Here is a 112,842-nt window from a genome sequence, read left to right on the forward strand (position 1 = left end):
GGGTCTGCAGCGGCGTACAGCCAGAATTGCTGGTCGTTAACCCGAATCACTGTCTCGTCGAGCGCGATCTGATTCGGAGACCGACCAGATTCTGGCTGTAGATCGGCTTTCTGGACCCAATCGTGGATCGCTTTCCGACTCCGGTCGACACCCAGATCCTCGAGTAGATCGGTGGTATTCGACAGCGAGAGCCCCGCAACGTGCGATTGAATACCGAGCGCCATCGCCGGCTCGGGTGTCCGCTCGCGCTCCACAAAATCCAAATCTATCCAGTCTCTACGACCGGTGAGGCGGGCGATTTCTGGCATAGGCACCAAGAAATCACACCGCCTCGCTTTTCACGCTTAACTAAACACCGCCCCGCCGGATAGTGGCAAGATTTAACACCCGATCGACGGTCGGTTGAAGTATGCTCCCGCTGCAGGCGACCCGCGAGACGTTCTGGACGATCTCCCCGACGGGCAAGGCCGTCTTCTACGTGCTGGCGACCGTCGCGATCCTCGTGCTCGCGTACGGCGTCTACGCGCGCTTCGCCCGGTACGCCGCCGGGCGCGAGGCCTCGGTCGACCGGCTCTCGGACCTGCCCGGCCGGATCGTGGCGGCGACGCGGATCGTGGCGACCAACCGCAAACAGTTCGACCGTGACCGCTATGCGGGGGTGATGCACACCTTCGTCCTCTGGGGCTTTCTCGTCCTCCTGATGGCGACGACGATCCTCTTCATCGATATGGACCTGTACGGTCCGCTCACCGGCAACTCCTTCTGGACCGGCGAGTTCTACCTGGCCTACCAGTTCGTCGTCGACGCGTTCGGGCTCCTGTTCGTCGTCGGCGTCGGGATGGCGCTGTGGCGCCGCTACTGGACGCACAACGCGCGGCTGTGGGGCAAACACACCTCCCTCGAGGACGACGCGTTCGTCTGGTCGCTGTTCCTGCTCGGGATCGGCGGCTTCATCGCGGAGGCGGTCGCGATCATCGGCCAGCCCGATCGGGCGACCGAATCGGTCAGCTTCATCGGCCTCACGATGGCGACCGGCCTTGAGGCGGCCGGCCTCACGCCCGAGCTGGCGGCCGCGATCTACCCGATCATCTGGTGGCAGCACGCCCTGCTCGCGCTCGCGTTCGTCGCGTGGATCCCCTACGCCAAGCCGTTCCACATGCTCTCGTCGTTCGCGAACGTGGTGGCTCGCGACGAGCAGGCCGGCGCACGCCTGCCGAACGTCCCCGCCGACCTCGACCACACGAGCGCCGAGTCGCTCGACGACTTCACCTGGAAGGAGCTGCTCGACCAGGACGCCTGCACGAAATGCGGCCGGTGTTCCTCCGTCTGTCCCGCGAACGCGTCCGGGCGCAACCTCGACCCCCGCGACGTGATCCTCGACCTGAAGGCGTACCGCGAATCCGTCGCGGACGACCCCGTGATCGGTCGGTCGCCGGACGCGGTCCCGCCCCGAGCCGACGAGCTGGACGACGGCGCGGTCGCCGACGGCGGCAGCGCGACCGCGGAGACGGTGCCGATCGTCGCCGAGGAGGGCGGCGTGATCGCCGCGGAGTCGATGGAGTCGTGTATGGCCTGTATGGCCTGTATGGACGCCTGCCCCGTCGACATCGAGCATCTCACCTCGTTCACCCGGCTCAACCGCCAGCTCACCGACGAAGGGGCGCTCGACCCGAACCTCCAGGACGTCTTCCAGGACGTGATGAGCACGGGCAACACCTTCGGCGACTCCCCGGACGCCCGCGGCGACTGGGCCGACGAGCTCGAGTTCGAGATCGACGACGCCCGCGAGACCGAGGTGGAGTACCTCTGGTACGTCGGCGACTACCCGAGCTACGACGACCGCAATAAAAAGGTCGCCCGCGCGCTCGCGCGACTGTTCGAGCACGCGGACGTCGAGTTCGGGATCCTCTTCGACGACGAGAAGTACGACGGCAACGACGTCCGCCGGATCGGCGAGGAGTTCCTCTACCTCGAGCTGGCCGGCCACCACGTCGAGACGTTCGAGGAGTGCGAGTTCGAGACGATCGTCTGTACCGACCCGCACTCGTACAACACGATGAAAAACGAGTATCCCGAGCTCGACTTCGAGGAGTTCGCGGACGACCCGATGATGCCCTTCGAGTACGACGAGCGGTGGAACGCCGACGGCGAGATCGACGTGAAACACTGGACGCAGGTCGTCGAGGAGCTCGTGACCGACGGCCGCCTCGGGCTCTCGGGCGACGAGCTCGACTACACGGTGACCTACCACGACCCGTGTCACCTCGGCCGGTACAACGACGAGTACGAGGCCCCCCGCGAGCTGATCCGCGCCACCGGCGCCGACCTGCGGGAGATGCCGCGCTCGCGGTCGGATTCGTTCTGCTGTGGCGGCGGCGGGGGCGGACTCTGGATGGAACACGACGAGGAGACGAAACCCAGCGAGGAGCGGCTCCGCGAGGCGCTCGAGGACACCGACGCCGGCGCCGCCGTCGAGAAGTTCGTCGTCGCCTGTCCGATGTGTACCACGATGTTCGAGGACGGCCGCAAGACCGGCAACTTCGAGGACGACATCGAGGTCGTCGACGTGGCGGAGCTGCTCCTCGAGGCCCTCGAGACCGCGGGGAAACTCCCCGACGCGTCCGCGAGCGAGGTCGCGGCCGATGACGAGGCGGCCGACGGCAGCGGTCCGGCCGCGGCGGACTGAGCCGTCCCGTTCTTCGCCGAGCCGTCCCGTTCTTCGCCGAGCCGTCCCGTTCTTCGCCGAGCCGTCCCGTTTGGTCGAGCCGTCTACGCCTCGACGATCGTCGCGATCCGGTCGATCGCCGTGTCGATGGCCTCGCGGTCGACGTCGAGGTGCGTCGTGAACCGGACCGTGTGCTCGGCGAACTCCACGCCGCCGATCCCGGCGTCCGTGCACGCCTCGAGGAACGACGCGGCGGTGCGTCCCGTCCCCGACACGTCGACGACCACGATGTTCGTCTCGGGATCGGCCGCCGCCAGCCCATCGAGGTCGTCGAGCCCGCGCGCCAGCCGGGTCGCGTTCGCGTGGTCGTCGGCCAGCCGGTCGACGTTCTCCAGCGCGCACAGCCCGGGCGCGGCGATCAGCCCGGCCTGGCGCATCCCCCCGCCGAACAGCTTGCGGACGCGGCGTGCCTCCTCGATGAACGGTTCCGTCCCGGCGAGCACGGAGCCGACCGGTGCCCCGAGCCCCTTCGAGAGGCAGACCATCACGCTGTCGACCGTCTCCACCAGTTCGGACGCGGGGGCGTCGAGCGCGACCGCCGCGTTGAACAGCCGCGCGCCGTCGACGTGGACGGGCACGTCGTGGTCGTGGGCGACCGCCGCGGCCTCGTCGATCCGCGCCTTCGGGATCGCCCTGCCGCCGCGGTAGTTGTGCGTGTTCTCCAACGTGAGGAGGCCGGTTCCGGGACGGTGGAGGTCGCGGTCGATCAGTCCCGATTGTATCTGTTCCGGCGTCGGAACGCCCCGTTCGCCGGCGTCGATCGGCCGTGTCTGGGCCCCCGAGAGTGCGGCCGCGCCGCCCAGCTCCCACCGGTAGATGTGCGACTCCGCCTCAAGCAGCACCTCGTCGCCGGGGTTCGTGTGGACCTGGACGGCGATCTGGTTGCCCATCGTCCCCGACGGAACGTAGAGGGCCGCCTCCGTTCCGAGCGTCTCGGCGACGCGACGCTCGAGCTCGTTCACCGTCGGGTCCCCGCGGTAGACGTCGTCGCCGACCTCGGCGGTCGCGGCCGCCTCGCGCATCCCGGCGGAGGGCCGCGTCACCGTGTCCGACCGGAGGTCGACGTCGAGATCCGGTTCCGGTTCCATATCGATCGGTTCGCGTACACGGGCTTATCGATGCCGGCTCGTCTCCGATCGGCGTCGACTCACTCGACGTCGGAACACGACCGAATCCGGCCCCAGATCGAACGTCGGTCGGCGACGAACCGGTATCCACGCTCGCGGAGCCGCTCCCAGAACGGGAGTCGACGCGCCGCGTTCATCGCGCGCCGCCAGCCCGGGCCGAACCGGGCGACCACGCGCTCGAGCGCCTCGCCGCAGGAGTAGACGGCGTCGTCGGTCAGGAGGTGCATACAGGACTCGTACGCCGCCGGGAGCCGTGCGCGCTGGTCCGGCGAGAGCTCCGCGAACCCGACCGGCTCGAACTCGCCGTGGCGCAACGCGATCCGGACGCACCACTTACAGAAGCCACAATCGTCGTCGTAGACCAGGCGTGGCGTCGCCATACCGGCAGGTTGGACGCGGCTCGGTTTGGCGCTTTGGGTCGGGAGCAGCCCGTCGTCGCCGACGCGGGTGCCGAGTCGGGCGCGGGTGCCGAGTCGGCGGTCACCCGCGAACCGCGCGAACGACGAGGTAGACGAACGGCGTGTCGACGACCGCGATCAACAGCTTCAGCAGGTACTGCCCGAGGATCAGCGAGACGACGACCGCGGTCGGCAGCGTGACCCCGATCCCGAGGACGGTCGGCGCGAACACGAACGCCACCCCGACGAAGATCACCGTGTCGATCGCCTGGCTCGTCGCGGTCGAGACCAGGTTGCGCAGCCAGAGGTGGGCGCCGTCGGTCCGGTCGCGGAGCGCGTGGAAGACGATCACGTCCCAGTTCTGGCTCACCAGATACGCCAGCAGGCTGCCGGCCACGACGTTCGTCGCCGGGGCAAGCGCCGCCGCGAACGTCGCGGCGAACTCCGGGTCGTCGGCCGGCGCGGCGATCGTCGACCAGACGAGCGCCAGCACGACGAAGTTCATCGCGAACGCGACGTTCACCATCACCTGCGCCGCCCGCCGGCCGTACAGCTCGGCGTAACAGTCGGAGGCGAAGAACGTGAGCGCGTACGCCAGCGCCGCGCCCGGCAGCGCGATCTCCGGACCCACGGCCGGCAGCGTGACCGGTAGCGGGATCGCGAGGATCTTCGCGGCGGTCAGCTGTGCGGTCACGAGCGCGGTCACGAACAGCGCCAGGAGACCCACCTGCCCGATCGCCGCGGTGCTGGTCGGATCCGCGTTCGTGCCGGCCACGCCGGACGACGGTCCCGAGTTACGCATCGCTCGCCCCGTCTCCCGAGCCGTCGGCCTTCGAATCGGCGGATTCCGAGCCGGGATTCGCGTCCGCGGATTCCGGGCCGGCGTTCGCGTCAACGGGCCCCGAGTCGGCGTTCGCGTCAACGGGCCCCGAGTCGGCGTCCGTCTCGAGCCGCCCGTGTCGCTCGTCGATCTCGTCGAGCCGGTCCAGCGTCTTTCGGATCGACGCCCGGACCGCGTCGCTGCGGTTCACGAACTTGCCGTCGTCGCCGACGTGTCGATCGAGGTCGTTCAACAGCTCCTCCGGGATGTCCACGCTCACCTTGGGCATACTGAGTTCCTGTCCGTCGCTCGGCGTCCTGCAGTTAAGTATTCTTCCAAGAAGGCTTGAGGATTATCACCCGCCTCCGTCCGCCGGCCTCGATCCGGTCGTTCCGCGCCGACCTCGATCCGGTCGTCCCGCCGGGGACACGTTTTTAGCTCTCTGCCCCGTTTTCCCGCCACTATGGACGAGAAAACCGCGGAACTCCGGGAGCTGTTCGTCGACGCGACCGGCTCGGAGACGGTCACCGAGGGTCAGGCGGCCGACCGCGGATCCCTGCTCGACCGCGACGACGCGACGGTCGGGGAGCGGCTCGCCGAGCTGATCGCGACGATGCGCGACCGGTACGGCTTCTCGACGTCCCTCCCCGACGCCGCCTACGAGCGCGTCGTCCGGGGCCACTTCACCGACGAGGCCGACGCCGCCATCGCGGCGGCGATCGGCGACGACGAGTCGATCGATCTCGGCGAGGGCACTGACGTCGATGAGGGTACTGACGTCGACGAGGATACTGACGTCAACGAGGATACTGACGTCGACGGGAGGGACGTCTTCCGCGCGCGAATGGATCTCCACCTCGTCACCGACGCCGACCGCGAGGCGCCGTTCGCGTACGACGAGCTGAAGCGGCTCGTCCTCGCGGGCGCCACGGACGAGGAGCTGGCCGCCGAGCTGTCGAGCGACCCCGAGACGGTCCGGCGGTACCGCCGCGCCGCCGCGGCCGACGTCGCCTCGATGCGGGCGAATCACCGCTTCCGCGACGAGTTCCGCGACCTCCTCACCGACGCCGACATCGAGCGCTCGCTCGCCGCCGACGCCCGCGAGGACGGGCTGCGCGAGGCCGCCGAGGACATCGAGACCGACGTCTCCTTTTAAGCGACTTCCGTTCAACTTACCCCTTCCGAGCGCCCGAACCGGACGACCGAGCGCTCGATGGGTCCGACCGTTTATACCGGAACACGCCGCAGACGGCCCGTGCCCGACACCGACCCCCCAGCCACCACGGTCGCCGATGCCGCGGCCGCGGTGCCGACGAGCGACGCTACGCAGTCGTCCGATGCCGTCGATCCGACCTCGACCGAGGCCACGCAGTCGTCGGCCGACCGGTCGACCCGTATCCCGTCGGGATCGGTCGCCTTCGGCGACCTGACGCGCGCCGCCTACTGCCCGCGCCAGCTCTACTACGCGCGACGGGAGCCGGACCGATCGATCCCCGACGCACAGCGGTCCCGGATCGATCTCGCGTTCCGGTATCCGGAGTTGGTCACGGCGGACGATGCCGCCCTGTCCGACCGTCCGATCGATCCCTCGCCGACAGTCTATCGTGAACGGCTTCGAACGCTCCGCGATGGCGGCTGTCGCGAGCGGTTCGGCGTTCCGTGGCGGTCGCTCGCGAACCCGGACCGGACGCGGGCGTTCCTGGTCGGCCGGTCCTGTCACGGGATCGCGCACAAGGTGCTCTCCGGGGATGAGGCCGTCGTCACTCAGTCCGGTGATCACGAGGTCGGCTCGTCCGTCGATGACGCCGGCGATGCCGATGCCGGCGATCCGCCGATACCGTGCCTCGTCTCGCCCGGAACGCCCCCGGAACGGGGCGTCTGGGAGCCGCAGACCGTTCGCGCGGTCGCGATCGCCAAGGCGCTCGCCTGGGAACGGGAGCGGGAGATCCCCCGCGTTCTCGTCGAGTATCCGGCGGTCGGCGTCGTTCGTGAGGTTTCGCTGACGGTCCGGACGACGGCCGCCTACCGACGCGCCCTGCGGACCGCCCGCGGGATCGACGGGCCGCCGCCGCGGGTCTCGGACGACCGGTGTCCGCCCTGCGAGTATCGGGACCGGTGCGGCACCGAGACGCGGTCGCTGCGTTCCCGGCTGGGATTGTAGCGACGGACCGACGGAGTTCCCGATATCGATCGTTCCGCTATCGGTCCTCGAGCCACGCCGCGATCGCGTCCGCGTTGGCGCCGCGCCGGTGGATCGTCCCCGTCTCGGGTTCGACCACGGTGCTTTCGGTCCCCGGCGTCTCGCCGCCGTCGATCAGGACCGCCGCGGCGTCACGGATCTCCGGCCCGAGCTCCTCGAGCCGGCGAACGCTGCCCGTTCCCGATCGGTTCGCGCTCGTGGCGGTGATCGGCCCGGCCGCGTCACACAACGCGAGCGCGATCGGGTGGTCGGGGATCCGGATCCCGACTCGGTCGCGGCCGGCGGTGAGCACGTCCGGGACGGTCGCCCCTCGCTCGACGATCACGGTGACCGGGCCGGGGAGAAACTCGCGGAGACAGGCCGCCTCCAGCTCGGTCGGCCGCGTGTGTTCCAGCGCCGCCTCGACGCTGCCGACGCCGAACGAGAGCGGCTTCGACCGGTCGCGACCCTTCGCCTCGAAGACGCGCTCGACGGCGTCCGGGTCGAGCGCGTCGGCGCCGAGCCCGTAGACCGTCTCCGTGGGATACACCACGAGATCCCCGTCCGCGACCGCAGCGGCCGCGCGGTCGATCGCCGACCGGACGTCCGCCGGGACATCCTCGCGGGCCGTTGGGGGACCCTCACGGTCCGCCGGGAGGGCCTCGTGGTCCCCCGTCCCGTCACCCCGATCCGTCCCGCTACCCCGATCCGCCGCTCCCCCGTCCGTCGTTCGTGGCTGGTCGTCCATGGCTGTCTCAGGCGGTCAGGTCGTCGATCGCCTCGCCGACCGCGTCGTAGGGCGGGAACTCGGGATGCTCGTCGGCCACCCACGCGTAGCGGACGGTTCGGTCCTCGTCGATCGCGAAGACGGCGGGCCTGGCGTCGACGATCCCCGCCATCCCGTCGAGGTCGTTCGTGACTCCGTACTCCTCGAGAACCGACGCGCCGGGATCGGAGAACAGCCGGGCATCGACGTCCCGCTCCGAAAGCAGCGTTCCGTGCTCGTAGGGCGTCGAGATCCCGATCCCGACGACGTCGATCGCGTCGGTCCAGCCGCGGTCGGCGATCTCCTTCCAGATGTACGTCGCCGGGAAGGCGCCGTCCATCGGGTAGGCGACGAGCAGGACCGGGCCGTCAGCGAGGAGGCTCGACAGCGAGCGGTCCTCCCAGAACTCCGAATTGACGAGCGGGCGGGTGAAGTCCGGTGCGGTCTCGCCGACCGAGACGTGGTCGGTCTCCGGCAGCTCCACGACGTCGAACTCGACCATCTCAGGCACCTCCCTCGCCGTAAGTCGCCTCGAGGTACTCGACGATGTTCGCGCTCTCGGACATCGTCACGCCCGTGGCCTCGTCGACGATCGCGGGGACGGTTCGCGCGCCGGAGACGCGCTTGACCACGTCGCGTTCCGAATGCATCGGCTCGATGAACCGCGAGCGGTACGACAGGCCGAGCTCGTCGAGGGTACGGACGACCCGCTCACAGTACGGGCACGCCTGCAGCCGATACAGCGTGATGTCGGTCGTCTCGTCGGGCATACCCTCCGATAGGGACGCCGGAGGGGTAACCGTGTCGCCCTCGGATCGCCGACGGTCCGTCCGCGGAGCCCGGTTGCCTCGCTCGATCCTGGCGATCCGATCGTGACGACCCGGCCCCGGCCATCCGGCCCCGACCATCCGATCCTGCCGGCTCGCCCGCCCATCCGATTCCGGCGAACCGGACGTCAGACGTAATCATTTAACCGTTGCCACCCACAGGTGTAACGAGAATGGGCTTGTCGCCGAACACGCCGCTGGCCGTCGGGCTCCTCCAGATCGAGTCGGTCAGCACGACCACGTGGACGATCATCGGGTCCCTCGCGATCGTCGTGCTCCTGGGACTGTCCGCCTTCTTCTCCTCCTCGGAGATCGCGATGTTCTCGCTGCCGAAACATCGCGTCGACAACCTCGTCGAGGAGGGCGTTCGAGGGGCACGGACCGTCCAGAAGCTCCGCGAGAATCCCCACCGGCTGTTGGTGACGATCCTCGTCGGCAACAACATCGTCAACATCGCGACCTCCGCGATCGCCACGTCGATGTTCGGCTTCTACCTCTCGCAGGGACAGGCGATCGTCGCCACGACGTTCGGGATCACGGCCGTCGTGCTGCTGTTCGCCGAGACCGCGCCGAAGTCATACGCGGTCGAACACAGCGAGTCGTGGTCGCTGCGGATCGCCCGGCCCCTGCAGTACTCCGAGTGGCTGTTGCTCCCGCTGGTGATCCTCTTCGATTACCTCACCCGCGCCATCAACCGGATCACGGGCGGTCGCGCGGCGATCGAGTCGACGTACGTCACCCGCGAGGAGATCCAGAACATCATCCAGACCGGCGAGCGCGAGGGCGTCATTGAGGAGGACGAACGCGAGATGCTCGACCGCATCTTCCGGTTCAACAACACGATCGCCAAGGAGGTGATGACGCCGCGGCTCGACGTCACCGCCGTCCCGAAGTCGGCAAGCGTCGAGGAGGCGATCCAGACGTGCGTCCAGTCCGATCACGAACGCGTCCCGATCTACGAGGGGAACCTCGACAACATCGTCGGCGTCGTCACCGTTCGGGACCTCGTCCGCGAGCTCCGGTACGCCGAGGGCGAGCCCTCCCTGGAGCGCGTCGTGAAGCCGACGCTGCACGTGCCCGAGTCGAAGAACGCGGACGAGCTCCTCGAGGAGATGCAGGACAACCGGCTCCAGATGGTCATCGTCATCGACGAGTTCGGCACGACCGAGGGGATCATCACCCTCGAGGACATGGTCGAGGAGATCGTCGGCGACATCCTGGAGGGCGACGAGCCCGAGCCGATCGAGTTCATCGAGGAGAACGTCGCGATGGTCCAGGGCGAGGTCAACATCGACGAGGTCAACGAGATCCTCGGGATCGACCTCCCGGAGGGCCAGGAGTTCGAGACGCTTGCCGGCTTCGTGTTCAACCGCGCCGGCCGGCTCGTCGAGGAGGGGGAGTCGATCGCCTACGACGGGATCGACATCCGGATCGAGCGCGTCGACAACACCCGGATCATGAAGGCCCGCGTGACCGTCACCGACGAGTACGGGTCCGAGACGGTCGCCGAAGCCGACGTCGAGGAGGACGCCGCGGTCGATCAGACGCCCGAATCCGACGCGAGCTGACGAACTGACGGGCGGACCGGTCGCGTTTCCCGCTCCCCGGCGGGCACGCGGAGGCTGTCAGACCACGCCGACCGTCGCCAGCAGCCAGTACGCGCCGAAGCCGACCCCCAACGAGACCGAAAGCGACCCGACCCACGCCAACACGGTGTATCCCATCTTTCGCCTGCTGACGCCGGCCCCGCCGGCCGCGTAGCCGGCCCCGACGATCGCCGAGACGATGATCTCGTTGAACGAGACGGGGATCCCGAACGCGACCGCGGTCTGTGCGATGGCGAACGACGGAATGAGTGCCGCGATCGACCGCCGCGGCCCCATCGACGCGTAGTCCTGGGCGATCGCCTTGATCATCCGCGGCGCGCCGGTCCAGGACCCGATCAACAGCCCGGTTCCCCCGCCGACGAGGACCGCCCACAGGGGAACCGCGGCGTCGTCGAGCAGCGGGACCAGCGGCCCGATCGCCAGGCCGACCTGGGACCCGCCGGCGGAGAACGCAACGAGTCCGCCGAGCGCCAACAGGAACCGCCGCTGGCCGCCGTCCCGGTCGCGACCGATGTCGAGATAGACGGCGGTTCCGACGACCGTGGCACACGCGAGCGTCAACAGAACCGGGCCGAGGTCGATCCCGAACCACGCTCCGACCGGGAGCCCGGAACCGACCGTCCCCGCGATCGATCCCTGCTCGTCCGCGGGGCCGAGGAACGCGAACCCGATGTTGCCGAGGATGACGCCCACGATCCCGGCGAGGACCGCGGTCAGGGCCCGTTCGGAGCCCCGGTCGCTCTGGAGCGCGCGTGCGGCGACGTACGCGCTTCCGCCGCCGACGAACGGGGTGAGAACCCAGAGCGTGGCGATCTCGGCGTACTTCGCCCACGCCGGCGCCCCGCCCATCGCGAGGCCGACGCCGACGACGGCCCCAGTGACCGTGAACGCCGTCGCGATCGGATAGCCGGTGAAGACGCCGATCGCGACGAGCACGGCGGCCGTGAGCAGCGCGACGATCGCCGCGCCGGCGCTGAGCGTGACGCCGCCGATCAGCTCCGTGCCGACCGCCTCGGTGACGTTGGCTCCCTGGAGGACCGCGCCGAGGAAGCCGAGCACGCCGACCACGAGCCCCGCCCGCATCACCGAGATGGCGTTGGCGCCGACAGCCGGCGCGAACGGCGTCGATCCCGACGACCCCGCGCCGATCGCCCACGCCATGAACAGGCTCGCGAGTCCCGCGACGGCGAACGTGGCGGCGGTTTCCAGCGCCATCGCTACCGTTGTCCGTCCTCGTAGCCCTTCCGCAGGCTCAACAGCGTTCGTCGGACGAGGAGATACGCGAAGAGGAAAAACGCCGCCAACGCGATCAGCAGGCCGACGAACAGCGGATCGGGCGAGTCCATATCTGCTCCGGGCTACTTTCGGCGTGGTGTTAGGCGTTTCGACGCGCCGATCGGTCCGAGAACGGCGGTCGCAGTTCGTGGCCGCGGGCGTCGCGACTCCGGGAGAGCCGTCGCGGGACGAGGCCGAGTGACGTAGCTAAAACCGGCGTTTGTGCTTAACGCGGATATATACCCTCGGCGGCCGTTGGTTCACCCGCGACACCCGCTTCGGCCCTCCGGTCGCGGTCGTGACGCCGCGGCGCGTTCTCGCGCCGTCGGATCCGTCCGCCGCGATCACGCCCACGAACCACCACCGTCGCGAGCACGCCACGAGCCACGTCCCCCGATCACGCGTCGTGTCCACGACGCGTCCCCCGTACCCATACCGTGGTCGGGTCGGACCGACGCGGACTCGGCGTCCCCCACCCACGCACCCACCTCCACCCGCCGACCCGCCCGATCGTCCGGCCCGGTCGGACCCGTGCTCCGTCCCGACCGCCGAGCGTGGTGTCGTCACTTCTCGACGTGTTGGTCCGTGAGATCGCCGTCTCCGCCTCGCTCGTTCGCCGACGATCGCGACGTGTACCCGGCCGCGACGCCTGCGTATCCGGCCGCGACCGTCGACGAGCCGGTCGGGAGTCACCTTCGGGACGTCACTCCCGCGCCGAGTCCCCGCGAACCCGAAACCGCTCGAAGACGTCCCCCTCGGGCGTCACGAGCCGTCCCTCGAGGACGCCGTCGCCGTCGACCGACTCGAACTCCGCGTGTGCCGCCCGGTTCCCGCGCGGTTGTGCGTGACTCCCCGGATTGACGAGCGTCACGTCGCCCGCCTCGGCGACGGTCGGCCGATGGCTGTGGCCGAAGACCACGACGTCGGCCGCACGCTCGCGGCCGAACAGCGCGAGTGCCGTCCGGCCGCCGCGTTCGGTGTGGGTCACCGCGAACCTGACGCCGGCGTACTCGACGGTCCGCGCCTCGGGCAACCGGTCGCGGATCGCGGCGTCGGCGTTGTTCCCGGACACCGCGCGGAGGGTGGCCGCCTCCGCGGCGAACGCATCGAGGACCGGCTCGCGGTGGAAGTCCCCCGCGTGGATCACGACGTCCGCCTCCCGAACCGCCGTCAGCGTGCGCCCCGTGAGGCGATGGCCGTCCGTGCTATGGGTGTCGGAGACGACCGTGAGCATCGGCGGGTTCAGGCCTCCTCGTCGCCGGCGTCCCGGCTTTCCGGTTTCGCCTCCCCCGCCGTCGCCGTCCCGTCTCCGTCCTCGGGCAGCGACAGCGCGGCCAGCAGCGCCTCCAGCTGGACCTGCTCGTTGGCGCCCTCGGAGATCCGGTAGTCGGCCTCGCCGATCCGCTCCATCAGCCGGACGGCCTCGCGCTCGGAGAGGTCGAACTCCCAGACCGACCGGTGGAGCTGGTCGATCACGTCGCCGCCGGCCATCCCGGTCTCGGTGAGCAGCGTGTCCAGGGTCGCGCGCGCCTTCGAGAAGTCGCCCGAGAGCGCGTCCGTGACCATCGACTCGATCTCCTCCGGCCTGGCGGTCGCGGTGATCGCGTAGACGGCCTGTTCGTCGACGACGTCGCCGGTCGTCGCGGCCGCCTGCAGGGAGTTGATCGCGCGCCGCATGTCGCCGTTGGCCGCATACACGAGCGCGTCGACGCCCGCCTCGGTCACCTCGATCTCCTCGGCGGCGGCGATCTCCCGGACCTGGCTCGCGATCGCCTCGTCCGACAGCGGCGAGAACCGGAAGACGGCGCACCGCGACTGGATCGGATCGATGATCTTCGAGGAGTAGTTACACGAGAGGATGAACCGGGTGTTGTCGGAGAACTGCTCCATCGTCCGCCGAAGCGCTGACTGGGCGTCATCGGTGAGAGAGTCGGCCTCATCAAGGAATATTAGCCGGTGGTCGTACCCGCCGAACGACGAGCGCGCGAAGTTCTTGATCCGATCCCGGACCACGTCGATCCCGCGCTGGTCGGAGGCGTTGAGCTCGAGGAAGTTCCCGCGCCAGTCGTCGCCGTAGATCTCGCGAGCGATCGCCGTTGCCGAGGTGGTTTTTCCAACACCTGCTGGGCCTGAAAAAAGCAGGTGCGGCAGGTCGTCCTGCTCGATGTAGCTTTCGAGCCGCTCCACGATGTCCTCGTGGCCGTGGATGTCCGAGAGGGTCTGCGGTCGATACTTCTCGATCCAGATCTCCCGGCCGGTCGCGGTCGCGGCGTCCGCGTCCGACGTTCCTGTCTCGGTATCGGTGTCCGACGTCCCCGCCTCAGCATCCGTGTCCGACGCCCCGGCCTCGGCGTCCGTCGGCTCCTCGGGCTCGCTCATACGATGGACCACCGCCGGCAGGGTCATAAACGAACCGAGACGCCGGCTCGGCTGGCGGCCTGATCGATCGTTTCTACTACTGCCCTCAGATCGGTAGCCAACCGCCCGACAGAACGGTGAACGTCAGGAACGATCCGGCGGTCGCGAGCACGGGGACGACGTTCTGGATCACGACGACTCGGACCGACGTCTCGGGGTCGAACAGGTCGGCGGCCGCCGGGACGTCCCCGGCGTCGGCGTCGCCGATCGCGGCCGTGTCCGGCCGGTCCGCGGCGGCCGCCGGATCGCCGACCGTCGGCGACGTCTCGTCGGCGCGGAGGCCGCCGACCGAGACGCTCGTCGTGGCCTCCCCGGCGACCGCCTCGGCGACGGTGAACGTCCGGCTGGCGCGGCCCCAGCCGAGCCCGACGATCGAGGTCGTCGCGATGACGACGAAGCTCGCCGGCACCCCGAGCGCGGAGAGGCCGACCACGATCGTCGAGCTGATCACGGCCACCACGAGCGCGGCGGTCAGGGGGAGGTCGGTGATGTCGTTGCCCAGCGTGTCCATCGTCCGTCGGGCGATGGTGAGCGCGCCGACGGCGACGGCGGCCGAGCCGACCAGGATCCCGGACTCCATCCCGATGGCGCCGCTGCCGACCAGCGGCGCGATCGCGTTGGCGATGTTGCTCGTCCCCGAGCTGAACGCCATCAGACAGCCGATCGCGACGACCGCGGTGCTGCCGACCAGCTCCCGGCGCGTCGTGTTCGGGCCCGGAACCGGCCGCGGAACGTGGCCGCGCCGGTCGAGGGTGACGAGCGGTCCCTCGGAGTCCTCGATCGCGATCGCGTGCTCGATCCGGGTGTAGTAGTATCGTCCCACCACGACCGAGAGCCAGAACCCGGCCACCGGCGCGACGATCCACCACAGCAGGATCTCGCCCACGACCGCCCACGCGAGTTGGTCGGCGGCCAGGCCGAAGCCCGCGATCGCGCCGACGGCGGTCATCGACGTCGAGGCCGGCGTGCCGGTGAGGTTGCCGAGGAACAGCGCCCCGCCGATGAAGCCCAACACGAGGACGCTCACCTCGGGCGTGAACGCGCCGGGATCCCGAAGGAGGTCCGTTCCGAGCGTCTCGACGACTCGACGGCCGATCGTCCACGCGCCGAGGAAGAAGCAGCCGCTCATCAGTAGCCCGGCCGTGATCCGCCCGATCACGCCTGCGCCGACCGCGGGCCCGAACGCCGGCCCGGTCGTCGAGCCGCCGACGTTGTACGCGACGAAACAGGCCAGCACCACGCCGCCGACGAACAGCGGATCCAGCGTCGCCATCGAGATCCCCCTCCCGATCGGCCGTGAGGCGTCGATCGCCTATAAAGGAATTCGTCGCGCCCGCCGGCGAAAACGTTTGGACGATCGGGGCCGTACCCCCCGGTCGATGCAACTGCGTGGCCGACAGACCCAGTTCTACATCGACATCGTCTACGGCGTCGCCTTCCTCGCCGGCTTCGGCTACCTGATGGTCGCCGGGATGGACGCACGGGTGGCCGCCTTTTCCGGCGGGCTCGTCTTCGGATACGTCCTGCGCGTCTGGGAGAACATGACCGTCTACGAGCGCGTCCTCGAGGAACAGGTGGCCGAGAAGGCGGAGGACCGCGTCGCGGAGGAAGCCGAAGAGCGTGTCGCGGAGGAAGTCGAGGATCGCGTGGCCGAGGAGGCCGAAGACCGCGTTGCCGAGGAAGTTGAGGAACGTGTGGCTCAGGAAGCGGAGGACCGCGTCGCCGAGGAAGTCGAGGAGCGCGTAGCCGAGGAGGCAGAGGACCGTGTTGCGGCGGAAGTAGAGGAACGGGTGGCCGAGGAAGCGGAGGATCGCGTCGCCGAGGAGGCCGAACAGCAAGTGGCCGAGGAGGCCGAACAGCAAGTGGCCGAGGAGGTCGAGACGCGCGTGTCCGAGGACGTCGAGTCCGAGCTCGTCGATCGGGTCCGCGAGATCGACGCCGACCTCGCTGCGGAGCTCGCCGATCGGCTGCGCTCCGAGAACGGGTCGGCCGCCGAGTCCGGGTAGCGTCTCAACTTTGGTTTATAAGCGGAATACCGCCAATGCAGCGCGTATTTATAAGTACGATCCGGATAGAATAGGATGCGACGTCCCGACGCGGAACCGCACCTCGATCCCGTCCGGTCCCGTGACGGAGACGCCATCGTCGACCTCGGTGACGGCATGCTCGCCGTCCGCGAGCCGCCCCTCGAGCGCTTCGAGCGCCGCCCCGTCGGGGAGCACCACCTCGAACCACGACACCCCCCTTCCCTCGGCCGGTCCGGACCGGTGGTTCCACGTGTTCGCGCCCAGATGGTGGTGGTAGCCGCCGGCGGCGACGAAGAGCGCGGCCGGCATGGCGGTTTGCGTCTCGAACCCGACCCGGTCCACGTAGAAGTCCCGGAACGTCGCAAGCGAGGAGACCTCGAGGTGGACGTGTCCGACGTCCGTTCCGGTCGGGAGCTTCGAGTCGCCCGCGGCGACGGCTTCCACCGGCTCGAGATCGAGGGGATACGTGCCCATCCGAACGGTTCCGTCGTCGCTGCGGGGCCACTCCTCCCGTGGGTAATCCCGATAGATCTCGATCCCGTTGCCTTCCGGGTCGGTGAGGTACAGCGCCTCGCTCACCCCGTGGTCCGACGCGCCGCCGAGCTGCCAGCGCTCCTGCACGCGGGCTAACGCGTCGCCCAACGCGCCGCGCGAGGGGACCCTGAACGCGTTGTGGAAGAGCCCCGCCCCCGACCGGCGTCGAGTGGGCGCTTCCGGGTCGTGCTCCAGCACGAGCAGCGGAGTCCCCTCGACGCCGAGGACCGCCGTCGCGTCGGAACGACCGAGCACGGAGAGCCCGACGACGTCCCGATAGAAGTCGGCCATCTCCGGGAGATCCGACACCGTGAGCGCGGTTCGTCCGATGCGCGTTTCCGGGGGCAATCCGTCTCCCTCCGAGGGGACCTCGTCCATCTCCGGTGACGCTCCGTTTCCCTCCGATGGCACTACGTCTCCCTCCGATCCCATCGTCGATCGCTCGTCCCGGCGGCACCGAGTCCGGGCACCGTCGCGTTCTGTAGTTCCATTACGTTACCTAGTTTGGAACCAAACTGACTTATAGATACGGTTATAAATGTGTGACCAGGTTATGACGACCCAACCACCGGAAACGGACGGCGAGACGCAGTCCGACGTCGAGCGGCGCAATGCGGACGTCTGTAACGTCGTTGGAGCGGTCGAAGCGGTGGGGTCGAAGTGGAAGCTCGTCGTCCTCAACGACCTCCGGGAGGGCGAGAAGCGGTTCAACGAACTCAAGCGGTCGACGGGAGCGAGCTCGTACACGCTGTCCCGCGTCCTCGAGGATCTGGAGGCCGACGGCTTCCTCGACAACCGCAAGGAGCTGGAGTCGCCGGTCGCCAGCTACTACGCGCTGACCGAGAAGGGGAGCGAACTCTGCCCCGTGTTCGACGCCCTGGACGAGTGGGGAACGAACTGGCTGGAGTGACGTCCGCCGCCGCATCCACGCGGTGGATCCTTCGTGCGGTACGAGTCCTCTCTGTGGCGGGAGTCTCGCCACTGACGGGCGGTCTCGGAGCTGTGAGGTAACCGTTTTCAGTCACTTCCCCAGTGTTTTCGCCCTATTTATACGCGTTTATGAATTGGATATCATTTCATCCTGCCGAAGATATTTATAATGTAGTGTCATTAACACAGCCAATGTCCGTACTCGAGACCACTGGACGGGACCTGTTCATCGACGGCGACTGGACGACCGCGTCGACCGACGAACGGTTCGCGACGATCGACCCTGCGACGGAAACCGAGATCACGACGGTTGCCGCGGCAACGGCCGAGGACGTCGACCGCGCGGTGACCGCGGCCCGGGAGTCGGTCCCGGCCTGGCGCTCGAAATCACCCGCCGAACGGAGTCGGATCGTCCACGCCGTCGCGGACCGCATTCGAGACGCCGCGGACGAACTGGCGGCCATCGAGAGTCGCGACCAGGGGAAACCGCTCGCACAGGCTCGCGACGACGTTGCGGCCGCCGCTCGATACTTCGAGTACTACGCGGGCGCCGCCGACAAGCTCGAGGGCGACAGCATCCCGCTCGAGGAGGGGAGCCTCAACCTCACCACGCGGGAACCGTACGGGGTCAGCGGCCAGATCATTCCGTGGAACTTCCCGTTGAGCATCACTGCCCGTGGGCTGGCCCCGGCGTTAGTCGCCGGGAACACGGTCGTGGTGAAGCCCGCGCCGACGACGCCGCTTTCGGCGCTGTCCCTGGCCGAGATCTGTTCCGACGCCGGCGTTCCGGACGGCGTCGTGAACGTCGTCACCGGAGGAGCGGAACCGGGAGCGGCGCTTTCCTCGCACGAGGACGTCGATCAGCTCACCTTCACCGGGAGCGTCCCGACCGGCGAAGCGGTAATGCGCTCCGCCGCGGAGACGATCACGCCGGTCACGCTCGAGTTGGGGGGAAAGAACCCCGCCGTCGTGCTGTCCGACGCCGATCTCGACGACGCCGCGCGCTGGATCGCGACGGGCATCTTCACGAACGCCGGCCAGATCTGTTCGGCGGCCGACAGGGCGATCGTTCACGAATCGGTCTACGACGAGTTCATCGACCGCATCGTCGACCGAGCGGAGTCGTACACGCTCGGCCCCGGGCAGGACGATCCCGATATGGGGCCGCTCAACCACGCCGAGCACTTCGAGTCCGTCCTGGAATACGTCGACGTCGGTCTGGAGGAGGGGGCGACGCTCGAAACCGGCGGCGAACCGCTCGACCGCGACGGCCATTTCCTCCGGCCGACGGTGTTTTCGGACGTCGAGAACGATATGCGGATCGCCCAGGAGGAGATCTTTGGGCCGGTTCTTGCGGTGATTCCCTTCTCCGACCGCGAGGAGGCGGTCGAGATCGCGAACGACGTGGAGTTCGGACTCGCCGGTGGCGTCTTCTCCCGGGACGTCAAACGGGCGTTGAACGTCGCCCGAGACGTCGATGCGGGAAGCGTCTACGTGAACGAGTGGTTCGGCGGGTCCGTCGAAACCCCGTTCGGCGGAATGGCCAAAAGCGGGATCGGCCGTGAGAAGGGATTCGAAGCCCTCGATTCGTATCTCCAGACGAAGAGCATCTCGGTCAACCTCGACGAGTAGGGTCCATTTGCCGCGGTTCGTCGCTGCGGTCCGTCGCCGCGGGAACCGATCTGTTCAACCCGATCCGGGCCCGATCAGGGGTATGCACGTCACCGTCGAGGTCGTCGGCGAGGGGTCACGCGAGCTCGCCTGCGAGCCCGAGGACACCTACGCCGACCTGATCCGGTCGGTGGGCTACAGCCCCCAGGAGGCCGCCGCGCTCGTCGACGGATCGCCGGTTCCCGAGGACCGGGCCGTCGACGCCGACCGCGTGACGGTCCTCCGGCTCATCAAGGGCGGATCCGGACGCGGCCACGCGCCCGAGACGGTCGACTTCGAGGGCGCGAACGTCGGTCCGGGGCCGGATCCCTTCGTCCTGTCCGGTCTCGAGTCGGACCTGGCGGTCCTGCTGTTCCATCGCGACCATCTCTGCGGGAACTGTCGCACGCAGGTCAAGACCGTCGTCTCGAGCTACGACTCCCTCCGGGAGGCCGGCGTCGAGGCGGTCTCGATCCTGCCTGAGGACCGCGACCGGGCCGCGGAGTGGGTCGCGGAGTACGACGTTCCCTACCCCTTCATCGCGGACCCCGAGACCGAGATCGCGAGCCAGTACGGCCAGTCGCGTCGGTTCGGGACGATCGGCCGGCGGATCGACCTGATCGGCCGGATGCCCGAGGTCGTCCTCGTCGACCTGCGCCGGGAGCCCGAGGTTCTCTGGCGATACACCGGCGCCCATCCCGGCGACCGCCCCGGGATCGACGCGATCCTCGAGGAGGTGGCGAAGTTCGCGTGAGATCCCTCTCGAGCGAGCGACTCGTCGCCGACGGCGGCTCCTGGTCCCCGCCGAGCGACCAGCCCGCGGGAATCGCGATCCGCCGTGCCGACGCGGACGACGTCGTCGACGTGATCCGGGTCCTCGAGGGTGCCCTGCTCGAGATCGACGCTGCGGTCCTCCGGTCCAGGGTCGGCGATGGGCGCGTGCTCCTCGCGGAGACCGACCCGGCGACCGAGGGCGAACGGACGCGAACCGTGGTCGGGGCGCTCTCCCTCGAATCCCGTGACGACGATGGCAGTCACGTGGCGGCCGACGACCGGCTTCACATCGACGCCGTGGCCGTCACGCGCCATCGACGCGAGGTCGGGATCGGATCCGCGCTCGTGCGAGCCGCGATCGACGCGGCCGCGGCACGCGAGGTCGACCACCTGACGGCCGCCTTCGAAGGCGATCTGCGGGAGTTCTACGCCGACCTCGGGTTCCGGATCGAGCCGATCGAGGGGACGGACCGTCTGCGTGGCATCGTCGACGTCGGGGCACTCGACCGGCGTTCCTGAACGCGTCGTTCCAGCCGGACGAGCTCCCGGTTTATGCTCCCGGCTCACCTCCCAGATCCTGGAGTTTCCGTTGGACCTGCGCGTAGACCTTCGGATGGAGGTTCATCCCCTCGTCGACGAGATCGTACAGGACGTCGGTCGCCTCCGGCGCCGTCACGTCGCCCGCTTTCGTCCGCTCGAGCAACAACGTTGTCACCCACCAACACTCGATGCCGTGACTCCGGGCCACCTCGATCAGCCCCTTGTCGTTGGCGAGGAGGATCTCCTCGTCGGCCTCCGCCAGGAGGATCACCGAGGCGTCGCCGACCGCGATCCCCTCCATCGACGCGACCTCGTCGGCCGCCGCCGGCGTCTCGTGAACGGTGACGCCCTCCAGGAACTCCTCGAGCGCTGCGGTTCCGCGCTTCCCCTCCGTGAGGACCTCCTCTCGAACCGCCTCCGTCGTCCGCACGTCGTCGAAGGCGGCCGCGACGAGGTCGAGTCGGCCGACCCACGAAAGGGGGATCAACGCGGACGAATCGACGACGACCATCAGATTCGGTCGAGGTCGCGCTCGAGGTCCTCGGTCGTGTATCCGACGTCGATCCCCTCCTCGGCGGCGAGCGTCAGCATCTCGACGTACGGGACGTCCGCGAGTTCCGCCGCCGTCCGGAGCGTGACGCTGTGGTCCCGGAGCCGGTCGAGCGCTTGCTCCCGGCGCCAGTCGTCGAGTCCCTGCCGGATCAGGCGGCGCAGCACCTCCGACCGGTCGGCGCTCAGCTCCGCCTCCAGCTCGGCGAGCGCCTCCTCGTCGTCCTCGGGAATGCGCGTGGTCACCGTCTTCATCGTTACGAGCAGGTACGTTACGATACGCATTAGTTGTAACGGCAAACGGGACCTCGACTCCGACTGGCCGGGTGGTGGCTGGAAGCACGTCCGCGATACCGACGCCATCCGACGTGCCTTTCCGGGTCGACGACGTCAGGACCGGTATGAACGCGCGTTTCGTCAACGGCCGGTTCCCGGAGCGACCTCCAGGGATCGGGGGGACATTTATGACGGGGAGGCATCCATGACGGGAAAGGACGAGTACTACAATCGCTCCAAACAGGAGGGCTACCGCAGCCGGTCCGCCTACAAGCTCCAGCAACTCGACGAGACGGCCTCGCTGTTCGACCGGAACGACACGGTCGTCGACCTGGGCGCGGCGCCGGGCGGCTGGCTGCAGGTCGCCGCCGAGCACGTCGGGGCCGGCGGGACCGTGGTCGGCGTCGACCTCCAGCGCATCCGAGATCTCGATCCGGAGGCGGACGACTGGGGCGACGGCGACGTCGCGAACGTCGAGACGATCCGCGGCGATATGACCGAGGCAAAGACCCAGGACCGGCTTCGCGAGACGATCGGCGAGCGCGGCGCCGACGTCGTGGTTTCGGATATGGCGCCGAACATGACCGGCGAGTACAGCCTCGACCACGCCCGGTCGGTCCACCTCGCTCGGCAGGCGTTCGAGGTCGCACTGGACCTGCTGACGCCCGGCGGCGACCTCGTCGTCAAGGTGTTCCAGGGGCGGGACCTGGAGGCGCTCCAGGAGGACATCGAGGCCGAGTTCGAGTACGTCCGCGTGGTCTCCCCGCCCGCCTCGCGCGACTCCTCCTCGGAGGTGTACCTCGTCGCGAAGGGACGGATGACCGCGCCCGTCGAGACGGGCGACCGGCTGGAGGTCGAGATCGAGGACGTCGGCGACGAGGGCGACGGGATCGCCACGGTGGACGGCTACACGCTGTTCGTGCCCGGCGCCGAAACGGGCGAGACCGTCGAAGTCGTGGTCGACGACGTCAAGCCGCGGTTCGGCTTCGCCGAGCGCGTCGACTGAGCGGCGTTGACTGAGCGGCGTCGACCGTCGCCGTCGACGGCGGTTCCGGGACCGAGCCGTTCCCGACCGAGGGGAGCGCTTTTATATTCCGGCTCGGTGGGTCGGGTATGCGTTCGTTCGAGAAGGCGATCATCACGTGTGCGGTCACGGGATCGATCCACGTGCCGACGATGTCGCCGCACCTGCCAATCACGCCCGACGAGATCGTCGAGGAGGCCGTCGCGGCCGCCGACGCCGGGGCGAGCATCGTTCACGTTCACGTTCGTGATCCCGAGACCGGCGAGCCGTCGCCCGACCTCGAGCTGTTCCGCGAGGTCGCGACGCGGATCCGGGAACGCAGTGACGTGATCGTGCAGCCGACCACCGGCGGCGGGTCGAACATGACCCTCGAGGAACGGGTCCAGGTCGTGCCCGAACTCGAGCCGGAGATGGCCTCCTGCAACATGGGGTCGATCAACTTCGGTCTGTATCCGATCCTCGAGGCGTACGACGAGTTCGAGCACGAGTGGGAGCGCCCGTTCCTCGAGAACACCCGCGAGTTCGTCTTCCGAAACACCTTCGCGGACCTCGAGCGGATCATCCCGCTGTTCGCCGAGCACGGAACGATGCCGGAACTCGAGTGCTACGACGTCGGCCACCTCCACAACGCAAAACACTTCCTCGACCGGGGGATCCTCGACCCGCCGCTGCACCTCCAGTTCGTGATGGGGATCCACGGCGGGATCGGCGCCGACCCCGAGCATCTCACGCACATGATCCGGACCGCGGAGCGGCTGTTCGGCGACCGGTACTCCTTCTCGGTGGTCGGGGCGGGCCGGATGCAGTTCCCGCTCACGACACAGGCGATCTCGGCGGGCGGCCACGCCCGGGTCGGGATGGAGGACAATCTCTACCTCCGAAAGGGCGAGCTTGCGGAACGGAACGCGGACCTCGTCGAGAAGATGGTCCACCAGACCCGCGAGATCACCGGCCGCGAGATCGCGTCCCCCGACGAGGTCCGGGAGTTCCTCGGTCTCAAAGGCGCCTCGAGCGTCGCCTTTTAAACAAGACGTCGTTTGCGCCGTCTTCTGGACCACACGATGACGCCCGGTTTGCGGCTCCGACGTCGACGACCGTCCCCCTCGCCTCCCGCCGTTCGACCCCGGAACCCTTTTGCCCGAACGCCAGCCACACAACGGTAATGAGCACGCTCGAAGCCGAATACCGCCTCGATTACTTCGAGGAGGAGGGCTTTCATCGTCGGGAGTGTTCCTCCTGTGGCGTCCACTTCTGGACGCGCGATCCTGACCGAACCACCTGCGGGGAGCCGCCGTGTGCGGACTACAGCTTCATCGACGACCCCGGGTTCGACGAGGCGTACACGCTCGAGGAGATACGGGAGGCGTTCCTCTCCTTCTTCGAGGACCACGACCACGAGCGGATCGACCCCTATCCGGTCGCGGCGAACCGCTGGCGCGACGACGTCCTGTTGACGCAGGCGTCGATCTACGACTTCCAGCCGTTGGTGACCTCCGGGAAGACGCCGCCGCCGGCGAACCCGCTCGCGATCTCCCAGCCCTGCATCCGGATGCAGGACATCGACAACGTCGGCAAGACGGGCCGGCACACGATGGCCTTCGAGATGATGGCCCACCACGCGTTCAACGTCCGCGAGGACGCCGACGAGGAGTACGCCTACGAGGGCGAGGTCTACTGGAAGGACGAGACGGTCCAGTATTGCGACGAGTTCTTCGAGTCGATGGGGGCGAACCTCGAGGAGATCACCTACATCGAGGACCCCTGGGTCGGCGGCGGCAACGCCGGCCCGGCGATCGAGGTCATTTATAAAGGCGCCGAGCTCGCCACGCTCGTCTTCATGTGTATGGAGCAGGACCCCGACGGCGACTACGAGCTCAAGGACGGGAACACCTACTCCTACATGGACACCTACATCGTGGACACGGGGTACGGCCTCGAGCGTTGGACCTGGATGAGCCAGGGGACGGCCACGGTCTACGAGGCGATCTATCCCGACGCCATCGAGTTCCTAAAGGAGCACGCCGGGATCGACTACGCCGACGAGGAGCGGGCGATCGTCAACCGGGCGGCGAAGCTCGCCGGCCGGCTCGACATCGACGACGTCGACGACATGGAGGCCGCCCGCGGCGACATCGCCGAGAAGCTCGACGTCGAGGTCGACGAGCTGCGCGACCTCCTCGAGCCGCTCGAGGACATCTACGCGATCGCCGACCACTCCCGGACGCTCGCGTACATGTTCGGCGACGGGATCGTCCCCTCGAACGTCGGCACCGGCTACCTCGCCCGGATGGTGCTTCGCCGGACCAAGCGGCTCGTGGACACGGTCGGCGTCGACGCCCCGCTCGACGAGCTGGTCGACATGCAGGCCGAGCGCCTGGGCTACGAGAACCGCGACACGATCCGCGACATCGTCCGCACCGAGGAGCGGAAGTACCGGAAGACGCTCGAGCGCGGCGCCCGGAAGGTCGAATCCATCGCCGACGAGTACGCCGGCACCGGCGACCCCATCCCCACGGAGACGCTCATCGAGCTGTACGACTCCCACGGGATCCAGCCGGATATGGTCGCCGAGATCGCCGACGAGCGCGGCGCGACCGTCGACGTCCCCGACGACTTCTACGGGCTCGTTGCCGACAGACACGAGCAGACCGTCGACGAGGAGACGGACGAACGCGACGACCGGATCGCGGACCTGCCCGAGACGGAGAAGCTGTATTACGACGACCAGGACCGACTGGAGTTCGAGGCGGTCGTCCTCGACGTCCTCGAGGTGGAGGCGGACGGTGACGATGCGTCGGAGGACGGCGACGCCTACGACGTGGTCCTCGACCAGACGATGTTCTACCCCGAGGGCGGCGGCCAGCCCGCCGACCACGGCACGCTGACGGCCGGGGAGACGACCGTCGAGGTCACCGACGTGCAGGCGGTCGACGACGTCGTGCTCCACCGCACGGACGGGGATCCCGGAAAGGGCGAGTTCGTTCGGGGGCAGGTCGACGGCGATCGGCGGCGGCGCCTGATGCGGCATCACACCGCGACGCACCTCATCGGCCACGCCGCCCGCGAGGTGCTCGGCGACCACGTCCGGCAGGCCGGCGCCCAGAAGGGGCTCGACTCCTCCCGGCTCGACGTCCGTCACTACGAGCGGATCTCCCGCGAGGAGGTGAAGGCGATCGAGCGCGTCGCCAACGACCTCGTGATGGAGAACCTCCCGGTCGACCAGGAGTGGCCCCACCGCCACGAGGCGGAGGCCGAACACGGCTTCGACCTCTATCAGGGCGGCATCCCGCCGGGCACGAACGTGCGCTTGATCCACGTCGGCGACGCCGACGTGCAGGCCTGCGGGGGCACGCACGTGGGCCGGACCGGCGACATCGGGGCGATAAAGGTCCTCAAGACGGAGCCGGTACAGGACGGCGTCGAGCGGATCGTCTTCGCCGCCGGCACCGCGGCCCTCGAGGCGACCCAGCGTACGGAGGACGCGCTCGACGACGCCGCGGACGTCCTCGACGTCGACCCGCTCGACGTGCCCGAGACGGCCGAGCGGTTCTTCGAGGAGTGGAAGGAACGGGGCAAGGAGATCGAGCGGCTCACCGACGAGCTCGCGGCGGCCCGCGCCTCCGGGGGGGCCGACGCCGAGGAGATCGAGCTCGACGGGGTGACGGTCGTCGTCCAGCGGCTCGACGCGGACGCGGAGGAGCTCCGCGCCACCGCGAACGCGATGGTCGAGGAGGGAACGGTCGCGGTGCTGGGATCGGGACACGACGGCTCCGCCCAGTTCGTCGTCGGCGTCCCGGACGACGTGGACGTCAACGCCGGCGAGATCGTGAGCCGTCTCGCACGGAAGGTCGGCGGCGGCGGGGGCGGTCCGCCGGACTTCGCGCAGGGCGGCGGCCCGGACGTCGACGCGCTCGACGACGCGCTCGAGTCGGCCGGCGAGACGGTTCGGTCGCTCCGGCGGGCGTAACGGAACGCTTCCACGTCGCCGATACCGTCGCGACTGACGCTCGATCGGCGCTCACCGCTTTCGAAGCGTTCCCTCGCAGGCCGGACAGCGGTCGTGCGTCGACCCGGCCAGCTCCAGCGTTCGCTCGTTGAAGCAGTCCGAACACAGCAGCGTGCCGCAGTTCGAGCATTCGTACCCGTCGAGGCTCCCGATTCCGATCCGCGCGAGCAGTCCCGACCCCGCCTCGAGCTCGTCCTCACACCGGGCACAGAGTGGCATACGCCGTCGATATGCGGGGTGGTGTCAATGAACCTATCGATCGTCGCGGTGGATCCGGGATCGGGACCCCCTCCGATTTCGGAGCGTCGTCCGCGGCCACGGTCGGTCCGGGTTCGGAACCGTCAACACGCGCCCGGCCCGATAGACGGACGTGCCATACGCCGTCAACGGGTCCGTGTCGATCCGGTACGAGGTCGAGGGCGAGGGGCCGGCGGTCGTGTTCGTCGGCGACGTCGGGCTGGGCGTCTGGCAGTTCGCCTGGCAGCACGGCGCGGTCGCCGGTCCGTACGCCGCGGTGACGCCCGAGCCGCGGGGTCTCGGCCGGTCGGATGCACCCGCGGGTCCGTACGCATTTGACGACCTCGTGGGCGATCTCAAGGCCGTCATCGCCGGGATCGACCGCCGATCGGTCCAGCTCGTGGGATACGGGTTCGGCGGGCTGATAGCGCTCGCGACCGCGATGGAGTCCGCCCGCGTTCGGAGCCTGGCGGTGATCGGAACGCCGGCCGACGGCGACGCGCTGGACCCGGACCGGTTGTGGGCCGACCCGGCCGACCGCGCCGCGGTCGAGGCGTCCACGACCGGGCTGTTGTCCGATTCCTTCCGCGCGGCGCACCCCGACGTCGTCGACCGGATCGTCGACTGGCGGGTCGCGGAGGACGCGTCGCCGGAGACGGCCGCGGCCCACCGGGCGGCGCTGGCCGACGCCGACCGATCCGACCGGCTGTACGAGCTCACCGTGCCGACGCTCGTGCTTCACGGGACCGCGGACGCGGTCTGCCCGGTCGAGCACGGCCGCCGGCTCGCCGACGGGCTCCCGCGGGGGACGTTGCACCCGATCGATGACGTCGGTCACCTCGCCGGGATCGAGGCCTCGGGCGCGTGCAACGACGCGCTTCTGGGCTGGCTTGCCGAACACGCCGACCGCCACGACGAGTAGTAACCGGACGCCGTCAGCCGGCAATCCGGACCGGCCCGTCGATCGTCCGGAGTCACGGCAGCGTTCGGACCGGACACAACCGTTTTTACGCCGAGACGGCTACGTGGGCGCAATGACACGACTCCGCGTCGCCCTGCTCAACGCGGCCCACGACGCCGCGAACACCCGCCGGAACTTCCGGCGGGAACTGGACGCCGACCTCGTCGAGTTCCACGCCGCCGAGGGGGAGCTGCCCGACGGCTACGACTTTGACGCGGTCGTCATCACCGGCTCCCGCTCCTCCGTCTACTGGGACGAGGCGTGGATCCCGCCGCTGATCGAGTACGTCGCCGCGGCGACCGACCGGGGGATCCCCACGCTGGGGATCTGTTACGGCCACCAGGTGCTCGCGGAGGCGCTCGGCGGCCGGGTCGCCGGGATGGACGACTTCGAGCTCGGCTACTCCGAGATCACCCACCACGGCGACGAGATCTTCGCGGGGATCGACGAGGAGTTCACCGTCTTCACCTCCCACGGCGACGCCGTCGTCGACCTGCCGCCCGGGGCCGAACTCCTCGCGGAGAACGAGTACGGGGTCCACGCCTTCCGTGACGGCCACAACTGGGGGCTGCAGTTCCATCCCGAGTACGACATGGAGACCGCCGCCGACGTGGCCGACGGGAAGCGCGACCGGATCGGGGACGCCCGCGTCGACGCCGCGATCGCGGAGATCACCTCCGAAAACTACGAGGCGGCCTGCGAGGTCAAGCGGGTCTTCGAGAACTTCACCGACCACGTTCGCCGGATCTCCGGGGACGTCGGTCGCTCGCGGCGGACCGAGCGATCGGTCGCCGGATCGCGCGCGGACGATTGAAAAAGGATCAAAAGATCACTGCGGACGCCGTTGGGTCTCTCCGACGATCGATCGTGAGGAACCGTGTGACTCGTTTGCAAACATCTTTTGCCGTCGTCGCCGTGAGTTCGAACAATGCTCGATTACGTGGGACTCGAGGCGGAACTGGGCGAGGAGGAGCGAATGATCCGGGACACGGCGCGCCGGTTCGTCGACGAACGGATCCGCCCCGAGATCGGCGACCACTTCGAGGACGGGACGTTCCCGACCGACCTCATCCCCGAGATGGGGGAGCTCGGGTTCTACGCGCCGAACCTCGAGGGGTACGGTTCCCCGAACGTCTCGGAGACGGCCTACGGGCTGTTGATGCAGGAGCTCGAGGCGGGCGACTCGGGGCTGCGGTCGATGGCGAGCGTCCAGGGCGCGCTCGTGATGTATCCGATCCACGCCTTCGGCAGCGAGGACCAGAAGGAGGAGTGGCTCCCGGACCTCGGCACGGGGGAGGCGGTCGGCTGCTTCGGGCTCACCGAGCCCGAGCACGGGTCGAACCCGTCGAACATGGAGACCCACGCGGAGCGGGACGGCGACGAGTACGTGCTCAACGGCACGAAGACGTGGATCACGAACTCCCCCATCGCCGACGTCGCGGTCGTCTGGGCGCGGGACCGTTCGGCGGCGGACGGTGACGACGACGGTCCGATCCGGGGGTTCCTCGTCGAGACCGACCGGGACGGCGTGACGACCAACAAGATCACGGAGAAGCTGTCGCTGCGGGCGTCGATCACCGGCGAGATCGACCTGCGGGACGTCCGGGTCCCCGAGTCGAACGTCCTCCCCGGCGTCGAGGGGATGAAGGGGCCGCTGTCGTGTCTCACGCAGGCCCGCTACGGCATCGCCTGGGGTGCCGTGGGCGCGGCGCGCGACTGCTTCGAGACGGCCCGGGAGTACGCGACCGACCGCGAGCAGTTCGGCGGCCCGATCGCCCGGTTCCAGCTTCAGCAGGAGAAGCTCGCCGAGATGGCCACCGAGATCACGACGAGCCAGCTGCTCGCGTACCGGCTCGCCGAGCTGAAGGAACGCGGCGACCTGCGTCCGCAACACGTCTCGATGGCGAAACGGAACAACGTTCGGATGGCCCGCGAGCAGTCCCGGGTCGCCCGCGAGATGCTCGGCGGCAACGGGATCACGACCGACTACTCGCCGATGCGCCACCTCGCGAACCTGGAGACCGTCTACACCTACGAGGGAACCCACGACATTCACACCCTCATCCTGGGTCAGGACCTCACCGGGATCGCGGCGTTCGAGTAGCGCACCCGGCTCGCCCGGGTTCTCCGGTCGTCCGCGGTCGTCCGCGGTCGTCCGCGGTCGTCCGCGGTCGTCCGCTTTCTCCATCCTCCCGGAAGAGCGATCCGGCCGACGTTTTCACGCCGATTCCGCCGTTCGACTATGGTAATAGTACACATACTTTTATCCCCCGGGGGTATAGCGTCTCACGATGACGACGTCAGCCCACGAGGGATCGACGACGCTCGACCTCTCCCGGGAGGGGTTGTGGGTCGCACACGCGGCACTCGTCCGCTCGGGTCGCGAGGCGACCGAGGCGGGTGAAGCCCGGCCGGTCGAGTGCCGGCTCCTCGAGAAGATCGAGGACGACGAGCCGTTCGAGCCGGCCGAGCTGTCCACGCTTCGTGACGCGCTGGTGTCGTATCTCGGCGACGCGCCGATCCGGGACCGAGCACCCGGCAGGGAGGCGCTGCGAACGGTCTCCACCGCGCTCGATCCGCCGTCGCGCGTGTGAGCGTGACGGGCGTCCTCGCATATCGTATCCCGGACACCGTCTCAGCCGGACACCGTCCCAACCGGACACCGTCCCAACCGGACACCGTCCCAACCGGACACCGTCTCAGCCATCTGGTCCGGATGGAAGAGGTTTTAACCGCGCCGCGGAAAGTACGGGCCACTATGGGTAAGAAATCGAAGGCCAAGAAGAAGCGTCTGGCCAAGAAGGAGCGCCAGAACCAGCGCGTCCCGTCGTGGGTTATGATGAAGACCAATATGAACGTCACCCGCAATCCCAAGCGGCGCAACTGGCGGCGCAGCGATCTCGACGAGTAGGGTTTGACACATGAGCACCAACGACTTCGAGGAACGCGTCATCACGGTCCCGATCGGCGGCATCTCGGACAAACCCGTCCAGCAGCGCGCCGACTACGCGATGCGAACGATCCGGTCGCATCTCGCACAGCACTTCTCGGTCGAGGAGGACGACGTCCGCCTGGACCCGAACATCAACGAGGCGGTCTGGGCCAACGGTCGACAGAACCCGCCGAGCGACCTCCGCGTCCGCGCCGCGCGATTCGTCGAGGACGAGGAACCGATCGTCGAAGCAGAGCACGCGGAGTAACCGTTCGTGCTACGGACGTCCTTCGTCGGGTCGTCGTATGTCGGCGTGTTCGCACGGGTCACGGACGACGTCCTCCTGGTACGACCGGACATCGACGACGACCTGCAGTCGGATCTGGGCGCGGAGCTGGAGGCGACGGTCGTCGCCACCACCGTCGGCGGATCCAACACGGTTGGCGCGCTCGCGACCGGCAACGAGAGCGGCATCGTCGTCTCCGAACGGGCCACCGATCGCGAGCAGCGGCGCATCGAGGAGGCCGCCGACCGCGAGGTGGGCGAGCTCCCCGGCACGCTCAACGCAGCCGGTAACGTGATCCTGGCGAACGATTACGGGGCGTACGTTCACCCCGACCTCGACCGGGAGGCCGTCCAGCTCGTCCGCGACGTCCTCGAGGTTCCGGTCCAGCGCGGCGACCTCGGCGACGTTCGGACCGTCGGCACCGCCGCGGTGGCGAACAACACGGGGGCGCTGTGCCACCCGAACTCCCGGGAGGCGGAGCTCGAGGCGATCGAGGAGCACCTCGACGTCTACGCCGACCTCGGAACGATCAACTACGGCGGCCCGCTCGTCGGGTCCGGGCTCGTCGCCAACGACGCCGGCTACGTCGTCGGCGAGGACACGACGGGCCCGGAGCTCGGACGCATCGAGGACACGCTCGGGTTCGTCGAGTGACGCCGGCGGCGGCGTGAGGCCCTTTAGGAAGATACTTCCCTGTCCCTCCCGGATTCGGGGATATGAGTCACTTCACGGTTAGCGGACGGTTCCGGACGCGCCACGGCCAGCAGGAGTTCACCAAGACGGTCGAGGCCCCGAACGAGGACGTCGCTCGCGACCGCCTCTACACCCTGATCGGAAGCCAGCACGGCGTCAAGCGAACGAAGATCGAGCTCGACTCGGTCGCGGCCGCCGAGGAGGCCGCAGCATGATGGGCGGCGGCGGGCAGCAGGAGCTCCAGCAGCTCTCCCAGGAACTCCAGGCGCTCGAGGAGCAGATAACCGCCCTGGAGGAGGAAGTGCAGTCCTACCGTCAGGAGAAGACCGAGATCGACGAGGCGGTCGAGGCCATCGAGACCCTCGAGACCGGTTCGACGATCCAGGTGCCCCTCGGCGGCGGCGCCCACGTCCGCGCGGAGGTTCAGGACATCGACGAGATCGTCGTCTCCCTCGGCGGCAACTACGCGGCCGAACAGGAGCAGGAGGAGGCCATCGAGTCCCTGCGAACGAAACAGGACGCCCTCGACGACCGCATCGAGGAGACCGAAGCGGAGATCGACGAGCTCGAGGAGGAAAGCAGCGAGCTCGAACAGCAGGCCCAGCAGATGCAACAGCAGATGCAACAACAGCAGATGCAGCAGCTGCAACAGCAGGCCGAGGACGACGAGTAATCCGACGACCGGGTCCGACCGGATCCGACCGGGTCCGACCGGAAACTCCCGCGACGTTCGGAGCCGAACGACGACCATTCAGGAGCGATCATCGTGTTTGACGGACTGAAGGACAAGCTGAACGACTTCCGCAAGGACGTCGAGGAAACCACGGAGAAGGACAGCGATGCGGCCGCCGACGCGTCGGACGCCACAGCGACCGACGCGGCCACGGGAACCCCGGCTGCGGACGACGCTGCAGACGCCGCTGCCACCGTCGACGCCACCAGCGGTCCTGCTGAGGAGTCGGATACGGACGCGTCCGCCGCCGACGAGTCGGATCCGAGCACCTTCCAGCGCGCGAAGGCGTTCGCGACCGGCCGCGTCATCATCGAGGAGGAGGACCTCGAGGACCCGCTGTGGAACCTCGAGATGGCGTTGCTGGAAAGCGACGTCGAGATGAGCGTCGCGGAGGAGATCCTCGACACCGTTCGCGAGACGATGCTCGGCGAGACGCGCAAGCAGGTCGAGACGACCGGCGAGCTCGTCGAGGAGGCGCTGCACGACGCGCTGTTGGACGTGATCGCGGTCGGCCAGTTCGACTTCGAGGAGCGGATCGCCGAGGCGGACAAACCCGTCACCATCGTCTTCACCGGCGTCAACGGCGTGGGCAAGACGACCTCGATCGCGAAGCTCTCGGAGTGGCTCGCCGACCGCGGCTACTCCTCGGTGCTCGCCAACGGCGACACCTACCGGGCCGGCGCGAACGAACAGATCCGCGAGCACGCCGACCGGCTCGACCGCAAGCTCATCAGCCACGAGCAGGGCGGCGACCCCGCGGCCGTGATCTACGACGGCCTGGAGTACGCGAAGGCCAACGACGTCGACGTCGTCCTCGGGGATACTGCCGGACGGCTCCACACCTCGGACGACCTGATGTCCCAGCTCGAGAAGATCGACCGCGTGGTCGACCCCGACCTGACGCTGTTCGTCGACGAGGCGGTCGCCGGACAGGACGCGGTCACCCGCGCGGAGGAGTTCAACGAGGCGGCCGAGATCGACGGCACCATTCTCACCAAGGCCGACGCCGACTCCTCAGGCGGGGCGGCGATCTCCATCGCGTACGTCACCGGCAAGCCGATCCTCTTTCTCGGCACCGGCCAGGGCTACGACGACATCGAGCGGTTCGACCCCGAGCGGTTGGTCGACCGGCTCCTCGGCGCCGACGAAACGTAGCGCGTCCTCGACCGGAACCGAGTCCTCCCGCTCGTCCTCGACCGGAACCGAATCCTCCAGCTTCTCCGGACACCGTCGCTTCCGGGCCGCCCGCGTCGGGCGACCCCGACGAACAAAGCCTTTAGCGTCCGGGTCTCCTACTGCAGGTAAATGGTACTCGACGATCTGGGGAGTTCCCTTCGCGGCACGCTCGACACGCTGCAGGGGAAGTCCCGATTGAGCGAGGACGACGTCGAGGAGATCGTCAAGGAGATCCAGCGGTCGCTCCTGTCGGCCGACGTCGACGTCTCCCTCGTGATGGAGCTGTCGGACGCGATCGAAACGCGCGCACTTGAGGAGGAACCCCCCGGCGGGACGACCGCCCGCGACCACGTCCTCAAGATCGTCTACGAGGAGCTCGTGGACCTGGTCGGCGACTCAACCGAGCTGCCCCTGGAGTCACAGACGATCCTGCTTGCGGGCCTGCAGGGGTCGGGGAAGACGACCTCCGCGGCCAAGATGGCTTGGTGGTTCTCGAAGAAGGGACTCCGCCCCGCGGTGATCCAGACGGACACCTTCCGTCCCGGCGCCTACGACCAGGCCAAGCAGATGTGCGAGCGCGCGGAGGTCGAATTCTACGGCGACCCCGACGGGGAGGACCCCGTGCAGATCGCCCGCGACGGCCTCGAGGCCACCGCCGACGCGGACGTCCACATCGTCGACACCGCCGGCCGCCACGCGCTCGAGGACGACCTCATCGCGGAGATCGAGGCGATCGAGACCGCCGTCGACCCCGACCGGTCGCTGCTGGTGCTTGACGCGGCGATCGGGCAAGGCGCCAAGGAGCAGGCGCGCCAGTTCGAGCGGTCGATCGGCATCGAGGGCGTCGTCATCACCAAGCTGGACGGGACCGCCAAGGGCGGCGGCGCGCTCACCGCGGTCAACGAGACCGACTCCTCCATCGCCTTCCTCGGGACCGGCGAGACGGTCCAGGACATCGAGCGGTTCGAACCCTCCGGGTTCATCTCCCGGCTGCTCGGGATGGGCGATCTCAAGCAGCTCTCCGAGCGCGTCGAGCGCGCAATGGCCGAGACCGGCGGCGAGGACGAGGACTGGGACCCCGAGGACCTGCTGGAGGGGAGCTTCACCCTCAAGGACATGCAAAAGCAGATGGAGACGATGAACAAGATGGGGCCGCTCGACCAGGTGATGGACATGATCCCCGGGATGGGCGGCGGGATGATGGACCAGCTCCCCGACGACGCGATGGACGTCACCCAAAACCGGATGCGCGACTTCGAGGTGGCGATGGACTCGATGACCGACGAGGAGCTCGAGAACCCGCGGATCATCGGACAGTCCCGCGTCGAGCGCATCGTCCGCGGCTCCGGCATCGAGGAGGAGACGGTCCGCGAACTGCTCGAGCAGCACAAGATGATGGAACGCACCATCTCGCAGTTCCAGGGGATGGGCGACGGCGACATGCAGCGGATGATGAAGAAGCTCGAACAGGGCGGCGGTGGCGGCGGCCTCGGCGGGATGATGGGCGGCGGTAAGGGACCGTTCGGCTAGCGAGGCATCACCACGCGGCTGCGCGGCCGCGGCGCGTCGGTCGCGATCTCGACCGTCGCCTGATGGTGACGCCGATCGATCGTGGCGTCGGGTAACGGGCGTGGCGTCGGGTAACGGGCGTGGCGTCGGGTGACGGGCGTGGCGCCCACTGGTCCCGTCTTAGGCGGAGTAGTAGTACTCGCCCGTCCGCTTCTGCTCGCGGTCCTTCTGTGACTCCGGTTTGTTGATCCGCGGGCGGCCGGTCCGCTCGTCGCGCCGGAAGGTGATGTCCAGGTCCGCCAGGAAGTCGTTCATCCCGGCGCGCATCTCCTGGGGCGGCTTCGCGTGGCCGTGGTCGGCGGGCTCGCCGTCGAAGACCATCAGCCGGTCCGCGAGCAGGTCGATCATGTAGATGTCGTGGTCGATGACGAGGACGGTCGCGTCGTGGTTCTCCGCGTACCGGCGGATCGCCGAGGTCGCCTGCACGCGCTGTTCGACGTCGAGGTGCGCGGAGGGCTCGTCGAGCACGTACAGGTCGGCGTCCTCCGAGAGACACGCCGCGATGGCGACGCGCTGGCGCTCCCCGCCCGACAGGTCGGTGAGGTTCTGCTCCATGATCCGGTCGAGCTGGAGCGGGTCGGCGATCTCCGTGTTCCAGTAGGAGGTCCCGACGCGGTCGGTGATCGACGAGAGGAACGCGTCGACCCGGATCGGCTGGTCGATCTCGATGTACTGCGGCTTGTAGGCGATGTCGAGCGCGAACTCCAGGGATCCCTCGTCGGGCTCGAGCGACCCCGCGAACAGCTTCGCCAGCGTGGACTTCCCGATCCCGTTGGGCCCGACGATGCCGAGGACTTCGGACTCGTAGATGGTTCCGCTTTCGACCTCGAGCGAGAACTCGCCCTCGCCGTAGGATTTCCGGAGGTCCGGATACTCGACGAGCTCGTTCTCCTTCGAGGAGACCCGCGGGGCGTGTTCCTCGAAGGTGATCGAGTCGGGACGGATCCGCATGTTCTCGTTGTCGAGATAGCCCTTCAGGTACTCGTTGATCCCGTTCCGGACCGACTTCGGGTCCGTGATCACGCCGTATGCGCCGGGTTCGCCGTAGGCGACGTGGAGGGTGTCCGCGAGGAGATCCAGGATCGCCAGGTCGTGTTCGACGACCAGCATCGACCGGTCGTCGTCCTCGGCGAGCTCGCGGATGAGTCGGGCCGCGGTCATCCGCTGGCCGATGTCGAGGTAGGGCGTGATCTCGTCGAGGAAGTAGAAGTCGGCGTCACGAGCCAGACAGGCGGCGATCGCCACGCGCTGGAGCTCGCCGCCGGAGATCGAGTCGATGTCCTGGTCCATCACGGGCCGGATCTGCAGCCGGTCGATGAGGTCATCGAGCGCCCCGCGCTCGTCGGTTCGTTCGAGCAGGTCGCGCGTGTTCCCGTCGAACTGTTTGGGGATCTGGTCGACGTACTGTGGCTTCCGGGCGACCGAGATCGCGCCCTCCTGCAGCGTCTCGAGGTACGTCTGGAGCTCGGTGCCCCGGAAGCGGTCGATGACGGTCTCCCAGCCCGGCGCGTCCTCGCCGTGCCGGCCCAGGTTCGGCGTCAGCTCGCCGGCCAGCGCGTGGACCGCCGTCGACTTTCCGATCCCGTTCGGGCCGAGGATCCCCGTCACGGAGCCCGACTCCGGGACCGGCAGGCCGTACAGCGAGAAGGCGTTCTCCCCGTAGCGATGGACGGGATCCTCCGCGAGTTCGGACGGGAGGTTGATGATCTCGATCGCGTCGAAGGGGCACTTCTCGACGCAGATCCCGCACGTTTCGCCCAGACAGATCTCCTCGGAGATGTGGATCTGGTCGGGGTCGCCGTCGTCGGCGTCCTCGCCGCGCAGCGTGATGCACTCCTTGCCCGTCCGGTTGGGCGGACAGTAGTTCATACACTCGTAGTTACACCGGTCGGGCTGGCAGCGGTCCAGGTCGACGACCGCGATGCTGTCGTCGGCCATACCGTTACAGTTGCACCTCCGCGTTGAGGAGGATCGCGTACGAGATGAACCACAGCGTGAAGGTCATGAACGCCACGTAGAGGGTGTCCTTCACGCCGAAGTCGGTGACGTCGACGCCGATCACCTTCAGGATCGGGAACTGGACGAGCACGAACCCCGCCAGGACGGCGAGCGCCGTGGTCGATCCCCCGTCGGCGGGGGATGTCCCCACGTAACCGGCCGAGACGATCGCCGCGCCGATCCCCGCCAGGCAGGCGATCGTCGTGACGACCACGCTGCGGGCGTGGCCCGTGATCCCCGAGTCGTCGCTCATACGTACGCGTCCGCTGGCGGCGGTGAAAAGCCGTTCGTTCCCGTGTCGTGTTCCGTCTTCCGTCCCGGAACCGTTCCGTGCCGTGCTCGTGGGGTCTCGTGTTCGTCCGGTGCCCCGGCTCGAACCGGTTGTCGAATCGTGTCGCTCGGTTCGCCGCCGCCGGCCGTTTGCTCGGTTCGCCGCCGCCGGTTCGCTCGAGCGCGCGCGAGCCTCGGTGCTGACTGATCGGTCAGTCCACGCCCCGTTCACGGCGAATATACCGGACTATATTTCCGGTAAACCCGCGGTTCGGGGACCGATCCCGGCCGATATCGCCCCGATATCGTCGGTCCGCATCAACCTTTATGACGATGTACTTTTTCGAGACGAACAATGGCTGAAACCGAACAGGACGCGCTCGACGACGTCGAAACCCTCGAGGACCTCCCGCCGAGCGCGAAGCTCGTCTTCAAGGTGCTCGAGTACAACGGCGCGTTGACACAGAAGGGAATCGTCGAGGAATCGATGCTGTCGGCCCGGACCGTCAGGTACGCCCTGGAGCGACTCGAACGGATCGGCGTCGTCGACGAGGACGTCTACTTCGCGGACGCCAGGCAGAACCTGTACGAGCTCACCGAGCCCGCGACGGAGGTCACGGCCGAGGACGGCGAGGCCAGCTGTTGCGCGGACTGATCGGCGCGACGCGTCACGGCCTTCTTTCCTATTCGTTCAACTCGCGAGTCCGTCTGACCGCCGACCGGGCGGTCAACGCGATCGTCACGAGCATTCCGCAGGTCACCGCCAGCACGAACGCGAGCAGCAGGAACCACCCCTCCGGCCCGATCACCGGGTACTCGCGCGTTCCGGTGAAGGGGCCGAACGGCTCGAGCAGCCGAAACAGGTACGCCCCGATCCCGACCGCGAGGCCGACGGCCCCGCCGATCGCGGCGTTTCGTCGAACGTCCAGCGCCGCGAAGAAGGCCGACAGCGACGCTCCGTCGGGTCGTTTCTCGCTCACGCCGGACCGTATCCGGTGCTCGAGTATAGGTCCGTCGACCGTCTCGCGCCGTCGCGGGCGACCGGCGTCGACTCCGCTTCGGGCGACCGGCGTCGACTCCGCTTCGGGTGACCGGCGTTGACTCCGATTCGGGCAACCGCGCTCGACCGTCGGCGCGGGCCCGACGCCGATCGGCACCACTCAAGTGCTCGCCCGTCGAACCGGGACCGTGATGAACTGCAGGCCGGAATCGCGATCGGTCTACGCGGACCTTCGCCGTCGGCTCCGCGAGGGGCCGCCGGACGTCTCGATCACCGCGCTGCCGGACGGGTCGATCGACGTCCGCTGTCGGGTCGAGTTCGGCGCCGGCGGGGTCGTACGGTCCCGCGAGCGGTTCGGCGAGGCGATCGCCTCCGGCGCTCACAAGTCGGCTCGCCTGATCCCGACCGCTCGGGAACCCGGCGGACAGGCGGTGAACCTCGCGCTCGGCGCCCACGCGCTCGGCGCCGACGTCCGCCTCCTCGGCCATCTCGACGCCGAGGGAATGTCCCCGTTCCCGTTCCCGGCCCACTCCTTCGGGGCGCCGGCGACCGTTCACCTCCTCGAGTTCACCGACGAGACGGTGATGCTGGCCGAGGAGGCTCCGGGACTCAGGTCGTGGGGATACGCCGAGCTGTCGGCCGCGGTCGCGGCGATGGACCGGCCGCTTGCCGCCGACGTCGTCTGTTGGGGTAACTGGGTGTCGGCCCCCCGAACCACCGCAACGCTGCGGACCCTCGCCGACCGGCGGGACTCGCTGCCGGGAACGCTCCTCGTCGACCCGGGCGACCTCGTCGATAGCGACCCCGACGCGATCCGGGACCTGTTCGATGCCCTGACGGCTCTCGAGTCGGTGGTCGACGTCGTGTTCAACGCCAACCGTCGCGAGATCCGTGCGTGCGTGGCGGTCCTCGATCCGCCGGTTCGGACGCCGGACGACGGGAAGCGTGAGGATCCGCCCGATTCCAGATCGGTCGAGATCGCCTCCGCCGACGACGGGACGCAGCTCCGGTCCCTCCGGGCCGCGACGGGACTTTCCGGCGTCGTGATGCACGCCGCCGACCGCGCAATGATGGCCACGACGGACCGCGAGTCGATCGTTTCGGTCCCGAATCTCGAGACGGGACCTCCCGTCCGCTGGACGGGCGGCGGGGACCGGTTCGGCGCCGGCCTCGCGGTCGGGATGGGGGCCGGCTGGCCGGTCGAGACGGCGCTCGCCTGCGGGAACGCGGCCGCGTCCTACTACCTCACGCACGACCGAACCGGCGAGGCGGACGACCTCGCGGCGTTCCTCGCGAATGCTACCCCGCCGTAACCGTCCCGGGTTCACCGGGACCAGCCCCCGGGCTTGCCGTGACTAGAACGGCGAGGGCGTGCCGCCATCCCGGCTTTCGTCCCCATTCTCGTCCCCGTCGTCGGCGGTGGCGCCGGCGTACACCCCGGTCGAGTCCGAGACCCGATCGAGCCGGTCGGCGAGCGCCGATCCGAGGTCGTAGGTGTCGCGGACCGTTCGCGCGAGGACGCCGTCGTCGTCGAACGCGACGAGCACCGCGACGAACGCGTACGCGGCCGGTCGCAACAGGAACACGCCTCTGTCGGCGTCGTCGCCGAGGCGGTCGTTGACGCGGGCGATCAGCGGCTCGACGGGGATCCGGCCGCGTTCGAGCTCGGCGAGGGTGTCCCGGTCCGACGCGTCGGGGAACAGGTAGAGCGCGCCGTTCGGCTCGCCGTCCTGGCCGCGGGTGGTCGTCGACACCACGGACTCGCCGGCGGCGCGTGCTCCCTCCCACGCCTCCGTGGCCGCCTCGAACATTCCGGTGACGTCGTCGGCGACGTAGATCCGCGTCCGACGAACGACGTCGTACTCGAGGAATCGGGCGGTGCCGTCAGCCCAGCCCAGCGTCGCGTCGACGACGAAGCCCGGCTCAAGGGGCTCCGTATCCACCGCGTGGTCGCCATCGATCAGCAACGGCGCATACGCCTCGGCCGCATCCGGGTCGTCCGGGGCGACCGGGTCGTCCGGGAGCTCGATCACGGCGAACGACGGTGCGGGACCGGTCTCGTTCGACCCATCCTCGGTTGACCCATCCTCGCCGCTCTCCGTGCCCTCGCTCCCCGCGCCCTGGCTCTCTCCGCCGACGCGTCGTTGCACGCGAAACCGTCCCGACGTCGTCGGTTCCATACCCGACCCCAATCGGTCCGGTCTGATAAGGCGGCTGATTCGGGGCCGATGCTGCCTGGGCCCGACGCGTCCGGCGTCACGGATCGTGGTCTGGGTCGCCACGCATCCGACACTCCGGTCCGCAGCCCGGATCCCGCAGCCCGGATCCCGCAGCCCGGATCCGCATCGTTATGGGGGCGCGGTCCGAACGGATCGCCACGAATGGGACTCCTGGAGGACAAGGGTCGCGCGCGGCTCTTCTACAAGTATCTCTCGACGGTGTATGACCGGATCAACCCCTTCGTGTGGGACGAGCGGATGCGCGCGGAGGCGCTCGACTGGCTCGATCCCGCGGCCGGCGACCGCGTTCTCGACGTCGGGTGCGGGACCGGCTTCGGGACCGAGGGACTGTTGGAGCGCACCGACGACGTGCACGCGCTCGACCAGAGCGTCCACCAGATGGAGAAGGCGTTCGCCAAGTTCGGCACCCGCGATCGCGTGAAATTCTACCGCGGCGACGCCGAACGCCTCCCCTTCGCCGACGACACCTTCGACGCCGTCTGGTCGTCGGGATCGATCGAGTACTGGCCGCATCCGGTCGCCGGCCTCCGGGAGATCCGCCGCGTCGCCAAGCCCGGCGCGACCGTGCTCGTCGTCGGGCCGGATTACCCGAATTCACGGCTGCTTCAGCGGCTCGCCGACGCGATCATGCTCTTCTACGACGCCGAGGAGGCCGATCGGATGTTCGAGGAAGCGGGCTATGAGACCTACGAGCATCACATCCAACAGGCCAAGCCCGGCAGCCCCAAGGCGATCACGACGGTCGCCACCGTTCCCGATCGGTAAGCTCGGTTAGCCACCACCAGCGTCGCCGCCTCGGCGTCGGTCCCACACCGTATCGGCGTCAGCCTCACGCCGCCCTCGCCGTCAGCCTCGCGACCGGCTGTTCGCCGTCGAACACCCGTAGCTCGACGGTGGATCCCGACGTCGGGACCGGATCGTTGGTCCCGGCGATCCGGAGCGATGCGCTCTCCCCCGGGCCGAGCGTGGTCGTTCCCGCGCTGTTGAACGCGCCGGTCGGTCCGGGATCGTAGCCGGCGGCCGAGAAGAACGGAACGGGCGGCTGTCGGTCCAACGGCTCCCCGTTGACCCGGATGCGTATCCGTAGGTCCAGTATCGACAACGCGTCGCCGCCGCGGTTGGTCAGCGTGACCGTTCGGTCCTCGACGGACAGCGACAGCGTTGCGGTCGGCGCAGGTTCCATCGGATCGACCGCGTCGGTGACGAGGACCGCGGAGCCGCCGGCAAGCACCGTCGTGAGGAGTATCAGGAGGACGGCGCCGATCGGGGCGAACGCGCGATCGGTTCGGCCCGCCGATCGGCCGCCATCGTTGGATGGCCGGTCGTCGCTGGATGGCCGGTCGTCGCTGGATGGCCGGTCGTCGCTGGATGGCCGGTCGTCGCTGGATGGCCGGTCGTCGCTGGATGGAGCGAACGGGTTCACACGCCGCCTGCGTCGACTTCCGGGTAAAACCCTCGGACTCGACCGAACTTACGTTGACGTCCCGTCCCCGTCGGATGGCTCGGGGATGCGCGGCGGATCGGTCGGCCGGATGTCCGAGATCCAGGCCACCCGCGGGTCGTCGACGACGGTCACCCGATACGACCGTGCGGGCGAGAGCAGCCAGAGCTGTCCGTCCTCGTCGGTCGTTCCGACCTCCACGCTGTCGTCCCCGCCGATCGCGACCGTCACGCTGGCGTTGGGGATCGGGGCGCCCGTCGCCTGGTCGGTCGCGGTCACCCGCACCGGAGCGGCTGGGTAGCTCCGATCGACCGTGAGACCGATCCCGTCCTGCGTCGTCGCGAGCGCGTCGCCGTCGGTGAACGTCTCGAGGTCACGCCGTTGGTGCTCGATGAAAACGTCGCCGTCACCGGCGCTGACGAACGTCCGGAGCCGGCCGCCCTCGAAGGGGACGGTCACGCGCGTCACGCCGCCCGTTCCGAGCGTGTCCGCCGATCCGCTTCGCTCGTCGATGCGGGGGTATGCGGACAGGGTTCGTTCGAGCGCCCGCTGGCTGTCGCGGCCGCTGCCGTCCGCGCTCCGGTCCCAGCGGTCACCGCGGTACACCTCCCGAAGGTACTGATCGCCGTCGATCGCCGCGAGCACGACGACGTCGGAGCGCGTTTCGACGTAGACCCGATCCGGGGCGGTCCCGCCGCGGAGCGTCTCGAGCGCGTACTCGCGAACCGGTCCCGAGTAGACGTTCAATCGGAAGGCGAGCGACTCGGTCCGGAGGGAGCTTCCCTCCGTCTCCTCGGCGAGTGCGGCCAGCACCGCCAGTCTCGTCCGGAGGATCTCCGCCGTCGCCGCGATCCGCGCGAACTCGACGAGGAGTTCCTGGTCGGTCAGTTCGCCGTTCGTGTGCGCTTCGATCGCCCGACGCTGTCGCTGGTAGAGCGCTGCTTCGGCCCGTCTGATCTCGTCCTCCGCGGCGACGAGACGACTATTTCGTTCGCTCGCGGTGTCGGCGGCCTCGACGTGTGCAATGATCTCCTCCGTCCGGAGCGCGGCGGTCGTGGCGTCGGTTTCGAGTCGACTCGCCGGTCCGAGGCTCGCGCTGTGGTGCTCGATCGAGACCGTGGTCGGCTGGCCGACCGGCGGACCGAGCACGTTGAGACGCGTGTCGGTGCCGTTCTCCTCCGTGCCGTTCCCTCCCGTGTCGTTGGTTCCGGTCTGTTGAATCGGCCCGTTCCCGTCCGCACGCAGATCGGCGACGCCGCGTTCCGTTTCCCCGCTGATTCCGGTCTCTTCGCCGCTTTCGTCCGCCGCCGGCGCGGGACCGGGCGCGGCACCGCCGGCGACGGATGCAAGCAGCAACAGCGTCGCGAACAGGACGGGGAGGGCCCTCATCGAGCGGAGATCCGTCGGCATCGGTTAAAAAGTCCATCCATCGCCCCACTCCCGGTCGGTCCGCACGGTCCGGCATCGAACCTCCGTGGCCGGGGGAACCCGACGATGAAACGGGGAACCGGCCCGATGAAAAGGATTTTGCCACGTGCACGTGACTGCACGCCTGTATGCGGTGGCCCGCCCTCTGTGTCGTTTTCGCCTCCCTGCTCCTCCTTGCCGGAGTTCCAGCCGGCGTCGCTGTCGGGCTTCCGACCGCCGGAGCCGCCGATCTCGACCCGACGGTCGCCGGTGACGATCGGTCGTCCGCGGTCGAGAGCCCGGACGTCACTGCCCCTGGATCCCGGCAGATAGCCGATCTCGAGGCGTCGCCGCGGATGGTCTTCGACGTCGACCTTCGGTCGACGCGGGAGGCGGACTGGACGGTCACGGTCCGATACGTCCTCGTCGACGACAACGCGACCGCGGCCTTCGAGCGCGTCGCGGGCGGGTTCGAGTCGGGCGAGGTCGGTCCCTCGGCCGACCTCTATCGCAACCTCGCTGCCGGCGCGTCGGAGGCGGCGGGTCGGGAGATGACCATCGTCGACGTCGACCGCGAGACGGCCCTCGATCGCGGGGTCGATCCGGACGACCTGGCGAATCCCGACGCGGTCGAGAACGTCGAGGGGGACGCGGTCGCGGTCGGCGAGCTCCGGCTGTCGTTCACCTGGACCGGATTCCTCCGCGAGGACGGCGACCAGCTCGTCCTCGACGACGCCCTCCGGACCCCCGACGGCGGGACGTGGCTCCGGTCGCTCGATGCGAACCAGCGGCTGGTGATCCATCCGCCGGACGGATATCAGGCGGATTCGTTCCCCGGGATCGGCCTCTCGCTCGAGGACCGTGCGGTCGTCATCGATGGCCCACGAACCTTCGGGCCGGACGACCGCATCGAGGTGGTCTACTCGCCGGCACCCGGATCCATCACCGGCCCGCCCTGGCTGCTTTTGGCCGGCGCGATCGTTCTCGCCGCGACGGTCATCGCGGCCGGCCTGGTCCGATACCGACGTCACGACGAACCCTCGCAGACCGGGAGCGAGCCGACCGACGCCGGCGAACCGGCCGGATCGACCCCGAGCGAGGCGGACGTCGACGCTCGTCCGGGCGTCGCCGAGCCGTCCGGTTCCGCGACCTCGGGGGCGACCGCCGACGCTGACGAGCGCGCCGGCGGCGATGCGGACGTTGGCGATGCGAACGTGAGCGATGCGGACGTGAGCGAGACGGACGAGTCCGAACCGAGCGACGCCGAGGGCGGGCCGGATGCGGGGGCCGAGTCGGACGAGGAGTCCGGAGCGGACGCGGAGACCCAGCCGACGCCGGATCCCTCGTTGCTCTCCGACGAGGAACGCGTCGAGGCGTTGCTCGACCGGAACGGGGGACGGATGCGACAGGCGGACATCGTCGACGAGACCGGCTGGTCGGACGCGAAGGTCTCACAGCTGCTCTCCGCGATGGCCGAGGAGGGCCGGATCGAGAAGCTCCGGCTGGGCCGCGAGAACCTCATCTCCCTTCCCGATCACGCGCCGACCGACGTCGACGAGGAGTGACCGGTCCCGAACATGCTCGTCGAGGTGTTCAGGGTGCCACGCCGTCTCCCACGATCCGGGATGTCCCGACGACGACCGGTTTCGAAAGCCATTACACGGACAGGTGGTAGGTATTCACTATGAAGGTGCTGGTAACCGTCAAGGAGGTGGCAGAAGTCGGCGACGACTTCGCGATCGAGGGGACCGAGATCGCCGAGAGCGACCTCGAGTACGACCTCAACGAGTGGGACGACTACGCGATCGAGGCCGGCGTCCGGCTGGCCGAGGACGGGATCGCGGACGAGGTCGTCGCGCTCACGATCGGGCCCGAGCGGTCCGAGGAGACGATCCGGATGGCGCTCGCGAAGGGTGCCGACCGCGCCGTCCGCGTCTGGGACGACGCGATCGCGGACTCCTTCCTCGACGTCGACACCAAGGTCGACCTGCTCGAGGCGGTCGTCGACGAGGAGGAGCCCGACCTCGTGCTCACCGGCGTCCAGGCGGCCGACGACGCCTTCGGCGCCACCGGCGTCGCGCTCGCCGAGCGGATCGGCTTCGAACACGCCGCCGTCGTCAACGACCTCGAGCTCGACGCCGACGCCGGCGTCGCGAACGTTCGCCGCGAGCTCGAAGGCGGCGTGGAGGAGCTGACCGAGGTCGACGTCCCGGCCGTCCTGACGGTTCAGACCGGACTCAACGAGCCCCGGTACGCGAGCCTCCGCGGGATCCGGCAGGCACAGCGCAAGGAGATCGCGACGAAGGACCTCGCCGACGTCGGGCTCTCGCCCGACGACGTCGAGGGCGCGTTGACCGTCACGAGCATGTACGAGCCGGAGAGCGAATCCGACGCGGAGATCATCGAGGGCGACGCCGACGAGGCCGCCGGTCGCCTTGCTGAGGTCCTGCGGGAGAAGGGGGTGGAGGCGTAATGGCCGACCCCGCCGTCCTCGCCGTCGCCGAGCACCGTCGCGGCGAGCTGCGCGAGGTCTCCTTCGAGCTGCTCACGGCCGGCCGCGAGCTCGCCGACGCCATCGGGGGCGAACTCCACGTCGCGGTCGTTTCCGGGGACGTCGAGTCGCACGCCGACTCGCTGAACCGCGAGGGCGTCGACGCGATCCACACGGTCCCGGTCGGCGAGGAGTTCGACCACTCCGTCTACCAGGGTTCCGTCGAGGCGCTGGTGGACGCACACGACCCGACGACCGTCCTGCTTCCCAACTCGGTCAACGGGCTCGATTACGCGCCCGCGGTCGCCGAGAGCCTCGGGATCCCGCTCGTCACGGACGCGATCGACGTCGCCTACGACGACGCGCTGACCGTCACCCGCGAGCAGTACGGTTCGAAGGTCGAGACGACCCTCGCGGTCGAGGGCGACCGGTTCGCGCTCACGATCCGCGGCGGGGAGTGGCCGGCCGCGACGGGGACGGGCGAGGCGACCGTCGAATCGTTCGACGTCGACGTGGATCCGAGCGACTCGGGCGCCCGCGTGCAGGGGTACGAGGAGGTCGGCGGCGGCGACGTCGACATCGCGGACGCTGACGTGCTCGTGTCGGTCGGTCGCGGGATCGAGGAGGAGGAGAACCTCGAGTTGATCTTCGATCTCGCGGAGGCGATGGACGCGACGGTCTCGTCCTCGCGGCCGATCGTGGACAACGGGTGGCTGCCGAAGAACCGACAGGTCGGCCAGTCGGGGAAGGTCGTCACCCCGGACGTCTATCTCGCGATCGGGATCTCCGGGGCGGTCCAGCACGTCGCCGGGATGAAAGGTTCCGAGACGATCATCGCGATCAACACGGACCCGAACGCGCCCATCTTCGACATCGCCGACTACGGCATCGTCGGCGACCTCTTCGACGTCGTTCCCGAGCTCATCGACGACTTCGAGTGAGTCGTCGGCGGACGCTCGGCTCGCGGACCGTTCGTCGGGTTCTCCGAGTTCGGTCCCGGGTTCGATTCCGCTCCCCGTTGCGTCCGGAAACCACGTCGCCCTCCTCCCGATCGAGTTCGCTCATCGATAGGTGACTAAACTGTAGACGACGAACACGAATCCGAGCGCGGTGAGTCCGTTGTTGACGGTCAAAAGCGACGGCGTCGCCGTGAACTCCGTCAGGAACGCGCTGATGGAGGTCGCGACCGCCGCGGCGACGACGAGCGAGAAGCCGATCGACAGGTGGATCATCGCGTACCGTTCGGTCTGTCGGTACGCCTGGAGGGCGAGCGTAACCATCGTGAGGCCGGCGACGACGAGACCGAGGGTCACGAGCAGATAGAGACCCTCTACGAGTTCCATACCGGCCCTGGAACCGGTCGGGATATAAAACCCCGCACCGAGATATCAATGATGATAACGAGAACTCGGACGATGGATTGCTCGAAACCGCCGTTTCGGAGCGCTCCTCCGGAGGAAAGGGTATATACCGTCCGGGGTCCAGAATCAAGACGAAGAATCGGATGTCGGGGGAAGACTTGATCGAGGTGCTCGGGAACAAGTACAACACGGAGATCCTCGCGGCCGCCGACGACCCGAAGTCGGCCCAGGAGCTCAGCGACGAGCTCGACGTGCCGATCGCGACCTGCTACCGCCGGATCGACGAACTGGAGGAGGCGGACCTGATCGAGCTACACGACCGCCCGCTCTCGGACGACCACCGGCGGGTGAAGGTCTACCGACGGCGGGTCGACAGCGTCGCCGTCGAGTTTCACGACGGCGTCTCGATCGAGCTCACCGAGCGGACCAGCGCCGCGAACCGGCTCGACGAGGTCTGGCGGAACCTCTCGAACGCGTAGGCGCCCGACGACCCGGACGCGCTCGGGAACCCACCTGCTCGGGAACCCGCGCGCTCAGAAGGGGGATTCCGACCGTTCCATCATCGCGAACCCGCCGGCCTGGTCGTGGACGGTGAGCCCCCCCGTCCCGATCTCGAGCGGGAAGATGTCGGTGTCGATGTCCTGTTTGCGCATCTTGGCGACCCAGACGTACCGGTTGACCCCCGATTCGGTCGGCGTCTGGATCAGATAGACGTTTCCGTCAGTCAGGAAGTTCTCCAGTCCGATCTCCGTGTCGGGGAAGACCGCGCCCTGCTCGTTGATCAGAAGCGAGGTCAGCCCGCTCTCCTTGAGGATGTCGGAGAACTTCAGCAGGGAGGTGCGCTTCTCGTGTTCGTCCTCGAAGAAGAGCTGAAACATCGACAGCGAGTCGAGCACGAGCCGGTCGAACTCGCCCTCGGAGACCGTCTCCAGGAGCCGGTCGATCGTTTCGGTGAAGTCCTCGATACGGAGCATCTCCCGTTTGTCGAGGATGACGATCTCGCCGTCGTCGACGAGGTCGCCGAACTCCTCGAACCCGATCGACTCGGCGGCCTCCCGGATGTCCGACTCGTTCTCCTCGAAGGAGACGTACACGCCCCGGTCGCCGTGTTCGGTCGCCCCGGTGTAGAGGTACTGAATGCCGAAGATGCTCTTCCCGGTTCCCGGATTCCCGGAGACGAGCACCGTCGACTGCGCGGTGATCCCGCCGCCGAGGATGGAGTCCAGACCGTCGACGCCGGTCGAGACGAGGTGTGACATACTGTCCCCATCTCCGGCAGCGATGGATAAAGTCCTCCCGGTCGAACCGGACGCGGAGCGCCGCGTATGGACGATGGCGCCGGCTTCCGGGAGGCGGTACCGCGTGTGGACGACGTCGGACGCGGAGTCGATGAGGTCGCTACGAGCACGGGCGGCCACGACAACCCCTATACGTGTCCGTCCCGAAGTTCCCGGAAGATGACCGAGGAGTTCGACCTGCTCGAGTCCGACGGATCGCCGGGCGACGAGTGGGAGGAACTCGACGTCTCCGACACCGAGGCCGACAGGATCGCCCGCCGGCAGGACCGGGAGTTCAACGAGTTCCGCAAGCGGCTGAAGGACGCCGACCAGTTCAAACTCGACGGGTCCGTCTTCGACGACGCCACGCTCGCGGCGCTCTACAAGCTCGTCCAGGACGGCTACATCACCGCCTTCGGCGGTCCGGTCTCGACCGGCAAGGAGGCCAACGTCTTCGAGGCGTTCGGCGAGGACGAAAGCCAGGAGGTCGCCGTGAAGATCTACCGGATCAACTCCTCGAACTTCACCCAGATGCGCGAGTACCTCGAGGGCGACCCGCGGTTCGAGGGCATCGCATCGGACAAGAAGGCGACCGTGCTGGCCTGGACGAAAAAGGAGTTCGCCAACCTCCGTCGGGCGCAGGCCGCCGGCGTACGGGTCCCCGAGCCGATCGCCGTCCAGCGGAACGCGCTCGTGATGGAGCTCGTGGGCCACGCCGACGACCGCGCGCGGCGGCTCTCGGAGGTCACCGTCGAGAACCCCGAGACGGCATACGAGGTCGTCCGGGAGTACATGCGCCGGCTCTACCGGGTCGGGCTGATCCACGGCGACCTCTCTGAGTACAACCTGATAATCCACGACGGGGAGCTCGTCGTGATCGATCTGGGACAGGCCGCCACCGTCCACCACCCGAACGCGCGGACGTTCCTCGAGCGGGACTGCCGGAACGTCGCCGCCTTCTTCTCCAGGCAGGGCATCGACGTCGATCCCGACGACCTCTGGGATCACGTCACCGAACCGGAGCCCGAACCGGGGTCCGTCCGGGAGGAGGGCTCCTCCGGAGGTCCGGACGATGACCCGACCGACGCCGCGGACGGCTCGACGGATGCCGCGGACGGCTCGACCGACGTCGACTCGAGGGGCGCCGGCCCGCTCGAGAACGATCCGATCGTCGACCCGTAGCCCCGTCACGGAACGCGGCGCCGTCACGGAACGCGGTGCCGTCACGGAACGCTTTTCGCCGGGCGCACGAAGGAACGGTATGGCGCTGGCACCGATCGTCGCGGGATCCGGACTGTTGCTCGCGGCCGCGGCAGCGATCGCGGTCTACTGGGACGCCGACCGGCTCGGACTCGCACGGGCTCCGCTGTGGGCGGCGTTCGTCTTCCTCACCGTCGCGGTCGGGCTGACGCTGCCCGTCGTCGTTCCGACGGTTCCGATCGCCGGCACGCTCGTCATTCTGATTATGGGGCCCGCGATCTACGCCTTCGAGCGCGACGACGCGCTTCACGGCACCGAGGCCGACCCCGCCTCGCTGCCCGACGACCCCGGCGACGAGGAAAACTGACCGCGCGCCCCGTCCCTCGTGAACCGATCGAACCAACCTTGACGGCAACCGTTACCGTCCGGCGCGCGGATACTCGCGCCCGATATCGAGCGCCTGCTCGGCCGTTTCGTCCGATTCGGTTTCGTCCCGCTCGTCGTCCCGATCGGCACTTCCATCGGTTCCGTCGTCAGCACCGCCCTCGTCGTCAGCATCGGCTCCGTCGTCGGCACCGTCCTCGTCGGGACTCACGCTTCCGGTTCGGTACCCCTCCAGATCGAGCGTGACGTGGTCGAAGCCGATCTCCCGAAGGCGGTCGGCGACCGCGTCGGCGAATTCTGGATCGAGCGCGTCCGCGAGCTCCTCGGGGGCGACCTCGATGCGGGCCAGCCCGTCGTGGTCGCGGACGCGGAACTGGCTGAACCCGCGATCGCGAAGCACCCGCTCGGCCCGCTCGACCCGCGTCAGTCGCTCCTCCGTCACCTCGAGGCCGGTGGGGATCCGCGAGGAGAGACACGCCATCGAGGGTTTGTCGGCCACCGACAGGCCGTAGGCGTCGGCGATCTTCCGGACCTCCGATTTGTCGATGTCGTGGGTCAAAAGCGGCGACCGAACCGATAGCTCCTCGACGGCTCGGAGGCCGGGACGGTGTCCCTCGCCCGGGTCGGAGGCGTTCGTGCCGTCACAGACCGTCTCGATGCCCATCTCGGCGGCCGTCTCGTACATCCGGCCGAGCCGCATCGTTCGGCAGTGGTAGCATCTGTCCCCGTCGTTGGCGACGAACGCCGGGTCCGCGAGCTCCGAGAACTCGACGACCTCGTGACGGATCCCGATCTCCTCGGCGACCCGGACCGCGTCGTCCAGCTCGGCGGCCGGCAGCGTCTCGCTCTTTGCGGTACAGGCCACGGCGTCGTCGCCGAGCGCGTCGTGGGCAAGTGCCGCGACGACCGAGGAGTCGACGCCGCCGGAGAAGGCGATCACGGCGCCGTCGAGGGCGGCGAGCGACTCGCGGACGAGATCGGCCTTTCGGGCGATCGGGGTCGAGAGCGCGTCGCGATCGAGGCCGTCGGTCGTCGCGCCGGTCGTCGACCGGGACGATCCCTCCCGTGAGCCGGGCGTGTCCGTGGCCGGATCCATACCGGCGCTGGGTGCCGCGTGGAAAAAAGGGCGTCGTCACTCCCGGGGCGTTCCGGACGCGGTCGTCGTCGCGGTCGTCGCGGCCGTCGTGGCGGTCGGTCGCCGACCCGCATCCTTTTGCCCGTTCCCGCGATATCCCGGAGTGAATGGAGCTGGAGGCGATCCCCGGCGTCGGCGCGAAGACGGCCGACGCCCTTCGGGAACTCGATGATCCGGAGGCGGCGCTGCGGACCGGCGACGTCGCCGCCATCGCGCGGGCGCCGGGCGTGACCCACGGGCGCGCCGTGCAGATCGCCCGCGGGGCGATCCGGAGCCGGCACGACGACGACGGTCGCGTGTTGGCCACCGATCGAGCCCGCGAGATCCACCGCGACGCGGTCGGCCTCCTGCAGGACCGGACGGTCACCGACTACGCGGCCCAGCGGCTCGAGACCTTCTACCCGTCGGCGTCGCGGTCCCGGATCGAGTCGGTGCAGTCGACCGTCTCGGCGGCGATGGAGCGCGACCCGGACCCCGAGACCCTCGAGGCGCTCGCGGACGTCGAGCCGCTCTCGTCGCCGCCGACGGTTCGAGTCCGCGAGCGCTGTCTCGCCACGGCCGACGCGGAGCGATACGCCGCGGCCGAGGACGCGGTTCCCGAGCTCTCGGTGGAGATCGCGGAGGACGGCCGCGACCTCGCGGAGCTGGCCCGGTCGTATGCGACGGTCGTCGTCCTCGACGAGTCGTTCGCGGGGATCGACGTCGAAGGGGATGTGCGCGTTCGGCCGGACGCCCTCGAGACGCCGGCCGAGACCGTCCCGGAGCGCCTCCTCGCGTTCTTCGCCGCGAACCGCGACCGGCTGCTCGCCGCCGCGGACGTCCACGAGGCGGCCGGGATGGAGCCCGCCTGCGATCTCGACGGGCTCCGGGACGCGCTCTCGCGGCTCGACGACGACGGTACCGTGATCGGCGACGACGAACACGAGCGCCTGGCGGTCGCGGTCGAGGATCTCGACGCGGCGGTCGGCACCGCGGAGTCGGTCGCCAACGACCACCTCCGGGACGCCATCCGCGAGCGGGACGTGACGATCGAGGGACAGGACTTCCTCTCGCTCGTCGAGCAGGGCGCCCGCGTCGACTCGCTGCTCTCGCGGGAGCTCTCCGACGAGTACGACACGGCCCTCGAGGCGGCCACCGAGCACGTGGTCGAGAGCCTCCGACTGGACCCCGGCGAGGCGGAGATCGCCGACCGGATCTTCCGCGGCGATCCCACGTTCCCGGTCGAACACGACGAGGCGGCCGTCTCCAGGCTCCGCACGGAGCTGACGGCGGCCCGCGACCAGCGCGCGGCGGAGCTCAAGGAAACGCTCGCGGCGGATCTCGCCGACCTCCGCGAGCCCGCCGCGGACCTCGTCCACGACGCGCTCGAGCGCGACGTCGAGCTGGCGATCGCCCGGTTCGCGGCCGACTTCGAGTGCACGCTGCCGACGTTCGTCGACGGCGACGATGATGCCTCCGCGGACGACGGCGAGGGGGGCCAAACGGACGACGTCGGTGAGGACTTCGGGGACGGCGGGTTCGCGATCGTCGGCGGCCGGTCGCCGCTTTTGGACGTCGACTTCGCCGACGTCGAGCCGGTCGATTACGCGGTCGACGGGGCGACCCTGCTGTCCGGCGTCAACTCCGGCGGAAAGACGTCGACGCTCGATCTGGTCGCGCTCGTGGCGATCCTCGCCCAGATGGGGATGCCGGTCCCGGCCGAGCGGGTTCGTCTCGAGCGGTTCGAGGAGATCCACTACTACGCGAAGTCGCAGGGGACCCTCGACGCCGGCGCCTTCGAGGCCACCCTCCGGGAGTTCGGCGACCTCGTGGCGGGGGCCAGCGGCCGGCTCGTGTTGGTCGACGAGCTCGAGTCGATCACCGAGCCCGGCGCCTCCGCGAAGATCATCGCCGGCATCCTCGAGGCGCTCGAGGGACAGGACGCCACCGGCGTGTTCGTCTCCCACCTCGCCAGGGAGATCCGCGACGCCGCCGACTTCGACGTCGCCGTCGACGGCATCGAGGCGGTCGGGCTCGTCGACGGCGAGCTCCGGGTGAACCGCTCGCCGCAGAAGGACCATCTCGCCAGATCCACGCCCGAGCTCATCGTCGAGAAGCTCGCCGACGAGCGCGGCGGGGAGTTCTACGACGACCTGTTGGAGAAGTTCTGATGACGGCAGTTACGCCCGTTCTCCTCGCCGCTGCGGGACGTTCGGTCCTTCTCGTTGCCGCCGCGCGCCCGGCCCTGATCGTGCTCGCGCTCGTTCCGATCCTCGCCGTCCTCGCGGTCACCGTCGGACCGCTGTACGTCGCCGACAGGTATCGGGAGACGCGGGATCCGACGCGTGCCGAGCGCGCGCAGCTCGACGAACTGCGGTCGGCCGCCGGGCTCGACGTGGAGCCGGTCGCGGTCCTGGAGTCCGGGACGGAGGCGGATGCCGACGCGGCCGACGCCGCCGTCGAGATCGCGGTTCGCGGCCCGCCCGGGAGGCGCGTGCTGTTCGTCTCCGAGACCGTGTTCAAAGGCGTCGACGAGGACCTGGCGGTCGCCCTCCTGGCGGCCGAGGCCGGCCGCGTCGAGACACGCTACACGATGGTTCGGGCGGTCGGCGTCGCCGGCGTGACGACGATCCTCGCCGCGATCGTCGCGACGCTCGTTCCCTTCGATGCGGGGTTCACCGCCCTGGCGGTCGTCGGCGTCGTCTCGCTGTGGGCCGGCCGGCGGGTGCAGTACGCCGCCGACGCGCGGGCGGCCGACCGCGTCGGCGCGTCGCGTCTGGCCGACGCCTTCGAGCGAATGGCCGACCGGCGGGGCGTCGTCCCCGAACGCGGTGACTGGCGGACCTGGTTCGAGGTCCAGCCGCCCCTCGGCGACCGGATCGACCGGCTTCGGGAGCGGTCGCGGGGATAGGCGTCCGGGAGCGGTCGCGGGGGAGGCATCCGGGAGCGGTCGCGGGGGAGGCATCCGGGAGCGGTCGCGCCCTGGGTCGCTACCGCGGATCGGCGGGCTTTAGGTTGGGATGCCCGGAACGATCACACGAGCGATCGAACGGGTCGACCCGAAACGCGACCACGACAGCGCACTCATCACACACCTATGAGCCACGAAGACTTTCCCACGGACGATCCCGCGGTGGTGACCTGCGGGTTGCCCTACGCCAACGGCGACCTCCACGTGGGACACCTCCGCACCTACGTGGGCGGCGACGTCTACGCCCGCGCACTCGAACGACTCGGCCAGCAAACGGCGTTCGTCAGCGGTTCGGATATGCACGGCACGCCGGTCGCCGTCAACGCCGAACGGGAGGGCGTCTCCCCCGAGGACTTCGCCCTCGAGTGGCACGAGCGGTACGCCGAGACGTTCCCGAAGTTCAACGTCGACTTCGACAACTACGGCCACACCCACGACGCCACGAACACGGAACTCACCCGCGAGCTCGTCCGGGAGCTCGACGAGCGCGGCCACGTCTACGAGAAGGAGATCATGGTCGCGTACGACCCCGTCGACGACCAGTACCTGCCGGACCGGTACGTCGAGGGGACCTGTCCCTACTGCGGGGCCCACGCGCGCGGCGACGAGTGCGACGAGGGCTGCCAGCGCCACCTCGAGCCCGGCGAGATCGAGGACCCCGTCTCGACGATCAGCGGGAATCCCGCGGAGTACCGCGAGCGAACCCACAAGTTCTTCGCGGTCTCCGAGTTCGCCGACTACCTCTCGGAGTTCCTCGACCGGCTCGAGGGAACCTCCAACGCCCGTAACCAACCCCGCGAATGGATCGAGCAGGGCCTCCAGGACTGGTGTATCACCCGCGATATGGACTGGGGGATCGACTACCCGTCCGACGGCGACGGGGCGAACGGGGCCGACGACGCCGACGAGGCGACCGGATCGAACGCCGGCGCCGACGCCGACGCCGACGACCTCGTCCTCTACGTCTGGGTCGACGCGCCGATCGAGTACATCTCCTCGACGAAGCAGTACGTCGACCGGGTCGGCGCCGATGCCTTCGACTGGGAGGCCGCCTGGCTGAACGACGCCGACCACGACGGCGGCCAGATCGTCCACGTGATCGGCCGCGACATCATCCAGCACCACACGATCTTCTGGCCCGCGATGCTGCACGCCACCGACCACGTCGAGCCGCGCGCCGTGATGGCCTCGGGATTCGTCACCCTCGGCGGCAAGGGCTTCTCGACGAGCCGCGACCGGGCGGTCTGGGCCGACGAGTACCTCGAGGAGGGCTTCCACCCGGACCTGCTGCGCTACTACCTCGCGACGAACGGCGGCTTCCAGCAGGACGTCGACTTCTCCTGGGAACGGTTCCGCGAGCGCGTGAACGCGGAGCTGGTGGGCACGGTCGGCAACTTCCTCTACCGGTCGCTGCTGTTCGCCCACCGTAACTACGACGGCGCCCCCGCCGACGTCGAGGGCGCCAGCGAGGAGGTCGCGGCGGCGATCGACGAGGCCGTCGCCGACGTGACCGCGGCGGTCAACGACTACTCGATCCGCGATCTGGGCGACGCCGTCACCGCCCTCGCCGGGTTCGGCAACGAGTACATCCAGCGCAACGAGCCGTGGGCGCTCGTCGACGACGACCCCGACGCCGCCGCGCAGGTCATCTACGACTGCGTCCAGCTCGCGAAGGCGATCGCCGTCCTCTTCGAGCCGATCGCCCCCGAGAAGTGCGAGCGGATCTGGGCCCAGCTCGGCGAGGACGGCTCCGTCCACGACGTCACCGTCGAGGCGGCGACGGAACCGCCCGCGGGCGCCTTCGACGAGCCCGACGAGCTCTTCGAGAAGATCCCCGAGGAGCGCGTCGAGGAGCTGAACGAGAAGCTCGAGTCGCGCGTCGCCGAAGCCACGGACGAGGACGCCGACGACGGTGGCGACGCGGACGAAACCGGGGCGGACGCCGACGATGCCAGCGCCGCCGAGACCGCCGCTGACGCCGCCGTCGAGGGCGAGGACGCCGCGAGCGACCTCGAACCGCTCGTCGAGGAGCGCATCGGCTTCGAGGAGTTCGAGGACCTCGACCTCCGTGTCGGCCGGATCGTCTCCGCCGAGGGGATCGAGGGCGCCGACAAGCTCGCGCGTCTCGAGGTCGATCTGGGGGTCGAGACGCGCCAGATCGTGGCGGGGATCAAGCAGCTCCACGACCTCGAGTCGCTCCCGGGAACGCGCGTGATCGTGCTCGCGAACCTGGAGCGCGCGGAGCTGTTCGGCGTCGAGTCGAATGGGATGGTGCTTGCCGCCGGCGAGGAGGCCGACCTCCTCACGACCCACGGCGACGCCGAGCCCGGAACGCAGGTCAAGTAGCCGAACGGGCCACGGCCCTCCTCTGCATTTATAAGACGCCGAGGGACGGATCGGTCGAATTTATAAAAGATCGATCAACGCTTCGAATCCCGTTTATAAGGTGTCAGGCAACTCCCCGATATCTCTTATAAGGCGTCGGGGAACGCCTCGAGCGTCACCGTCTCCGTCCGCACGTCGTCCGGGTCGCCGACCGACTCCTTGAACCCAGACCCGGTGGCGATGCAGACGACCGACTCGTCCGCGTCGATCTCTCCCTCTCGAGCGAGCCGGCGGGCGCCGGCCAGCGACGTCGCCGAGGAGGCCTCGACGGTGAGCCCCGCCGCGGTCGCCAGCCGCCGTTTCGCCTCCCGGATGGCGTCGTCCGGGACGAATATCGCCGTCCCGCCGGTCTCGCGGGCGCCGTACAGGGCGCGGGTCCCGCTCGGCGGGTCGGGGTTCGCGATCGAGTAGGCGATCGTCTCGCCGGGCTCGACGCGCTCGACCGTCTCCGCCCCGCGTGCGGCGGCCTCGGCGATCGGCGCGCACGCGGCCGCTTGCACGAGGTAGAGCCGGGGCATCGCGTCCGCCGCGCCCGGCTCCGCGTCCGGGTCGATCAGTCCGGCCGCCCGGAGATCCGAGAGGCCTTTATAAGCACCGCTGGCGTGGCCGCCGGAGGAGCTCGGGAGAACGATCGCGTCCGGGAGCTCGCCGGTCCGCCGGCGATGCTGGTCGAGCGCCTCCAGCACCGTCGTCTTCTGGCCGGCGACGCGCCCCGGCGAGTCCGAGTTGATGAACCGGATTCCCCGCTCGGCACCCGCCTCGATCGCGTCGTAGTAGAGCCGACCGTAGTCGCCGTCGATCCGGAGGATCCGCGGGTCGTATCGCCCGATGTTTCGGATCCGTTCGGCCGAGATGTCGTCCGGGACGCAGACGGTACACTCGACGCCGGCGGCCGCGGCGTGGGCGGCGACGGACATCGCCATGTTCCCGTGCGAGACGGTCCCGACCGCGTCGGCGCCCTCCGCCAGGGCGATCTCGATCCCGACCGCCGTGCCGCGGTCCTTGAACGAGCCGGTCGGGTTTCGCCCCTCGTCCGCGACGGAGACGGCCGCTCCCGCGTACTCGTCGAGCGCGGGAGTTCGAACGAGCGGCGTTCCCCCGCTCGCGGTCGCGAGCCCGTCCGCGGGCGGAGCGACCGGCAACAGGTCCGCGAACGCCCACGTTCCGGCCGCGAGGTCGACGGGCCACTCGAACTCCGCGACGGCCGGATCCGTCTCGTACCACCGTGGCTCGCCGCACGGGCAGCGGGGGGGTGCGGGCGCTTCGACCGTCTCGCCGCAGGCGTAACACGTGAGCGTCGACATGGTTCGGATCCACACGGCGACGAGAAAAGCGATGCGGTCGGGTCACGGAGGGGTTTTGAAGCTCCCCGCCAACCGGAAGGTATGCGAAACGCCAAGATCGTCTGCACGCTGGGACCGGCGTCGGACGACGTCGAGACCATCCGCGCGCTCGCGGACGCGGGGATGTCGGTCGCCCGGCTCAACGCGAGCCACGGCACCACGGACCATCGCCGGGAGGTCATCGACCGCGTCCGGACCGTCGACGACGCGACCGAGTCCCCGATCGCGGTGATGGTCGACCTCCAGGGGCCGGAGGTGCGAACCGCCGAGACCGACGAGCCGGTGGTCCTCGAGGACGGAACTGACGTCCGGTTCGCCGTCGGCGAGACCGTGACTCCGACCGCGGTCGGGCTCTCACACTCGATCGCCGCCGCGGAGGCGGGGGACACGGTCCTGCTCGACGACGGCCGGATCGAGGCCACCGTGCGGCGGGTGGAGTCGGACGGCACCGTCGTCGCCACCGTCGACTCCGGCGGCGAGCTGGGCTCCCGGAAGGGGGTCAACCTCCCGGGCGTCGCCATCGACGTCGACCTCGTCACGCCGAGCGACGAGCGGGAGCTCGAGCTCGCGGCCGCGGCGAACGCCGACTTCGTGGCCGCCTCCTTCGTCCGCGACGCGGCCGACGTGTACACGATCGCCGACCGCCTGGACGCGTCCGGCGGCGGCGACATTCCGATCCTCGCGAAGATCGAGCGGGCCGGCGCCGTCGAGAACCTCGCCGAGATCGTCGACGCCGCCGACGGCGTGATGGTCGCCCGCGGCGACCTCGGCGTCGAGTGTCCGCTCGAGGACGTGCCGATGATCCAAAAGCGGATCATTCGCACCTGCGTCGACGCCGGCGTGCCGGTCATCACCGCGACCGAGATGCTCGACTCGATGGTTCACTCCCGGCGGCCGACGCGGGCGGAGGCCTCCGACGTCGCCAACGCCGTGCTCGACGGCACCGACGCGGTGATGCTCTCCGGGGAGACCGCCGTCGGCGACCATCCGGTCCGCGTCGTCGAGACGATGGACCGGATCATCCGGCAGGTCGAGGGGAGCGGGGAGTACGCCGAGACCCGCGACCAGCGCGTTCCCACGGCCGACGAGGACTCCCGCACCGAGGCGCTCGCACGCTCGGCGCGGTACCTCGCGCGCGACGTCGGCGCGACCGCGATCGTCGCCGTCTCCGAGTCGGGATACACGGCCCGCAAGACCGCGATGTTCCGCCCCGGGGTTCCGGTCGTCGCGACGACTCCGACCGACCGGGTTCGCCGACAGCTGGCGCTCTCGTGGGGCGTTAACCCGCAGTACGCCGACTACGCGGCCGACATCGAGCACGTGCTCGACAACGCCGTGGACGCCGCGATGGACGCCGGCGTCGCGGACTCGGGCGACACGCTGGTGGTGCTGTCCGGAATGATGACCGAGATCGAGGGAACCGACACGGCGAACACCCTGAAGGTCCACGTCGCCGCCGAGACGATCGCCACGGGCAAGCCGGTCGTGAGCGGCCGGGCCGCCGCGCCGGTCGTCAGGGTGCCCGACGGCGACCTCTCGGCCTTGTCGGCCGACGCGATCGTCGCCCTCCCGGAGTCGTTCGACGGCGAGTTCACCGGCGACCTCTCCCGGATCGCGGGCGTCATCGGGGAGCGGCCGGGACTGACCGGATATCCGGCGGTCATCGCCCGCGAGCTCGGCGTCCCGATGGTCTCGGGCACCACGCTCCCGCGGGAGGTGATCGACGGTGACGTGGTGACCGTCGACGGCGAGCGCGGCGTCGTCTACGAGGGCGACGTCACCCCCGAAACCCGGCGTCGGTGAGACTTCTCCCCGACCGTTGCTTCATTGCCGACCCACCAGCCATTTATCCGCCGCCGACGAACTGCCGGGTATGAGCCGGAGCGACGGCGGACGAGGACACGCGAGCTCGGCGGCCGAGGAGGGGGACGACCCCGGCGAGGAGACCGAGTGGCGGTTCGGCATCGACGACGTCGGTCCCGACGGGATCGTCGAGGAGACGAGCCCGGCCGACGAGCCGATCGAGCCGGAGTCGATCGAGCCGCTCCACGCCGTCTTCGTCGCTCTCGGGATCGTGCTCACGGTCGGGCTCCTCGCGACGGCGCTTTGAGGCTCGGGCAGTTTTCGGATGCGAGGACGTCAAAGCTCTCCACCCGTGGGATCACTTAATCGGCTGGAACCCCTACGACGGATATGGAACTCCTGTTCCAGGCCGGCGTTCTCGACCCGGGAACCCTGCCGATGCTGCTCGTGGTCGCGGGGCTGCTCCTCTCGGTCGCGGAGGCGATCGCCCCCGGCGCGAACTTCATCGTGGTCGGGGTCTCCCTGCTCGGAGCCGGGCTCGTCGGGCTCGCGTTCGCGCCCCTCGCGAGCCCGTTCGCCCTCGGCCTGCTCGTCCTCGTGTTCGGCGCGATCGCCTTCTACGGCTATCACGAGTTCGACGTCTACGGCGGGAAGGGCCAACCGCAGACGCGCGATAGCGGGTCGCTCACCGGGAAGACCGGTCGGGTGACCGAGCGCGTCACCGAGACGGACGGACAGGTCAAACTCGACGAGGGAGGCTTCAATCCCCACTACTCCGCCCGCTCGATCGACGGCGAAATTCCGGCGGGAACCGAGGTGATCGTCGTCGATCCCGGCGGCGGGAACGTGCTCACCGTCGAGTCGCTCGCGGCGGTCGAGGACGACATCGACCGCGCGCTGGCGGCCGACCGGAGCCGGACCGGAACGGGGGACGCCGCGGACGTGACCGACACGACGGATTCGACCGCCGCCGTCGAGGAGGCAGACGAGTCCGCCGTCGAGGAGGTCGCGGACGACGCCGACACGACCGAAACCGAACGCGCGTGAGGCTCGTCGCCGTCCCGTGCCGGTTCGTCCGGCGAGCCGAACGCTTATGATTGTCCTGTGGTAACGATCGGTATGGATACACTGGCCCTCCAGTCGCTCTTCGGGCTCGCGCCGATCGGCTTCCTGTTCCTGTTGTTGGTGGTGGTGGTCGTCTGGCAGTCCGTCGAGATCGTCGACGCCTACGAGAAGAAGGCGCTCACCGTCTTCGGGGAGTACAGACAGCTGCTGGAGCCCGGTATCAACGTCATTCCGCCGTTCGTCTCGCGGACCTACGCCTTCGATATGCGGACCCAGACCCTCGACGTCCCGCGTCAGGAGGCGATCACGCGGGACAACTCGCCGGTGACCGCCGACGCCGTCGTCTACATCAAGGTGATGGACGCCAAGAAGGCCTTTCTGGAGGTCGACGACTACAAGAAGGCCGTCTCGAACCTCGCCCAGACGACGCTGCGTGCCGTCCTCGGCGACATGGAGCTCGACGACACCCTGAACAAGCGCCAGGAGATCAACGCGAAGATCCGCAAGGAGCTCGACGAGCCCACCGACGAGTGGGGGATCCGCGTCGAGAGCGTCGAGGTCCGGGAGGTCAACCCCTCCAAGGACGTCCAGCAGGCGATGGAGCAGCAGACCTCCGCGGAGCGGCGTCGCCGCGCGATGATCCTCGAGGCGCAGGGCGAACGTCGCTCGGCCGTCGAGCAGGCCGAGGGTGACAAGCAGTCGAACATCATCCGCGCGCAGGGTGAAAAGCAGAGCCAGATCCTCGAGGCGCAGGGTGACGCGATCTCCACGGTCCTCCGCGCGAAGTCCTCCGAGGCGATGGGCGAACGCGCGATCATCGAACGCGGAATGGAGACGCTGGAGGCGATCGGACAGGGCGAATCGACGACGTTCGTCCTCCCCCAGGAGCTCACGAGCCTCGTCGGCCGGTACGGCAAGCACCTCTCCGGATCCGACGCCGCGACCGACGCCGAGCCCCTCGACGCCCTGGAGTTCGACGCCGAGACCCGACAGCTGCTCGGCCTCGACGACATCGACGAGATCCTCGGCCAGATCGACGAGGCCGCGGAGATGAACGTCGAGGAGCTCGAACAGGAGGCGGAAGCCATCAAGTCCGGCGACACGGGCAGCATCAAGTCGGCCGACGAACTCATTCAGGAGATGGACGAGGAGGCCCCGGCGGCGGACGCCGAGACGGAACGCGAGTAGTCGGGCCCTCCTTTCCTCCCTCCGTTTCGAATCGACCGGCGTGCGTCCGCCGCCGCGATCGCGGCGGGCGACGTGCTTTTATCCGCCGGACGACACCCTTCGACAATGAGTGACGGCGTCGACGAACGGAAACGGCGGACGCTCCGGCGCTTTGCCGCCCTCGGAGCCGCCGGACCGCTCGTCGGCGGTGCACGCGCGACCACCGAGTCGGACTCGGGTTCCGAGACCGACACGTCGTCCGGGAGCCGCGATCGAATCGAGACGAACGAGACCCGCGAAGCGATCCGCGGATACGTCGCCACGACTCCCGGCGCACACTTCTCGAAGCTCCGCGACGACCTCCGGCTCGGCACCGGCGAGACGCAGTATCACCTCCGAAAGCTGGTCGACGCGTCGGCCATCGAAACCACGAAGGACGGCGAGTTCCGCCGGTACTTCCCCGCGGGGCGGTTCGACGCGACCGACAAGCGAGCGCTCGGCGCCCTCAGACGCGAGACGCCCCGCGGCATCGTCCTCCACCTGCTCAGAGAGCCCACTGCGACCGGCTCCCGGATCGCCGATGCGCTCGACGTCTCCCGGCCGACGATCAGCGGGGCCGCGGGCGACCTCGAGGATGCCGGCCTCCTCGACCGGACCGACGGATACGAACTCCGGGACCCCGAACGACTCATCACGCTCGTGGTTCGGTACGCCGACTCGTTCGGCCCCGACGCGAGGTCGTTCGCCGACGACGCAGCCGCGTACGTCCGCTACGATCCGGATAGGTGACCTTTCAGCGCCGCCTTCGGGTACGGTCGGCGCCGCCTCGACTCCGGTACGGTCCGACCGGTCAGTCGTCGACCACGGCCTCGATCCGGTCGAGGGAGTCGACGACGTGGTCCGGTTCGATCGCGAAAGCATCCAGGTCGACGTGCGGTCGGTCGACCACGACCGCCTCGAGATCGGCCCGTCGGGCAGCGATCACGTCGGTTTCACGGTCGCCGACGTAGTACCCCGACTCCACTCCCAGCGCCGTGAGCCCTCGCTTCAGGAAATCCGGCTCGGGCTTTCGGCGACGGTACGACTCGATCGTTGGCTGCCGGCCGACGACGGCGTCGAACCGGCCGGGAACGCAGTAGGCCGCGACGAACTCCGCGGTCGCCGTCCGGTTGTTCGTCACCAGCGCGAGCGGCCGATCGGCGGACAGCGCTGCCAACGCGTCCACGTCCGGATACGTCGGTCGAGCTCCGGAGCGAACGCGGGCGTTCGTCCGCCGTGAGGCGTGTCGTTCCCGCACCCGCCACCACGCATCACGATCCACGCCCAGACGTGAACACGCGTCGTCGACGGTCGGCGAGTAGCGAACGGCCTCGAGCGGCTCGAGAAGCTCGGAGGTATCGGTCGGTTTCTCGGCATCCGGCGTTCGCGTCCGGACGTCCACACCGACCTCGCGGAGGGCGTCGTGTGCGGCTGCGCGGTAGACGCCGGGATGTGTTCCCCGACCCGACAGGATCACGCCGTCCATATCGAACAGCAACGGGGTTGTCACGGTTTCCGATCGGTCGGTCGCAGTGGAAAGCCCGTCGGTCGGTTCGTGGCCGCAACCCCGATCGATGATCGTTCAGGTCAGCGTTCGACCATCCAGGTCGTCCCGGAGGAGTATCCCCACTTCTCGATCGACAGGTCCGTGTTCGCCTCGCGAACCGTCCGAAGGTTCGCGCCGACCTCCTTGGCGGACAGGTCGAGGTCCTCGGCGATGAGCCGCGATTTGAAGTACGTCCGTGAGTCGGCCCGCTCCCGGAGGTACGTGAGGATGCGCCGCTGTTTCTCCGTCAACGTCGCGTCGCCGGAGCGTGTGGTCGTCGCGCTCATATGCTACTTTACGCCACGCCCCCATAAGCACCGTTTGGTAGGATCGGTTAACCCGTCGCAGTCGGGTGGTTTCGTTCGAACCGAACCGGCTGGTCGGCGCCTCTCGTGCCGTCGTGGGTACGATCGTCGAACCGACTTCGTCGGCCGCCGGAGGGTCTGCCCACCCATCAGGTCGACCGGGGTGAGCTCCCGGATGGCGTTGCGCGGGTCCCACGCTTCAGAAGGTACTTACCTCGGCCGCGGCGATGTGGCCGTGATGACGGACTCCGACGGTGTAGCCCGCGTGAGCGTGGTTCTCCCCGCGTACGACGAGGAGGACACCATCGAACACACCGTCGAGCGGACGATCACCGCCCTCGAGGGGTTCCTTCCTTCGAACGCCTTCGAGGTGATCGTCGCCGAGGACGGCTGTACGGACCGAACCCCGGAGATAGCCGACCGACTCGCGGCGGCTGACGACCGGGTCCGACACGTTCACAGCGACGAGCGGCTCGGCCGCGGCGGGGCGCTCGAACACGCCTTCAGGGCAGCCGACGGCGACGTCCTCGTCTACTTCGACACCGACCTGGCGACCGACCTCGACCACCTCGAGGAGCTCGTCGAATCGATCCGGTCCGGCGAGTACGACGTCGCAACCGGATCGCGGTGGATGCCGGGCCGTGAGGCCGACCGGCCGGCCAAACGGGGCGTCCCCTCCCGCGCGTTCAACCTGCTCGTTCGGGGATTCCTCCGGTCCGACGTTCGGGACCACCAGTGCGGGTTCAAGGCACTTTCGCGGGACGCGTTCCGAACCCTGGTCGACGACGTCGAGGATGACCACTGGTTCTGGGACACCGAGTTGCTGGTTCGAGCACAGCGCGCGGGCCTCGCGGTCAGGGAGTTCCCCGTCGCCTGGGAGCCCAAAGGAGACACCAAGGTCGACCTGGTTCGTGACGTTTTCGGGATGGGGTCGCAGCTGCTGCGTCTCTGGTGGCAGCTATCCGTTCGACCCCGGATCACCCCGCGTGTGAGCTTCGCGGCCGGACTGCTGCTTGTTGCGATCGCGGTCGGGTTGATGTCCACCTACATCGACTTCGGCGCCGTGATCGCGGAGATGCGCCGCGCGGACACGACGCTCGTCGCGGTCGCGACCGTCGTCTACGCGCTCTCCTGGCCGCTCCGGGGCTACCGATACCGTGACATTCTTCGGGAGCTCGGATTCACCGAACGGACCGGGTTTCTGACCGGTGCGGTCTTCGTCTCACAGACGGGGAACCTCGTGTTACCGGCTCGGGGAGGCGACGCGATCCGCGCGTACATCGTGAAGGTCCGGCGCGGGATCCCGTACCCCTCGGGATTCGCCTCGCTGGCGGCCGAGCGCGTCTTCGACCTGTTGACCCTTGCGGGGCTCTCCGGCGCCGTGCTCGTCGGCTACGCCGCGTCCGGCCGGCTCGGCGAGGTCGTGGCTGCGCTCACCGACAGCGAGGCGGCGGGCAACGCCGGCTGGACCGCGGCACTGGTCGCGATGGGCGTCGGTCTCGTCGCCGTCGGCGCCGTGATCGGGATCGTGTTGTCGGCCCGGTCGGACTCGAACCACATCCGGTCGGCGATCGCGCGGGTGAGCACCGACTCCTACGGCGATGCGGTGGCGGACGTCCTCGAGCGGTTCGTCGGCGACGTCCAACGCGTGGGCGGCGACCCGATCGCCTTCTCCCGGGTCGGCGCCACCAGCGTGGCCATCTGGGCGCTCGACGTGCTCGTCGCGGCGATCGTCCTCGCCGCCTTCAGGGTCGACCTGGACCCGGTCACGCTGATCGCCGTCTGTTTCTTCGCGGTCAGCGTCGGCAACCTCGCGAAGGTGATCCCGATCTCCCCCGGCGGGATCGGCCTCTACGAGGGTGCCTTCACCGCGATCATGGTCGGATTGACGCCGGTCGGCGTCTCGACGGCCCTCGGCGCGGCGGTCCTCGACCACGCGCTGAAGAACGTCGTCACTCTCGTTGGCGGCGTCGGGTCGATGCTGGCGCTCAACGTCTCGCTCACCACGGCCGTCGAGGAGACGGCGGACGTGAACGAGGCCGAGGCGCTCCGGGAGTGAGCGTCGGTCACCTTGCGGCGGAGTGCTTCGAAGCGCTTCGATCGGCGGGACCGTGCTGAACGGTGGGCGAACGGGCGACACGGATATCGAACCGGGTCGTCGACTCGCCTCCCGAGTCGGTCGGTTCGACGTCGCGGACCCCGGAACGTCCGTGCCGCACGCCCGCGTTCCGTCCCGGGTCGGTCAACGATGCACGGGCGGTCTGGCTCGTGATCGCTGAAAAACGTCCGGGAGGGTCGGATCCCGTGATGGAGGGATCGGCTGTGTCCGACGAGGTCATCGCGAGGAGTCATACAGGTCCGTCTCGAAGGGACCGCACGCGCCGGCGACCGCGGTCGCGAGCGCGTCGGTGCGGTCGATCCGGCCGTTCGTGAACGCCGCGATCGCCCCGTCGCTCCTCGCGAGGCCGGTCTCTCCGGTGACGTCGTCCATCACCGGGCCCAGCTCCTCGCCGTCCCGGACCCGATCGGCGACGCCGTCGGGGAGGCGAACGCTCGGGCCGGCACCACGACCGACCGTGGTTCCGTCGTCGATCGTGGCCCACATGATCAGGAAGAGTCCGTCGGTCCCGTCGACGGTGGCGACGCCGCCCTCGAGACCGACGCCGAGGTCGTAGCCGGCCTCGAGGACGGCTGCGGCGCGGGCGTCGGCCCCGCGGACGGTCTCGGCGCGTCCTCGCGGTTGCTCGGAAACGCCGCTGTCGACCGGAACGGCTTCGACGTCGGTCTCGCCCGCGAGAACCGACGCGACCGCCCTCCGTTTCACCGGGTTTCCGCTGCCGACGCCGACACGCATAGCCGGCGATCGGTCGGGGCGGCCAATATCGATGTCGGTTGGCGGAGCGGCCGTCGTTAGCGTTCCTCGGCCGATGGCTCCTCGAAGGCGTCGGGATGGAGGATCCGTGCCAGTCGCTCGACGCCCTCGACCAGGGTCGGACCGGGCTGGTTCAGGAGGTCGTCATTGACGGCGTGTACCGACGAATCGATGGCCCAGTCGCGGTCGCGGACCACGCTCGGGTCGGCACGGTCGCCGTAGCCGCACGGATGGAGAACCACGTGGTCGGGGTCGTGCCGTTCGACCGTCTCCCGGTCGACCTCGCGGGACCGCTCGCCGGCGTCGACGAACGGGTATCGGCCGCCGGCGGCCTCGACCACGTCGGGAACCCAGTTGCCGGCGGCCATCGGCGGATCGGACCACTCCTCGCAGTAGACGACCGGCCGATCGACCGACTCGGCGTCGAGAAACGTCTCGATGCTCGTCTCGACGGCTTCGATCCGGTTGCGGAGGTCGTTCGCAAGCCGAGTCCCCGCGGCCGGTCGACCGATCGCCTCGCCGATCGTCGCTGCGGACTCGATCACCTCCGGAAGCGTGCCGGGCTCGTGATGGCGAACGTGGTGGCCGCGGTCCTCGAGGGCCGTCACGACGTCCGTCTGGAGGCCGTCGCTCGTGATCACGAGGTCGGGATCGAGCGCGTCCACCCGGTCGATGTCGGGGGTCAGCCACCCGCCGACCCGCTCCGGAGGCGGATCGGCGTCGCCGGGGTCACAGTGGTGGGTCACCCCGACGAGCCGATCGGCGGCGCCGAGCGCGCGGAGCAGTGCGGTCGCGCTCGGGGCGAGCGAGACGAGGCGTGGCCGGTCCATGCGTGACCGTTCGCCCTCCCACGCCAATTGGTTTTCGGCGTCCGCACGCAACATCGGTTTTCGGCGTCCGCACGCAACGTTCGTTCGCGACGTTCGCCCCCGTCCGTGTGGGTATGTCTCATCGAGGATCGTGATCGTTCGTTCGATTTCGCTCTCCGGATTCCGGTCGATTTAAGTGTCGTTCCCGCGTCTTTCGGGTAAGTACTTCCTTGGGATCTCATTGACCACCCCAGGGGGGATGACATCTATGAGTGAACGCACACATCTGCGGGAGAGAAACTCCCAGCGCGAGACGGAGACCGACGAAGGGCTCACGTGCCCGGAGTGTGACGGCCACGTCGTCACCGACGAGGAGCACGGCGAGACGGTTTGTTCCGACTGCGGGCTCGTCGTCGAGGCGGACTCGGTCGACCGCGGCCCGGAGTGGCGCGCCTTCGACTCCCGCGAGAAGGACGAGAAATCCCGCGTCGGCGCCCCGACGACGAACACGATGCACGACAAGGGGCTCTCGACGAACATCGACTGGCGCGACCAGGACGCCTACGGCCGGTCGCTGTCCGGTCGCCAGCGCCAGAAGATGCAGCGACTCCGAAAGTGGAACGAGCGCTTCCGGACGCGCGATTCCAAGGAGCGGAACCTCAAGCAGGCGCTCGGCGAGATCGACCGGATGGCCTCCGCGCTCGGCCTCCCGGACAACGTCCGCGAGACCGCCTCCGTCATCTATCGGCGCGCGCTCGACGAGGACCTCCTCCCCGGCCGCTCGATCGAGGGCGTCTCGACGTCGTGCGTCTACGCGGCCGCCCGGATGGCCGGCGTCCCGCGGAGCCTCGACGAGATCTCCGACGTCTCCCGCGTCGAGAAGTCCGAGATCGCTCGGACGTACCGCTACGTCGTCCGAGAGCTCAAGCTCGAGGTCAAGCCCGCCGACCCCGAACAGTACGTCCCCCGGTTCGCCTCCGCGCTCGAGCTCTCCGACGAGGCGGAGATGCGCGCCAAACAGCTGCTGAAGAACGCCAAGGAGAAGGGCGTCCACTCCGGGAAGTCCCCGGTCGGGCTCGCCGCGGCCGCCGTCTACGCCGCCGCGCTGCTCACCAACGAGAAGACGACCCAGGCGGCGGTCTCGGAGGTCGCCGACATCTCCGAGGTCACGATCCGGAACCGTTACCACGAGCTGCTCGAGGCCGAGGAAGGCCTGATCGCCTGAGGCGGCGGTCCCCTTCTCATTCCTTCCCGTCGAAGCCGTGCGACTCGTTCGTCACTCCGCGTCCGCCGACGGCGACTGCATCGCCACCACGGTCGACGTCGCCGACTCGTTCCTCTCGCGGGCCCGCGGGCTGATGTTCCGCCGGTCGATCCCCGACGACTACGCGCTCGTGTTCCCGTTCGGCGAGCCGAAGTCGCGGACGCTGCATATGCTGTTCGTGCCGTTCGCGATCGACGCGGTCTGGATCCACGACGGGGAGGTCACCGCCGTGAAGCGGCTGCGTCCGCTCGTCGGGATCGGTCGCGGCCGTGGCGACGTCGTGGTCGAGCTTCCCGCGGGTGCGGCCGCGGACGTCGAGCTCGGCGACCGGATCGAATTCCTCACGGACGGCGGTACGACCGTCGTCCCCGGCTGATTCGCCGTCTCATCGGTCATCCCTCCCTGCTCGGTCGTTTTCGCCCGCCGGTCGTCCCCGCGTCCGGTCCACGACGACTGTTCGGTCGCTCCCGCGTCCGGTTGGCCGTCGAAACCGATCGCACGTTCGAAAACCCGTCACCTTATTAGGGTGGGCCGCGTTGCCACGAACACGAATGACACGAGATACTCGTGGTAATTCGGAGGATAGAGGAAGTCGCCACACGGCGGCTGGCCGTGAAATTCTCCGGTAACACCGACTCTCCGGCTCGTCCTTCTCACGACGGGCCAGCAGACGACGCCGTTCTCACACCGCTTTCCGATCGCGATTCCGTTCGACTGCTCGACACGACCCTTCGTGACGGCGAGCAGATGCCGGGCGTCTCCTTGACCCCCGAGCGGAAGCTCGAGATCGCGCGCGAACTCGACGCGACGGGCGTCCACGTGATCGAGGCGGGCTCGGCGTGCACCTCCGAGGGCGAACGCGAGGGCATCCGACGGGTCGCCGGCGAGGGACTCGACGCCACGGTGACCAGCTTCGCCCGCGGCGTGCGCTCGGACATCGACCACGCCCTCGACTGCGACGTCGACGGGGTCAACCTGGTGGTCCCGGCCTCCGACCGACACGTCGAGACGAAGGTCGGATCGACCCGCGAGGAGGTCCTCACGAACGTCGAGGACCTCATCGCGTACGCGAAGGACCACGGGCTCTGGGTCGAGCTGCTCGGCGAGGACGGCTCCCGCGCCGACCGGTCGTATCTCCGCCGGATGGCCGAGACGGCCCACGACGCCGGCGCCGACCGGTTCTGTTACTGTGACACCGTCGGCGCGGCCAGCCCCGAACACACCCTGGAGGTCGTCTCCGAACTCGCCGAGCTCGGCCCGACCGGCGTCCACACCCACGACGACCTCGGGTTCGGGATGGCGAACGTCCACGCGGGCCTGCGTGCGGGCGCCGACTTCGTCCACGCCACCGTCAACGGCGTCGGCGAGCGCGCCGGCAACGTCGCTCTCGAGGAGGTCGCGATCGCGCTCGACCGCTGTTACGACGTCGAGACGGTCGAGCTGGAGCGGCTCTACCGGCTCGCCCGGCTCGTCTCGGAGGCGACCGGCGTCTCGCTGCCGCCGAACAAAGCCGTCTGCGGGGCGAACTCCTTCGCCCACGAGTCGGGCATCCACACCGACGGCACGCTGAAGGACGGCGCGATGTACGAGCCGTATCCGCCCGAGGTCGTCGGGCGCGAACGCCGGCTCGTGCTCGGAAAACACGCCGGCCGCGCCGGCGTCGCGGCGGCGCTGTCGGAACACGACGTCGACGTCGACGAGGACGAGCTCTCGGCGATCGTCGAGCGGGTGAAGGACCTCGGGGACCGCGGCAAGCGCGTCACCGACGCCGACCTGCTGGCGATCGCCGACGACGTCCAGGAGCGCGACCGCGACCGCCAGGTCGAGCTGCTGGACCTCACCGCCTCCTCGGGCTCCGGGCTGCCGACCGCCTCCGTCCGGCTTCGGGTCGGCGGCGAGGAGCGGGTCGCCTCGGGCCACGGCTCCGGCCCGGTCGACGCGGCCGTCACCGCCGTCCGGACGGCGCTGGCCGACGAGGACGTCGAGTTCGAGCTCGACTCCTATCACGTCGACGCGATCACCGGCGGCACCGACGCGGTCGTCACCGTCGTCGTCGAGCTCTCCCGCGGCGACCGGACGGTCACCGTCGAGGCCGCGGAGGCCGACATCACCCGCGCGAGCGTGATCGCGATGGTCGACGCGCTCGACCGGCTCTGCGGCGACGTCCTCGAGACCGACGGCGAGACGGCCCTGGCCGACGACTGATCGGTCGCACTTTTCTTGCGCCGCCCCGTCCGGCGTCCGTCGCTCGGACGCGCGTCTGACGGGGTTTTTATTCGATCGCGGTCCCAGAACCGCCCGTGAGCGTCGTCGTCGCGATCAAACCGTCGGCACGCAAGCGGAACGCGAAGGTCGGCACGCTCGTCCTCGAGGACGGCGTCCGCCACGCCTTCCGGAGCCGCGAGGCCGCCGAACGGTGGGCCGCCGACCTCTCGACCGGCGACGGCCACGTCTGGGTCGCGGCCGCCCACCCCGCCGACGGGAGTCCGGTCGACTGCTATCTCGTCTCCCGGGCGACGAACGCGAAGCTCGAGGCGGCCTACGACAAGCGCCGGCGCCGGGCCCGCGGCGACCGGGACGCTGGCCAGCGGTCGCTCGGGGATGCGGGCCAGCGGTCGCTCGAGGGGATGACCGGCGGTCGCTCGGGTGAACGTGAACCGTGGAGAAGCGCCGAGGAAGGGATTTGAACCCTTGAGTCCGAACGGACAGCAGATTTCGAATCTGCCGCCTTGGCCAGGCTAGGCTACCTCGGCTCGTCCGCCCGTAATCGCGGTCCGATGAAAGGGGTTTCGATCCCGAACCGAGGTCGGCCCGCAGTCGTCCGGTTTCGATCCGGATTGCCGGTCGTCACCGTTCCGTTCCGACCGGATCGTCGGTCGTCACCGCTCCATTTCGATCCGGATGGCCGGTCGTCATTGTCGGTTCCGCTCCCGTCCTCCGGTCGCCGCCGTCCGGTCCCGTGGCACTTTTAGGAGCCGGCGGCGAGGTGCGAACCGATGGTCGAGGCGTTCGCGGTCGCCAGCGGCAAGGGTGGGACCGGAAAGACGACGAGCACGCTCGCGCTCGGGATGGCGCTCGCGGAGACGCACGACGTGACGGTCGTCGACGCGGACACGGGGATGGCGAACCTGCTGTTTCACGCCGGGCTCTCCGACGTCGACGTCACCCTGCACGACCTGCTCGTCACGGGCACGGCGCGGGACGTCTCGGCGGCCACCTACGAGCGGTTCGGGATGTCGGTCGTTCCCTGCGGCACGTCGCTTGCGGGGTTCGAGCGGGCCGATCCGGACCGCCTTCGTTCGGTCGTCGCCGATCTGGCGGCCGGGACCGACGTCCTGCTGTTGGACTCGCCGGCCGCGCTCGGCTCGAAGTCCGCCGTCCTGCCGGTCGTGTTGGCCGACCGGGTCGTCATCGTCGTGGAGCCGACGATCCCCGCGCTGTCGGACGGGCTGAAGGTCCAGGAGTACGCCCGGTCGTACGGCACGGAGACCGCAGGGGTCCTGTTCAACAAGGTCCGCGAGGACGTCGACCGGATCGCCGAGCAGGCCGACCGGCACTTCGGCGGGCCGACGCTCGCGCAGGTTCCCGCCGCCGACGTCGTCAGGAGCGCCAGACAGGCGGGCGAGCCGCTGTTGGCACACGCGCCGGACAGCCCCGCCGCCGCGGCGTTCCGACGCGCCGCCGACGCGATCACGGTCCGGAGCGGGGACGGCGACGCCGTCGCGGACCGGTTCCGCAGCGCGGTCGTTCCGGAGACGATATGACCGGCGATGCTGGCCGCGATCCGGCGCTCGCGGACGCCCCCCTTCCGGTACCCCGCGGCGATCTGCGCCGGTCGCGGGTCGTCACCGACCCGGCCGTGGTCCTCCGGTCCGTGCTCGAGGCGCGGCTGGACGGCTACCTTACCCTCGTCCCCCAGGAGACGCTGCTGCTCGGCGGGGACGCCAGGGCGGTCGTCACGTTCGACGGGGGCGTCCCGACGGTGGCGTACAACACGCGGACCGAGCGTGGCGGCACCGCCGCCCTCTCCGACGTGGCGCTCACGGGCCCCTACCGGATCGAGGTGTACGAGCTTCCGTCGGACGCGCTCGACCCGATCCACGGGACGGCGGACCTGGCCGTTCCGCCCGGCGCGCCGGCGCGCGAGTTGGCCGACGATGACGACCTCGCCGCCCGAACCCGCGAGCGCGCGCCGGACGACCGCCCCGCCGGCGGGGATCCGCGGGAGGAACCCAGCGGGGTCGAGGCATTCCTGGCCGACGACGACCGGATCGCGGAGATCCGCGAGCAGGCGCGCGCGGAGGCCGCCGACCGGGCCGCCGAATGGGGACTCGGCGACCTCGAGGCCGATCCGGCCGGTTTCGAGGCCGATCCGGACGATCACGGGGCGAAGACGGGAACCGAGGATCCGATCGACGCGCCGGACTCGCGAAAGCCGTAGGCTTAACACGACGGCGGCGGGCAGGGTCCGTATGTCGACGACCACGATACGTGGAACGGTCGCCGGACTGGGTCGGCGTGCCAACCCGGCGTTCGCCGGCGGCGTCGTCCTCGTCGCGGTCTGTGCGCTCGGGTACGCGCTGACGGTCGCGTCGCTGCAGCATCACACCTACGTCCACGTGATGGCGGGCGTTCTCTGGACCGGGATCGACCTCTTCATCGGCGCGGTCCTCGGCCCGGTGCTCGGCGGCCTCGAGGAGGAGCAAAGCGCCGCCGTCTTCGAGCGCCTGACGCCGAAGACCGCGTTCCTGTTGCCCTCGCTGGCGGCCGTCACGATCGCCTCCGGGATCGTGCTGGCCCAGCGAGTCGGGCTGTTTCCCAACGCCGAGCCGTGGATCGCGCTGTTCACCCTCGTCACCCTCGTGCCGGTGCTGCTGCTGCTCGGCTGGCGGTTCGCCGCCTTCGACGACCGCCGTTGGCGGGTCGCCTTCGCGGTCGTGGCCGTCGGGTCGGGTGCCTGGGTGGCGACGACCGTCGGATCGCTGCAACCGACCACGCCGGCCGTGCTCGTTTCGTTGGCGATCGTTGCGGTCCTCTCGATCCAGGGGTTCGGCTTCCTGTTGCCCGGTGAGATCCGGATGTATCGGGAGATGATTGCCGACGATCCCGACCCCGGCGTGATCGCCGCGATCGGCCAGCAGAACGCGAAACTCGGCGGCGTGCAGGGGATCCTCCAGCTCGTGTTGATCCTGGTGATGGTCTACCTGCGATATCGCGGGTTCTGAGTCCGCCGTCCCGGCGATTCCGGTCGGGATGGTCTCCGTCAGTCCCGATCCGCCGCGGCGGTCGCCGAACGCACGGCCGCGAGCGCCCGATCCGCGTCCGCCTCGATCGCGTCCGCGCGCTCGGCGAACGTCGCCGCGGGCTCGTCCTCCAGGCTGGCGAGGTTGGCCCGGACGGTCGCAGTCGACGCCCGGACCGCGGCGTGTGCGAGGAACGCGCCGGTCATGCCATCGGGAACGGCGTTCCGGTTTCCGTGCTCGATCACCGCGATCGCATCCGTCAGCACGTCGCGGGCCGTCGCCGCCGTCTCGATCGGAACCTCGGTGGCTCGTTCCGCGGCCTCGTGCCGGCGGTCCGGCCCGACGTCGGCCGCAAAGGCCTCCCCCACCGCGTTGACGGCGGCGACGTCGGCGTCGGCGAGTTCGAGCAGCCGCTCGCGGCGGTCCCCGAAGGCGCTTCGAAGCGCGATGAAGTCCGGATCCGTCCCTTCGGCGCCCTTCGGCCCCTGGGCCGCGTTCGTCTCGGCGGCGTTCGTGGCAGCGCGGTCGTCTTCGTGTCCAACCGTGTGGATGCAAACCATCTCACACAGCGCGGCCCCCATCGCGGCGCCGACCGCCGCGACCGCGCCGCCGCTCGGCGTCACGCGGGCCGAGGCGACGTTCGCGAGGAAGTCGCCGATGGGTCGGTCGGCGATCGTCATCGTGGTCTCGGTCCCCCAACCCGCCGGATGCTCGGCGTCGTCGACTCGGGCATACGGTCCCCTTCGTCGCGTCTCGAGTAAGCCTTTTCCCGACCTCATTCGGCCCGGTCGCGCAGCTCCGCGGCCGCCCGGTCGAAGCGGTCGGCGAGAAACGGCGTGCCGGACGCCGCCCTCTCCTCGAGGAACGCGACGGCGCCCTTCACGTCCCCGTCGGCCGGCGCGACGCAGTCGACGTAGCCGTCGAGCGCAGCCGTGAACGCCTTCGTGAAGTGGTCGTCCGATCCGTCGACCAGAGTTCCATATGGTCGTCGAGCGATTCCACGAGCGCGCGGTAGACGACCGTCGCCGACTCGTATCGCCCCTGCTCCCGGTAGGTCCGCCCGCGGTCGAAGACCGCGTCGGTGCACAGGTCCCGAACCGCCTCCTCGGTCAGTCCCATCTCGTTCGGGCCGTATCGTCGGGCGTTTACTGAGCAGGGACGGATTTCGGCTTCGAGTCGGTCGATCGTAGTGGTCGGTCGGTTTTGATCGTCTTCCGTGCCATCGTGAACGCGCCGGAACTCGCGGGAGACGTGTGATCCACAGTTGAGACACCGACGGCGGTCCGCCGGTTCGGTATCGAGCCGGATCACCGCCGATCACCGACTTGGATTCAGCGATCGCAAGACGTGACGGGGGCGCAATATGGGACGTACTTGGATCAGTTTGAGAGACGAGATTTTTAAACGTTAATCGTCGTATTCCAGCAGGTAGACGGCTTCTACGGATGAATCGCATTGGTCGCGGTTCGGTGGGTCCCGCGACGGGCGCGACGGGATTTGAACCCGCGGCATCTTGGTCCGGAACCAAGTGCTCTGTCCGCTGAGCTACGCGCCCTTATGACCTCGTATCCAGTTCGATCGGTTAAACGGTTCGAAAAGTGACCCCGAGTCGGTCGGCGACGTCCGAAGCGCCGCGTCCGTGTGGCTACGGCGCCTCGCCGGTTTCAATGCTGAAGGAGTCGCGCGGGTAGGCGACGCAGGTGAGCGTGTAGCCGTCCTCGATCTCGGCCTCGCCGAGCATCTCCTGGTTGTCGTGAACGACGAAGTCCTCGGAGGGGCCGTCGGTGATGTGGGCCGCACAGGAGACGCACTGGCCCTGCCGGCAGGCGTAGGGCATGTCCCAGCCCTGGTCCTCGCCCTGATCCAGGATCGGCTCGTTGTTGGCCAGCTCGACCGTCTCGCCCTCCTTGACGAACTCGACCTCGTAGTACTCGACCTCGTCCTCGGGGATGTCGCCGGGGCCGGCGGCCTCCTCGGCGTCGCCCTCCGCGAGCTCGCCGGTCTCGCCGTCACCGCCGCCGCCGACCGCGACCGCGCCGCCCCCGCCGCCGATCGAGCGGTTCATCGGCTCGGGGAAGTCGGTCTCGGGCACGGTGGCCGCGCGGCGGTCGAGCACCTCCTCGGAGATGTCCTCGGCCGGGCTCCAGCCGGTCCCTTCGAGGGAGGAGAAGAACACGACGACGAGTACGATCGCCGCCGCGACTCCGATTGCCAGTGGATCAACCATACGCGCGAGTACGGAGAGGTCCCATAAGGGGGTTTTGATCGGTCCGAGTACGTGGGAGTCGGGCGATCCGGTCCGGTCTGGCCTGCTTCGGTCCGGTCTGCTTCGGTCCGGTCTGCTTCGGTCTGGCCTACTTCGGTCTGGCCTACTTCGGTCTGGCCTACTTCGGTCTGGCCTACTTCGGTCCCGCGGCGATGATGACGGCGCCGTCCCTGGTTGGGGGGATCCGATAAAACGTGAGAACGGGGTTTCGCGATCGACGCGGCGCGGGGCCGGACGCGATCGGGGTGACGGCGAAACGGCGAGTGACGGTGGGTGTGGTGGTGGCTGTCCTGAACCGGCGCTTACATTGCGCCGCCCATGCCGCCCATGCCACCCATGCCGCCCATGCCGCCGGCGCCGCCGGGTCCGCCGGCGCCCGCGTCGTCGTCATCGTCGGAGCCGCCGCCCTTGAGGTCACCGGCAGCGATGACGTCGTCGATGCGGAGGATCATCACGGCCGCCTCGGTGGCGGACTCGATGGCCTGCGTCTTCACGCCGAGGGGCTCGACGACGCCCTCCTCCTCCATGTCGATCACGTCGCCGGTGTAGGCGTCGAGGCCGGCGCCGAGCTCGCCGCCGTCGTGGCGGGCGCGGAGGTCGACCAGCGAGTCGATGGGGTCGAGACCGGCGTTCTCGGCGAGGGTGCGCGGGATGACCTCCAGCGCGTCGGCGAACGCCTCGACGGCCAGCTGCTCGCGGCCGCCGACGGAGTCGGCGAAGTCACGCAGCTGGAGCGCGAGTTCGGTTTCGGGTGCGCCGCCGCCGGGCAGGACCGCGCCCTCCAGCAGCGTCGTCCGGACGACGCCGAGCGAGTCGTCGACCGCGCGCTCGACCTCGTCGACCACGTGCTCGGTGCCGCCGCGGAGGATGAGCGTGACCGAGCGGGCCTGCTCGACGTCCTCGACGAAGATGCGCTCGTCGCCGCCGATGTCCTTCTGGGCGACGGAGCCGGCGAAGCCGAGGTCGTCCTCCTCGAGGTCCTCGAGGGTGGCGACGATCTGGCCGCCGGTCGCGCGGGCGAGCCGCTTCAGGTCGTCGGACTTGGCGCGGCGGACGGCGAGAATGCCCTCCTTCGCGAGGTAGTGCTGGGCCATGTCGTCGATGCCGCCGTCCACGAAGACGACGTCGGCGCCGACCTCGACGAGCTGGTCGACCATCTCGCGCAGCTGCTTTTCCTCCTGGTCGAGGAACTGCTGGAGCTGATCGGGGTCGGTGACGTTGACCTCGGTGTCGATCTCCGTCTCCTGGACCTCGATGGCGCCGTCGAACAGCGCGACGTTGGCGTCCTGGACCGCGTAGGGCATGTTCTCGTCGACGCGCTCCTTGTCGACGATGACGCCCTCGACGAGCTCGGACTCGTCGATGGAGCCGCCGACGACCTTCTCGACGGAGACGTTCTCCGTGTCGATGCCGTCGTCATCGGCCACGGCGAGCACCGCGTCGACCACGAGGTCGGCGAGCTCGTCCTTGGCGGACTCCGCGCCCTTGCCGGTCATCGCCGTCGCGGCGATCTCGGTGAGCGTCTCGCGGTCGTCCTCGGTGACCTCGATGGCTTCGTCCTCGAGGATCTCCTTGGCCTTCGCGGCGGCCTGACGGAACCCCTGCGCGAGCGTGGTCGCGTGGATGTCCTGGTCGAGGAGCTCCTCGGCCTGGTCGAGGAGTTCGCCGGCCACGACGACGGCTGTGGTCGTGCCGTCCCCGACTTCCTCCTCCTGCGTCTCGGAGACCTCGACGATCATGTTCGCCGCCGGGTGGTCGATGTCCATCTCCTTGAGGATGGTGACGCCGTCGTTCGTGACGACGACCCCGCCCGTCGAGTCGACGAGCATCTTGTCCATCCCCTTCGGTCCGAGCGTCGTGCGGACCGACTCGGCGACGGCCTTGCCGGCCGTGATGTTCATCGTCTGCGCGTCCTTGCCGGACGTGCGCTGCGACTCCTCGGAGAGTACGATCATCGGCTGGTTGCCCATTCGCTGTCGCTGACTCATAGTACAGCGTGTGATTGTCTGTAGTTCTATAAAAGGATTACGCTACCGGTCGACGGAAGCGCCCAACGGGGTGGGGGAGAATCCGTGTGGTATCCGATCGCATAGCACGGTTTATAAGCCGTTTCGGGCCGCGATCGCGGTCGTATTTATAAGTGCTCCCGAGCTGCGAGGCGGTTCCAACCGGTCCCGAGGCGGTTCCGATCCCGTTTCAACCCGCGTGGCGGGGCAGGCTCGCCGCCGTGGCCCCGTCCGCCGCGGTCACCGCGGCGCCGAGAAGCTGACGTCGTCGTCGAGCTCGTTGGATTTCCGCTCGAGGAAGGAGTAGACCGCGCCGTGGGGGGCGCCGTCGAGCAACATTCCGACCGCCCGCCGCACCGCCGAGACCTCCTCGGCGCCGCCGATGATGCCGACGGTGGAGCCGTAGACGACGACCTCGGCGCCGGTCAGCTCCTCCATCAGCTCGCGCGTCCGGCCGTTCTCGCCGATGATCCGGCCCTTCTTCCGCTCCATATCGTTGTCGTTTCGCGTGTGGTCGGCCAGGTCGATCAGCTCGAACCGTCGCAGGTCGTGGTCCAGCAGCGAGAGCGCGACCTCCGGGGTGAACCCGCGGCCGATCGCCTTGACGATGTCCGGGGCCACCATCGCCGCCACCGGATCGCCGGTCGAGTCGATCTCGACCGAGCCCGTCTCGGAGTCGACGTCGAGACGCACGTCGGCGCGGTCCTCCACCTCGCGCAGCGTCTCGCCGCCTTCGCCGATGAGGACGCCGATCCGGTCTTGCGGAACCGTTACGTGTCTCATACGCTCGATTGTTCGTGGATGCTTTTAAGAGTGTTCTCGTCGGCATCCCCGTGGGGACCGGTGGCGCGGTCCGGATTGGGTCGGTTCACCTGCCTCGGTTCGTATCGGTCCGTGCGACGTTTTTCCGACGGGAATCGCACGCTCCGACGGGCACGTCACGCTCCGGCGGGACCGTCACACCGCCAGGAGGTTTCCGACCAGCGATCGCGTGACGATCGCCGTCAGACAGCCCAGCCAGGTCAACACCACGAAGTGGATGTAGCCGTTCGCGGGGTTCCCGCCGTCGATCGTCCGGATCATCATCGCCGAGAGCACGGCGTTGAACAACACGATGACCAACAGGAGGAACTCGATGAGGGGGATGTCGTAGACGCCGGCGTAGATGATCTGGCCGATCTCCATCGAGTCGAGGGAGAGGTCGGCCGACAGATCCGAGAGGATCGCGACGATCTCGAGGCCGATGAAGAACGCGAACGTCGACGCCGCCGTGATCCCGTATATCAGCCCGATCAGCGTCACCGTGGACTGGCGCCGCTGTTCGCGCAGCTGGATCACGACGTTCATGTTCGCCGAGATCAGCTCGCCCAGCTGTTTCGGGTCGCCGCCCATCCGCCGGCCGACCAGGTACATCTCCGAGAACTTCTGGATGAGGTACGACCGCGTGTCGATCGCGAACCGGCGCCAGGCGCCCTCCGGCTCGATCCGCATCTGCAGCCGCCGGTAGAGGCGCTCGATCGCCGGCGAGAGCGCGCCGAAGTCCTTCTCCCGGAGCGATTCGAGCACCTTCGAGGTGGTCGACTGCTTCGCGCTCTCCGTCGCTCCGAGCGCCCGAATGAACGATGGAAACTCCTCGTCGCGAGCGACGATCGCCGACTCCTCGTGCCGGAGGATCACTCCGGTGAAGAACAGCGGCGTCAGCGGGACGCAGACGTACAGCGGGAGCGGCGTGCTCTCGAGGAACCACAACAGCCCCGGCAGCCCGGGGCCGATGCCGGTCATTCCGAGGCCAGTGATCGCGATGAGGACCAGCGATCCGACGGCACCCACGCCGAGGGCGGCATAGAGCCGACGGTCGCCGGGGGCGCCGCCCTCCGGATGGTACCAGACCGGGTCGTACGGCGCCATCGTCCGGATCACGACGTAGAAGCCGGATTGCACGAGCACGAACAACGCGATCACGGCGATCACGGTCAGCGTGGGGTCGGTGCCGGTCAGGATCGGCAACACGACCGCGAACACGAGCGCGAAGGTCATCGAGAGGATCATCGACATGTACAGGTCCTTCATGACCTCCAGGTTCGCGAGCGCGGACTCGTAGAGCGTCTCGTAGTTCGAGAGCATCACGTCCTGTTCGGACAGCAGGAACTCCTCCAGCGGCTGGCCGGCCCCGATCGTGTAGCCGAGCCGCTCGAAGAAGTCGGCCATCGTCTTCGAGGGAACCTCCTTGGCTCGCCGGCGACACGCGTCGTCGAGGCTCTGGTTCCACGTGTCGACCAGGTGGACGACGCGGCCGATCTCCTCGGCGGCGACGCCGTACTCCTCCTCGCGGGAGAGGGTCCGAAACACCTCCATCCGGTCGATGTTCGTCGTCGACAGGACCGTCATATGCGTCATCACGAGGTGCAGCTGGTTCTCGATGTGCGCCTTCCGGCTGTTGATGTAGAGCTTCGGATACAGCGCCGCGGCGGCGAACACCACCAGCCCGATCCCGACCATCGGCAGCCGCGCCGTGAGCGGCAGCGACACCGTCGTCGCAGTGATGACCGTCAGCGTCACGAACAGCGTCGCCGGGAGGAGAACGTAGCCGACGTACTCCCGCTTGCCGATGTCGAGCTTGTCGTACGACTCCAGCAGGTCCGAGACGAACTCGATGGCGTTCGAGATCCCGCTTCCGGCCTTGTCGACGGACATCGGTGCGTGCTCGATCCTCCTATCGGCGGCTCATATCGAACGGCAGTCCCTCGATCCCGTCGCGTTGGAACGCCGTGATCGTCTCGTTCACCGCGTCGTATCCGACGATCCCCTCCCGGATCATTCGTTCGGTGAGGTCGGCGCGGAACTGGAGGTCGTCGTAGATGTCGCGGGTGTCGGCGTACCCCAGCAGCGTCGCGATCTGTTCCTCGAGCACGTAGGAGTTGTTCATCCCCTGGAAGACGATCTCGTCCTCGACGGGGTCCCAGCTGAACACCTCCCGGGTGATGACGCCGTCCATCTCCTTCGAGTAGCCCTCGATCTCCTGGACGCTCGTCACCCGGCGCAGCACCTCGTCGCCCTGCTTGACCCGGTTCTGGAACAGCGCGACGTCGGCGTTGTCCATGAACGTCTCCGGGACGTTGATCGGGTCGGAGGTGAACCGCTGGATCATCGAGACGATGTCGCTGGCGTGGAACGTCAACATCACCGGGTGGCCCGTCTGGGCGGCCTGGAACGCCATCCGCCCCTCCGCACCCCGAACCTCGCCGACGATGATGTAATCGGGCCGCGACCGCAGCGCCGCCGCGACCAGGTCGAACATGTCGACGTCGACCGATCCCTCGCCGCCGCCCTCGCGAGTCAACAGCTGCTGCCAGGTGTTGTGCGGCGGGATGACCTCCGCCGTGTCCTCCGCGGTGTAGATCTTCGAGTCCCGCGGGATGTACGAGAGGACGGCGTTGAGCGTCGTCGTCTTCCCCGAGGCGGTCTCCCCGACGACGAACACCGTCTGTTCGTTCTCCAGGCACAGCCAGAGGTACGCCGCAAGCTCCGGCGAGAGCGTCCCCCACTCCGTGATCTGGTTGACCGACAGCGGCGTCTCGCTGCCCTGTCGGATCGTCAGCGAGGACCCCTTGATCGAGACGTCGTCGGAGTAGATGATGTTGATGCGCGACCCGTCCGGCAGCGTCGAGTCGACGATCGGGTCGGCGTCGGAGACGGGATCGCCGATGCGTTCGCCCATGTTTCGCAGCCAGTTGTCGAAGTTCGAGCGCGTGCCGAAATCGACCGTGGTCTCCAGCATTCCGAAGACCTCGTGGTCGACGTGGCACTCGTGGGGGCCGATGACGTGGATGTCCTCGTTGGCCGGATCGCGCATCACGGGCTCGAGGGGGCCGTAGCCGACGATGTCGCGCACGAGCCGGTAGCGAATGCTCTCGTAGGTCTCCGGCGTGACGGTGAGCGACCCCCAGTCGAGCGCCTTCCGGATCCGCCCGAGACGGCCGGTCTCGTCGGTCGTGACGGTCGTGACCTCCTCCAACAGCGTGTCGATCAGCTCGTTGTACTCGGCCGTCGTCTCGGGCGCCCGGTAGCCGCCCGACACCGTCAGCAGGCGGTCCTTGACGTCGTGGAGCGTCTGCGCCTCCGGTCCGGATAGCTCCGGCTCGATCGCGTAGTACTTCGTGTCCTGTCCGAGGTCGCCGTAGATGTGACAGAAGATCGGCCCGCCGACCGGATAGAGGACGTTCGGCCGGTCGGTCTCGTACTCGCCGGTGGCCTCCTCGATCAGCGTCGGGAACTCCCCCGTGATCTGACGGAACTGCCGGAGGTGTCGCTTGAGGTGTGGCCGACGCTGTGCCACCTGCCGCAGTTCCTTCGACGGTCTGACGGTTCCCTGTTCCGTCATCCGTTGTCCACCTAGGCCACGCTCCGGCTCTCGACGACCACGCCGGTCCCCGACCGAACCGAGTAACCGATCGTGTCGCCCACCTGCTCACCCATTCCGGCGAACCGCTTGACGCTGATCTGTCGGCGGACCTCGCTGCCGACCTCGATCATCTCGAGCTGGAGGAAGACGTCGGCGATCGCACGGAACGGCCCGATCGCGTCCTCGTCGATCGCCGAGGGGTCGATCGTCAACACGATCACCTTCCCCTGGGAGATGACGTCCCGGAAGAAGGAGATGATCTCGAGGGCGGCCTGCCGCTCCTCGTTCTTCCGGATCAGCGACTCGAAGGTCGGGTCGTTCCGGAGGATCGAATCGAACGTGTCGATGAAGATCACGTCCGTGTTCCACATCACCTCCGCGTTCATCAGCCGCGTCAGCAGCTGCATCCGCTCGCCGGACCCCTCCGAGAACGCCCCGCCGGAGTTGAAGTCGGCGTGGAGGAACAGCAGCTCCTCGTTCAACAGCGGCCGAACGACGTCGTACGACAGCGAGTGCATCTGGTCGAGGAACCCCCGGATCGTCAGCTCCGTCGACAGCATCGTCACGGTCGCGCCCTCCTCGAGCAGGCCGTACGCGAACCGCTGGGAGAGCGCCGACTTCCCGGCGCCGTAGTCGCCCTCCATCAGGACGATGCTGCCGCGGGGGATCCCCCCGCCAAGCTCCATGTTCACGCGGTCGTGGTCCTCCAGTCCCAACGAGAGTAGGCTGTCACGTGTCATCGTTATCCACCGTCGTATCTGCGGCCATCGTTATCCACCGTCGTATCTGAACTCGAAGACTTCCTCGTCGCCGTTCACCGTCAGATGGACCCGGTGATCGCCCGTCCCGATCGACCCGACGTCGATCCGGTACTCGAGGACGTCCCCCCGTCCCCACGACGATCCGGAGTCGGCGTGCAGCGTCGTGTCGATGCTCCCGGAGCCGACGAACTCCCCGTCGAAGACGATCACCGCCTCCGACCCGTCCGGCGAGAGCCGCTGCGTCCCCGTGTTCTTCACGAGCAGGGTGACGGTCCCGTTCTCCGAATCGTAGACGTTCGAACTCCCCGCGTCGGAGACCACGGTCACGTCGGTTCGGATCTCCTCGGAGACGTCCATGCTCGTGTCCTCGATCGCCGCGTTGACCCGGTCGACCTCGGTGGTCACCGTTCCCACGACGCCGGCGGCGATCACGAGGCTCGCGATGAAGAGGATCATGTGTGAGATGGAGACGCTCGCCATCTAGACGGCCACCACCGTTCCGCGAACCTGCAGTCCCGATTCGGTCGCGACGAGCACCGCGTCCTGTCCGCCGCTTGCGACCGAGATCCGGAGTCGTTCGCCCGGAAGCCACAGCTCCGTGTTCGCGTCCCCGGTCGACGGATCCGCGTCGGCGTCGTAGACGATCGTGTCGTCGCCGGTCACCGCCACGTACTCGTTATCCGCGACGAGGGTCGTTTTCGGCACCGACATCGTCCGCGCGCCGACGTTCTCGACCGTGACGTTCAGCGTGGTCCCGTCGTCGGTCGCGTTCACGAACTCGACGTCGGCGTTCTCCCGCTCGAGCGCGCGCTCGTGGGACCCCTCCTGTGCGCTCGTGACGCGGTCGAACCCGTTCTCCGCGACGGGGTAGACCGCCCCGAACGCGATGAACATCCCGGCGACGATGATCGCCGCCGAGGCGGAGACGCTAATCCCCATCCGGACCCCTCCGCGAGGTCGGTCGCGTCACGTCGCGATCGACGCCGCGGGGAACGTCCCCCGTCTCCCGCTCGCGTGATCCTCTCGATCGCGACGGTCGATCGTCGTCGGTCGACTCCTGCGGCTGCGGCGGGTATGGTCGGTGGCCGTTTCCGGCCGGTCCGTCGGCCGATCGGTCGCTCAGCTCCGCGACGTCCCCGAGGCCATCGAACCGGTCCTGATGGCCGTCCCCGTGCTCGCCCGTTCGCTCCGCCGTCGGAAGGAGCGGGCGGTCGGTCAGATCGTCCCACCGGTCGACGAGCACGTCGCGTGAGGTCGCCTCGTTCAGCTGCAGGATGTATCGCAGGCTCGTCGTGTGGTGGTCACGGTCGAGATGCTCGGTGCCCGGTCGGACCACGACGTTGCGGTCGACCTGTCCGAATCCCGACAGAAAGTCCCGAAGCTGGTCGGCGACGGACGGGGACACCCAGTCGATCCGTTCGTAATACTGGATCGCGCGTGCGGCGTCGGTCACCGTCGCCGTCTCGACGAGGAACTCGAGCCACTCCATCACCAGCAGGTCGCCGACGTACCCCTCCGGCAACGAGCGCAGGTACGGGTCCCGGCGCCCGGGCTCGAGGTCGTCGTCGTCGACGTACTCGAACGCGTCATCGGACGCGCCCGGGCGTTGCTCCCCGTCGCGGTCGGTCCGCGACCGGTCGTGGTCGTATCGGTCGACGGGCTCGGAACCGGCGTCCCTTCGGTCGGCATCCGTCGGTTCGTTCGGCTCGGACTCCGACGTTCCGTGGTCGGTGGCCTGCGGCTCCGGTTCGGGCTCCGGGTCGGGTTCGGGATTCGCTGCCGGAACCGACCCGGTGCTCATCTGCACCGGCCCCGCGTTCGTCGGGGTCGCGGTCGTCTCCGCTCCCTCGTCGTCGTACTCCGCCTTGAGATCGCTGAAGCTCTTCGTTTCGTCCTCCGCGTCCGGCTCCGCACGCCCCTCCGTCGGATCCGGCTCGACGGCCGGTTCGGGCTCCGGTTCAGGATCGGGCTCCGGGTCGGATTCGAGCTCGTCCTCGGCGTTCCGCATCGCCTGATCGTTGAGATCCTCGGCCGTCGGCCCGTCGTCGACGGGGTCGTCGGACTCCTCGTCGAACCCGTACTCGTCCTCCGGCTCCGCGGCCTGGCTCCCGTCCTCCTCGCTCTGCTCGAACAGGCCGAGCGTGGCGCCGTCGCCCCCGGCGTCGACCCCGCCGCCGTTGAACTCGTCGACCTCGTCGACGAACGGGTTGACCCCCTGCGTGACCATCTCGTAGATGCCGAGCAGGTTCCGGATGTCCTCCTCGATCTCCGCGACGGTCCCCTGGATCGACTCGTTCTCCGACCGGACCGTCGAGACGGTCGCGTCGATCGAGTCGACGTCGTTCTCGAGCTCCTCGATGCGGCGCTGGAGCTCGAGCGTGTCGACTCCGCCGCCACCGCCGTCGAGGTCGTCCCCCCAGTCGTCCCCGCCGGCGGCCCCCCCACCGCCGGAGTTCGCCTCGGGATCGCCGCCGAGGCCGTCACCGCCGAGTCCCCCGCCGCCGAGACCGTCGCCGTCCAACCCGTCCCCGCCGGCGGCCCCCCCGCCGCCGCCGCCGAGTTCCGCCTCCAGATCGGTTCCGCCGCCGAGACCGTCGCCGCTCAACCCGTCGTCCCCGCCGCGGTAGCCGGCGTCGTCGGACAACGGATCGGTCCCCCCCGATTCACTGGCCTCGTCATCGCGGAGCCGGTCCAAAATGCCGGCTCCAACGAGCCCTAGCGTGGCCCCCCCCGCGACCGTCGATAGGGCCCATGCTGATGTTTCGAGCGCCATTGGCGTGTACCACGACCGAACCCCACTTTAATGTATCTCCCTTATTATCAAATCTGATTTCAGAAGGGCGAAAAAGCGACGGTATACGACGGAGCGTCACTATCGGGGGTGAGAATGAGTGACTCGGATCGGCGATGATCGTCGTCGATCCGGGGTCACTTCCGCGCGTCGACGTCCGATCCGACCCAGTCCCAGGAGGACTCGGCCGCCGCTCCCGCGTCGTCCGCAGGATCGGCGTCGTCCGTTGAACCGGCGTCGTTCGCTGAACCGGCGTCGTCAGCCGGAACGGCGTCGTCCGCTGAACCGGTCTCGGAGTCGTCATCGGGGCTATCGTGGGCACCCGTCGATCCGAATCCGGAGGCGGCGTCCGATTCGGACCGTTCGCCCGCGGCGGTCCGACCAGCAGCGTCGTCACGACCGCGGCGGGGCGAATCGTCGAACCCCGGCACGCGCTCGTCGCGGCGGTTCGTCCGCTTCGGGGACCGGGTCTCGTCCGTGTCGGCGTCGTTGTTGGTTTCGACGTCGGCCCCCTCGCTTTCGTCGGCCCCGGTGTCGATCCGGAGGCCGCCGTGGGCCTCCGCGACCCGCAGCAGGTCGGCGATCGAGTCCTCCGGGTCGAGGTCGTGCCGGTCCAGATACCGCTCGAGCGTGCCGGGCGGGTACTGTACCGGCAGCTCGGCGGCCGCGACAAGGATGCCGAGGGCCTCGTCCGGCGGCGCCTCGCTGGCGGCGTGCCGGGTGAACCAGGTGAGCAGCGTCTCGAAGGCTGCGGTGACGTCGTTCGAGACCATCCGGTGGCGAACCACCTCGTCGTCGACCGACAGGGTCGCGTCGAAGCCATAGGCGAAGCCGTCCGCCTCGAACGACGCCGCGAGCCACCGGCTCACGTCCTGCGACGTCACCGCGCCTCGCGATCGGTCGTTCCTCCCGCCGGTGTCGCCAGCGTCCGGCTCTGCAGCGGTCGGCGACGATTCGTCCGCGGCCGCTTCCGCCGCCGCGTCCGCCGTCGCCGCATCCGCTGCCGCGTCCGCGGCCGCCTCCGCCACCGACTCGTCGGCGTCGGTGACCTCGTTCAACAGGTCCGCGAGCGAGTCCTCGTCCCGCGGCACTCGCGGCGGGCCGTCGCCGGCCGAGACCACGTACCGGCCGTCGTCGATCTCGGTGACGCGCTCGTCGCGCGTGAAGTCGAGATCGTCCGGGTCGAACGCCGAGCCGTCGTTGGTCATCGATGAGTGGTCTCCATTAAAAACGAAAGAAGATGTCGGTCGCCGGTTAGAGCGAGACGGCTCCGCCCGAGAGTGAATCGGGGGCGCGTATCTCGATAGAGGTACTTGCCCCAGACGCCGTGATAATACGCATCTCGAGGCTGTCCCCTTCCGACAGACCGTCCCCATCGATTGCCGAGATTGAGCCGAGATCTATACTGATCGTGTGGAGGTCCTCGGCATCGTCGTCAGTGACGATATTGCCACTTCCGTCTACGGAGGTCGTAGTGAATTCATCAGTGGGATTGTGAGTCGAGTGCTCCAATGTCGCGGCATCGGTTGCGACAAGCTCGATCGTGACTTCGGTGAGGTCGATGTCTCCAGAGCCAGGACTCTTGGTCGTGGTCATATCCACCTGCGTTATCGCACTGTTCCCTGCAGTACCGACGATATCGACGATCTGCAATCGATCGGTGACCTGTTGGGTACTTTCTTCGCCCGTTGCCTCGGACTGCGTCTGGAGGAAGCCGGCGGTGTTGATGAGCACGCCCGCGGCGATCGCGGCCACGAGAACCATCGCGATGAACACGATGAGTGTCCCAATACCCACCTGACCTCGGTCGTTATCGCTGGTGATCGATTCAAACATTAGAGGAACACCGAATCCCCATCCTCGATGTTGTCCGGTGCACGAATCTGGACGGAGGTTGAGCCGCCCGACGGTGCGGTGAGCGTGATCTCCAGCTGTTGTCCACCCGTCAGGCCATCCCCGATCGCACTGTCCAGATTGCCATCTTCAGTACCGTCCTCATCTAACGTGATCTGTGTGCGATCGTTGTCATCCGTCAGAACGGGTCCACTCCCAAGGGTAAACGATGCGGATCCCTGCGGGCCGACGGCTGAAACGTAGACCTCTGAGAGATCGATATCTCCGGAGCCCGGTGCCTTCGTAATGGTGAACCTGAAGTCATCGAGTGCTTCAGTAGGGGTATCGCCTCCGTCCGTCTCCTCACCCACAACCCCGATAACCTCCAGCCGATCGGTGACTTGCTGCGTACTTTCTTCACCCGTTGCCTCGGACTGCGTCTGGAGGAAGCCGGCGGTGTTGATGAGCACGCCCGCGGCGATCGCGGCCACGAGAACCATCGCGATGAACACGATGAGCGTCCCGATACCCACCTGACCCCGTTCCTCGTCTTCCGTTATGCGTTCGAACATGGTGTCTACGCCCGTGGTCTCGACACGGACATACTCGCCCTGATGAAGACGCCCTTCATAAACCCTGGTCTCCAATTTTCAGACGTGATAATAAACTGCAGTCGTGCGGTTTCGGGTCTCGATCGGCGCCGATCGGCCGACTCACGGGGTCTGGTGCTGCTCTCAGCGTCTCGATTTTGGGTTTTGGCGACGAACGTCTGCTGGACGAAGCAAACGAGCCGATCTCGGTCAGTGATTTTTGCGTCACGCCCTATCACGGTATATAAATGGAACGTCGGACACCGTTCCGTCCCAAACGTCTGAACGAGGCTGGCGGCGCCTCCCGTGGACGGCCCCACCGCGGACGTGTCCCCCGGTTTATAATCCCCCGGCTCTCGTTGGGACGGTATGATACTCGATTCGGTCGCGATGGCGGCGGGCGTGATCGCGGTCCTGTTGTGTTGTAGCGCGTTCTTCTCCGCCAGCGAGATCGCGATCTTCTCGCTGGAGCGCCACCGGATCGCGGCGCTCGCGTCCGGGGCCGACCCCGACGGGGCGGCGCTGGCCCGCCTCCGGGAGGACCCGCATCGCCTGCTCGTGACGATCCTGGTGGGCAACAACGTGGTCAACATCTCGATGGCCAGCCTCGCGACCGCGACGCTGGCGTCGATCTACGGCCCCGGCGCCGGCGTGACGGTCGCCACCGCCGTGATGTCCGTGCTCATTCTCGTGGTCGGCGAGATCGCGCCCAAGTCCTACGGCGTGGCCAACGCCGAGCGGATCGCGCTTCTGGTCGCGCGCCCGATCGCCGCCTTCGAGCGCGTCATCTCCCCGGTCGTCACCGTCTTCGAGGGCGTCGTCTCGCTGCTCGACCGGCTGACGGGCTCGCAGCCGGCCGCCGCGACCGAGCTCACCCGGGCCGAGCTGGAGCGGCTGATCGCCACGGGCGAGGACGTCGGCGCGATCGACGAGCGCGAGCGCCGGATGGTGCAGGGCGTCTTCGACCTGGAGGTGACGAGCGTCCGGGAGGTGCTCGTGCCGCGTCCGAACGTGATCGCCGTGGCCGAGACCACGCCGCTCTCCGAGATCGTCGGCCTGTGTGCCCGCGAGCGCGTCACGCGCGTCCCGGTCTACCGCGGCTCCCTCGACGACGTGGTCGGGATCGTCGACGTCCGCGACGCGGAGCGCGCGCTTCGGGAGGGGCTGACGCTCGCGGACGTCCTCCGGGAGCCGGTCCTCGTGCCCGACTCCCGGCGCGTGGGCGCGCTGCTCGCGGAGCTGCAGGCGCGCCGGTCCCCGCTCGCGGTCGTCGTCAACGAGTACGGCGAAACGGAGGGGATCGTCACGATCGAGGACGTCCTCGAGGAGATCGTCGGCGAGATCGCGGAGGTGGGCGAGCCCCGGAGCCTGCGCCACACCGACGACGGCCTGCTCGTGAACGGCGAGGTGACCGTCGGCGAGGTGAACGACGCCCTCGGGATCGAGCTGCCCCGCGCCGGCGACTACGAGACGATCGCGGGGCTGGTCACCGCCCGTCTGGGCCGGCTCGGCGAGGTCGGCGACGTCGTGGCGGTCCCCGAGGCCGACGTCACGATCGTCGTCGAGGAGACCGACCGGAATCGCATCGAGCGGGTTCGCGTGCGGCGGGACGATGCGTCCGCGGGAAGCGCCGACCCCGGCGATCCGAACGAATGACGTCCTCAGCGTCGGGGCCCGTTTCCGGGCGCTCCGCTATTCCTCGCCGTTCGCCACGTCCGCGGCGCACTCGCGGATCAGTCCGTCGAGGATCTCGGGCGTGGTGGGATGGTACGCGCGATCGGGGATCTCCCGGACGTCGAGTTCCATCTCGACGGCGAGCTGGAGCGTCTTCGCCATCACGTCGGCGTGGTAGTGGAGTCCCTGCCAGCCGAGCACCGTCCCGTCGTCGGCGTCCACGACGAGCCGGGCCAGTCCGTGCGGGGCGTCCTTCGATTTAAACACGCCGTCGTCGCTGGCCTGCCGGGTCGCCGTGACGATCGAGTGGCCATTCTCGACGGCCGACCGGGGGGTGTGGCCCACCCGCGCGAACGGGTAGACCGCGGCGCCCGAGAAGATCACGTGGTGATGGACGTTTCCATACGGCTCGATCGGCTCGCCGCGTGCGTGCGAGAGAATGTTCTCGGCCGTTTGATACCCCTGCTCCTTGGCGACGTGGAGGATCGGCTCCCGGCCGTTGGCGTCGCCGACGACGAACGTCCGGTCCGCGTTCGGGGGACGCATCGTCGCGTCGATCCAGTCGTCGTCGGGCGACAGCGACGTGTGCTCGAGCCCGAGCCGGTCGAGGTTCGGCACCCGGCCGGTGAAACAGAAGATCTCCTCGGCCGCGACCGGGTCGGGACCGCGGTTGCCGTCGGCGTCGACCAGATCGAGTCGGACTCCGTCGTCGGTCTCCACGACGCGCTCCTCGTAGACCTCGGTTCTGATCTCGATGTCGAACTCCTCGCGATAGATCTCCAGCAGGGCGTCGCCGAACTCGGGGTCGGCCTCGTCGATCGGGCGCTCGTCGTGTTCGATCACCGTGAGGTCGACGCCGGCCTCGGCCAGGTACGGCGCCATCTCCAGCCCGACGTAGCCGAACCCGAGCAGGACCGCCGACTCCGGCAGCTCGGTCGCGTGCAGCAGGTCCTTGCTCGTGTGGTAGCCCGCCGCCTCGAGGCCCGGAATGTCCGGGACGTTGGGGACCGATCCCGTGGCGATCACGACGTAGTCCGCCTCGATCGTCCGGCCGTCGACCTCGATCGTGTGGTCGTCGACGAACGTCGCCGGGGCGTGGATGAACTCCGCGTTCTCGTCGTCGGCGATCTCGTGGATCGACTCGCGCCGGTGGCCGGCCCAGCCGCGCGTCCGGTCGTTCTTCTCCGCGACGATCCGCTCCAGGTCGAGTTCGTGCGGCTCGCCGGTCAGCCGGTCGTCGACCCGGCCCTGGAACCGGTGGGCGGCCGCCGAGAGGAGCTCCTTCGATGGCATACACCCCTCGAGGATGCAGAGTCCCCCGCCGGGCTCGCCGTCGTCGATGAGCGTGAGCTGGTCGACTCGCGTTCCGACGGCCGGGGCGAGCCCCTCCGCGACTGCGGCACCGGCGCTCCCGTATGCGCCGATCACGACTACGTGCATACCGATCGTCGCGCTCGCGCGGTAGTAAGCGTTGTCCACCGCGGTCGCGTCGTCCGTTCCGACGCCGGAGGGTCATCCGACCCGGAGACGCCGGCTTACCGTTCGAGCGCGTCCGGATCGGCGATCAGACCGTTGACTTCCTTGCGAGTGATGATCGCCGTTCCGCCGTCGATCCGCCCGGTCAGAACGGCGGTGGCGGTCCCCCGCTCGAGCGCGTCGGGAACCGATCCGTCCGCGATCCGCTCCGCCAGGAAGCCGGCGACGAACGCGTCGTCGGTGCCCGTCGGATCGCGGTGTGGCGTGTCGGCGGCGGGGCCCTCGTGGACCGCCCCCGCATCGATCGCGACCGCTCCCGTCGTCGCCCCGTCGCGCGTGAGTACCACGGTCTCGAGGTCGAACTCGGTCCGTAGCGAGTGGACGATCTCGACCGCGTCGCCCTCACACGACAGCACGGACCGCGCCTCGCCGCGGGAGACGAACAGCGTCTCGACGTGCTCCAACGCCTCACGGTAGACTCGGGCGGCCGAATCGGTCCCGCTGGAGGACTCGTCCCGGCCGGCCGAGCCGTCCCGGCCGGTCGAGTCGGTCCGGTCGGCGTCCCACAGCCGGTCCCGATGCCGGAGCGCGAGCGATCGTCGAACGCCCGCCTCGCCGGCGGTCTCGAGCAGGTCGAGCGCGGTCGAACGCGCCCGGTCCGAGGCGCCGAGCGTCACGCCGGTCGTGTGGACCCGATCGGTCGACTCGACGACGCCGTTCGGCAGGTCGGCCGGCGTCACCGTCGTGAACGCCGAGCCGGCTCGGTCGTCGATCGCCGCCGTCCCGTGTGCGCCGGCGCCGCGATCCTCGTAAATCGTCCCGACGCGTCCCGCCGCCGCGTCGGTCCAGGCGACCCCGGTCCGGACGCCGTGGCTCCGAAGCGCCGCGATCACCCGGCGTCCGAGCGCCGAGTCGGGTAGCTTCGAGAGCCAGGCCGCGTCGACGCCGAGCCGGGCGGCCCCGACGGCGGCGTTGCTCTCGGGGCCGCTCACCCGGACGTCGAGGGCCGGGGCGGTCTCCAGTCTGTCGCCGCGCGGCGGCGAGAGGCGCACGGTGGCCTCGCCGAACGTCACCAGGTCCGTCACCGCTCCCACTCCATACCGGGTCACTCAGAAGCCGGATATATAGGTGGTACGGCCGAACGCGTCGGGACGCTGTCACCTCGGGCCGGTATGACCGGGTGTTACTCCCGCCGTCGCCCCGTATGGCCGGGGTAATCGCGCTCGAACCGGTCGGCGATCTCGTCGTCGTCGAACGCGATGATCACCGGGCGGCCGTGAGGACACGCGTAGGGGTTCTCGCAGTCGTCCAGCGCCGCCAATAGGTCGACGATCGACCCCTCGGTCAGCGACGTGTTGCCCGTCACGGAGGGATAACACGCCAGGTCCGCGAGGAGATCGTCGACCACGCCGCGGACGGGCGCGTCGTCCGCGCTCGCCTCGTCGACCAGCGACCCGAGGACGTCCCGGATCAGTTCCGGGTCGAGCGTCGAGTCGAAGACCGCCGGCACGGCGGAGACGACGATCTCCCGATCGTCGGCTCGCTCGGGATCGTCGGCCCGTTCAGGATCGGTGGTCCGTTCAGCCCGCTTGGCCCGGAAGCCGATTGCCTCCAGGTCGTCGAGGAACTCCCCGAACAGCGCCGCCTCCCGGGCGGTCACCTTTTATGGCCTGCTGAATCCAGAACGCTATTCATCAGCGGTGATACTCCGGCACCGAGTGCGCTCGTACTGTCCTGGGTTCTGCAAGAACTGTGGGTTTTCTTTTTGTAACTCTTGCCTAGCTATACACACGACTGAGCAAGCGATCATCAACGTCAACGTCCTTGTACTCAAGCCGCTGATTGTCCCGGTCAACGCTCGCACATCCAGCATCAATTAGAAGGTCCACTGCATCACTGATGTGGGCCTTGATAGTAGATCCCGTACGCTCATACCCATACAGTCGAGCGATCTCAAGCACCAGATCTTCCTGGGTCATATGTGATCCCGCTTCAAGTATCAAATAGCCCGCCCGTGCCAGCTCTACTGGCGGAATATTCTCTATTGAGCGGCTGGCAGCGTCCGTGTTCGTTCGAACCGCAATGGAATCCGGCCGTTCCGCTGGCCACAAAAAGCCATTGTGTGTTACGATCTGATTCTGCCGGGTGAGATTCCCGAGGTGCCCATTGAGTGTATTCCGGATGTTCTTTCCCAACCGTGATAGCTGCCAGCGTGAAATCACGGTCCGGAAGATCCGATCGCGTTCCTCCGGGCCGTATTCCTCGACAACGTTGGTTAGAACCTTTCTGATCCGTCGTTTGGGAACCTCATCCAACGATCGATCCTTCGAGGAACTCACCGTGGGTTCTACCCAAGCGGTGGTATATTGGTCAATCCCGCCGCGTCGGTCCGTGGGAACCACATCAACCTCGATGGGTTCAGGATCATCCATTGAGACACCACCATCGGCACTAGGTATTCCGTCGACCAAGTCGTTGACCTTCCGTTCTATCGCTTCGATTTCCTTCTCCTTATTTGACGCCCAGTCTGGTGACCAAATGCGGTGGATCGTCCAGCCAAGATCCTCGAGCACAGCTTGTCGCGTTCGATCGCGATCCCGTGCTGTTTTGGACGAATGATAGGCGGCCCCGTCGCATTCGATGCCAAGGACGTACTTCCCCGGCTTCTCAGGATGGGTGATCGCCAGATCGATGCTATACCCAGAACTCTGTACCTGCGTCGATACATCAAACCCGTATTGGTCAAGTGCGGTATACACCGCTTCCTCGAATTCGGAGTCGAATTGTAGGAACTCCGTTTCCGAATCGGAACGTGTGAGTGCGTCTTTTCCGTGTTTCGCGTATTCGAGATAGTGTTTGAAGTCCTCAACTCCACCAGCACTAGTTCGACCCAGATCAATATCGCCCGGCTGTAAGGATGTCACCACCTGAATGTGTTCTTTGGCTCGCGTTACAGCGACGTTGAGCCGACGAGAGCCGCCGGATTGGTTTAATGGCCCGAAGTTCATTGAGATCTTGCCGGATTCATCAGGCCCGTACCCGACACTGAAGATCAGGGAATCCCGCTCGTCTCCTTGGACGTTTTCCAACGGTTTGATGAAAAACCCTTCCAAGGCATCGTCCTCAGCAACGAAGGCATCTAACTCCGGGTCAGTCTGTCGAGCTTCCTCGATGGTTTCACGAATCGCCTCGGCTTGATTCGAGCTGAATGCCACAACACCAAGACTTTTCGTCGGTTTCGTCTTGATGTGCTCTTTAACGAGTTCCAATACACGGCGAGCCTCCGGTTCATTCGTACTTGAACCACCACGGTCGTAGAGGCCGTCTTCGACGTAGACGAAGTCAACGCCCATATCCTCCGCCGCGTTGTTGTCCGGGAACGTCCGCAGCGCGCCGTTGTAGTATTTCGCGTTGGAGAATTCGATCAGTTCGTTGGTGCGACTCCGATAGTGCCAGAGGAGTCGTTTCTCCGGGAGTACCGTCGCCGCTTCATCAAGGATGCTCTCGAGATCTCGTCTTATACCCTCGGCCGTTTCGACATCAGCCTGGAAGAAGGTGGTTGGTGGCAGCTGTTTGCTGTCACCGGCGATGATGACTTGTTCACCACGGATGATGCTGCTGATCGCATCCTGCGGCATAATCTGGGACGCTTCATCGAAAATAACCGTGTCGAATTCGATCGATCCGTGTTTTAGATATTGAGCCACTGACAGTGGACTCATCATAAAACACGGCTTGAGAGTGGTGTTCAAATCCGCAGTCTCATCAAAGAGCTTCCGCAGCGGCATATGCCGTTTGCTTTTCTGAACCTCACGCCGTAGCGTTACTTGCGCCGAACTCTCCGCGTGGTGAAGTTTCGATTGTGGCCGGCGGTTCGTGACTCGATGTTGGATCTCGGCTTTTGCATATTCGCGTTGCTGTTGGTCGAGTTTCCTGAACGTCTCCAGAAGCTCATTATACTCGGTGGCACTGAACTGATTAAGTCTGGTTTCGCTGTAGACCTCATTTAGCCACTCCGTATAGAAATTCCGTTTGAAGGTTGGAATCAAGTCGACTGCCGGATACCCTGCATCGAGATACATCTCGAGAAAGTCACCAGCCGGACCTGCCAGCACCGCATCCCGCTTGGTCTGATATTGCACCCACGATTGTAGTTGATCAATAGTAGATTCCCGATAGCTTAGCCAGTCAGCGATGGCTTCCAAGTCGGCTGCATCCATCCGTGAACCATTGATCCGGATCGCTGTCAAATCGAGAATCTCCTCAAGCTCGGATGCTGACGCTTCCCACGTTTCTAGGGCGTCGGTGAGCTGCTGATGTAGCTGTTGGAGATCTTGGGTATCGGAGTCCACCACTAACTCCGCTACCCTATCGATATCAAGTATCTCACTGTTAGCCATCGTGGCGATCCACTCTTGGACGTTCAAAATCAGGCTCCAATCCGAATCAGGACCTTCATAGAGGTAATCGAGATGCGAGATCAGATCGTCGTATTCGGAGCGGTCATCTAACAGCGCGTTGATCTCCATAACACACTGCATATCCTCTCGGAGCTCCTCGATTCCTGGCTCATAGTCGTCAGCAGTATGCGAAAGGATTCGTGATTTCAGTTTGCGATACGATGGGCTCACGTAGCGAGTAATACCGTACTCACTGAGTTCGCGATGCAGTTCCGCAGCATCGGTACTGAATATCGACTTGTCGTAGTTCGCTCGAACTTCCGATTTTTTAACGTAGATCTCCTGACTTAGCTCTGCTAGCTCTTCGAGCCGCGTCCGGTTCTTGTAGAACTCTGACTTGAAATATGAGTCAGCAACGGTGTCTATTGGAGCCGCGATGATTTGTTCTAATAAGGCCGCTGCTGATTGAAGTCGCCGAATGGTGTCAACTGACGTCTTAAGGTTCGCTTCGATAGAGTCGCTAACGTCCTGTAGGTCATCGATCGAAGCCTGTGCGTTGGATAGCGTCCGCTCGACGGTCTCAGCGGTATCGAACTGCCAGCTGTCTATGGCTGTGTGCTGCCATGGGTGCTCCCCATCGTTGTTAAATTCCGATTCATAGGACGCTAAGGTGCCTAACTCCGCCTCAATATCTTGGAGTTCGTCCGTGTTATACCGCGTTGGGTCTCCGAATGAGGCGTTAATCCGGTCATAGTCCTCGTGTTTCGACACGACGCCAAAGGCTTGGTATGGCGTTAGCTCCTGATTCGGTGGCTGGTAAAACAGCTTCTCCTTGTATTGATTCAGTGTTCGTCGGGTTTCTTCGAGCGTGTTGACGACTCGATCACGTTCCCGAGGATGCTGGAGTGGCTCGGAATCAAGTTCCTCGCCCAGATCTTCGAGGATCTGTTTTTTGCTGGCTTTCTCACCGTGTGCCTCGAGACAGAACCGTCCGAGATCTTGGTCATCAAGCCGACTCTTGACCACATCGAGGGCGGCTTGTTTTTCGCTGACGAACAGCACCGTCTCTCCGGCCGCCATTTTTTCCGCAATGATATTGGAAATGGTCTGGCTCTTCCCCGTTCCGGGCGGGCCCTGCAACACGAAGCTGATGCCTCGCTTCGCGGCTTCGATCGCTTCTTGTTGACTGGAATCAGCATCCAACACCTGATAGGTATCGTGTGGTGGAACTTGTTCATCCAGTTGGTCTGCATTTGGCGTCGGACTTGGCTCCGGCAAAGCTGACGGATCGCCGTTGATCGCCTTGACGAACGGATTCTCTTTGATTGCACCCCGGTTCTCCTCCAGATCAGTATAGAGACTGAACTTGGAGAAATCGAAAATACCTAGAATGACTTCCGGAACGATTCGCCATCGATCAAACCCACTGGTGAGATTCTCGATATAGGCAAAGGCAGTTTCCAGCTCGTCCAGAGAAAACGCTTCATCAGGCGGAAGGTGTAGTCCACGTTCAGCACTTAGCAGTTTTCGAAGTGCAGGGTTGAGTTGGAGTTCCGCATCTTCGCTTGTGATCTCGTAGTTATGTCGTTCTGAATCCCGATTCGTCTCCTCGTCTAAGCTGACTCGAACCATAAAGAGCGGAGTCCGCAGTTCGGAGTCACTGTGATCGACATCGAACCAACGGAGCGTCCCGAAGGCGATGAACAAGGAATCGACACCGCGCTCTCGTTGAAATCGCTTCGCATTCCGCCGGATGTTCGTGAGCGAATTTTCGGTGTCTCCAGCGGATCGAATCGAGGCAACTTCATTAGTCGAGAGGGTTGTCGGCTCCGCTGGTGATCCACCTTCATCTTCGTGTTCTGATCGTTTGATGTAGAGTGGCTCTCGTTCAAAGACGGTTTCTGCAACGACTAACGGGTCAGCACGATAGAATGGAAGCGACTTCGTTTTTGTCGCCGAAAAGTCGACTAGGTTGCTTCGGCGTGTTAGATCAAGCAGTTGTTCCTTCCAACTGTCAATTTTCACGTCTAACGGGTCGCGAGTACCGCTTGATGTTGAATCCGTTGTCGTAGCATTCTCCTTTGCAGTCTCAAGAGCCGAAAAATTATGATCGCCTTCCCACATCGGCTCAAGTGCATAGTGACCCGAGCCTGTGGCAGATTCATTACCGGATGATTCATCGGCGTCAGTGTCTTCGGAGTCGGTGGTCTCCAGCAGTTTTGCGACTCCATTGCCGTCGCTGTCGGTGGGGTCAGAATCTATCGTCTCAGTAGTTTCGTCACTCCACTCGTCTTCATCATCGGTGTCGACACACTGGGAACACGTCTCATCGGTCGCTTCCATCCACCGAGGGAGCGTTCGCTCGCAATCATCGCACCTGAATGTGGGACTGTCACTCATTAGGATCTAAGAGGTTACTAATTTGTGCTGTGTTGAATAGCGATCTTATCTGCCGATATCGCCGGTTTAGAAGGATGAAGCCGAGGAAATCGAGGTTGGTATGGAAATCGATATCCTCGACTTCATTGAGCAGTGTCGTGACCTAGCTAAACAAGCGTTGGGGAAGCACGCGGGCGAGCCCGCCAGCGGCGGGTTCGCCCGCTGGGTTCACGTCGTTCTCCACTGTTTTCGGGTCGAAGAGAGCCATAGCTACCGCGAAACGCCGAATCGGCTGAAGTATATGGCTGAGGTTCGTGACGTTCTCGACTTAGATCGGGACGATCTTCCCGATCACACCACGCTCTACAAGTCATTTGATCGGCTGAAAATGTGGGTGTAGCGGGCGCTGCTGCGCGTTTCCGCGCAGCAGCACCCGCAGTCTGGCCACGCTGCGCTCGACAGCACGTTCTTCGATCGGCGACGTGCGTCCTCGTACTTTCGTCAGCGGGCAGGACGGACGGTACAGACGCTAAAAGTGACGACATTGACTGATGTGGAATCACTAGCTGTTCTTGACGTTCACATCGCAGCCCGATGGAAGCATGACACGAAGGCCGGACCGCAGGTCGTCCGGCGAAACGCGGACGACCTGCAGTCCGTCGCCGCCGACAACGGCTTCCAAGACTGGCACACCGAGTACGAAATCGCCGCACACGACGTTGAGTACCTTGTTCATTACCGCGGCTCGTCAGCGAAAGCAGCCGCGAACAACGCGCTCAACCGGGCAAAGGGCTACTCACAGCGGTGGATGGCCGAAACATCGTATTCGACAACCAAGCGCTCGCTCGGCGATGCCGTGCGAGCGCTCGGCTGGTATCGACAGTTCCGTGAGATCGTCTTAATGTTCGCCCTCACCAACATAGAACCACTGTGTGAACCGCTGTAACCGTGACTCAGCAGCTATTCAACACGGCACTAATTTGTCGAGTGCTTATGCAAAATATCTTCGCTTCTTCATACCTGTTGGAATGTGTAAAAAATCGAAGTTAATTTCAGAAATTTAATGGTTAGTTTGTTGAAATTACTTCATCTGCGTTACCAAATCGATAGTGCTTTTTGAGCGCCTGCTTGCTCAACCACGCGGTCGAGCATCTTCTAAACACCCACTAGAATGCTCTACTGCGTCTTCCATCACGCCCTATATCCACACTACTACGAAGACATTGAAGAGCGGTATCGGAACGAAGCGTTCAAGTTTTTCATCTAACGTCTCCGGCCGTAGTCGTTCTCAGTGGCCGGGATAATCCCGTTCGAAGCGGTCGCCGATTTCATCCGAATCAATGTGGATCACTACTGGCCGACCGTGAGGACACGACCACGGGTTATCACAGTCGTCAAGTGCCGAGAGGAGGTCGACAACCGATCCTTCCGTTAGGGACGTGTTCCCCGTAATGGACGGGTGACAGGCCATATCGGCTAGCAATCCGTCGGCGATCGATTCGACGGTTTGGTCGGTATCCGTTCCGTCAGCGACCAAGTCCACCAAGACGTCACGGACCAGTTCCGGTCCTGCCGCTTCGGCCAATAGTGCGGGAACGGTTGACACCTCTACAATCCGGTCATCGACGCGGTCAGCATAAAACCCGAGCCGGGCCAAGGCATCACTGAAATCATCGAAAGCTGCCGCTTCGCGAGCCGTCAGTTCGACTTCAACTGGTTCTGCTAATTCCTGGGCGGTTGTATCCCCGTCAAATCGCTCCTGAAGCCGTTCGTAATTCACCCGTTCATCAGCGGCGTGTTGATCGATGAGGAGAAGGCCGTCATCGGATTCAGCCACGATGTACGTGTTATGTAATTGGCCCATAACGCGGATATCGGGGAAGTTCTCATACTGCGTCTCCGGCGTCGCATCGTCGCCCCCGAGCGTCGTCTGTGTGTTTGGTTCAGTAACGGCCGGCGACCGAGACTGGTGTCCTTGCGACGGTATCTCCGTAACTTCTGAGTCCGGCGTCTCTGCACCCTGAAAATCAGCGTTCGAGACGTTGGACTCCGGTTCTGACTGTATCTCTGATTGCGATGCCAAATTCGAGGACGTGGATTCCTCCGTTGTATTCGTTGGCGTGGAACCGGAGCTCGGCGACGTTGACTGGGTCGAGTTGGACGTCTGTACCGACCACGCGTCAGGACCAGTCACCGTTTCCGTAGTTGAATCGGCAGTCGACAAGTCGGGGATGTCTTCCGACGTCTGATCGGGTTTGTCATCGGTCGTTGACGCAGCCGTGTCGTCGGGCGTTAGTTCAACTGTGTCATCGAGTGTGACCGGATCAATCGACGTTTCGTCGGGGGCGCTCCGTCCGCGGGGAGCCGATGACCGGAGGATGCCTTCCTCCCGGAGCGCGTTTTCAATAACAGTACGGACGGTACGCTTGACTGCCTCCGGTTTATTGTATTTTACCTCCAATTTTCGGGGGTGGACGTTCACGTCAACCGTCCCGGCCGGGAGCTCCACGAACAGGACGGCGAAGGGGTACCGGTCCGGAGCGAGCTGGCCGCCGTAGGCGTCGACCACTGCGTTCCGCAGCGTGCTCGCGGTCACGTACCGGTCGTTGACGAACGTCGAGAGGTACTCCCGGTTCGCCCGCGTCGTTTCGGGATGCGAGACGAGCCCGTACACGCGTTCGACCGGCGTGTCGGCCGGGATCTCCGCGCGTTCCGGCCCCGTCTCGTCGTCCTCGATCGCGTAGTCGACCGTGATCATCGACCGGGCGACGTCGCGACCGTAGACCGCGAGCACCGCGCTCTCGAGGTCGCCGTTCCCCTGGGTTGCGAACGTCTCCCGGCCGTCGTGCTCGAGCGACACCGCGACGTCCGGGTTCGCGAGCGCGTACTGCGTGACGACCCGGTTGACGTGGTCGAACTCGGTGGCGTCCGTCTTGAGGAACTTCCGCCGCGCGGGCGTGTTGAAGAACAGATCCGCCACCTCGACGGTCGTCCCCACCGGGCAGCCGGCCGGCCGGACGTCCCCGACCTCGCCGCCCTCGACGGTCAGCTCGGCTCCCGCGTCCGGGGGGAGGTCGACGCCGGTTTGCTCCGCCTCCCGAGCCGCGGTCGGGTCGTGCGCGTCCGGCCGGGGACGCGACCTGACGGTCAGCCGGGAGACCGCTCCGATCGTGTACAGCGCCTCGCCGCGGAAGCCGAGCGTTCCGACCCCCGAATCGAGGTCCTCGATGTCGGCGATCTTCGAGGTGGCGTGTTCCGCGACGGCGTCGGGCAGCTGGGCCGGCGGGATGCCGACGCCGTCGTCGCGCACCCGGATCCGGGAGGTGCCGCCGTCCGTGACCGACACCGAGATCCGGTCGGCACCGGCGTCCAGGGCGTTCTCGACGAGTTCCTTGACCACCGACGCCGGGCGTTCGACGACCTCGCCGGCGGCGATCCGCTGTACCGTTCGTTCGTCGAGGTGCCGGATCGACGACGTCTCCGGACCGCCATCGGGCTCCGTTTCTCGTTCGCCCTCGTCCATGTTCCCTTCGTGGGGGAGCGGCCCACTTGAACGTGCGGTCGCGCCGCGCCGTCGGTCGCACCGCGCGTCCGGCCACGCCGCGTCCCCGGCCGCGTTACCCACTGCTGTTACAGGGGGAGTAACACCCGACCGGGGTATCGACAGCCGACCGCGGATACATATAGGTCGTCGACTCGCCAACGTTGACTCGCGAGCGACCGGCGATGCTCGCGATGCCGCAGCCCGACGATTCGGCCCTCCTGCCGCCCTACCGTGCTCGGGCTCCCCACTCGGTCATCCACGAACCCAACCGATCGACCGCCTGGTCACCCCTCGTCCGGCCCGCCGTTGACTCCCTGGTCCGGCCCGCCGTTGACTCCCTCGTCGCCGACCACGTCCTCGAGCGGCCGCGATCGATCCCGAACGCGATCGAACCAGGTCAGCGCCCACTCGTGGACCGACTCGTCGGCACACTCGAGCAGGGCTCGCGGCGTGTTCTGGTCGTCGTAGGCCATCAGACACGTCCGTGGGCCCTCGCGGTCGGTGAACAGCCCGACGGGAAGCGGGTCCGGGTGGACGCTCACCGACACGTCGCAGCGGTCGACCGCCCGCGTCAGCGCCTCGGGGAACGTCTCGGCCGAGGTTTCGAGGACGCGCTCGTCGATCACCAGCCGGATGCTCGTCTCCCGGCCGAGCAGATCCATCGCGGCCTCGTTGAACGTCCGTGAGACGATGGGCGAGATGCTTCGGACGGTGGCGTCCTCGGTCTCCTCGAACCGGTCGATCAGCCGGTCGACCGGCGCCAGCGGGTCCTGGGCGGTCGCCACCGTGAGGGTTCCGTGCTCGAAGGCAGCAGCCGGCATCTCGGCGGCGATCGGCTCCGCGTTGGCGGCGAAGGGCGCGAACTCGCGGGCGCGAGCGGTCGCGTCGAGCAGATCCTCGTAGGCTGCACACACCCGCTCGCCGGTCGCGGTCAGCCGGTAGGTCGCGTCCCGTTCGACCACCCAGCGGCGCTCCCGAAACCCCGCGAGCACGCGCTGGACCGTCGTCCGCGTCGACTCGACGCGGCGCGTGATCGCCGCCGGGCGCAGCGGTTCCTCGCGGATCGCCCGGAGGATCTCGATCCGTCCCGGTGATCCCGCGAGATAGCGGACGTCCTCGTGCGCGTCCTCGCTCGGCATCGGCCGCACGTTCGGCGAACGCCCCCAAATACGTGTCGCCCCCGGAGCGTGTTCCGCCCGACCGAGCCGCCGACTCACGGCACGATCACGATCGTAATCCTGCTCGTCCCGCCGGCCCGCCGGATGCGGACCTCGAGGGAGACCGCCACGACCGTCGTCGTTCCCCCGCGGTCCTGCACGACGACGCCGCGGTCAGCCTCGCAGACGCCGAAGGCACGGTTCGGACCGGCGGGACAGGCCGTTTCACTCCGGTCTGCCGCCACCGAGGACGCGGACGTGACCGCGATCACCGTCCCATCGCGGACCGCGGCCTCCTCGATCGCGTCGAGGTCGGTCTCGAGGCCCTCACGGTACGCCGAAACGGCCGCGTCGCGGTCGCTCCAGTCGTATGCGCCGGCGACGTCGCCGACCCGGGCGGTGGCTGCCCGGTCGACCGCCTCGATGACCCTCGCGTCCGACCCGCCGGCGGTCCCTGCCGACCCGGCAGTTTCCACCGCCGGCTCGCGGGCCACGTCACCCGCGTATCCGAGCTGCAGGTACGCGAGCGCGAGCGGCACGAGCGCCAGCGCGAGCGTGACCGCCGCAAGCAGGACGAGCTGGCCGCGGTCGCGACCGCCGCGTCTCACCGCCAGTCGTCCATCCCGTCGTCTCATCGCCACACCGCCACGACGACCCGGCCGTTTCGCGTGTATAGCGTCGACCGACCGACGGTCGCTCCGGACGGCGGCGCGATCCCGACGCCGCCGTGTGGCGTTTTGACGTGATACTGCAACCGGTCGGGAACGAGCGCGTCGGCGCGGGCGTCGATCGCCTCGCGCTCGGCCGCGAAGGTCGCCGGGGTCGCGATCGCCGCCGGGAGCGGCGCACCGGTTGCGTTTCCGTCCCCGACCGCCGTTCCGCCCTCGTTTCCGAGCACCGTCGCGACGTCGGTCGCGTAGGCGTCGAGTTGTGCGGTCTCCGTGCCGGGGTCCGGCGGCGCGACGGCGAACGTGGTCGCGATCGCCAGTACGAACGCCACGCCGATGGCCGCCTCGACGGCCGACAGGGAGAGCTGGCCGCGAGGGGGCGAGGTTTCGCAGTCGAAGGGGTCGACAGCACCGCCGAAGCGGTCGGTACCGTCGAGCCCATCGCTATCCATCGACGGTCACCCTGACGACCACCGGCGTTCGTCGCTCCCGTTCGATCCGCATCTCGACCACGCCGATCCCCTCGAACGCGACGGTCGCGGCTCGCCCTCGAGGAAGGTCGATCGTCGCCGATCCCCGGAGCCCGTCCGGGCGGCGCAGCATCATTCGGTCGTCCACCCGAACCGTGGTCACGTTTCCCGAGACGACCCTGACCGCGGCGGTTCGGGCGGTCGCGGACACCTCCCGCGTCGTCTCCCCGTCGACGTGGACGCGGTCCGTCCGGTTCTCGGAGCGTGCGAGGAGCGCGATCCGGCTCGCGCGTTCACCCCCGCGGATCGACCCGCGCTCCAGGATCGTCCGTTCCTCGACCGGCCATTCGGAGACCGCGTCGCCCCCGATCCGGATCCGGAACGCCCGTCCGCGAACCGCCGGGACGGCGTCCTCGACCGTCCCGACCGAGAGCGCCAGCGTCGCCTCCCGGTCGAGAACGTTTCGGCGCCGCGTCGTCGGTCCCTCCGGACCGACGAGCACGTCGGCCAGCGTGACCGCCGCACCGCGGGTCACGCCGTTGCGTTCCGCGGCCGTTCTGGCTTCGTCGGCGACCGAGACGGCGAGTACGGTCGCGGAGGCCAGGATCACGATCGCGACCACGAGCGCCGGAAGCGCCGCCTGGGCACGGTCTGGTTTCCGTCGTCCGCGACCGTCTCCGTGTCCGTCCCTCCGGTTCGGCGTCGGGGTCATCGGTTCACCAGCTCCACCGTCAGTCCCGTCTCGTTCCGCCGAATCACGACGACCGTCCGTGCGGCGCTTCGCCAGGTGCTCGCCGTCCCGGTCGGCTCCGTTGGGAGGGCGAGCCGCCGCCGTCCGCCGACCGCCGGATGCGGGTGATCGAGCGTGAGAACCCCGTCCGCGAACCGGATCCGGTACGACTCGCCCCGGATCGTGTCCGGAAGGTCGACCGTTCGCCTGGTCGTCGCCGAGCGAACCGTCACCGTCCGGTTCGTCCCGGGGCGGACCGCCGGCGACCGCGGGGTCGACGGGACGGCCGACGTGATCGCGTGGCCGGCCGCGGTCAGCGTTCGGTCGCCGACCTCCTCGGCGACCGCCGACCGGTACTCCGGAACCACGCCGCCGTAGAGCGCGGTCGACAGCGTGGCCACGAACAGCACGACGACGCCGATCTCCAGGAGTTTGCCGGCGACCGGCGTCACGGCGCGGGACCGGGTCGCCCGTGCGCCGGGGATCGCGGAGGGTACCTCACGCCCCATTCGTCACCTCCAGCTCCAGGTCGACGGTCCGGACCAGCAGGTGTCCCTCGCGGTCGCCGCCGACCGTCACGACCACGCTTTCGTGGTCGTCGCCGGCGAACCGCCGTCGCTCGACCGACATCGACGGATCGGCCTCTGGATCGCTGGCGGCGGCTCGGTCGCTGATTCGCCGGACCGCACGTTCGACCGCGGCCGGGGTCGACGTCTCGATGGCGATCCGAAACGGCCCCGTTCCCAGGCTTCGATCGGCGTGGTCGATCGCCATCCGGAGGCGGGCGGTTCCGCCCGACGCGCCGGTCGGTCCGCCGACCACTCCGTCGTCCGTTCCGTCGACCGCCCTGCCGTCCGTTCCGCCGGCCGTCCAACCGTTCGCCCCGACCGCCCCGCCGCCCCGGATCACCGGGATCGTGACCACGAACGCCTCCTCGCCGACGAGGACCGCCGGATCCCGGACGGCGATCGCGCCGTCGCCGTACTCCCGGACGACGATCCCGGCGACGCTCACGACGCGTTGGTCCCCCGAGTTCGGGACGTATCGGATCCCGTTTGCTTCCAGGCTCCGCCAACCGCTCCCGTCGTGTACCCGAACGGTCCGGTCGATCGTGTCGAGTCGGCCGCCGGCTAGCCGGACCGATGCCGTCGTCCGACCGCCGCGGTCGGTCGCGTCGATCGCGTCGGTCAGGTCGGCGGTCGTCGCCTCCATCCCGATCGTGCGTGCGTGCTCCTCCACGACGACGCCCGCGCCCGCCGTGATCAGTCCGAGGCTCGTGACCGTGATCGCGATCAGCAGCGTCACTCCGACGACGGTCGATTGGGCGCGGTCGTTCGACCGGGACGTGTCGGCGGTTCGCTTCGCTCTCGACGTCACGGGATCCCGTACGTCCGGGCTCACAGCAACCCGACCCCCGCGAAAACGACGTAACAGACTCCGACGAGGATGCCGGAGTGCAACAGCGCCTCGTACCATCCCCGGGAGGCGACCCCCGCGAACCACCCCGACGCGAGCATCGTCGCCTGGAGCACGACGTAGAAGCGATACCGCTCGCGCTCGGGGCGTATCGTTCCGGGGTCGAAGCGCACCGCCGAGGCGCCCGAGACGGCCGAGAGCTGTGCGAACCCGTCGATGACGTGGAGGTTGACCGCGACGACGATCCCGATGACCAGCAGCGCCGCCGTCCAGCCCACCGCGACGTACACGAGCATCGCGGATCGGAGCGCTCGTTTCTGATGGTAGAGCCGCCCGATCTCCGTCTGGAGCGTCTCGAAGACCGTTTGGGTGTCGCTGCCGGCGTCGAGCGCGCCCGTGATGAGCCCGACCGTCTGCTCGGCAAGCGGGGTTCCAACGTTCTCGACGAACCGGTTCAGTGCCGCGGTTCGGACCGTCTTCCGTTCGGCCTCGGCACCGGCGATCCGCTCGGTTCCGGCCTCGGCACCGGCGACCCGTTCGGTCCCCGTGGCAGCGTTTCCATCGGTTTCCACATCGACGTTCGTCGACCGGTCGAGGACGTTCCGCGCGGCCCGCTCGTTCCCGGTCGTCAGCGAGAGGTTGAACGCCAGGTCCGCCACGTCGGCGTCGAGCGCGCCGAGGTCGACGTCCCGGGCGACGAGCGCGACCGCCTCCGGGAAGGGGCGGCCGAGCGAGACGTGCCCCGAGACGGCGTGGACGAAGTCCTTGATCTCCCGGTCCTTCGCGTCGTCGAGTCGGGCGCGCCGGACCGAGACGATCCCGGTCGGCACGGCGAAGAGGACGTAGCCGAGCGCCACGGCGTTCACGGGATCGACGCCGGCGTTCGCCAGCCCGACGCACGCGACGACCGCCGGTCCGGCGACGACCGCCGCCGCCGAGCGAGGATTGACCGTGACGCTCCGGCACAGCGCCGCCACCCCGGTCGGCAGCTCGTAGCGCGTCCGCTGGTCGGGCGGTCGCAGCCGCTCGACCATCGTCGACGAGGCGAGTCCGACGACCAGGATGAACGCCGCGCTGCCGTAGACGATCGCCGCGCGCGTCGAGATGGACCCGACCGGCGTGTGGACCGGCTCCGACAGACCGGGCGCGATCACGCCGATCACGGTCAGCACGATGACGAGCAGCGTCGGCAGCACCAACAGCACGATGAACAGCTCGGAGAGCAGCTCCAGGAACCCCTCCGCACGCTTTCGGGCCCGGTCCTCCCGGTGCCCGAGCATCCGCCCCTCCATCGCGAGGTAGTTGCCGAGCGCGTCCTCGCCCTGGTTGGCGTGTTCGCGAAACTTGAGCAGGAAGGGCGCCAGCAGGTCGTTCGAGGGCGTATCCCGCGCGACGCGCCCGAGCGCCTGATCGAGGCTTCCCGTCAGCCGCGCGCTGTTGAGCGCGGCCCGGAAGGCCACTGCCGTCTCGCCGTAGGCCTCGTTGGCGGCCGTCTTGCGGATCATCCCGCGTGCGGTGTCGCTGCCCGACGAGAGCGCGTGCAGGTATCGGACCGCGCCCGGAAGCGTCCGCTCGATGTCCGTCCGCCGAGCGGTCGCGATCCACCGGAGGTACACCCCGCCGCCGCGGACGACGCCACGCTTCGCGACGGCGCCGGCGAGAACCGCCGCAGCGAGGACGATCCACTCCGGCGGAAGCCGGGCGAGGCCGACCCCGTCGGTCGGCAACCCCGCCGCGAGCGCGGCGTCGAGCCGGGCCAGGAGGGCCGGCGACAGGCCGCGTCCGAGCAACACCACGGGCACCGCGACGACGACGCCGATGGCCCACGAGAGGCCGTACATCCGGGCGAGCAGGACGTCGAAGCCGGTCCGTATCGCGGTCGCCCGGTACCGGTCGCGGTCGCGAGCGTGGCGGGCCGCGTCGGCGTGTCGGGCGAACAGCGCGTGCAGTCCGCGGTCGACCGCTGAGAACCGCGAGCCGGTCCCGACGGCGGATCGATGCGGCCCGGCGCGGTCGGTTCCACGTGTCACGGTCTCCTCACGATCGCCACGTTCCGGCTCGCTTCCGGCTCCCGTGGCGGTCGACGCCACGGACCTCCCGTCACTCATTCGACGCCCTCGCTCGAGGCAGCTTCGTCGAAGAGGTCCGTTCCGGAAGCGCCGTCGTTCGGCGCGTCGTGGGCGAGGTCTTCTCCACTCGGCGCGGCGTCGTCGGACTCGTCTCCGTTCGTGACGGCGTCCTCCGGCTCTCCCTCGTCCGGCTCGGGTTCGGAGCCGTCGTCGGTCGACCGGAGCGCGCGCTCGACCGTCGCGGCCTCGTCGGTCCGCAGATCCGAGAGGAACTCGAAGAGGGCCTCGAAGTCGTCGATCCCCTCCGCGGCAAGGTAGCGAACGTATCGGTGTTTCCGGTGGAACTCGGCCTCGACGTCCGCGACGTCGCGGTCGGTCCGCTCCGCGAGCCGGTTGAACAGCGCGAAGCCGAGCGACCCCTCCGTGGTCGTTCCGCGGTCGGTCCCGCCGACCGACGAGGTGGGGCCGCCCTCGTCACTTGCCAGCGCCGGGTGGTCGTACTCGATCGCGAACGTCCCGTCCGTGTCACGCCAGGCGACCGTGTTCCAGCGGACCGTGGTCCCGTCCTTCCGTATCGTGCCGCCGCCGCCCCGCCGCCGCACGCCGTCGGCGCCTTCGAGCGCGTCGTCGTCGAGCGCCTCGAACTCCCCGTCCGAGAGGATCTCGACGACGTGGGCGACGTATCGCTCCCCGCGGGTCTTGTGGGGGAACACGACCAGATCCAGCTCGCGAAGCAGGTACGCCGGCAGCCCCTGCTCGATCACCCGGTTGACGAGCGTCTCGACGTCCTCGGCGTGTGTGGTCCCGAGCACACCGTGACCGGTGTTCAAGGTCTCGGCGAAGGTTTCGAAGGACGCCGGCGTGTTGATCTCCGCGATGACCTCGACGTCGGGATTTAAATAGTTCGTCTCGGTCATCAGCTCCGCCATCGTCACCCGCTTGTACTCGTTCTCGTGGTCGCGGGTCGTCAACGAGACGCCCGTCTCGTGGGGGAGATGGACCTCGCGTGACCCCTCGTCGATCGAGATCGGTCGGTCGTCGAACGGGATAAATGGCATATGCGCGTTCATCAGCGTCGTCTTCCCGACGCCGGTCGGTCCGGAAAAGAGCACGACGCCGTGGTGTTCGTACAGCAACCATAGCAGCGTCACGAGCTCCGTCGACAGCGCGTCCCGGTCGAGCAGGTCCACCGGCGTCATCGTCTCGGCCGACTGCTTGCGGATCGAGACGTGGGGGCCGCCCTCGGAGATCACCGGGAGCGCGACCGCACACCGGATCGTCTCCGCGACGCCGTCGACGTCGAGGTTCACCTTCGCCGAGGGGCGGGCCGCGTTGAGCTCCGTCCCGTCGCTGGCGGCCAGCTGGGTCACCACGTTGACGAACTCCCGCTCGGTCGTGAACGCCAGGTTGGTCGGCACGCGGTCGCCGGCGCCGCCGGCATCGTCGAAGACGGTCGTTCGCGGGACGACCTTGATCCGCTCGCCGACCCGGTTGGCCTCGACGTCCTCGAGGTTCGAATCCCGTATCGGGACCGTCAGAATGCCCTCGCCGACGTAGTCGCGTAACACGTAGTAGACGAGGTCGTCGAGCCGGTCGCGGGCGTACCGGGAGTCGACCGGCGGGACGGCGAGCCCGTAGGTCGCCAGCGTCGACCGAACCCGGTAGCGCGTCGCATCGAGCCAGGCGCGGGCGTTGTCCGCCAGCAGCCGTCGCGCGAGGAACCGCCGGGCGCGGTCGGCGACGAACGACTCCCGGTCGGTCACGACGCGGTCGACGTTCGCCTCCCAGATCCGGGACTTGCACTCGTCGATCAGCGCCTCGTCGCCCGGCAGCAGGTCCGGCTCGAGGACCGCGTACTTCGTCTCGAACCGGTCGGATCCGAGGAGTCGCTCCCGGTAGACGACCACGTCGACGTCGAACCCCGCGAACGGGACCGTGTACCGGTGCAGTCGTTCGCCGGCGACGCGGTCGACGTACTCCGTGTCCGCGGAGACGCCGGTTCGCACCGGCGCGAACGACTCCGTGTGGACGACCAGCTCGTCGGAATCGCCCACGTCGGCGACCTCGATCCGCGGATCCACCGCCAGCGGCGTCAGGTCGTCGAGCAGCCGCAGTTCGCTGAGTGCGTGGTGGTCGATCCGCCGCCGGGCGGCCGGCGTCGTCTCGAGCAGCCGGTCGATCGCCCGCTCGTATTTCGGCTCGAAACCGCGGTTCGCCCGCTCGAGCACGCCCTGCCTGGTGAGCGGGCGTCGGTGACGGGTCGCCGAGAAGTGGTCCCTGACCGTCGCCAGGGCGGCTTCGTCGGTCGGCGACAAGGGTGGCCGGCGGCTCTCGTGAACGAACTCGCCGTCACGCTCCCGGATCGTGGTGACGATCCCCGACACCGGCTCGTACTGCGCCCGGACCGCGGGCGCGTACCACGCGTCCGGGTCGTCGGGCGGCCGCGGCGCGGGCACCGTCGCAGCCGGCCAGGGCGTCCCGTCGCTTCGGCCGGTCCCGGATTCGCCGCCGTCGTCCCCATCGCCTCCATTCCCGGCGTTGCACCCGTCGGTACCGTTCTCGGCGTCGTTCTCGCTTCGTTCCTCCTCGACCGCCGACCGCACACTCACGTCTCCCACCTCACGGTGATTCGATTTTAACCTACTGTATTTAAGTATTTATTTCGTGCAATAATTACTAATTGTATCCCGGATACGACGGAACTCCGCTCGTCGTCGGTGGCTCGACGGTGGCTCGACCGTCTCAACGTCGAACGGGATGAGGGGAACGAACGGGACGAGGAGACATCACGACGAAGGACGGTGGTACAGGCGGTAAACGACGGTGGTGCAGACGGTACGTCCCGATCTTCACGCCCGCGTGACGCTTCGACTCCTGCGGCGCTTCGGTCCGTTGCGCTTCGGTCCGTGGCGCTTCGGCCCGTGGCGCTTAGCCGGCCCGCGAGATCCGGTCCTCGAGGGTCCGTCGATCCGACCGAATGCGGTCGACCACCTCCGCGACCGTGGCCAACACGGGATGTCGCGGTCCCTCGAGATCCTCGTAGAGGTACGCATAGAAGTCGGGATCGCGTTCGGTTCGGCGGGTGAAGGGCGGATCCCGAAGCAGCGCCTGCCGGTCCGAGACGACCTCCTCGCAGGCGCCTTCGAGGTCATCGAGTGATCGCCAGACGTCGACCAGGGCGTCGAAGGACGGCTCCGAGCGGCCCTCCGCGAGGTGGGCATCGAGGCTGTTCCGCGTTCGTTCGATGCGTTCGAGCCGGGCGCTCGACGACTCCAGGGCCGACAGCTCGGCGTCGACCGCCGACAGCAGCCGCTCCCGGGCGTCCGCCGCGCTTCGCCCGCGGTCCAAAAGCGTCGTCCGCAGCGCCGGCGAAAGTCGGTCCTCGGTGCCGATCGCCATCGCGACGTCCTCGCCGAGCTCCTCGGCGACGCTGGTCGGGAACGAATCGTCGTACTCCTCGGTGTAGTGGGGGACCGCCATCACCGTTTCGCGGTACGCCTCGCGCATCCGTCGCAACCCGTCGTCGGGTGGATCGCTGGAATCCGGGGGAAACCCGGCGAGTCGAACCGCGCCGTGTCCGGCCGGCTCCGCGGCCGTTCCGGACTCGCGTGGCGTGACGCGATGGAGCCGGTCGGTGAACTCCTCGAACGCGTCCCGCTCGTCGACGACCCGGCGTCGCTCCTCGCGAACGTGCGATCGCGCGTCGGCGATGTACGCGAACGCCGCGAAGACGGCAATGGAGACGAACACGATGGCCGAGACGACCATCGGGTCCGCGAGGAGACCCGACGCCTCGCAGGTGAGATCGGCACACTCCGCGGCCATCGGGTCCCGTGCGCCGATACGGAAGGAGACGCTCGCGGGCGACGAAAGTGACATGGTATGTGTACCCACACACTCGAGCACGAAAGCTTTTCCGTCCGATCCCGTTCGCCGGGAGCGGTTGCGGTTTCGTGATCGTGGCGATCGCCGGCTCGTCGCGATCGCCGGCTTCGTGGGCGTTAGAGTCAAACCGCATCCCTGTAAAGTGCCATCTATGCACACGACGACGGACCGGCCGATCCGGTGTCTGATCGCCAAGGTCGGCCTCGACGGCCACGACCGGGGCGCACACGTCATCGCTCGGGCGTTCCGTGACGCCGGGTTCGAGGTCGTCTACTCGGGGCTGCATCGCTC

Annotated in this window: 103 protein-coding genes, 2 tRNA genes and 9 pseudogenes (1 of these 114 only partly in view); 52 read left to right on the plus strand and 62 right to left on the minus strand. The window is 68.0% G+C overall.

What is annotated here, in order from left to right:
* Positions 1-308: pseudogene (locus tag BLV25_RS07245) on the minus strand (IS6 family transposase); the annotation flags it as partial.
* A gap of 101 nt (positions 309-409) precedes the next feature.
* Between BLV25_RS07245 and BLV25_RS07250 the strand changes: the two are divergent.
* Positions 410-2,686, plus strand: a complete 2,277-nt coding sequence (locus tag BLV25_RS07250; RefSeq protein ID WP_092731860.1) for a (Fe-S)-binding protein — start codon at positions 410-412, stop codon at positions 2,684-2,686.
* 83 nt (positions 2,687-2,769) lie between these two features.
* Here the strand turns inward: BLV25_RS07250 and BLV25_RS07255 are convergent, their stop codons facing one another.
* The 4 genes and pseudogenes from BLV25_RS07255 to BLV25_RS07270 form a co-directional block, all read right to left on the minus strand.
* The gene (locus BLV25_RS07255) at positions 2,770-3,813 is read right to left on the minus strand and encodes a threonine aldolase family protein (RefSeq protein ID WP_092731863.1); all 1,044 of its coding nucleotides are present in this window, start codon (positions 3,811-3,813) and stop codon (positions 2,770-2,772) included.
* A gap of 59 nt (positions 3,814-3,872) precedes the next feature.
* The gene (locus BLV25_RS07260) at positions 3,873-4,232 is read right to left on the minus strand and encodes a thiol-disulfide oxidoreductase DCC family protein (RefSeq protein WP_021075229.1); all 360 of its coding nucleotides are present in this window, start codon (positions 4,230-4,232) and stop codon (positions 3,873-3,875) included.
* Between the two features lie 100 nt (positions 4,233-4,332).
* Entirely contained in the window at positions 4,333-5,052 is a 720-nt protein-coding gene (locus BLV25_RS07265; protein ID WP_092731866.1) for a queuosine precursor transporter, read from the minus strand.
* A 136-nt stretch (positions 5,053-5,188) separates the two neighbouring features.
* Positions 5,189-5,359: pseudogene (locus BLV25_RS07270) on the minus strand (ribbon-helix-helix domain-containing protein); the annotation flags it as partial.
* Positions 5,360-5,533: 174 nt separating this feature from the next.
* Here BLV25_RS07270 and BLV25_RS07275 point away from each other — a divergent pair.
* Both BLV25_RS07275 and BLV25_RS07280 read left to right on the plus strand, forming a co-directional pair.
* Positions 5,534-6,226, plus strand: a complete 693-nt coding sequence (locus BLV25_RS07275; protein ID WP_092731869.1) for a hypothetical protein — start codon at positions 5,534-5,536, stop codon at positions 6,224-6,226.
* 240 nt (positions 6,227-6,466) lie between these two features.
* Positions 6,467-7,231, plus strand: a complete 765-nt coding sequence (locus tag BLV25_RS07280) for a CRISPR-associated protein Cas4 (protein WP_092732451.1) — start codon at positions 6,467-6,469, stop codon at positions 7,229-7,231.
* A gap of 37 nt (positions 7,232-7,268) precedes the next feature.
* On the opposite strand, the gene BLV25_RS07285 is transcribed toward BLV25_RS07280, so the two are convergent.
* From BLV25_RS07285 to BLV25_RS07295, 3 genes are all read right to left on the minus strand, one after another.
* Positions 7,269-7,841 carry an L-threonylcarbamoyladenylate synthase gene (locus BLV25_RS07285; RefSeq protein ID WP_092732454.1) on the minus strand — a complete coding sequence of 191 codons (573 nt, stop codon included), beginning with the start codon at positions 7,839-7,841 and terminating at the stop codon, positions 7,269-7,271.
* A gap of 163 nt (positions 7,842-8,004) precedes the next feature.
* On the minus strand, positions 8,005-8,517 hold the full coding sequence (locus tag BLV25_RS07290; RefSeq protein WP_092731872.1) for a redoxin domain-containing protein: 513 nt from the start codon (positions 8,515-8,517) through the stop codon (positions 8,005-8,007).
* Position 8,518: 1 nt separating this feature from the next.
* The gene (locus tag BLV25_RS07295; RefSeq protein WP_021075222.1) at positions 8,519-8,785 is read right to left on the minus strand and encodes a glutaredoxin family protein; all 267 of its coding nucleotides are present in this window, start codon (positions 8,783-8,785) and stop codon (positions 8,519-8,521) included.
* A 230-nt stretch (positions 8,786-9,015) separates the two neighbouring features.
* Between BLV25_RS07295 and BLV25_RS07300 the strand changes: the two genes are divergently transcribed.
* Complete coding sequence (locus tag BLV25_RS07300; RefSeq protein WP_021075221.1) at positions 9,016-10,410, plus strand: hemolysin family protein; 1,395 nt, start codon at positions 9,016-9,018, stop codon at positions 10,408-10,410.
* Positions 10,411-10,467: 57 nt separating this feature from the next.
* On the opposite strand, the gene BLV25_RS07305 is transcribed toward BLV25_RS07300, so the two are convergent.
* The 5 genes and pseudogenes from BLV25_RS07305 to BLV25_RS07320 form a co-directional block, all read right to left on the minus strand.
* Complete coding sequence (locus BLV25_RS07305; RefSeq protein ID WP_021075220.1) at positions 10,468-11,664, minus strand: inorganic phosphate transporter; 1,197 nt, start codon at positions 11,662-11,664, stop codon at positions 10,468-10,470.
* A 2-nt stretch (positions 11,665-11,666) separates the two neighbouring features.
* Entirely contained in the window at positions 11,667-11,795 is a 129-nt protein-coding gene (locus BLV25_RS17825; RefSeq protein ID WP_021075219.1) for a DUF7859 family protein, read from the minus strand.
* A gap of 632 nt (positions 11,796-12,427) precedes the next feature.
* Positions 12,428-12,958, minus strand: a complete 531-nt coding sequence (locus BLV25_RS07310; protein WP_021075218.1) for a metallophosphoesterase — start codon at positions 12,956-12,958, stop codon at positions 12,428-12,430.
* 77 nt (positions 12,959-13,035) lie between these two features.
* Positions 13,036-14,103, minus strand: a pseudogene (locus BLV25_RS07315) (replication factor C small subunit); the annotation flags it as partial.
* Positions 14,104-14,188: 85 nt separating this feature from the next.
* The gene (locus BLV25_RS07320) at positions 14,189-15,415 is read right to left on the minus strand and encodes an inorganic phosphate transporter (RefSeq protein ID WP_092731875.1); all 1,227 of its coding nucleotides are present in this window, start codon (positions 15,413-15,415) and stop codon (positions 14,189-14,191) included.
* A gap of 106 nt (positions 15,416-15,521) precedes the next feature.
* Here BLV25_RS07320 and BLV25_RS17325 point away from each other — a divergent pair, with 106 nt between their 5' ends.
* Positions 15,522-16,148 (plus strand): hypothetical protein, encoded by a 627-nt coding sequence (locus tag BLV25_RS17325; RefSeq protein ID WP_176819450.1) that lies wholly within the window; start codon positions 15,522-15,524, stop codon positions 16,146-16,148.
* A gap of 48 nt (positions 16,149-16,196) precedes the next feature.
* Here BLV25_RS17325 and BLV25_RS07330 read toward each other — a convergent pair whose 3' ends face one another.
* A complete protein-coding gene (locus BLV25_RS07330) occupies positions 16,197-17,081 on the minus strand; it encodes a VOC family protein (protein ID WP_092732457.1) in 885 nt (294 codons plus the stop codon).
* A gap of 175 nt (positions 17,082-17,256) precedes the next feature.
* Between BLV25_RS07330 and BLV25_RS07335 the strand changes: the two genes are divergently transcribed.
* From BLV25_RS07335 to BLV25_RS07350, 5 genes and pseudogenes are all read left to right on the plus strand, one after another.
* Positions 17,257-17,613 carry a winged helix-turn-helix transcriptional regulator gene (locus BLV25_RS07335; RefSeq protein WP_092731878.1) on the plus strand — a complete coding sequence of 119 codons (357 nt, stop codon included), beginning with the start codon at positions 17,257-17,259 and terminating at the stop codon, positions 17,611-17,613.
* 212 nt (positions 17,614-17,825) lie between these two features.
* A complete protein-coding gene (locus BLV25_RS07340) occupies positions 17,826-19,265 on the plus strand; it encodes an aldehyde dehydrogenase family protein (RefSeq protein WP_021075212.1) in 1,440 nt (479 codons plus the stop codon).
* Positions 19,266-19,347: 82 nt separating this feature from the next.
* Positions 19,348-19,557 (plus strand): annotated as a pseudogene (gene samp2 / locus BLV25_RS17830) (ubiquitin-like small modifier protein SAMP2); the annotation flags it as partial.
* A complete protein-coding gene (locus tag BLV25_RS07345) occupies positions 19,534-20,037 on the plus strand; it encodes a peroxiredoxin family protein (protein ID WP_092732460.1) in 504 nt (167 codons plus the stop codon). The pseudogene samp2 and the gene BLV25_RS07345, both read left to right, overlap by 24 nt.
* The gene (locus BLV25_RS07350) at positions 20,034-20,576 is read left to right on the plus strand and encodes a GNAT family N-acetyltransferase (protein ID WP_176819451.1); all 543 of its coding nucleotides are present in this window, start codon (positions 20,034-20,036) and stop codon (positions 20,574-20,576) included. Before BLV25_RS07345 ends, BLV25_RS07350 begins: the two co-directional genes overlap by 4 nt.
* A 31-nt stretch (positions 20,577-20,607) precedes the next feature.
* Here the strand turns inward: BLV25_RS07350 and BLV25_RS07355 are convergent, their stop codons facing one another.
* Together BLV25_RS07355 and BLV25_RS07360 are read right to left on the minus strand one after the other, a co-directional pair.
* Positions 20,608-21,108, minus strand: coding sequence for a hypothetical protein (locus BLV25_RS07355; RefSeq protein WP_092731884.1), 501 nt, complete (start codon positions 21,106-21,108; stop codon positions 20,608-20,610).
* On the minus strand, positions 21,108-21,431 hold the full coding sequence (locus BLV25_RS07360) for a UPF0175 family protein (RefSeq protein WP_021075208.1): 324 nt from the start codon (positions 21,429-21,431) through the stop codon (positions 21,108-21,110). Before BLV25_RS07360 ends, BLV25_RS07355 begins: the two co-directional genes overlap by 1 nt.
* A gap of 196 nt (positions 21,432-21,627) precedes the next feature.
* Between BLV25_RS07360 and BLV25_RS07365 the strand changes: the two genes are divergently transcribed.
* The 3 genes from BLV25_RS07365 (at position 21,628) to alaS (ending at position 26,413) form a co-directional block, all read left to right on the plus strand.
* Positions 21,628-22,428, plus strand: a complete 801-nt coding sequence (locus BLV25_RS07365; RefSeq protein WP_092731887.1) for a 23S rRNA (uridine(2552)-2'-O)-methyltransferase — start codon at positions 21,628-21,630, stop codon at positions 22,426-22,428.
* A 107-nt stretch (positions 22,429-22,535) separates the two neighbouring features.
* Complete coding sequence (locus BLV25_RS07370) at positions 22,536-23,471, plus strand: BKACE family enzyme (RefSeq protein WP_092731890.1); 936 nt, start codon at positions 22,536-22,538, stop codon at positions 23,469-23,471.
* Between the two features lie 137 nt (positions 23,472-23,608).
* Positions 23,609-26,413: an alanine--tRNA ligase gene (alaS, locus tag BLV25_RS07375; RefSeq protein WP_092731893.1), complete on the plus strand. Its 2,805-nt coding sequence runs from the start codon at positions 23,609-23,611 to the stop codon at positions 26,411-26,413.
* A gap of 51 nt (positions 26,414-26,464) precedes the next feature.
* On the opposite strand, the gene BLV25_RS07380 is transcribed toward alaS, so the two are convergent.
* Positions 26,465-26,671, minus strand: coding sequence for a hypothetical protein (locus BLV25_RS07380; RefSeq protein ID WP_021075204.1), 207 nt, complete (start codon positions 26,669-26,671; stop codon positions 26,465-26,467).
* A gap of 151 nt (positions 26,672-26,822) precedes the next feature.
* Here BLV25_RS07380 and BLV25_RS07385 point away from each other — a divergent pair, with 151 nt between their 5' ends.
* The 11 genes from BLV25_RS07385 to BLV25_RS07435 all read left to right on the plus strand — a co-directional run bounded on the left by BLV25_RS07385 (position 26,823) and on the right by BLV25_RS07435 (position 35,000).
* Entirely contained in the window at positions 26,823-27,611 is a 789-nt protein-coding gene (locus BLV25_RS07385) for an alpha/beta fold hydrolase (protein WP_092731896.1), read from the plus strand.
* Between the two features lie 112 nt (positions 27,612-27,723).
* Positions 27,724-28,464: a type 1 glutamine amidotransferase gene (locus tag BLV25_RS07390; protein WP_021075202.1), complete on the plus strand. Its 741-nt coding sequence runs from the start codon at positions 27,724-27,726 to the stop codon at positions 28,462-28,464.
* Positions 28,465-28,578: 114 nt separating this feature from the next.
* On the plus strand, positions 28,579-29,754 hold the full coding sequence (locus BLV25_RS07395; protein ID WP_021075201.1) for an acyl-CoA dehydrogenase family protein: 1,176 nt from the start codon (positions 28,579-28,581) through the stop codon (positions 29,752-29,754).
* Positions 29,755-29,941: 187 nt separating this feature from the next.
* Positions 29,942-30,244: a DUF7853 family protein gene (locus BLV25_RS07400; protein WP_092731899.1), complete on the plus strand. Its 303-nt coding sequence runs from the start codon at positions 29,942-29,944 to the stop codon at positions 30,242-30,244.
* A 164-nt stretch (positions 30,245-30,408) separates the two neighbouring features.
* The gene (locus tag BLV25_RS07405; protein ID WP_021073091.1) at positions 30,409-30,561 is read left to right on the plus strand and encodes a 50S ribosomal protein L39e; all 153 of its coding nucleotides are present in this window, start codon (positions 30,409-30,411) and stop codon (positions 30,559-30,561) included.
* 10 nt (positions 30,562-30,571) lie between these two features.
* The gene (locus BLV25_RS07410) at positions 30,572-30,850 is read left to right on the plus strand and encodes a 50S ribosomal protein L31e (RefSeq protein WP_021073090.1); all 279 of its coding nucleotides are present in this window, start codon (positions 30,572-30,574) and stop codon (positions 30,848-30,850) included.
* 6 nt (positions 30,851-30,856) lie between these two features.
* Entirely contained in the window at positions 30,857-31,522 is a 666-nt protein-coding gene (locus BLV25_RS07415; RefSeq protein WP_021073089.1) for a translation initiation factor IF-6, read from the plus strand.
* A gap of 62 nt (positions 31,523-31,584) precedes the next feature.
* Positions 31,585-31,776 (plus strand): 50S ribosomal protein L18Ae, encoded by a 192-nt coding sequence (gene rpl18a, locus BLV25_RS07420; protein WP_021073088.1) that lies wholly within the window; start codon positions 31,585-31,587, stop codon positions 31,774-31,776.
* Positions 31,776-32,234 carry a prefoldin subunit alpha gene (gene pfdA / locus BLV25_RS07425; protein WP_021073087.1) on the plus strand — a complete coding sequence of 153 codons (459 nt, stop codon included), beginning with the start codon at positions 31,776-31,778 and terminating at the stop codon, positions 32,232-32,234. The genes rpl18a and pfdA overlap by 1 nt, the downstream gene beginning before the upstream one ends.
* Positions 32,235-32,327: 93 nt before the next feature.
* On the plus strand, positions 32,328-33,449 hold the full coding sequence (ftsY, locus tag BLV25_RS07430) for a signal recognition particle-docking protein FtsY (protein WP_092731902.1): 1,122 nt from the start codon (positions 32,328-32,330) through the stop codon (positions 33,447-33,449).
* 150 nt (positions 33,450-33,599) lie between these two features.
* Entirely contained in the window at positions 33,600-35,000 is a 1,401-nt protein-coding gene (locus tag BLV25_RS07435; RefSeq protein ID WP_092731905.1) for a signal recognition particle protein Srp54, read from the plus strand.
* A gap of 159 nt (positions 35,001-35,159) precedes the next feature.
* Here BLV25_RS07435 and BLV25_RS07440 read toward each other — a convergent pair whose 3' ends face one another.
* Both BLV25_RS07440 and BLV25_RS07445 read right to left on the minus strand, forming a co-directional pair.
* Positions 35,160-36,977, minus strand: a complete 1,818-nt coding sequence (locus tag BLV25_RS07440; protein ID WP_021073081.1) for a ribosome biogenesis/translation initiation ATPase RLI — start codon at positions 36,975-36,977, stop codon at positions 35,160-35,162.
* 4 nt (positions 36,978-36,981) lie between these two features.
* On the minus strand, positions 36,982-37,290 hold the full coding sequence (locus tag BLV25_RS07445; RefSeq protein ID WP_021073080.1) for an EMC6-like membrane protein: 309 nt from the start codon (positions 37,288-37,290) through the stop codon (positions 36,982-36,984).
* A 372-nt stretch (positions 37,291-37,662) separates the two neighbouring features.
* Here BLV25_RS07445 and BLV25_RS07450 point away from each other — a divergent pair, with 372 nt between their 5' ends.
* Entirely contained in the window at positions 37,663-37,962 is a 300-nt protein-coding gene (locus BLV25_RS07450; RefSeq protein WP_021073079.1) for a MarR family transcriptional regulator, read from the plus strand.
* Positions 37,963-37,990: 28 nt separating this feature from the next.
* Here BLV25_RS07450 and BLV25_RS07455 read toward each other — a convergent pair whose 3' ends face one another.
* Positions 37,991-38,287, minus strand: coding sequence for a DUF7536 family protein (locus BLV25_RS07455; protein ID WP_021073078.1), 297 nt, complete (start codon positions 38,285-38,287; stop codon positions 37,991-37,993).
* Positions 38,288-38,498: 211 nt separating this feature from the next.
* On the opposite strand from BLV25_RS07455, the gene BLV25_RS07460 reads away from it, so the two are divergent.
* Entirely contained in the window at positions 38,499-39,620 is a 1,122-nt protein-coding gene (locus BLV25_RS07460) for a hypothetical protein (RefSeq protein ID WP_143114400.1), read from the plus strand.
* Between the two features lie 42 nt (positions 39,621-39,662).
* Here the strand turns inward: BLV25_RS07460 and BLV25_RS07465 are convergent, their stop codons facing one another.
* Positions 39,663-40,487 carry a DUF6663 family protein gene (locus tag BLV25_RS07465; RefSeq protein WP_021073076.1) on the minus strand — a complete coding sequence of 275 codons (825 nt, stop codon included), beginning with the start codon at positions 40,485-40,487 and terminating at the stop codon, positions 39,663-39,665.
* Between the two features lie 201 nt (positions 40,488-40,688).
* Between BLV25_RS07465 and BLV25_RS07470 the strand changes: the two genes are divergently transcribed.
* A complete protein-coding gene (locus BLV25_RS07470) occupies positions 40,689-41,312 on the plus strand; it encodes a methyltransferase domain-containing protein (RefSeq protein WP_021073075.1) in 624 nt (207 codons plus the stop codon).
* Between the two features lie 64 nt (positions 41,313-41,376).
* Here BLV25_RS07470 and BLV25_RS07475 read toward each other — a convergent pair whose 3' ends face one another.
* On the minus strand, positions 41,377-41,970 hold the full coding sequence (locus tag BLV25_RS07475; protein WP_092731911.1) for a type IV pilin: 594 nt from the start codon (positions 41,968-41,970) through the stop codon (positions 41,377-41,379).
* Positions 41,971-42,018: 48 nt separating this feature from the next.
* Entirely contained in the window at positions 42,019-43,377 is a 1,359-nt protein-coding gene (locus BLV25_RS07480) for a carboxypeptidase-like regulatory domain-containing protein (protein ID WP_143114401.1), read from the minus strand.
* 167 nt (positions 43,378-43,544) lie between these two features.
* Here BLV25_RS07480 and BLV25_RS07485 point away from each other — a divergent pair, with 167 nt between their 5' ends.
* The 3 genes from BLV25_RS07485 (at position 43,545) to BLV25_RS07495 (ending at position 46,827) form a co-directional block, all read left to right on the plus strand.
* Positions 43,545-44,960 (plus strand): helix-turn-helix transcriptional regulator, encoded by a 1,416-nt coding sequence (locus BLV25_RS07485; protein WP_092731917.1) that lies wholly within the window; start codon positions 43,545-43,547, stop codon positions 44,958-44,960.
* 119 nt (positions 44,961-45,079) lie between these two features.
* Complete coding sequence (locus BLV25_RS07490) at positions 45,080-45,868, plus strand: electron transfer flavoprotein subunit beta/FixA family protein (protein ID WP_021073071.1); 789 nt, start codon at positions 45,080-45,082, stop codon at positions 45,866-45,868.
* Complete coding sequence (locus BLV25_RS07495) at positions 45,868-46,827, plus strand: electron transfer flavoprotein subunit alpha/FixB family protein (RefSeq protein ID WP_021073070.1); 960 nt, start codon at positions 45,868-45,870, stop codon at positions 46,825-46,827. Before BLV25_RS07490 ends, BLV25_RS07495 begins: the two co-directional genes overlap by 1 nt.
* Before the next feature lie 120 nt (positions 46,828-46,947).
* Here BLV25_RS07495 and BLV25_RS07500 read toward each other — a convergent pair whose 3' ends face one another.
* Complete coding sequence (locus BLV25_RS07500; RefSeq protein WP_021073069.1) at positions 46,948-47,229, minus strand: DUF7521 family protein; 282 nt, start codon at positions 47,227-47,229, stop codon at positions 46,948-46,950.
* Positions 47,230-47,390: 161 nt separating this feature from the next.
* Between BLV25_RS07500 and BLV25_RS07505 the strand changes: the two genes are divergently transcribed.
* Positions 47,391-47,726 (plus strand): ArsR/SmtB family transcription factor, encoded by a 336-nt coding sequence (locus tag BLV25_RS07505; protein ID WP_021073068.1) that lies wholly within the window; start codon positions 47,391-47,393, stop codon positions 47,724-47,726.
* A 54-nt stretch (positions 47,727-47,780) separates the two neighbouring features.
* Here BLV25_RS07505 and BLV25_RS07510 read toward each other — a convergent pair whose 3' ends face one another.
* Positions 47,781-48,506 (minus strand): RAD55 family ATPase, encoded by a 726-nt coding sequence (locus tag BLV25_RS07510; RefSeq protein WP_021073067.1) that lies wholly within the window; start codon positions 48,504-48,506, stop codon positions 47,781-47,783.
* Positions 48,507-48,704: 198 nt separating this feature from the next.
* Here BLV25_RS07510 and rio1 point away from each other — a divergent pair, with 198 nt between their 5' ends.
* Both rio1 and BLV25_RS07520 read left to right on the plus strand, forming a co-directional pair.
* Positions 48,705-49,706 carry a serine/threonine-protein kinase Rio1 gene (gene rio1 / locus BLV25_RS07515; RefSeq protein WP_081758103.1) on the plus strand — a complete coding sequence of 334 codons (1,002 nt, stop codon included), beginning with the start codon at positions 48,705-48,707 and terminating at the stop codon, positions 49,704-49,706.
* A gap of 79 nt (positions 49,707-49,785) precedes the next feature.
* Positions 49,786-50,091 carry a hypothetical protein gene (locus tag BLV25_RS07520; protein WP_092731920.1) on the plus strand — a complete coding sequence of 102 codons (306 nt, stop codon included), beginning with the start codon at positions 49,786-49,788 and terminating at the stop codon, positions 50,089-50,091.
* Positions 50,092-50,142: 51 nt separating this feature from the next.
* On the opposite strand, the gene larE is transcribed toward BLV25_RS07520, so the two are convergent.
* Complete coding sequence (gene larE / locus BLV25_RS07525) at positions 50,143-51,204, minus strand: ATP-dependent sacrificial sulfur transferase LarE (protein ID WP_092731923.1); 1,062 nt, start codon at positions 51,202-51,204, stop codon at positions 50,143-50,145.
* A 146-nt stretch (positions 51,205-51,350) separates the two neighbouring features.
* On the opposite strand from larE, the gene BLV25_RS07530 reads away from it, so the two are divergent.
* The 3 genes from BLV25_RS07530 to metG all read left to right on the plus strand — a co-directional run bounded on the left by BLV25_RS07530 (position 51,351) and on the right by metG (position 56,539).
* Positions 51,351-53,393, plus strand: a complete 2,043-nt coding sequence (locus tag BLV25_RS07530; protein WP_092731926.1) for a MutS-related protein — start codon at positions 51,351-51,353, stop codon at positions 53,391-53,393.
* On the plus strand, positions 53,393-54,133 hold the full coding sequence (locus BLV25_RS07535) for a peptidase (RefSeq protein ID WP_256335673.1): 741 nt from the start codon (positions 53,393-53,395) through the stop codon (positions 54,131-54,133). Before BLV25_RS07530 ends, BLV25_RS07535 begins: the two co-directional genes overlap by 1 nt.
* A gap of 186 nt (positions 54,134-54,319) precedes the next feature.
* Positions 54,320-56,539, plus strand: a complete 2,220-nt coding sequence (metG, locus tag BLV25_RS07540; protein WP_092731928.1) for a methionine--tRNA ligase — start codon at positions 54,320-54,322, stop codon at positions 56,537-56,539.
* Between the two features lie 125 nt (positions 56,540-56,664).
* On the opposite strand, the gene BLV25_RS07545 is transcribed toward metG, so the two are convergent.
* On the minus strand, positions 56,665-57,882 hold the full coding sequence (locus BLV25_RS07545; RefSeq protein WP_092731931.1) for a threonine synthase: 1,218 nt from the start codon (positions 57,880-57,882) through the stop codon (positions 56,665-56,667).
* Between the two features lie 81 nt (positions 57,883-57,963).
* Between BLV25_RS07545 and pyk the strand changes: the two genes are divergently transcribed.
* The 5 genes from pyk to BLV25_RS07570 all read left to right on the plus strand — a co-directional run bounded on the left by pyk (position 57,964) and on the right by BLV25_RS07570 (position 62,745).
* Complete coding sequence (pyk, locus tag BLV25_RS07550) at positions 57,964-59,724, plus strand: pyruvate kinase (RefSeq protein ID WP_092731934.1); 1,761 nt, start codon at positions 57,964-57,966, stop codon at positions 59,722-59,724.
* A 70-nt stretch (positions 59,725-59,794) separates the two neighbouring features.
* A complete protein-coding gene (locus BLV25_RS07555; RefSeq protein ID WP_021073058.1) occupies positions 59,795-60,031 on the plus strand; it encodes a DUF7312 domain-containing protein in 237 nt (78 codons plus the stop codon).
* Between the two features lie 83 nt (positions 60,032-60,114).
* Positions 60,115-60,771 (plus strand): NfeD family protein, encoded by a 657-nt coding sequence (locus BLV25_RS07560; protein WP_021073057.1) that lies wholly within the window; start codon positions 60,115-60,117, stop codon positions 60,769-60,771.
* A 72-nt stretch (positions 60,772-60,843) separates the two neighbouring features.
* Positions 60,844-61,977 carry an SPFH domain-containing protein gene (locus BLV25_RS07565; protein ID WP_021073056.1) on the plus strand — a complete coding sequence of 378 codons (1,134 nt, stop codon included), beginning with the start codon at positions 60,844-60,846 and terminating at the stop codon, positions 61,975-61,977.
* A 105-nt stretch (positions 61,978-62,082) separates the two neighbouring features.
* Complete coding sequence (locus BLV25_RS07570) at positions 62,083-62,745, plus strand: winged helix-turn-helix transcriptional regulator (RefSeq protein ID WP_021073055.1); 663 nt, start codon at positions 62,083-62,085, stop codon at positions 62,743-62,745.
* 61 nt (positions 62,746-62,806) lie between these two features.
* Here BLV25_RS07570 and BLV25_RS07575 read toward each other — a convergent pair whose 3' ends face one another.
* A complete protein-coding gene (locus BLV25_RS07575; RefSeq protein ID WP_143114402.1) occupies positions 62,807-63,505 on the minus strand; it encodes an HAD family hydrolase in 699 nt (232 codons plus the stop codon).
* 77 nt (positions 63,506-63,582) lie between these two features.
* On the minus strand, positions 63,583-63,828 hold the full coding sequence (locus BLV25_RS07580) for a DUF7123 family protein (RefSeq protein WP_092731940.1): 246 nt from the start codon (positions 63,826-63,828) through the stop codon (positions 63,583-63,585).
* Positions 63,829-64,084: 256 nt separating this feature from the next.
* Here BLV25_RS07580 and BLV25_RS07585 point away from each other — a divergent pair, with 256 nt between their 5' ends.
* Positions 64,085-65,905 carry a flippase-like domain-containing protein gene (locus tag BLV25_RS07585; protein WP_021073052.1) on the plus strand — a complete coding sequence of 607 codons (1,821 nt, stop codon included), beginning with the start codon at positions 64,085-64,087 and terminating at the stop codon, positions 65,903-65,905.
* 276 nt (positions 65,906-66,181) lie between these two features.
* Here BLV25_RS07585 and BLV25_RS07595 read toward each other — a convergent pair whose 3' ends face one another.
* On the minus strand, positions 66,182-66,700 hold the full coding sequence (locus tag BLV25_RS07595) for a DUF84 family protein (RefSeq protein WP_092731946.1): 519 nt from the start codon (positions 66,698-66,700) through the stop codon (positions 66,182-66,184).
* Between the two features lie 56 nt (positions 66,701-66,756).
* Positions 66,757-67,548, minus strand: a complete 792-nt coding sequence (locus BLV25_RS07600; RefSeq protein ID WP_039400185.1) for a cobalamin-binding protein — start codon at positions 67,546-67,548, stop codon at positions 66,757-66,759.
* Between the two features lie 247 nt (positions 67,549-67,795).
* Between BLV25_RS07600 and BLV25_RS07605 the strand changes: the two genes are divergently transcribed.
* The 4 genes and pseudogenes from BLV25_RS07605 to BLV25_RS07620 all read left to right on the plus strand — a co-directional run.
* On the plus strand, positions 67,796-68,752 hold the full coding sequence (locus tag BLV25_RS07605) for a transcription initiation factor IIB (protein ID WP_021073049.1): 957 nt from the start codon (positions 67,796-67,798) through the stop codon (positions 68,750-68,752).
* Between the two features lie 37 nt (positions 68,753-68,789).
* Positions 68,790-69,167, plus strand: coding sequence for a DUF192 domain-containing protein (locus BLV25_RS07610; RefSeq protein WP_092731949.1), 378 nt, complete (start codon positions 68,790-68,792; stop codon positions 69,165-69,167).
* A 338-nt stretch (positions 69,168-69,505) separates the two neighbouring features.
* Positions 69,506-70,996, plus strand: a complete 1,491-nt coding sequence (locus tag BLV25_RS07615; protein WP_455429063.1) for a 2-isopropylmalate synthase — start codon at positions 69,506-69,508, stop codon at positions 70,994-70,996.
* Between the two features lie 95 nt (positions 70,997-71,091).
* Positions 71,092-71,391 (plus strand): annotated as a pseudogene (locus BLV25_RS07620) (hypothetical protein); the annotation flags it as partial.
* 68 nt (positions 71,392-71,459) lie between these two features.
* Here the strand turns inward: BLV25_RS07620 and BLV25_RS07625 are convergent.
* Positions 71,460-71,544, minus strand: a tRNA-Ser gene (locus BLV25_RS07625).
* Between the two features lie 243 nt (positions 71,545-71,787).
* Between BLV25_RS07625 and BLV25_RS07630 the strand changes: the two genes are divergently transcribed.
* From BLV25_RS07630 to BLV25_RS07640, 3 genes are all read left to right on the plus strand, one after another.
* On the plus strand, positions 71,788-72,555 hold the full coding sequence (locus BLV25_RS07630) for a nucleotide-binding protein (RefSeq protein WP_039400191.1): 768 nt from the start codon (positions 71,788-71,790) through the stop codon (positions 72,553-72,555).
* Positions 72,552-73,232 (plus strand): hypothetical protein, encoded by a 681-nt coding sequence (locus BLV25_RS07635; RefSeq protein ID WP_049817643.1) that lies wholly within the window; start codon positions 72,552-72,554, stop codon positions 73,230-73,232. The genes BLV25_RS07630 and BLV25_RS07635 overlap by 4 nt, the downstream gene beginning before the upstream one ends.
* A gap of 67 nt (positions 73,233-73,299) precedes the next feature.
* Positions 73,300-74,016 (plus strand): hypothetical protein, encoded by a 717-nt coding sequence (locus BLV25_RS07640; protein WP_039400194.1) that lies wholly within the window; start codon positions 73,300-73,302, stop codon positions 74,014-74,016.
* 38 nt (positions 74,017-74,054) lie between these two features.
* Here the strand turns inward: BLV25_RS07640 and BLV25_RS07645 are convergent, their stop codons facing one another.
* From BLV25_RS07645 to BLV25_RS07715, 16 genes and pseudogenes are all read right to left on the minus strand, one after another.
* Positions 74,055-74,714 carry a cyclodeaminase/cyclohydrolase family protein gene (locus tag BLV25_RS07645; protein ID WP_092731955.1) on the minus strand — a complete coding sequence of 220 codons (660 nt, stop codon included), beginning with the start codon at positions 74,712-74,714 and terminating at the stop codon, positions 74,055-74,057.
* A gap of 95 nt (positions 74,715-74,809) precedes the next feature.
* Positions 74,810-75,105, minus strand: a pseudogene (locus tag BLV25_RS17835) (SWIM zinc finger domain-containing protein); the annotation flags it as partial.
* A 144-nt stretch (positions 75,106-75,249) separates the two neighbouring features.
* Positions 75,250-75,345, minus strand: a pseudogene (locus tag BLV25_RS18225) (DUF7563 family protein); the annotation flags it as partial.
* Positions 75,346-75,516: 171 nt separating this feature from the next.
* A tRNA-Arg gene (locus tag BLV25_RS07655) sits at positions 75,517-75,589 on the minus strand.
* Positions 75,590-75,679: 90 nt separating this feature from the next.
* Positions 75,680-76,261 (minus strand): 2Fe-2S iron-sulfur cluster-binding protein, encoded by a 582-nt coding sequence (locus tag BLV25_RS07660; protein ID WP_092731961.1) that lies wholly within the window; start codon positions 76,259-76,261, stop codon positions 75,680-75,682.
* Positions 76,262-76,602: 341 nt separating this feature from the next.
* Positions 76,603-78,255 (minus strand): thermosome subunit alpha, encoded by a 1,653-nt coding sequence (gene thsA / locus BLV25_RS07665; protein ID WP_039400210.1) that lies wholly within the window; start codon positions 78,253-78,255, stop codon positions 76,603-76,605.
* Positions 78,256-78,546: 291 nt separating this feature from the next.
* Positions 78,547-79,089, minus strand: coding sequence for a KH domain-containing protein (locus BLV25_RS07670; protein ID WP_021073030.1), 543 nt, complete (start codon positions 79,087-79,089; stop codon positions 78,547-78,549).
* A 174-nt stretch (positions 79,090-79,263) separates the two neighbouring features.
* Positions 79,264-81,000 (minus strand): archaellar assembly protein FlaJ, encoded by a 1,737-nt coding sequence (gene flaJ / locus BLV25_RS07675; protein WP_092731964.1) that lies wholly within the window; start codon positions 80,998-81,000, stop codon positions 79,264-79,266.
* Positions 81,001-81,019: 19 nt separating this feature from the next.
* Positions 81,020-82,687, minus strand: coding sequence for a type II/IV secretion system ATPase subunit (locus tag BLV25_RS07680; protein WP_021073028.1), 1,668 nt, complete (start codon positions 82,685-82,687; stop codon positions 81,020-81,022).
* Positions 82,688-82,698: 11 nt separating this feature from the next.
* The gene (locus BLV25_RS07685) at positions 82,699-83,448 is read right to left on the minus strand and encodes an ATPase domain-containing protein (RefSeq protein ID WP_039400214.1); all 750 of its coding nucleotides are present in this window, start codon (positions 83,446-83,448) and stop codon (positions 82,699-82,701) included.
* Positions 83,449-83,478: 30 nt separating this feature from the next.
* On the minus strand, positions 83,479-83,949 hold the full coding sequence (locus BLV25_RS07690) for a hypothetical protein (RefSeq protein ID WP_021073026.1): 471 nt from the start codon (positions 83,947-83,949) through the stop codon (positions 83,479-83,481).
* Entirely contained in the window at positions 83,950-84,408 is a 459-nt protein-coding gene (locus BLV25_RS07695) for a hypothetical protein (RefSeq protein ID WP_021073025.1), read from the minus strand. It abuts the gene before it with no gap.
* Positions 84,398-86,164: a FlaD/FlaE family flagellar protein gene (locus BLV25_RS07700; RefSeq protein ID WP_092731967.1), complete on the minus strand. Its 1,767-nt coding sequence runs from the start codon at positions 86,162-86,164 to the stop codon at positions 84,398-84,400. The genes BLV25_RS07695 and BLV25_RS07700 overlap by 11 nt, the downstream gene beginning before the upstream one ends.
* A 233-nt stretch (positions 86,165-86,397) precedes the next feature.
* Positions 86,398-87,468: a DUF7500 family protein gene (locus BLV25_RS07705; protein WP_092731969.1), complete on the minus strand. Its 1,071-nt coding sequence runs from the start codon at positions 87,466-87,468 to the stop codon at positions 86,398-86,400.
* Positions 87,469-87,514: 46 nt separating this feature from the next.
* The gene (locus BLV25_RS07710; protein ID WP_092731972.1) at positions 87,515-88,096 is read right to left on the minus strand and encodes an archaellin/type IV pilin N-terminal domain-containing protein; all 582 of its coding nucleotides are present in this window, start codon (positions 88,094-88,096) and stop codon (positions 87,515-87,517) included.
* Complete coding sequence (locus tag BLV25_RS07715; RefSeq protein WP_092732463.1) at positions 88,096-88,665, minus strand: archaellin/type IV pilin N-terminal domain-containing protein; 570 nt, start codon at positions 88,663-88,665, stop codon at positions 88,096-88,098. Before BLV25_RS07715 ends, BLV25_RS07710 begins: the two co-directional genes overlap by 1 nt.
* A 387-nt stretch (positions 88,666-89,052) precedes the next feature.
* Here BLV25_RS07715 and BLV25_RS07720 point away from each other — a divergent pair, with 387 nt between their 5' ends.
* Complete coding sequence (locus tag BLV25_RS07720; RefSeq protein ID WP_092731975.1) at positions 89,053-90,339, plus strand: hemolysin family protein; 1,287 nt, start codon at positions 89,053-89,055, stop codon at positions 90,337-90,339.
* A 36-nt stretch (positions 90,340-90,375) separates the two neighbouring features.
* Here BLV25_RS07720 and BLV25_RS07725 read toward each other — a convergent pair whose 3' ends face one another.
* The 4 genes and pseudogenes from BLV25_RS07725 to BLV25_RS07740 all read right to left on the minus strand — a co-directional run bounded on the left by BLV25_RS07725 (position 90,376) and on the right by BLV25_RS07740 (position 98,576).
* Entirely contained in the window at positions 90,376-91,797 is a 1,422-nt protein-coding gene (locus tag BLV25_RS07725) for a dihydrolipoyl dehydrogenase family protein (protein WP_092731978.1), read from the minus strand.
* A 95-nt stretch (positions 91,798-91,892) separates the two neighbouring features.
* Positions 91,893-92,927 (minus strand): sugar kinase, encoded by a 1,035-nt coding sequence (locus BLV25_RS07730; protein WP_176819452.1) that lies wholly within the window; start codon positions 92,925-92,927, stop codon positions 91,893-91,895.
* Between the two features lie 89 nt (positions 92,928-93,016).
* Positions 93,017-93,496: pseudogene (locus tag BLV25_RS07735) on the minus strand (DNA mismatch repair endonuclease MutL); the annotation flags it as partial.
* 115 nt (positions 93,497-93,611) lie between these two features.
* Entirely contained in the window at positions 93,612-98,576 is a 4,965-nt protein-coding gene (locus tag BLV25_RS07740; protein WP_176819453.1) for a DUF4011 domain-containing protein, read from the minus strand.
* Between the two features lie 157 nt (positions 98,577-98,733).
* Between BLV25_RS07740 and BLV25_RS07745 the strand changes: the two are divergent.
* Positions 98,734-99,558, plus strand: a pseudogene (locus BLV25_RS07745) (IS5 family transposase).
* 342 nt (positions 99,559-99,900) lie between these two features.
* Here the strand turns inward: BLV25_RS07745 and mutL are convergent.
* From mutL to BLV25_RS07795, 10 genes are all read right to left on the minus strand, one after another.
* Entirely contained in the window at positions 99,901-102,135 is a 2,235-nt protein-coding gene (gene mutL / locus BLV25_RS07750; RefSeq protein WP_092731987.1) for a DNA mismatch repair endonuclease MutL, read from the minus strand.
* Between the two features lie 305 nt (positions 102,136-102,440).
* Positions 102,441-103,295: a helix-turn-helix transcriptional regulator gene (locus BLV25_RS07755; RefSeq protein WP_092731990.1), complete on the minus strand. Its 855-nt coding sequence runs from the start codon at positions 103,293-103,295 to the stop codon at positions 102,441-102,443.
* Between the two features lie 74 nt (positions 103,296-103,369).
* Entirely contained in the window at positions 103,370-103,948 is a 579-nt protein-coding gene (locus BLV25_RS07760; RefSeq protein WP_143114405.1) for a DUF7261 family protein, read from the minus strand.
* Positions 103,945-104,433 carry a DUF7262 family protein gene (locus BLV25_RS07765; protein WP_021073012.1) on the minus strand — a complete coding sequence of 163 codons (489 nt, stop codon included), beginning with the start codon at positions 104,431-104,433 and terminating at the stop codon, positions 103,945-103,947. The genes BLV25_RS07760 and BLV25_RS07765 overlap by 4 nt, the downstream gene beginning before the upstream one ends.
* Entirely contained in the window at positions 104,426-105,163 is a 738-nt protein-coding gene (locus BLV25_RS07770; RefSeq protein WP_021073011.1) for a DUF7263 family protein, read from the minus strand. The genes BLV25_RS07765 and BLV25_RS07770 overlap by 8 nt, the downstream gene beginning before the upstream one ends.
* A complete protein-coding gene (locus tag BLV25_RS07775) occupies positions 105,160-105,690 on the minus strand; it encodes a DUF7266 family protein (protein WP_092731993.1) in 531 nt (176 codons plus the stop codon). The genes BLV25_RS07770 and BLV25_RS07775 overlap by 4 nt, the downstream gene beginning before the upstream one ends.
* Complete coding sequence (locus tag BLV25_RS07780) at positions 105,680-106,582, minus strand: DUF7289 family protein (protein WP_092731996.1); 903 nt, start codon at positions 106,580-106,582, stop codon at positions 105,680-105,682. Before BLV25_RS07780 ends, BLV25_RS07775 begins: the two co-directional genes overlap by 11 nt.
* A complete protein-coding gene (locus BLV25_RS07785) occupies positions 106,579-108,705 on the minus strand; it encodes a type II secretion system F family protein (RefSeq protein WP_092731999.1) in 2,127 nt (708 codons plus the stop codon). The genes BLV25_RS07780 and BLV25_RS07785 overlap by 4 nt, the downstream gene beginning before the upstream one ends.
* The gene (locus tag BLV25_RS07790; RefSeq protein WP_092732469.1) at positions 108,702-111,122 is read right to left on the minus strand and encodes a type II/IV secretion system ATPase subunit; all 2,421 of its coding nucleotides are present in this window, start codon (positions 111,120-111,122) and stop codon (positions 108,702-108,704) included. Before BLV25_RS07790 ends, BLV25_RS07785 begins: the two co-directional genes overlap by 4 nt.
* Positions 111,123-111,594: 472 nt before the next feature.
* Positions 111,595-112,545, minus strand: coding sequence for a DUF7260 family protein (locus BLV25_RS07795; RefSeq protein ID WP_092732002.1), 951 nt, complete (start codon positions 112,543-112,545; stop codon positions 111,595-111,597).
* 157 nt (positions 112,546-112,702) lie between these two features.
* Here BLV25_RS07795 and BLV25_RS07800 point away from each other — a divergent pair, with 157 nt between their 5' ends.
* A protein-coding gene (locus tag BLV25_RS07800; protein WP_021073005.1) for a cobalamin B12-binding domain-containing protein crosses the window boundary here: on the plus strand, positions 112,703-112,842 show its 5' portion. Its footprint extends 277 nt past the window's final position; the window shows 140 of its 417 coding nt (coding positions 1-140); it begins with the start codon at positions 112,703-112,705; its stop codon lies off the right edge, out of view.

It is taken from the genome of Halopenitus persicus (assembly GCF_900107205.1).
Classification (GTDB): domain Archaea; phylum Halobacteriota; class Halobacteria; order Halobacteriales; family Haloferacaceae; genus Halopenitus; species Halopenitus persicus.

What these genes read in the sequence shown, in the direction of transcription:
- BLV25_RS07320 (WP_092731875.1), bottom strand. Translation starts at nt 15,415, where the DNA reads ATGGCGACGCTGGATCCGCTGTTCGTCGGCGGCGTGGTGCTGGCCTGT.
- BLV25_RS07520 (WP_092731920.1), top strand. Translation starts at nt 49,786, where the DNA reads ATGGCGCTGGCACCGATCGTCGCGGGATCCGGACTGTTGCTCGCGGCC.
- flaJ (WP_092731964.1), bottom strand. Translation starts at nt 81,000, where the DNA reads ATGTCCGTCGACAAGGCCGGAAGCGGGATCTCGAACGCCATCGAGTTC.
- BLV25_RS07290 (WP_092731872.1), bottom strand. Translation starts at nt 8,517, where the DNA reads ATGGTCGAGTTCGACGTCGTGGAGCTGCCGGAGACCGACCACGTCTCG.
- BLV25_RS07685 (WP_039400214.1), bottom strand. Translation starts at nt 83,448, where the DNA reads ATGACACGTGACAGCCTACTCTCGTTGGGACTGGAGGACCACGACCGC.
- BLV25_RS07645 (WP_092731955.1), bottom strand. Translation starts at nt 74,714, where the DNA reads ATGACGATCGCCGACCGACCCATCGGCGACTTCCTCGCGAACGTCGCC.
- BLV25_RS07445 (WP_021073080.1), bottom strand. Translation starts at nt 37,290, where the DNA reads ATGAGCGACGACTCGGGGATCACGGGCCACGCCCGCAGCGTGGTCGTC.
- mutL (WP_092731987.1), bottom strand. Translation starts at nt 102,135, where the DNA reads ATGGACGAGGGCGAACGAGAAACGGAGCCCGATGGCGGTCCGGAGACG.
- larE (WP_092731923.1), bottom strand. Translation starts at nt 51,204, where the DNA reads ATGGATCCGGCCACGGACACGCCCGGCTCACGGGAGGGATCGTCCCGG.
- BLV25_RS07480 (WP_143114401.1), bottom strand. Translation starts at nt 43,377, where the DNA reads ATGAGGGCCCTCCCCGTCCTGTTCGCGACGCTGTTGCTGCTTGCATCC.
- metG (WP_092731928.1), top strand. Translation starts at nt 54,320, where the DNA reads ATGAGCCACGAAGACTTTCCCACGGACGATCCCGCGGTGGTGACCTGC.
- BLV25_RS07690 (WP_021073026.1), bottom strand. Translation starts at nt 83,949, where the DNA reads ATGGCGAGCGTCTCCATCTCACACATGATCCTCTTCATCGCGAGCCTC.
- BLV25_RS07535 (WP_256335673.1), top strand. Translation starts at nt 53,393, where the DNA reads ATGACGGCAGTTACGCCCGTTCTCCTCGCCGCTGCGGGACGTTCGGTC.
- BLV25_RS07370 (WP_092731890.1), top strand. Translation starts at nt 22,536, where the DNA reads ATGCGTTCGTTCGAGAAGGCGATCATCACGTGTGCGGTCACGGGATCG.
- BLV25_RS07305 (WP_021075220.1), bottom strand. Translation starts at nt 11,664, where the DNA reads ATGGCGCTGGAAACCGCCGCCACGTTCGCCGTCGCGGGACTCGCGAGC.
- BLV25_RS07795 (WP_092732002.1), bottom strand. Translation starts at nt 112,545, where the DNA reads ATGTCACTTTCGTCGCCCGCGAGCGTCTCCTTCCGTATCGGCGCACGG.
- BLV25_RS07340 (WP_021075212.1), top strand. Translation starts at nt 17,826, where the DNA reads ATGTCCGTACTCGAGACCACTGGACGGGACCTGTTCATCGACGGCGAC.
- BLV25_RS07460 (WP_143114400.1), top strand. Translation starts at nt 38,499, where the DNA reads ATGAACTGCAGGCCGGAATCGCGATCGGTCTACGCGGACCTTCGCCGT.
- BLV25_RS07505 (WP_021073068.1), top strand. Translation starts at nt 47,391, where the DNA reads ATGTCGGGGGAAGACTTGATCGAGGTGCTCGGGAACAAGTACAACACG.
- BLV25_RS07275 (WP_092731869.1), top strand. Translation starts at nt 5,534, where the DNA reads ATGGACGAGAAAACCGCGGAACTCCGGGAGCTGTTCGTCGACGCGACC.
- BLV25_RS07450 (WP_021073079.1), top strand. Translation starts at nt 37,663, where the DNA reads ATGGCTGAAACCGAACAGGACGCGCTCGACGACGTCGAAACCCTCGAG.
- BLV25_RS07265 (WP_092731866.1), bottom strand. Translation starts at nt 5,052, where the DNA reads ATGCGTAACTCGGGACCGTCGTCCGGCGTGGCCGGCACGAACGCGGAT.
- BLV25_RS07390 (WP_021075202.1), top strand. Translation starts at nt 27,724, where the DNA reads ATGACACGACTCCGCGTCGCCCTGCTCAACGCGGCCCACGACGCCGCG.
- BLV25_RS07335 (WP_092731878.1), top strand. Translation starts at nt 17,257, where the DNA reads ATGACGACCCAACCACCGGAAACGGACGGCGAGACGCAGTCCGACGTC.
- BLV25_RS07755 (WP_092731990.1), bottom strand. Translation starts at nt 103,295, where the DNA reads ATGCCGAGCGAGGACGCGCACGAGGACGTCCGCTATCTCGCGGGATCA.
- BLV25_RS07775 (WP_092731993.1), bottom strand. Translation starts at nt 105,690, where the DNA reads ATGGGGCGTGAGGTACCCTCCGCGATCCCCGGCGCACGGGCGACCCGG.
- BLV25_RS07435 (WP_092731905.1), top strand. Translation starts at nt 33,600, where the DNA reads ATGGTACTCGACGATCTGGGGAGTTCCCTTCGCGGCACGCTCGACACG.
- rpl18a (WP_021073088.1), top strand. Translation starts at nt 31,585, where the DNA reads ATGAGTCACTTCACGGTTAGCGGACGGTTCCGGACGCGCCACGGCCAG.
- BLV25_RS07395 (WP_021075201.1), top strand. Translation starts at nt 28,579, where the DNA reads ATGCTCGATTACGTGGGACTCGAGGCGGAACTGGGCGAGGAGGAGCGA.
- BLV25_RS07785 (WP_092731999.1), bottom strand. Translation starts at nt 108,705, where the DNA reads ATGAGTGACGGGAGGTCCGTGGCGTCGACCGCCACGGGAGCCGGAAGC.
- BLV25_RS07545 (WP_092731931.1), bottom strand. Translation starts at nt 57,882, where the DNA reads ATGTCGACGCTCACGTGTTACGCCTGCGGCGAGACGGTCGAAGCGCCC.
- BLV25_RS07765 (WP_021073012.1), bottom strand. Translation starts at nt 104,433, where the DNA reads ATGGATAGCGATGGGCTCGACGGTACCGACCGCTTCGGCGGTGCTGTC.
- BLV25_RS07440 (WP_021073081.1), bottom strand. Translation starts at nt 36,977, where the DNA reads ATGGCCGACGACAGCATCGCGGTCGTCGACCTGGACCGCTGCCAGCCC.
- BLV25_RS07405 (WP_021073091.1), top strand. Translation starts at nt 30,409, where the DNA reads ATGGGTAAGAAATCGAAGGCCAAGAAGAAGCGTCTGGCCAAGAAGGAG.
- BLV25_RS07555 (WP_021073058.1), top strand. Translation starts at nt 59,795, where the DNA reads ATGAGCCGGAGCGACGGCGGACGAGGACACGCGAGCTCGGCGGCCGAG.
- BLV25_RS07600 (WP_039400185.1), bottom strand. Translation starts at nt 67,548, where the DNA reads ATGGACCGGCCACGCCTCGTCTCGCTCGCCCCGAGCGCGACCGCACTG.
- BLV25_RS07580 (WP_092731940.1), bottom strand. Translation starts at nt 63,828, where the DNA reads ATGAGCGCGACGACCACACGCTCCGGCGACGCGACGTTGACGGAGAAA.
- BLV25_RS07490 (WP_021073071.1), top strand. Translation starts at nt 45,080, where the DNA reads ATGAAGGTGCTGGTAACCGTCAAGGAGGTGGCAGAAGTCGGCGACGAC.
- BLV25_RS07255 (WP_092731863.1), bottom strand. Translation starts at nt 3,813, where the DNA reads ATGGAACCGGAACCGGATCTCGACGTCGACCTCCGGTCGGACACGGTG.
- BLV25_RS07330 (WP_092732457.1), bottom strand. Translation starts at nt 17,081, where the DNA reads ATGGACGAGGTCCCCTCGGAGGGAGACGGATTGCCCCCGGAAACGCGC.
- BLV25_RS07670 (WP_021073030.1), bottom strand. Translation starts at nt 79,089, where the DNA reads ATGAGACACGTAACGGTTCCGCAAGACCGGATCGGCGTCCTCATCGGC.
- BLV25_RS07595 (WP_092731946.1), bottom strand. Translation starts at nt 66,700, where the DNA reads ATGCGTGTCGGCGTCGGCAGCGGAAACCCGGTGAAACGGAGGGCGGTC.
- BLV25_RS07380 (WP_021075204.1), bottom strand. Translation starts at nt 26,671, where the DNA reads ATGCCACTCTGTGCCCGGTGTGAGGACGAGCTCGAGGCGGGGTCGGGA.
- BLV25_RS07710 (WP_092731972.1), bottom strand. Translation starts at nt 88,096, where the DNA reads ATGTTTGAATCGATCACCAGCGATAACGACCGAGGTCAGGTGGGTATT.
- BLV25_RS07295 (WP_021075222.1), bottom strand. Translation starts at nt 8,785, where the DNA reads ATGCCCGACGAGACGACCGACATCACGCTGTATCGGCTGCAGGCGTGC.
- BLV25_RS07470 (WP_021073075.1), top strand. Translation starts at nt 40,689, where the DNA reads ATGGGACTCCTGGAGGACAAGGGTCGCGCGCGGCTCTTCTACAAGTAT.
- BLV25_RS07300 (WP_021075221.1), top strand. Translation starts at nt 9,016, where the DNA reads ATGGGCTTGTCGCCGAACACGCCGCTGGCCGTCGGGCTCCTCCAGATC.
- BLV25_RS07770 (WP_021073011.1), bottom strand. Translation starts at nt 105,163, where the DNA reads ATGACCCCGACGCCGAACCGGAGGGACGGACACGGAGACGGTCGCGGA.
- pfdA (WP_021073087.1), top strand. Translation starts at nt 31,776, where the DNA reads ATGGGCGGCGGCGGGCAGCAGGAGCTCCAGCAGCTCTCCCAGGAACTC.
- BLV25_RS07705 (WP_092731969.1), bottom strand. Translation starts at nt 87,468, where the DNA reads ATGACCAACGACGGCTCGGCGTTCGACCCGGACGATCTCGACTTCACG.
- BLV25_RS07260 (WP_021075229.1), bottom strand. Translation starts at nt 4,232, where the DNA reads ATGGCGACGCCACGCCTGGTCTACGACGACGATTGTGGCTTCTGTAAG.
- BLV25_RS07630 (WP_039400191.1), top strand. Translation starts at nt 71,788, where the DNA reads ATGGTCGAGGCGTTCGCGGTCGCCAGCGGCAAGGGTGGGACCGGAAAG.
- rio1 (WP_081758103.1), top strand. Translation starts at nt 48,705, where the DNA reads ATGACCGAGGAGTTCGACCTGCTCGAGTCCGACGGATCGCCGGGCGAC.
- BLV25_RS07570 (WP_021073055.1), top strand. Translation starts at nt 62,083, where the DNA reads ATGAGTGACGGCGTCGACGAACGGAAACGGCGGACGCTCCGGCGCTTT.
- BLV25_RS07695 (WP_021073025.1), bottom strand. Translation starts at nt 84,408, where the DNA reads ATGGGGATTAGCGTCTCCGCCTCGGCGGCGATCATCGTCGCCGGGATG.
- BLV25_RS17825 (WP_021075219.1), bottom strand. Translation starts at nt 11,795, where the DNA reads ATGGACTCGCCCGATCCGCTGTTCGTCGGCCTGCTGATCGCGTTGGCG.
- BLV25_RS07500 (WP_021073069.1), bottom strand. Translation starts at nt 47,229, where the DNA reads ATGGAACTCGTAGAGGGTCTCTATCTGCTCGTGACCCTCGGTCTCGTC.
- BLV25_RS07410 (WP_021073090.1), top strand. Translation starts at nt 30,572, where the DNA reads ATGAGCACCAACGACTTCGAGGAACGCGTCATCACGGTCCCGATCGGC.
- BLV25_RS07465 (WP_021073076.1), bottom strand. Translation starts at nt 40,487, where the DNA reads ATGGAACCGACGACGTCGGGACGGTTTCGCGTGCAACGACGCGTCGGC.
- BLV25_RS07250 (WP_092731860.1), top strand. Translation starts at nt 410, where the DNA reads ATGCTCCCGCTGCAGGCGACCCGCGAGACGTTCTGGACGATCTCCCCG.
- BLV25_RS07585 (WP_021073052.1), top strand. Translation starts at nt 64,085, where the DNA reads ATGACGGACTCCGACGGTGTAGCCCGCGTGAGCGTGGTTCTCCCCGCG.
- BLV25_RS07565 (WP_021073056.1), top strand. Translation starts at nt 60,844, where the DNA reads ATGGATACACTGGCCCTCCAGTCGCTCTTCGGGCTCGCGCCGATCGGC.
- BLV25_RS07360 (WP_021075208.1), bottom strand. Translation starts at nt 21,431, where the DNA reads ATGCGTATCGTAACGTACCTGCTCGTAACGATGAAGACGGTGACCACG.
- BLV25_RS07510 (WP_021073067.1), bottom strand. Translation starts at nt 48,506, where the DNA reads ATGTCACACCTCGTCTCGACCGGCGTCGACGGTCTGGACTCCATCCTC.
- BLV25_RS07635 (WP_049817643.1), top strand. Translation starts at nt 72,552, where the DNA reads ATGACCGGCGATGCTGGCCGCGATCCGGCGCTCGCGGACGCCCCCCTT.
- BLV25_RS07365 (WP_092731887.1), top strand. Translation starts at nt 21,628, where the DNA reads ATGACGGGAAAGGACGAGTACTACAATCGCTCCAAACAGGAGGGCTAC.
- BLV25_RS07495 (WP_021073070.1), top strand. Translation starts at nt 45,868, where the DNA reads ATGGCCGACCCCGCCGTCCTCGCCGTCGCCGAGCACCGTCGCGGCGAG.
- BLV25_RS07740 (WP_176819453.1), bottom strand. Translation starts at nt 98,576, where the DNA reads ATGGAAGCGACCGATGAGACGTGTTCCCAGTGTGTCGACACCGATGAT.
- BLV25_RS07720 (WP_092731975.1), top strand. Translation starts at nt 89,053, where the DNA reads ATGATACTCGATTCGGTCGCGATGGCGGCGGGCGTGATCGCGGTCCTG.
- BLV25_RS07355 (WP_092731884.1), bottom strand. Translation starts at nt 21,108, where the DNA reads ATGGTCGTCGTCGATTCGTCCGCGTTGATCCCCCTTTCGTGGGTCGGC.
- BLV25_RS17325 (WP_176819450.1), top strand. Translation starts at nt 15,522, where the DNA reads ATGCAACTGCGTGGCCGACAGACCCAGTTCTACATCGACATCGTCTAC.
- BLV25_RS07680 (WP_021073028.1), bottom strand. Translation starts at nt 82,687, where the DNA reads ATGACGGAACAGGGAACCGTCAGACCGTCGAAGGAACTGCGGCAGGTG.
- BLV25_RS07715 (WP_092732463.1), bottom strand. Translation starts at nt 88,665, where the DNA reads ATGTTCGAACGCATAACGGAAGACGAGGAACGGGGTCAGGTGGGTATC.
- BLV25_RS07660 (WP_092731961.1), bottom strand. Translation starts at nt 76,261, where the DNA reads ATGGTTGATCCACTGGCAATCGGAGTCGCGGCGGCGATCGTACTCGTC.
- BLV25_RS07310 (WP_021075218.1), bottom strand. Translation starts at nt 12,958, where the DNA reads ATGCTCACGGTCGTCTCCGACACCCATAGCACGGACGGCCATCGCCTC.
- pyk (WP_092731934.1), top strand. Translation starts at nt 57,964, where the DNA reads ATGCGAAACGCCAAGATCGTCTGCACGCTGGGACCGGCGTCGGACGAC.
- BLV25_RS07605 (WP_021073049.1), top strand. Translation starts at nt 67,796, where the DNA reads ATGAGTGAACGCACACATCTGCGGGAGAGAAACTCCCAGCGCGAGACG.
- BLV25_RS07725 (WP_092731978.1), bottom strand. Translation starts at nt 91,797, where the DNA reads ATGCACGTAGTCGTGATCGGCGCATACGGGAGCGCCGGTGCCGCAGTC.
- thsA (WP_039400210.1), bottom strand. Translation starts at nt 78,255, where the DNA reads ATGATCGTACTCTCCGAGGAGTCGCAGCGCACGTCCGGCAAGGACGCG.
- BLV25_RS07560 (WP_021073057.1), top strand. Translation starts at nt 60,115, where the DNA reads ATGGAACTCCTGTTCCAGGCCGGCGTTCTCGACCCGGGAACCCTGCCG.
- BLV25_RS07400 (WP_092731899.1), top strand. Translation starts at nt 29,942, where the DNA reads ATGACGACGTCAGCCCACGAGGGATCGACGACGCTCGACCTCTCCCGG.
- BLV25_RS07485 (WP_092731917.1), top strand. Translation starts at nt 43,545, where the DNA reads ATGCGGTGGCCCGCCCTCTGTGTCGTTTTCGCCTCCCTGCTCCTCCTT.
- BLV25_RS07530 (WP_092731926.1), top strand. Translation starts at nt 51,351, where the DNA reads ATGGAGCTGGAGGCGATCCCCGGCGTCGGCGCGAAGACGGCCGACGCC.
- BLV25_RS07760 (WP_143114405.1), bottom strand. Translation starts at nt 103,948, where the DNA reads ATGAGACGACGGGATGGACGACTGGCGGTGAGACGCGGCGGTCGCGAC.
- alaS (WP_092731893.1), top strand. Translation starts at nt 23,609, where the DNA reads ATGAGCACGCTCGAAGCCGAATACCGCCTCGATTACTTCGAGGAGGAG.